This is a genomic window from Parasaccharibacter sp. TMW 2.1884, from assembly GCF_023337695.1.
Taxonomy (GTDB): Bacteria; Pseudomonadota; Alphaproteobacteria; order Acetobacterales; family Acetobacteraceae; genus Bombella; species Bombella apis.
In genome coordinates, this window is record NZ_QORR01000002.1 from 1 (window position 1) to 112,890 (window position 112,890).

A 112,890-nucleotide genomic window follows, 5' to 3' on the forward strand; every position below is an offset into this window, starting at 1 on the left:
CTTAAAGTCAGATACATCAGCTTCCGTCTTCCATCAGCCTTCGCCAACGAAAACGCCGCCAACATATCCCTTCCAGTCTCTACTTTATAACCCATATTCTCTTGTCAATGACCACCCCAGCCGCCCCGAAACTTCCGCTCCAGCGCCGCCGGTGAATGGGCTTATACGCAGATCCCCCTCACCGCACAACCCCATCACACCAAAAAAATCAAAAAAACTTCAAAAAAAGTTAAAATACCCTGAATTTCCGCAGAGCCACGCCACAAACCGGCTGATTCCTTCCTCCAGAGACACCTGCGGTTCCCATGGAATCACTGCCTTCAGAGCGGTCGTATCAGCCCATGTCTCCAGCATATCCTCCGCAGGTCTGGGAGCTTTCTGGATAATGGCCTGCCGTTCCAGAGATGTTTCAAGACACCGGATCAGATCCCTCACAAGACGGGGCTGCCCATATCCCACGTTGAAGAGTCGGCTTTCTCCTGCACTCGGCGGCGCATCCATCAGATGCAGAATCGCCTCTACGACATCATCAATATACGTGAAATCCCTTGCCAGCCCTTCGGCATCCCAGAGGGTCAAAGGATGCCCCGCCTGAATCGCTCTGGCAAAACCATAACAGGCCATGTCCGGGCGCCCCATCGGGCCATATACCGTAAAGAAACGCAGACCGGTCTGGGCAAACCCGTAAAGATGACTGTAGGTCTGCGCCGTAAGCTCGTTCATCCTTTTGGTCGTGGCATAAAAAGATGCCTGCGCCCCAACAGGAACGGATTCGGAGAAAGGAAGGGCCGCCGAAGGCCCATACACGGCGGAGGACGAGGCATAGAGAATCTGCCGCAACCGGGACAGGGTCCGGCAGGCTTCCAACAGACTGACCTGACCGGCAATGTTGTCCTCTATATAGGCATGGGGCTTGAGCCGGGACTGCCTGACCCCCGCCCGGGCAGCGAGATGCAGAACCGTATCAATGTCAGGATACTGTGCGAACAGACCTACCAGAGCAGCCTGATCACGCACATTGGCCCTGACATAATGAAAGCCAGACTGCCCATGCAGTGCAGCAAGCCGCAAAGGCGCCATGGCCGGAGTGGACTGCTCACTATCAAGCCCGATGACACGCCATCCACGAGCCAGCAGGACACGGGCCACATGGGACCCGATGAACCCAGCAACCCCTGTTATGAAAACCGTGCGGGACACATTCAGTGTGCCCCACCAGGCAGAGCATCGGACACGATGCGGTTCCCCACCACCAGCCCCAGCCTTTCCGCCGTTCCGGCAGGAAGCTCCAGAACAGCCCGGACAGGCCCATGACTGCTGATGATTCCCTCACTCAGGGGTGTTGTATGTTCCTCAATGGCGTGAATGCGGTTCTGATCATCAATGAAGATCATGTCCAGCGAGATGAAGGTGTTGCGCATCCACATGGCGGATTCCTGCGGGGCAGGCCAGACAAACAGCATGCCATGATCCGGCTTTATCTCCTTGCGGAACATCTCACCCACTTCCTGCTGGCGTGGCGTGCTGGCCACTTCCACCCTGAAGGCATGGCTGCGCCCGGTCTGATCGGTAATGGTCAAGGCAACTTCGGGTAATGGTGGCTGTGCCTCCGTAACCGTTTCTTCAGCCCGAACCATGCCACCAGCAGCAGCCAGACCCGCCAGGACGAGTCCACCTGCCAAAAGACCCCACTGATAAACTCTTTTCATCATCCCTCTCCTTATCTGCACCACCATGCCGATCAGTGCTGAAATGCCGGATTATGCTGCCGCTCTTCCCCTATCGTGGTCGGCAGGCCATGACCCGGCAGGACGATGGTATCGGCCGGAAGAGTGAACAGTCTGCTGCGGATCCCCTCCAGCAGCTGTCTTTCATTGCCATAGGGGAAGTCTGTCCGCCCCACCGTACCACGGAACAGCGTATCACCGGCAATCACCAGCCCTGCCTGCCGCAGGATGAACACGACATGACCGGGCGTATGACCGGGAACATGAGCAACCTCAATGTCATGCCCAAGAAAGGACAGTATATCCCCGTCGCTGGAAAAACGGTCCGGTGTGACGCTTTTCATGCCATCCAGCCCGAAAGCAGCCGCCTGCTGCTCGATTCTCGACAGCAGAAACAGGTCCTCCCGCAACGGCCCGATGACAGGCACGTCACCCCCCTGCCGGTCCGTCAGCAGTTTCTTGAGGTCGGCAGCACCTCCGGCATGATCAAGATGACCATGTGTCAGCAGGATGGCCTCGACATGCAGCCCCTCGGCTTCCCGGGCCAGCCGCACACTTTCTCCGCCAGGGTCGACAACAATCGCCCGCCCCATCTGGTCCGACAGAATCGTGCAGTTCTGACGAATCGGTGTCACGGTCACTTTCCGCAAGGTTAATTTCATGACGGGCTTCCATTTCCGGGCATCAAACAAGAAATGATCTACAACGTCATACCCCTACCCGACAAGAAACCACCACTTCCCCACACTCCACACCCATGAAATAAAATACTGCAGCAAGAAAAGCAGAGTAGACGAATAGAAGATTCGGATCTAAATACAGTTTCTGGAGCCATTTCTCCTTTACCTTTCCGGAGGGCCATGCCTCTTGCGGGCTTTGCCTTGCCAAATGAGTATGATCAGCCTGAAACATATTTCTAATTGGTATATATTTCCTAATGTTAAATCTTATTCAGGTTTCTCTGCCCATTTCATGCCATTATTTGTCTTGTCATTCACAGGCTTCTTCTGATAGTTTCCCGGAACTACTGAAAGAGTGAGGTCCACTTCGGTCAAACAGAACGGGAAGATGTATCATGCGCCGTGCCGGGAAACGGTTATTTTTATCATGTCTGGTATTATCTGCGGCAGCATTCTGCGCTCCCAAGGCCGAAGCGAGGCACCATGTCCGCCATTCAAGCCGTTTGATCAGAAGCAGCCACTTCCTGCACAGGCATTACCGCCACTATGGTCATGCCCATGTCATCCAGTGCGTTGCCTATGTGCACCAGAGCACGGACTTCCACATCCGTGGCAATGCACGGGACTGGTGGCGCAATGCTGAAGGCATGTACGCCCGTGGCCAGCAGCCCGAGCCCGGTGCTGTCCTCAGCTTCCGTCCCACACGCCGTATGCCACTTGGGCATGTTGCCGTTGTCCGTCGGCAGATCGACAGCCGGACCATCATGATCGACCAGGCACACTGGGCCTCCAACGGCATCAGCCACAACACGAAAGTGGTGGACGTGTCTCCTGAGAATGACTGGACGGCTGTCCGTGTGGCTCTCCCGGGCAATGGGGAACGTCTCGGCAGCATCTATCCGACGCATGGCTTCATCTACAACCGTCAGGACGGTTCTGCCCCTGTTTCCACACGGTACCGCAATGTCATTGCCAAAGGAACGGCCAGTGACATGGAAACAGCCTCCGTTCCGGCTGATGCCAGCTTCTTCGGAGACGAGGCTCCCAGCCGGTCTCTCCAGTAAGAACTGGACCTCACGACCGTAATCCCACAAAGCCGGACCGTTCCCTCAGGGACGTCCGGCTTTGTGGTATGGATGACCTGTCTGGATGGACTGTGCCCGGAAGAGCTGCTCCGCCAGCATGACCCGCACCAGCATGTGTGGCCATGTCAGCTTCCCCAGCGAAAAAACAGCATCCGCCCGCTGAAGAATGGCAGCATCAAACCCTTCGGCTCCCCCAATCATGAAACAGACAGGGCGGCCACTCTCCTGCCACGTCTGCAATCGGGACGAAAAGGCCGGGCTATCCAGCAGACGGCCCCCTTCATCCATCGCCACAAGAAACGCATTGTCAGGACAGGCAGCCAGAAGGGAATCGGCCTCCCGCCGTTTCAGTTCGGCAGGAGCACCCCGGCCCTGGGCCACTTCCACAATCTCCAGCTTCGGACGCAACCGGGCACAGTACCGCTCCAGCAGCTCCCGTTCCGGGCCGGCCTTCAGCTTTCCTACGGCGATGAGCTTCATCAGAAAACCCTCTCGCCAGCCACCACCTCATTCAACGGCAATTTCTTCCGCAGCCGCATCAAAGTCACCACCCCACATGCGTTCCAGCGCATAAAGCTCACGGCTTTCCGGCATGAAGAGATGGACAACCACATCTCCTGCATCCATCAGAACCCAGTCACTGCCCTGGTCCCCTTCAATCTGCGGGCGGGCAAGATTTTCTTCCTTCAGGCGACGTTCCAGATGCTGGGCCATGGCAGAAATCTGACGCTCGGAAAGACCGGAAGCAATGACCATGCGCTCAGCGAATCCGGCACGACCTGTCAGGTCCAGCACGACAATGTTCTCGGCTTTGTCTTCATCCAGACTGTCCGTAATGACAGACAGAAGACGGGCCAGCCCTTCCTCATCACTATGAGGGGCGGAAGCGGGGGTTTCAGTCGCGTTGATGATGGTTCTCACTCCTGATCGACAGACGGGCAGAACAGCCCCTTTTGACGCAAAGCGGTCGAAGATATGTCATTCTGAGGTGCCGAAAGGAATGTCCAGCCCGGCCCACTTCCTTTTTCTAGCAGAAGAGACGCCGCCCTTCCATCACGACGATGATGCCGCAGGACGGAACTGGCCCGCCCCTTGAGGGCCGGTATGATGCTTCCGGGGCGAGGCAGGACAGCAATCGGCACCATCTGCGCCAGCCGCCGCCATGACCGCCAGCGGGAAAACTGGGCCAGCCCGTCTGACCCCATGAGCCAGACAAAACGGCACTGTGGGAAACGCTGCCGGAGCATGGCCACGGTCCGGACCGTGTAACGCTGCCCCAGCTTCTGCTCTATGTCCGTGGCGATGATGCGCCGTCCATCTGCCAGAGCCTGTGCCGTTGCCAGCCGCCGGGAGAACGGCGCCATTCCCTTGCGGGGCTTGAGGGGATTCCCCGGAGACACCATCAGCCAGACCTGATCCAGCTTCAGACTTGCCAGAGCCTTGCGGGCCAGCTGGATGTGCCCCTCATGCGCCGGATTGAACGACCCTCCCAGCAGGCCGATGCGCATCCGGCGGCCATCCCCGAATCGGGATGCAGCAGCCCCCAGCGGAGTCGTCGGGAGCCTTTCGGGACGAGGCCCCTTCATGAGGCTGTCTTACACGTTGAAGCGGAACAGCAGGACATCACCATCCTGCACGACGTAATTCTTGCCCTCGACACGCAGCTTGCCGGCCTCACGGGCACCCGCCTCGCCCTTGTAGGTGACGTAATCATCATAGGCGATGGTTTCGCAGGCGATGAAGCCACGCTCAAAGTCATTATGAATGACGGCTGCCGCCTGCGGGGCCTTCGTACCTGCCGTGATCGTCCAGGCCCGGGTCTCCTTCGGCCCTACCGTGAAGTAAGTCTGAAGGCCCAGAAGGCGATAACCCGCAGCAATTACACGGTCCAGACCGCTGTCCTTCAGGCCGAGGCCATCCAGAAACTCGGTCCGTTCCTCAGCCTCAAGCTGGCTGACCTCCGCCTCGATGGCCGCAGAGACGATGACAGCCCCGGCACCTTCCGCCTCGGCCCTCTTCCGCACCTGCTCGGAATAGGCATTGCCGGTCGAAGCCGCCGATTCTTCCACGTTGCAGACATAAAGGACGGGCTTGGTCGTCATCAGCTGGAGGCGGGCAGCCTCTACTTCTTTCCCCTCAGGAACGGCCGTACGGGCCGGTTTGCCCTCACGCAGGGCGGCCAGCAGCGGCTCCATGAGTTCCAGCTGTTCCTTGGCCTCACGGTCATTGCCACGGGCACGCTTTTCCAGCCCGACCTTGCGGCGCTCCAGACTGTCCAGATCGGCCAGCATCAGTTCCGTCTCGATGATGTCCGCATCCCGCACGGGGTCCACGCCGCCCTCGACATGGGTGATGTCATCATCATCAAAGCAGCGCAGGACGTGGATGATGGCATCCACCTCACGGATGTTGGCGAGAAACTGGTTGCCCAGCCCTTCCCCCTTGGAAGCCCCACGGACCAGCCCGGCAATATCCACAAACTCGAGGCTTGTCGGCACGATGCGCTGGGAATTGCCAGCCTTGGCCAGAACCTCCAGCCGTTCATCCGGCACGGCCACCCGCCCCGTGTTCGGCTCGATGGTGCAGAACGGATAATTGGCAGACTGTGCCGACGCTGTCTGTGTCAACGCATTGAACAGGGTGGATTTGCCGACATTGGGGAGGCCGACGATCCCGCAGTTGAACCCCATTCGCTCTCTCCCCTTTCTGTGCCCTGCCGGTCTGGCTCATCTCTCGCCACCGCAGGCCTGTTAGATTCTCTGTTTTCAGTTCCGCCGCAAGGCTGTTTTCGTCATGAAGGCCTCATGCTCACCCTGCGCCAGAAGTGGCGTGGCATCGGCCATGTCATCCAGCCACAGCTCCAGCTCAGACCGTTCCGTGCTGGAGAAATCCCCCAGTACATGGCCATGCACCTTTTCCCGGCTGCCCGGATGGCCGATCCCCAGCCGCACACGCCAGTAATCAGGGCCGGGCAGGGCCTTGTCCATGGAGCGCAGGCCATTATGCCCGGCCGCTCCCCCGCCCCGTTTGACCCGCATCTTTCCGAAGGCCAGGTCCAGCTCATCGTGAAAGACGGTAATCTCATCCTGTGGGATTTTATAGAAACGCGCTGCCTGCTGCACGCTGTCACCAGACAGGTTCATGTAGGTCAGCGGCTTGAGCAGAAGAACCTTCTGCCGCCCGACCATGCCTTCCGCCGTTTCCCCACGGAAGCGCTTGCGCCACGGGCCGAACCCGTGGCGCGCAGCGATCGCATCGACCGCCATGAAGCCGATATTGTGCCGGTTGCGGCTCATTGATGCGCCCGGATTACCGAGTCCGACCCAGAGCTTCACAACCGCAATACCCCTTACTTGGCTTCAGCTGCTTCCTCAGAAGCCTCTTCCGGCTCCTCGTCAACCGTCGGCGGAGCGATGGAGGCAATCACGAAGTTGGGGATATGCAGGGTCGGTGTGGAGTGCTCCGTCCCCTGGAGGTCGTCCCAACGCACGTTGTCGTTGATGTCCAGCTTGCTGAGGTCAACCGTGAAGTGCTCAGGGATGTTCTCGACCGGAACTTCCACGTCAACGGAGTGACGGGCAATATTCAGCACGCCGCCACGCTTGATGCCCGGAGCCTCATCTTCACCCGTGAAGGTGATGCCCACCTGAACATGCACGCTCTGGCCAGGAACCAGACGCAGGAAGTCGATATGGATCGGCGCATCGGACACCGGATGGAACTGGATGTCACGGATCAGGGCATGGACCTGCTCACCACCGATGCTGAACTGGTACAGGCGGGACTGCCAGGCACCACGGTGCAGCTCTTTCATGATGATGCGGGGGTCGATGGAGACCAGAGCCGGCTCCTTCTTGCCACCGTACACCACGCCCGGGACCATGCCCTCACGACGTGTTGCGCGCGCTGCCCCCTTACCTGCTTTGGCGCGCTGGGAGATCTCCAGTGTCGTTACTTTCGCCACGTTATACGCTCCTGCGTTCTGAAATTGTCATGCCCAACCGGCCTCCAGGGGTGCCGGATGGTTGCCCCGCCCTAGCGGAAAAAAGCGAAAAAGACAATTTTTTTATCAGTCCAGCCCCGCACGGATGACAGCAATCTGGCGGCCCGTCCGCCCGTCACCATGCACTGTTGCCCGGCGATGGCTGAAAAAACGCTCCTCCGCCAGCGTATCATGGCCTGTCCATTCTGCCTGCACGCCCTCTTCTGCCAGACGGAACAGGCAGAAAGCGGGCAGATCAAACTGATAATGCCCAGCTCTTGCTGCCTGGCTGAAAAACCGCTCGCCCTCCGGGTGCCGTTCCAGAACGGCCCGGCGCATGTCCTCACCCACTTCATAGGAGACAGGGCCGATGCAGGGCCCCACCACGGCACGGAGTCCCTCCGCCCCCAACAGGCGCATCTGCCGGACTGTCTCTTCCAGCACACCTCCCACAGCTCCACGCCAACCTGCATGGGCTGCACCAACAATCCGCCCATCGTCCGACGACAGCAGCACAGGGGCACAATCCGCCGTGGCTACGCCCAGAGCAAGCTCCGGGCAGTCCGTCACCAGCGCATCACCCGCCGGAAGGGCCTCGTGGCCCTGCGTATGAGACCAGACCTCATCAACCTGGCGCAGCACATGCACATCCGCTCCGTGAACCTGCCGGAGCGCAGCAAACCGCTCCAGCTCCACACCCACGGCAGCCGCCATCCGCCGCCTGTTCTCCTGCACGTTGTCCAGCCGGTCCTGCGTCCCCAACCCGCCATTGAGGGTATCATGGGGAGCCACAGACACGCCCCCCTCCCGGGTAAAGAAGCCATGCCGGACAGGCAGAAGCGGCGACCGTAAGAAGACAGGCTGTGTCATTCTGCAATCCAGTCCGTCTGCCGGGCGGGACGGCTGAAGGCATGAACCATCAGGCCAATCCCGGCCAGTGCCATGGGCAGGCACAGGAGCTGCCCCATCGTGATTCCCCCAGCCAGAAAGCCGATATTGTCATCCGGCTGGCGGAACAGCTCACAGAAGGCCCGGGCACAGGCATAGCCAAACAGGAACAGCCCGGACAGGAACCCGGCCCGTGCCCGCAAGGCTGGGCGGCTGACAGCCAGCAGCATCACGACCAGCAGCAGGACACCCTCCGTCAGGGCTTCATAAAGTTCGGACGGATGCCGAGGCTCCGGCCCGACAGCGGGAAAGATCATGGCCCACGGCACGGCACTCGCCACTGGCCGTCCCCAGAGTTCCCCGTTGATGAAATTGGCACACCGCCCCAGAGCCAGCCCGATGGGCACCACCACGACGATCCGGTCTGCAAAGGCCAGAAAGTTCAGGCCCCGCCGCCATGTGAACAGGGCCAGTGCAATGATGACCCCTGCCGCTCCCCCATGAAAGGACATGCCGCCCTTCCATGTGGCGAAGATTTCCAGAGGATGGGACAGAAAGAAAAGCGGCCGGTAGAACAGGACATAACCCAGCCGCCCCCCCAGCAGCACACCCAGCACCGCATAGGCAAGGAAATCATCCACGGCTACCTTCGTTGCCACCTTCGGCCCAAGCTGGACCAGCCTGCGGGCCAGGGGCAGGGCAATGATGAAAGCCAGAATATAAGCCAGAGCATACCAGCGCACCACCAGCGGCCCGATCTGGAAAGCAACGGGGTCCAGCCCCGGGAAGATAAGCGGATGTGTCACAGATACGGCCTTCCTGATGCCAGATACCCCTTGATGTAATGGCTGATCCCGTCCTCCGGTGTTGTGAAAGGAGCCGTATATCCAGCCGCCCGCAGTGCCCTCATGTCAGCCTGCGTGAAGGACTGGTACTGCCCCCTCAGGCTCTCTGGCATCGGAACATAATCGATCTCTGCTGCCCGTCCCGCCGCAGCACAGACAGCCCGGGCCAGAGCCTCGTATGTACAGGCCTGTCCTGTCCCGCAATTGAACAGCCCGCTGACGGCAGGGTGTTCCAACAGCCAGAGCAGGACATTCACCACGTCCCCGATCCAGATGAAATCACGCTTCTGCTGCCCATCCGCAATATCCGTCCGGTCGGACTGGAACAGACGGATGGGATTACCGGCCATCAACTCATCATATTTTACCTTGATGACCGAAATCATCCGCCCCTTGTGATACTCATTAGGGCCATAAACATTGAAGAACTTCAGACCGGCCCATTGTGGTGGGGTCGGTTCCCCAGCCTCTACCGTCCGCTTCACCCAGAGGTCGAACGCCTGTTTGGACCAGCCATAAAGATTGAGCGGCTGCAATCCCTCGATGCTGTCCAACCCGTCTGCAAACAGCTCTGGCCGGTCTGCCGCCCCATAGGTTGCTGCCGAAGAAGCATAAAGGAACGGCACCTCATGCTCCACACACCACCGCCAGAGCTGCTGGGACAGGGTGACATTGCTCTGCCAGACCAGGTCTCCATCCCGGGCCGTCGTTTCACTGATGGCCCCCAGGTGGATGACGGCCTCCACCCCTCTCACCGTTGCCAGAAAAGCGGAAAGTTCATGGGGGGGAATGATCTGGTGGGGAGGATGGCTGGCAAGATTGTGCCACTTCCCCTGATCATGCAGATAATCCACAATGACAGTCCGCCGCCCCTGCCGGAACAGGGCCTGCTGCACGCATGAACCAATAAATCCGGCTCCGCCGGTGACGATAATCATTCTTCCTGTATAGTCTGGCCAGATGCGGCTTCCAACAGAAAGAACGCAGAAACAGGGATGACGGTTGACAGACCGGCTTCCTGTTCTGAAAGAGTCGTGGCGGAAAAGACGGTCCGTTTTCAATGCTGAATGTCCAGGAGTAGCACCATGGTCTCTCGCCCCCGTTTCCTCGATGATCTGACCGGCCTTGCCGGAACGGCGTTTTCTGCCGCATCCGGCCTGCGGGAGGAGGTCCATACGCTGATCCGCAGCCAGATCAACGAGATGCTGTTCTCCCTCAACCTTGTCCGCCGGGACGAATTCGAGGCCGTGCAGGAAATGGCCAGCCGCACCCGGGCCGAGCAGGAACGGACCGAACAGCGCCTCAGGGAGCTCGAAGCACGACTGGACGAGCTGGAACAGGCCCTGACAGCCCCACCCTCACAGCACTGATTTTTCACAGGACATGAACGGAGACTTCCCATCATGACAGCTCCCACCCTTCTTCTCGTCGGTTGCGGCAAAATGGGCGGCGCCCTCATGCGGGGCTGGGTCAACAGCCCGAACCCGCCACGCCTCTTCATCTTGGACAGGAAGCTCCAGGACGCCCCGGCAGGCAGCACCGTCTTCCGTACACCGGAAGAAATCACTACGGACGTGACACCGGACATCATCGTCCTGGCTGTCAAACCAGCCGGTGCGGAAACCGTGCTCAAAGCCCTGCGACAGAGCCTCGGTGCCCGCATGGACAAGGCCGCCCTGCTGTCCGTCATGGCAGGCAAGAACTGTGAAAAACTGGCTGAATGGTGTGGCCGGGCGGACATGCCCATCATCCGCACCATGCCCAACACACCTTCCAGCGTTGGAGCAGGCAGCACGGGGCTATACGCCTCACCGCATGTCAGCAGGGAACAGAAAGAGCTGGCCATCCGCCTGATGGAGCAGGTTGGTACGGTCGTCCCCGTTCCACATGAGGAAGACCTGCGGTCTGTCATCGCCATTGCCGGCTCTGCTCCCGCCTATGTCTTCCTGCTGGCCGAACTGCTGGAAAAAGCAGGGCAGGACCTGGGGCTGGAACAACAGGCCGCCCGTACGCTGGTCCGCAGCATGATCTACGGTGTGGGCAAGATGCTGCATGAACTGCCGGACGATGCCGAAACCCTGCGCAGGAACGTCACCAGCCCCAACGGGACAACGGCCGCAGCCCTGAATGTCTTCATGGCTGAAGAAAACTGGCCCCGCCTGATCCCGCTGGCAGCCGAAGCCGCCATCAAACGGTCCCGTGAGCTGGATGACTGACATCGGATGCAGGCAGACACCACTCTGCCTGCATCACCATAGCCGCACGGACAGGGAAAACCATCATGACTCTTGACCATCACGACCCGCTTTTCGACAGGACCATGATTGAGGCCACCCTCCAGCTTGCCCAGAGCCATGGCTGGCAGCGTGTCTCTCTTGTTGATGCTTCACGTGAAGCGGGGCTGCCCCTCCAGCAGGTCCGGCAGCGTTTCCCGTTCAAGTCCATGATTCTGATCCGGCTGAACAGCCAGATTGATGATGCCGCACTCTGCGGGGAAAGTTACGGTGCGACTGTTCGTGAACGGCTGTTTGATCTGCTCATGCGGCGTTTTGATGCCATGCAGGATTACCGCTCCGGCATCTGCGCCATCATGCACACCCTCCCCCGAGACCCTGCCCTGGCAGCGCTTCTCGCCGGAACCACGATGGAAAGCCTGCGCTGGGTCGCTGATGCCGCAGCACTGGACCGTCACGGCCTTGGTGGCATGATCCGCCTCAACAGCCTGCTGGCCATATGGTCCAGAACGCTGGCACGCTGGGAGAAAGACTCAACCCCAGACCTTGCCAATACGATGCAGGTGTTGGACAGCACGCTCGCCCGTGCCGAACGGATGGGCCTGTTGAAGGAATCTTCCGCCTCTGGGCAGGCTGACATGGTTACAGAAGAGGGTGGACTGCCCGACCATGTTGCCCCTGAGGAAAACAGTAATAACAACGTGTTGGACTGATCCCTCCTACAAAAAATGGCGGCCCTCTCTTTACCCTTCTGGCCGTTCGGGATAAGAGAAGAGTCTGCGTTGGGGCGTAGCCAAGCGGTAAGGCAGCGGATTTTGATTCCGCCATGCGGAGGTTCGAATCCTCCCGCCCCAGCCAGTATTTCATCCCTGAAAATCAGAACATGAAAAAACGCCGCTCCCTCTTCGGAAACGGCGTTTCATCCGTAGCTGCACTCAGATGCTGTCTGCCCTCCCTGACGAAAGGGCAGACACCCCATCAGAACTTCTGGAAGTCCTTCGGGTGAAGCTGGTTCTGATCAAGGAAGGTGATCTGGCCCTGATCATTCGGCAGCTCGATGGTCGTGTTGCCACCCTTGACGGTCTGATGCTCAAGCATCTGGCCGATCTGCTCGTCCGTCGCCTTGAGGCCAACCTTGTTGCCCGCAGCCTTGCCAAAGTCGGTAATCGTGTAATGACCGCCCTTGTTGTTCAGGAACTGGAAGAGATTGGCAGACCCGCTGCCACCACTCAACGTAGCACCGGCATCAGTGCCACCACTGACCGTATTGTGCACGGTGATCGTGTCGGACGCTGTACCACCCTTGATGGTATCACCAATTCCGGCAAAAGCCTGAAGAGACTGATGGGACTTGGATGCATCAAACAGGATGTTGTCCGGATGCAGGGCATCACTCTGATGATCCGTCTTGAAGACGCTCTGACCAGCACTTCCCTGGCGGGCATAGTGATAGACACTATTGGCCGTCCCGAAGATGGTCGCATTGTTACCAACAGAGTGGGTACCGGACCCCACACCACCAAGGAAGCTCAGCGTTCCACCAAGGGAAAGCCGCGTCCCATCCCCGGCAGCGGAGATCGTATCCTGACCACCCAGCACAGTTGCCTGCGGCAGACTGGTCGCATCATTCCCCATGCGGAAATCAATTGAACCATTGCCCACGACATCAGACGGGGCCAGCGGCGTGCCATCACCAGAGCCTGAAGAAGACACCAGAGATGCAAAGGAGGTTGAAAACAGTCTGTTCAGGTCCTCTGCCCCCTGCGTGGGGATGCTTACAGGATACTGATGCTGCTGCCCTCCCGGGACGGTTACAATAGCCACGAAACTTCACCTCAATGCAGCGTTGTCACACTCAACTGGGCCAACAGGCAGAACTGCCGCCACAAACGGAACGACCGGCCCTTCTCACCTCCCCCTTGAGCTCTGAGGGTCAACATTTTTCATGGCCTCCTCGGGTCCAAATTAAGGAATATCTGTGACACCCCCCTCAAAACCCTACGCTTCAGCACAAATTAAGGAACGGCATGACAAGGACTCTCTTTTCACTCATGAGTAGTAAACATATGGCTTCAAAATTACAACATGTTTATTTATTTTTTATTAAACAAATCGCCCGTCAGGTGCAAACCGCATGACGCCTTCCATGAGAATCGCATGGAAGGCGTCCATCAACTGCCGAGACTACGAATCTGGATTTGCGGAACAGCCCGCCTTACTGCAACCGGGACTCGAGCCGCTCCAGAGCAGCCAGCCAGAGCGTGGCTGTCCCATCAGATGGCGCCCGCCAGTCCCCACGGGGGGAAAGACTTCCCCCAGCCACCACTTTCGGCCCATTGGGCATGGCCGACCTCTTGAACTGGCTGGTTGCAAAAAAACGCCGCATGAACAGGCGCATCCAGTGAATGATGGCCGGCAGGTCATAGGCGACCCGGTCCTGCTGCGGATAGTTCAGGGGCCAATCCCCCCTTCCCGCATCCCGCCATGCATGAAACTGGAGAAACGCTATCTTTTCAGGCGGGAAGCCATACCGCAGCACATGATAGAGAGTGAAATCCTGCAAGGGATACGGGCCTATCATCTGTTGGGTACTCTGCACCCCCTGCCCCTGATCGGGCACCAGCTCCGGTGAAATCTCTGCCGAGACAATCTTCTCCAGAACAGTACGGACCGATGCCGAGAAGCTCCCATCATGACCCACGGCCCAGCGTATGACATGCTGGATGAGTGTCTTTGGCAACCCGGCATTGACATTGTAATGCGCCATCTGGTCCCCGACGCCATAGGTGCACCAGCCCAGCGCCAGCTCGGACATGTCTCCCGTACCGATCACCAGCCCCTGATGATGGTTGGCCAGACGGAAAAGGAAATCCGTCCGCAACCCTGCCTGCACATTCTCAAAGGTCACATCATGGACAGGCTCCCCACGCCCATAGGGATGGTCGATGGCCACCAGCATGGCTTTCGCCGTGGGGCGGATGTCCAGCTCCCCGGCGCTGACACCAAGGCTCTCCATCAACCCATGGGCCATGGCAAGGGATGCACTGCCCGTCGCAAAGCCCGGCATGGTTCTGGCCAGAATGCGGCTCCGCTCCCAGCCAAGGCAATCCGCCGCCTTGACCGCCACCAGAAGGGCCAAAGCACTGTCCAGTCCGCCCGACACGCCAATGACCATGGTCCGGGCATGAGCTGCCTTCAGCCGCTGGCACAGCGCCCGAACCTGAATGTTCCACGCTTCCCGGCAATCCTGCTCGCACTGCTTCGGGCGGGAGGGCACGAAAGGAAAACGGGGCACATCCCTCATCAGCCCACGGTCCTTCACCTCCGGTGCCAGAGTGAAACGGACATGACGGAGTCCATCATCATCGGCCGGGACGAAATAGCCCATCTGAAGCCGTTCCTGCCGCAACCTGTCGAGATCGATATCCGCCATGATCATAGCACCCTGCCGGAGGAAACGCTCCGACCGGGCCAGGCAGTCCCCGGCCTCATGGATGAGAAGCTGGCCATCCCAGGCCAGATCAGTCGTGGATTCACCCTCGCTGGCTGCTGCATAAAGATAGGCGCTGACGGTCCGCATTGACTGTGCCCGGCAGAGCAGGGTTCTGTGCTCTGCCCGTCCAACCGTCACCGGCGAGGCTGAAAGATTGGCCAGCACCGTGGCCCCGGCCACAGCCAGGGCTCCGCTGGGAGGTTGGGGAGCCCAGAGGTCCTCACATATTTCCACCCCCAGCACCAGACCGGAAACATCCTCGGCTTCAAACAGGATGTCCGTTCCAAATGGCACGGCACGCCCTCCCAGCATGATGGTTCCGGAGCAGCCCTGACCACTGGTGAAATGCCGGGGTTCATAAAACTCCCGGTACCGGGGCAGCATCGTTTTGGGGACAATGCCGAGAATCCGTCCCCGGTGGAAAATGGCCGCACAGTTGTACAGGGCATCTCCCCGCCGAACGGGCAGACCAACGATGCCAACCGTCATGCATCCTGCCGTCGCCTCAACCAGAGCCAGCAGAGCTTCCAGCGCCCCATCCAGCACCACCTGCTGGAAGAAAAGGTCCTCCAGCGTATAGCCTGTCAGCCCCAGCTCCGGGAAAACCGCCACGGCAACACCCTGCTCATGGCAGCGCTCCAGCCACTCCTGCACGATCCTCCCATTCTGCCGGGGGTCGCCCAGAGTGATGGGCGTGGTACAGGCCGCAACACGGGCAAAGCCCTGCCGGTAAAGACACAGAAAATCAGCCATGGTCATGGCGGCTTCCTCCCGTTGGAGACTCCTCTCAGCCTGACGGCTCACACATCCAGCCGACCATTCCGCACAAAACGGAACAGACGGTGCGTCTCCATGACAGCCAGACCAAAGACCAGCACGGCATACAGGGCGGAAAGCGTTGTCATGGAAACAGGCAGACCGAAAGGATAATCTGGCAGGTCACAGGGTTTCGTGGGCCGTGCAGGAAGATGGGCCATCCAGTCCGCAAAATCATGCCCTTCCACAAGGCCAACGTGACATTCCGCCGCAGGGCTCGGCCACAACCCATGCTCCACCCCGACATGAAGAACCCCCAGACCGACGCTGACCGCCAGGCAGACCAGCCCGGCCACGGCCGCCCAGCGGGCATAACGGGGGGACAGGACCAGAGCCAGCACACCCAGCCCCAGCAGCACGCGCCAAGGTCCCCGCTCCCAAAGGCACAGCTCACACGGCACCATGTGCAGGAATGTTTCCGCCACGAAAACGATCAGGAACACGAGCAGGGCGGCCAGGACATACAGCCCACCAATATGCCAGACGGCCCTGATCTGCCGCTTGTCAGTAAACAGCATTCCCCTCATCCTCCCAGTCTCATCCATCCAGCCTCAATGCTGGGTGCCCACACCCTGCGCCGGTTGCGGCGGTGGCAATGGAGCCGCCGGTGGCAACAGGGATGTCGGCCCGGATGAGGCGGCTCCCTGCCCACCACTACCACCAGAAGAAGGCGGTGCCAGCACGGTCGGCCCCCGTCCTTCATCCGCCTCCACATGCGGGGCAATGGCCATGGGCAGCTGCGGCTGCACAGGCGCTGGCAACGGCCCAACCATGGGGTCTACCCTGTCCCCATCACAGGACACGACCTGCACATCATACAGGGCACCTGCATACGCCCCCAGGGCCGGATCGTCCGTGAACATCCATCCCTCGAAGGGCGGACTGCCGGATTCCTGTTTCTCTTCAATCTTCAGCAGGATGGCCGTCTGCGCCGGGAGACCATCCGGCCTCTGAAGGCACCGCTCCAGCCGGAGGGACAGAGGCCCATAAACAGCATCATCCCCCACATGCAGCGGCACGAGTTCCACATGGGAATCCAGGCGCCGCATGATCCGCAGCACGGCTCCATTGCGCCCCTGCCACGCCGTGGCCGGATAAACAGCCGGAGCGGCCACACCCCGGACTCCTTCCGCCCGCAGGTTCTCCGGCACCGCGGCCAGCAGCCCCGCCAGACAGGACAGGGCCAGAACTGTCTTCCTGATCCTCACTCCGCACCTTCCTTTTCCACCACCTCGACGACACCACTTTCCACCATCACATCAGCCAGAAGCCGCTCCATGCGGTACCGCAGAAAGACAGGCCCGACCTCCATGAGCAAAGCATCGGCGCAGGCATCGCGCAGCACCTGCCTCAGTTCCACTTCATTGTCCCGCAGAACACGCAGCTTTCCCGTGCAGCTTATGGGCTGCCCCTCCCTGTCCAGCCAGGTCTGCTCATCAGAGGCGTGGCTCACGGTGATGTCTGCCCTGCACCAGGCGCCGGCTCCGGAACGGCCGCAGAAGCGGCGGCCGGCTGCGCTGCCGGAGCAGCCTTCTTCTGAAGGGAGTCCGTGACCGAAAAAATGAACTTGCTCAGCAGCTGCTCAAGGCTGATGGCCCCCTGCGTTTCACCAATGGTCCCGTCAGGCGCCAGCATGGCCGTATCGCCACCCGGCGTCAGCGCCACATATTTCCCGCCAAGAAGGGAATCCGATGTGATGATGGCCCCGCTATCCACTGGCAGGTGTATGTCAGAAGCAACGGAAAAAACGACATTGGCCTGGAAGGTGTGTGGGTCCACCTGCATGCTCCGCACATGCCCGACAGTTACGCCTGCCAGCCGGACATCCGAGCCCACACTCAGCCCGTCAACATGGCCAAAGGCCGCATGAAGGGGATAGCCACTGTCCTGCGGATGCTGCCGCCCGACAAGAGCCAGCACGACAAGCACCACCAGTGCAGCAGCGGCCACCAGCCCGACCAGCAATTCCATCCGCTCCCGGCCAGCCCGCCTTGCTGCGATATATCCGGCATTGTCCGAAGCCATGAACACATCCTCATTCAAGCATTGTTGACCCATCATGCAGTCACGCCGTACCGCTCTAGCGGACTCAGCCCTTCACGTCCAACATCCTGCATGATGGACGCCATTTTTTCTTTTTCCTCCCAAGGCTGGCAGTTATCCCCCATATCCCCATTTTTCTGCCCGCTTATGCCCGTTTTCCCCCTGCGGTCATGGTTTCATCATTCCCCCTTCAGTACTAGACTCGTCAGCATGAAAGCGCATCTTCACTGGAATGGCGTTCACATGAGAACGCTTCAGACGAGCATCGACCCCGACAGCACAGCCCTGCGTGCGGTCACCCTTCCTTCTGTCTGGAGTGATGACGCCGCCCAGGCGCTTGTCCAGCTGGCGCCGGCAGAAGGTGGGCCTGTCCGCCTTGCCAGTGAATCCGCCCGCTGGGTGGAGATGATCGACACCACACCCCACCTGCCACACAGCCCACAGGATGCTCCGCCGGTCGGTCGTGGCCTGTCCTGCCTGCTGCTGATGCAGCAGATGGCACCCAACGCGGCTCTCTGGCGCAATGAGCCGGACGGGCAGCCCGGCTTCATCATCCGGCTTTCCGGTTTCGTGCAGGATGGCATTTTCGCCACGGAACATTTCGCAGCCTGCCTGAAGCTGGCCTGCGACAGCCTGCGTCGGCTGGATGCCGCACGGCGCCCCTACCGCAGCGGCGACCTTCCGCTTTTTGATGACCCTGCCCCCCGTGGCGACAGTGACGGTCCCGCCGGCATTGTCCTGCTGACAGACCTGGACGCCTGCCTGGCGGGCCTCGGGCTGGATTATGACAGTGACGAAGGCCGGGCCATTGCCACAGCCATCACCCGTTTCACACGGCTTGTTGCCCACGCCGGTACTGCAACGCCGGAAAAAGCCTTCTCCTGCCCGCAGGCACCAGACCTGGAGCAGGCCAGCATTGCCATCAGCGCCGCCACACAGTCCCTGTCCGGCCTTGCCACGATCGAGACCGGGTTCTCCTCCCCCGGGCCGGTCGATGCCCTGCTGGATGTGGAATCCTGCGGGCTCGGCCCAATTTTCTCGCTGGTCAACAGTCAGGGTGGGCTGCGTCCTTCCACTCTGGAGCGTCTGGCCCACAAGGGCCTCTCACCGGAAGCCGCCCTCGCCCTGACACTGGACGGACAAACACCCCTCCAGCCAGCTGGTGCCAAGGCCCACGCCCTGATGCATGACGCTGTCCTGCCCTTCTGCGACCATCTGCCAGCCCTGCCCGAGCCGGAAACGGACGACCTCAAGGAGAAGCTGGGCCGTGGCGTCCGTCGTCCCCTGCCCATGCGTCAGGGAGGCTTCAGCCAGCGGACCTCCATTGGCGGGCACCGTCTCTTCATGCGGACCGGTGAATTTGAAGATGGCAGTCTGGCATCCCTGTCCCTCACCCCTCCTCGGGAAAGCCCCATGGCCCGTGGGCTGATGGAATGTTTCAGCCAGGCCGTCAGCATCGGCCTCCAGTTCGGCGTGCCGCTGGAGGTGTTTGTCGAGCAGTTCGCCTATTCCCGCTTCGGAGCCTGCGGCACGGTGGAAGGGGACGAAATGGCCAGCTATGCGACATCCATGCTGGATTATGCCTTCCGCGCCCTTTCGGAGGCCTATCTGGGCCAGCGCATGCCTGATGCCCCTGCCGAGTCCGGCGAAAAACAGCATGAAGCCCCCATGCTGCCCTTTGGGCCGGAGCAGGACGGTCCATCCTCCCGCCCCCGGAACAGGAAGCTGCGCCTCGTCGGCTGAGGCGCCATGCCAGAAATGCAGGGCGGGAAATCATTGACAGTGACTGAACAGCCTGTCTAGCTAGACCTGTCCAGCACGGGCTTCCTTTCCGATGGCGCTACACCACGAAAGGAACGGAGCGCTGCCCCGCCAGATACGGCGGGGAGTTATGGGGGATCGCGCATGATCGATCACGATACAGCCAGACGTGAGCCGTTCGATGACCGTCTCGCCCGGCTGGAGCAGAAGGTGGCTCCCCGGACCGGGAAAGCGAAGCCGTCAGCCCTCTCAGAACAGTCCTCCCTCGGCATGGCCTTCCGCATCGCCAGTGACATGATTGCCGGTATTGCTGTTGGTCTGGGCATTGGCTATGAGCTTGACCGATGGACAGGATACAGGCCTGTGTTTATAATTGTGTTCGCCATGCTTGGCATGGGAGCCGGCCTGCGGAATGTCTGGCGTGTTGTGAATGTGATGGATGTCCCCGAAAGTGGGACGCAGAAAAACGGGAGAAGCCAGCGTGGCCAGCGGATCGACGATTGACGCGCTCGGGCAGTTTGAGCTGCATCCGATTTTTGGTTCTTTTGGTGAGGCCCTGTGCCTCTCCCAGGCCCCGCTGTACATGGTCATCAGTGTGGCTGTCGTGCTGGCGTTCCTCTATCTCGGCATGAAGCCGAAGGCTGTTGTGCCCGGTCGTCTCCAGGCTGCGGCGGAGGTCAGTTACGAGTTCGTGCACGGCCTGGCTGTCGATACCATCGGTGAGAAGGGCACGGCCTTCTTTCCCTTCGTCTTTGCCCTGTTTTTCTTCATCCTGGCCGGCAACTATATCGGTCTGCTGCCATTCTCCTATACATTCACCAGCCACATCGCCGTGACCTTCGCCCTGGCGATCACGGTATTCATTCTCTGCATCCTGACCTCGCTGCGGTTCCAGGGCATCGCCTTCCTGAAACATTTCATGCCGGAGGGGGCTCCGGTGGCCCTGTGCCCCATCCTGATCCCCATCGAGATTCTTTCCTACATCTCCCGCCCCATCAGCCTGTCCATCCGTCTGTTTGCCAACATGGTGGCCGGGCATGTGCTGCTGGAAGTCTTCGCAAGTTTCACGATCATGCTTGCCGGTCTCGGAGTTGTCGGCGATGTGCTGGCTGTCACTCCGCTTGTGCTCAACATCGCACTGACGGCACTTGAGCTGCTGGTAGGGCTGCTACAGGCCTATGTCTTTGCCATCCTTACCTGCATTTACCTGCGTGAGGCTGTCGATCACTGAGTGACCGATACCTCCACGTGTTTTCCTTCGCCCTGTCTTAAAGGAACCTGAACCATGGATCTTCTTCATCCCGCCCGTGAGATTGGTGCTGGTCTTGCCGTGATTGCTCTCGCCGGTGTCGGTGCTGGTATCGGCAACATCTTTGCCGCCCTGGTGAACTCCATCGCCCGCAACCCGGCTTCCCGCCCGCATGTGTTCGGTCTGGGCATGCTTGGCTTCGCCCTGACGGAGGCCATTGCCCTCTTCGCCCTGCTGATTGCCTTCCTTATTCTCTTCGTCTGAGGGCAGGACCCATGCGCCTTACGCCTCGTTTCCTCCTGTCTGCCGCCGCCCCCCTTGCGGCCTTACCGGGCCGGGCCGTGGCGGAAGGCATGCCCCAGCTCCACTTCAAGGATCCCCTGTTGCAGGGGCAGGTGGTCTGGGGTGCCATCATTTTCATCGTCTTCTACCTGCTTCTGAGCCGTTCCGCCCTGCCTAAGGTGGCGGATGTCATCAAGGCCCGTGAAGTCCGCGTCCGGAACGATCTGGACGTTGCCCGCCGCGCCCGCAAGGATGCCGACCAGGCCCAGAAGGAACTCTGCGAGGCCCGCGAGAAAGCCATGGAAGAGGCCCGCGCCACCATCCAGGGCATCCGCGATACGGCCAAGGAGAAAATCCGGGTTCAGGCAGAAGAAACAGCAGCCCGCCTGGAAGCAGAGATCAAGAAGGCTGAAGCGCAGATTGCTCTATCCCGCAGCAATGCGCTGGGCAGCATCAATGAGATCGCATCCAGCACTGCTACGGTTCTGACAGAGCGCCTTGTTGGCACAGCCGACCAGCAGGCCATTGCCGCTGCTGTTGAACACGCCCATGCTGCGAGGAGCTAAGCATGTTTCATGAACCCCGCTTCTGGACAGCACTTGCTTTTGTCCTGTTCTTCGTCATCTTCGGTCGCAAGATATGGGCTGTTGTCACATCCAAGCTGGATGACCGGGCTGATGAGGTCCGCAAAAATCTGGATGAGGCCACACGTCTCCGCCGTGAGGCCGAGCAGATGCTCGAAGATTCCAGACGTGACCACAAGCAGGCCCAGGAAGAGGCTCAGGCACTGATTGCCAAGTCCAATGCTGAGGCCCAGCAGCTGCGTGCCCAGGCCGAAAGTGATGCGGCAGAGATTGTTGCCCGCCACGAAAAAATGGCCCGTGAGCGTATTGAAGCTGCCGAAAAAATCGCCCTGCGCGACATCCGCCGTGAGGCGGCCGCCTTGGCCCTGGCAGCTACAAAGGACGTTCTTGGTAAAAAGCTGGCTGAAGACCCCGACCTTGCCAACAGGCTCATCAATGATGGCCTGAAAGCACTCCCGCAAGCCTTTGGTGACAAAGCTGCGTAAGACATCATGACAGCCAGTGAGATGACCAGTCCCTTGCTGGCTGTCGTGATTACCGTCCTCAATGAGGGCGAGAATATCCTTCCCGTCTGTGCAGAAATCCGCACGGCTCTTGAGAGCCTGCCACCGGCAGAGATCATCTTCGTGGATGATGGCAGTACGGACGACACCCTCCAGAAATTGCAGGAAGCCCGCAGCACTATCCTGCCCGGGTTGCGTATTCTGTCCCATCCCTCCTGTCTGGGTAAATCTACGGCCCTGCGCACGGCCATCAGGGCCGCCCGTGCCCCATGGATCGCCACAATGGATGGAGACGGACAGGACGACCCTGCCTTCATCAAAACAATGGTCGAAGCCGCATGGGACCATGGTGAAGGGGCTGTCGGCCCTCTGGTTGTTGGCGTCCGCCGCAAGCGTCAGGACAGGCTCTCCCGCAGGTTTGCCACCCGTTTCGCCAATGGTCTGCGCCAGCATCTGCTCAAGGATGACTGCCCTGATACGGGCGGGCCGCTCAAGCTCTTCCCACGCGACCTGTTCCTCTCCCTGCCCCAGTTTGAAGGGCTGCACCGTTTCATCCCCGCCTTGATGAAAAGCTACGGCGCCCCCCTCATCTGCATCGAGACACGACACAGGGCCAGGCTTCATGGCCATTCCAAATATACCAATCTGCACCGGGCTCTCGTGGGGGTGCGTGACATGCTGGGGGTTCTCTGGCTACAGAACCGCACCCGTCGGCCACCACCACTGAACGAACTGTAAGACAGCAGCCTCTCTCCCCGCCCGGCACCGGACGACCCTTCTGACGATCCGGGCATCATGCCCGTTCATCCAGTGCGAACCGGAGTTTTCATGCCTCCAAAATTCCGTCATTACGCTCTGCTTGCCGTTCTGGCGTTTCTGGCTGCCTTGCCGGGGCGCATGAGCCTGCCCCCGCTGGACAGGGATGAACCACGCTACATGCAGGCCACAGCCCAGATGCTCTCTTCCGGCAATTTCCTGGACATACGCTTCCAGGACCAACCCCGCTATCTGCAACCAGCAGGCATCTACTGGCTGGAAGCCGGAGCGGTAAAGGCCTCCGAAATCATCACACAGGATGAAACACTACGCCATGAAAGCTGGCCCTACCGTATCCCCAGCCTTCTGGCATCAGTCTGCAGCATCCTCCTGACAGCCTGGATCGGAACCCGTCTGTTCGGATTTTCTACAGGCCTGCTGGCGGCAGGCCTGCTCATGGTGGTACCGCTATTTGCCGCAGAGAGCCGGATGGCCACCATCGACAGCACCCTGCTGCTGGATATTCTGTGCCTTCAGGCCCTGCTGCTCTGCCATTTCACCGACATGCAGAAGGGCAGAACGACACCATGCCGTTCCAGCATCCTCTACTGGAGCGCTCTCGGGGTAGGGATGATGCTGAAAGGCCCCATTGTTCTCATCCCCGCCCTGGGCACCCTGATCTCACTCTCCATCTGTCTGCGCAGTACGGCACTCATCCGACAGTTGCGGGCCGGGTGGGGCTGGCTGCTCAGCGTACTCATCGTCCTTCCCTGGTGTCTTGGCATTGCTCTGGTCAGTCATGGTGAGTTCTTCCGCCGTGCCGTAGGCCACAATCTGCTTGGCAAAATTGCCCACCCGCAGGAAACACACGGCTTCCCCCCCGGCTATTATCTCCTCCTGTTCCTGCTCGCTTTCTGGCCAGGGGCTCTGGCAGCCATACACTCTCTCCCAGCCCTCTGGCAGCGACGTGCCAAACCAGAGACCCTGTTTCTTCTCTGCTGGATCATCCCACACTGGCTCATCTTTGAGTGTCTGGCCACCAAGCTCCCTCATTATGTCCTGCCAACCTACCCGGCCATTGCCATTCTGGTGGCTGCCAGCCTGACGGTCTGGCCCCTCGTACCGCTACGTTCTCTCTGGACGAAACTGGGGGTGTCCCTCTACGCCCTCGCCTGGGGATTGGCCGGACTCCTCTTCTGCCTGGCCGGGCCAGTCCTGCTCTACAGGATGGAAGGCCACCTCTTTGCGGATGCGCTCATACCTGCCCTGGGCAGCCTGCCACTCCTTCTGGCAGGCCTCCGGCTCATCTGGAAACAGAACTGGTCCGGCGGGGCACTCTGCGCCATGGGTGCCGCCCTGCTGACCGAAACGGGCATCTTCCTCTGCGTCATTCCCCATCTGACCAGCATCCAGCTTGCTCCCCGCATTGCCGAGAGCTTCCGGGAGCTCCGCCCCTGTCCCGACAGCGCCCTGATTTCCCCCTCCTACAGGGAACCCAGCCTTGTCTTCCTTACCGGGGGCCGGGCCAGACTGCTGCCACCATCGCAAGCAGCCTATGAACTGCATGACCACGCACGCTGCGATCTGGCTCTCCTGGACAGGAAGGATGACCCAGCCTTCCAGCAGGAACTGGCCCGCCTTGGCACGGAGAGCATTCTGTATGACCAGTTTGACGGACTGAATTACTCCAACGGTCACAGGCTTCATCTGCGGCTCTATGCCAGCAGTGAAAAACCCACCCGCTGAAAAGGAAACTCATGCCTTGACCTGATGGCAGCCCTGAAGAGAAGCGGCTCGCTTTCATTAAAAAACTGACATAGAATGAACGGACAGAATATTTTGTGGGCAGGGCCATGTTGCAGAATTTCACTTCCCCCGTGCCTGTGGCAGGGCATACCGTCTCCTCATGACACAACAGGCTGTTCCCTCCCCCACCAAAGACAGCACCCCGCCTTCATGGTCCATTGACGATACGGCCAACGGGCTGTCCCTGACCATCCGGGGGGACTGGAAGGCCCTGCAGGATGATGTGGTGCAGTTCCCGGCAACTGCTCTCACCTCCTCCCACCCAGGGAGCGGGAAGACATTGTCCATCAACCCGGACGGACTGGGCAGCTGGGATTCCTGCTTCATCATGTTCCTGTGGACCGTCAAGCAGGCCGCCTGCCAGGCCTCCCTGACATTTGATGATCACGCCCTGCCGTCTTCCGCCCAGCGCCTTCTGGCTCTTCTGCCAGAAAAAGTGGAACAACCCGCCCCCCACCAGCAGGACCGGGAAAGCTTCTTTGCCCGTGTTGGCGGAAAGACGCTGGACATCCTGCATGAGACAGCCACATCCAGCGCCCTGCTGCTGGAAGTCATGCGGGGAGCTGTCGGGACGTTGCGTGGCAAAAACTCCATGCGTCTCAAGGACCTGCTTGTGGATGTCTGGAATGCTGGCCCCTCGGCACTGCTCATCGTCAGCATTGTCAATTTTCTGATCGGGGCCATCCTGGCCTTCGTGGGGCTGCTGGAATTACGCAAATTCGCAGCTGAAATCTATGTGACCAATCTGGTGGGCATTGCCTCCGCCCGTGAAATCTCCGCCATCATGACAGCCATCATCATGGCCGGACGTACGGGCGGAGCCTATGCAGCCCGCATCTCCACCATGCAGGGCAATGAAGAGATTGACGCTCTTCAGGTGACTGGCATCTCCGTGGCGGGCTATATCCTGCTCCCCTCCATTCTCTCGCTGATCCTCATGATGCCGCTGCTGTATCTCTATGGCACGCTGGTCTCGATTTTCGGCGGTTTTGTCGTCTCCATGACCATGATGGACATTTCTCCCACCGGATACTGGCTCTCCACCTTCAACGGCGTGGAACTGAGCCAGTTTGCCTTCGGGTTCATCAAGGCACTCTTTTTTGCTGGCTTCATCGCTCTGGCTGCCTGCCGGATCGGCCTGAAAGCCGGCCGCAGTGCTGCGGATGTCGGCATTGCCGCCACACGGGCTGTCGTCATCGGGATTGTCGGGGTCATCGCTCTGGATGCCGTTTTTGCCGTCCTCGCCAACGCCGCTGGAATCTGATGATGTCTGATAGAGAAACTCTCATTTCCGTCCGTGATCTGCAACTCTCTTTCGGGTCCAAGATCATCCAGCAGAATGTGTCATTCGACCTGAAAAAAGGCTCCATCTTTGCTGTCATGGGGGGCTCCGGCTGCGGCAAAAGCACCCTGCTGAGGAGCATGATCGGTCTTCTGCGCCCCACGGCAGGGCACATCATGGTGGGTGGGGAGAATTACTGGGAGCAGGATGACGCCCACCGCACGGCCATCAACCGCCGTTATGGCGTTCTCTTCCAGAGTGGTGCGCTGTGGAGCTCCATGACCGTGGGTGAGAATGTCGCCCTGCCGCTGGAGATGTTCACGGACCTCAAGCCTGATGCCATAGACCATCTCGTCCGCCTGAAACTGGGGCTGGTGGGGATGGAGCATGCCATCGATCTCTTCCCCTACGAGATTTCCGGCGGCATGAAAAAACGGGCTGGACTGGCCCGGGCCATTGCGCTGGAGCCGGACATCCTCTTTTTTGACGAACCCTCCGCCGGGCTGGACCCGATCACCTCCGCCCGGCTGGATGACCTCATCCTCACCCTGCGTGACGGACTTGGGGCTACGATCGTCATTGTCAGCCACGAACTGCCCAGCCTTTTCACCATTGCTGATGATGGCATCTTTCTGGATGCTGTCACGCACAGGCCCATTGCCAGTGGCTCACCCCGTGCCCTGCATGACAGCTGTACCCTCCCGGAGGTGACGGCCTTCATGCACCGCTCTGCTTCCATCCCTTCCCAGACAGAACAGAAGGCCGAACAGCATGTCTGAAACCACCAACAGAAAAACCCAGATCGGCATCTTTGTCGTCCTTGGGGGCGTGCTGCTACTGTTCATCATCATGACATTCGGGCATCTCCGCCTCTTCTCCAAAACACGGGACGTTGCCGTGGTGTTCCAGAACTCCATTGCTGGCCTGTCTGTCGGGGCCCCAGTCAATTTCCGTGGTGTGAAGGTCGGATCCGTCCAGAGCATCACCCTGCATTTCGACCCACAGGACCACAAAGCCTATATCCCGGTCATCATTACTCTGGAGACCGGGCAGATGCATGTTGTCCAGGACGATGCGGGGGGCAAGCAGGTCAATTTCCAGACAATGATTGACAATGGCCTGCGCGCCGGACTGAACCTGCAGAGCCTCGTGACGGGGCAATCCAACATCGAACTGGACTTCGACAAATCCGCTCCCGCCACGCTGCATCCCCGCATCACAAAACTGCCGGAGATTCCTGTCCGGCTCTCCACCATGGAGAAGCTGAAAAACACACTGGAGCAGATTCCCATCAAGGATATCAGCCAGCATGCTGATTCCGCCCTGCTATCCGTCACGGAGCTGAGCGAGGGCCTGCGCCAGGACCTACCCGGCCTCATTGCCAGCCTGAAGAGAACATCCGACCAGTCGCAGGAAACCATGCAGGTTGCCACTGCCACCATCAGGGACCTGCATACCCAGCTGGATGGGTCACTGGCAAAACTGGACCGACTGTTTGATACAGGTACCAACCAGCTTGAAATGCGTGGAAAGGATATCCACAGGACACTCCTCTCTGCCACAGCCACACTGGAGGCCCTGCAGGACATTCTCTCCGCCCGTTCCGTGGACCGAGCCAATCTGGATGCTGCGCTGCGGGATATTGCCGCAACGGCTTCCTCTCTCCGTGGGTTCGCCAACGATGTGGAACGCAATCCGCAACTTCTGCTTATGGGACGCCACCCATGATGTTTCCATCACGCCGTACTGTTCTTGCCCTTCTGGGAAGCTGCACCCTGCTTGCAGGCTGTGCATCTCCCCAGCTGCACATCTATACGCTCGGCATTCCTGTCCATACCGATACGAAATCCCTCCAGGTGTCTCCGCAAACAACCATCGTGCAGATCAGCCGGATCATCATGCCGGACTATCTGGACAGCCAGGAGATCATCACCCGTCAGGGGGAGGAAATCCGCCGCAGCCCCAACTCCCGCTGGGCATCCCGCCTGTCCCTTGGCATTACGGACCTGATCACCAACGAAGTGGCTGCCTCCCAGCATGACATCCTGGTGACGGACCAGCCCCTGGCCCAGGCAGCCGACATACAGATCATGGTTGCCATTTCCGAATTCGATGTGGATGTGAGTGGTCATGCCATACTGAACGCCCATTGGGCCATTGTTCCGCATGATCGCCACAAACCGATGGTCCGCAACATTGCGCATCTCGCTGCCAACGGGCCTGTCAGGACAGATGCCGATACGGCCGCACTGATGCGGAAACTCGTAATACAGCTGGCGGAGCATATCTCCAGATCCATCCCAGCAACACCGTAAAGCAAGACGGCCCCCGGGACTGAAACAGTGAACCAGTCCCAGCCCTCTTCCCCGATGCCATCCCAAACTGTTTTTCAGGAAAATCGTGGTGGAGCTAAGGGGAGTCGAACCCCTGGCCTCCTCATTGCGAACGAGGCGCTCTCCCAACTGAGCTATAGCCCCACAATCTGCCGTTCAAGACACCATGCACGCCATGAACTGTCAAGTCGTGACTGCCCAGCAATTGGTCTCGCCAGCCATGCAGAAGATTGTTACATGTGTGGGTCTGCATCTCCTCACGCCATCAGGAAGGATATCCGCCTGTGCATGCTGCCATCATCTATCTCCAGGTCATCAATCTCCTCATGGTGGTGCTGGATGTTTATACATGGATCATCCTTGCCTACTGCCTCGCCTCCATGGCCATCGGTTTTGGCGTCATAAACCCTCAGACCAACCGCTTCGTGAGTAGCCTTCTTGAGATACTGGCAAGGCTTGTGGAGCCCGTTCTGCAACCCATCCGCAATATTCTACCAGACACAGGCATGATGGACTTCTCCCCCCTCATCCTGCTCCTGGCCATTCAGTATGGCATTCCCTTCATCCTGAAGAGCATTTTCAGAATCTTCTTCCTCCCACAGGGCTGAAACGAAAAAAACCCCCGCCTGAAAATCAGGTGGGGGTTTTTCCTGTCCGATGAAGAGCTGATCAGAACACGGCAAACACAGCGGCTTCCGGTGAGATGGACCGGGACGTATTGTGCCCGGCCACCGGCAGGATCACACCGACAATCCCACCAACACTCGACGTCCAGTTATATTCAATCCCAGGCCCGACATTGAAGGCACCGGACCAACCCGTCCGAGAGTTGATGTATTTCTTTGAATAAACATTGTACCCATTGACCGAACTGGATGTAGCCCAGGTATGGTACAGGTCCAGCGCAAACACCCACTTCTTGGTGATACCCAGCTCGACTGAACCACCCTCATTCCCATAGGGACCGGCATGACCACGCCCGGTGAAACCTTTCTCTGTCCCATAACTGGTGATGTTGCGCAGTTTCGTACTGGCCACCGGATGGCGGACCTGCGCCCAAAGACGCACACGCATTGCATGGTCAAAAAACGGCAGGGCAAACTGGCTGTGCACACCATAGCGAAGTGCCCAGACACCCTGGCCAACCCCCTCTGACGCATTGGAAAGGTTCTTGTAATCACCTGTCGGGGTATTCACACCAAAATAAAGCGTGATGGACGGCGTATAATGCGGTGTCAGACGGTACTGGAACTCCACCGGCAGATCATTAAACTTCAGGCCGGAGTGTTTGGTATGATTCCCCCAGCTATAGCTGTATGTCGGCAGCAGATAGATGGACAGATGGTCCGTAATACCATATTTCGCCAGCGAAAACTGGGAAATGGAATGCTGCCCCCCGGCTCCCTTCCGGGTATTGAGATGCCCGTTGGAATCAAACGCACCGGCAGGCAGGCCAGCCGCTACATAAGGCTCCACAGCAATCATGCCCGGGACAGGCAGAGCTGGTGAGGGAGAATAGAGGGACCCCGTATACCACTGCTCCGGCAACGGCTTGGAGGCTGGTTTCTCCGCAATGGACACGACCGGCTTCTGGGCAGCAGCCTCATGGGAAGAAGCCGCAACAGTCGTCCCCGCAGCTGCGCTGGCCGGCTGGGTAGCTTTGCCCGTTTTCTGGGCCGAGCTGTCACCTGCTCCGTTACCGTTACTGGCCGCCACAGCCGTCTCCGCAGCATGCACATCTGCACAGGCACCGAAAGTACCTGCAAAAAGACTGGACAGAAGGGCTGCGTAACGCACGGACGTCTTCATCACGATAAACCATCATCCCATTGTTGTGATGAGAAAACATTACGACAGCAAAAAGATAGTTTGCAATAGAGAAATGAAAAATTATTTATATCTGAAACATATTCCATTTGTTTTATCTATCCGGGACAGCCCCGGGGAAAACCAGACCAATAGTCTGTTTCCAGATAATCATCAGGACGCTGTCCCTCCAACTGTCAGGCCACTCACCTTCAGCATGGGCTGCCCCACACCAACAGGCACACCCTGCCCGGCCTTGCCACATGTCCCTATGCCCGGGTCCAGCTCCATGGCGGGGCCGATCATGCTGATCTGCTCCATCACCGCTGCTCCACTGCCAATCAGCGTCGCCCCACGCACTGGTGCCGTAACCCGGCCATCTTCAATCAGATAGGCTTCCGAAGCAGCAAACACGAATTTGCCAGAGGTGATATCAACCTGCCCGCCACCAAAATTGCGGGCATACAGGCCCTTCTTCGTGGAGCGGATCATTTCCTCCTCCGAGGCCTGTCCCCCCGCCATGATGGTATTGGTCATGCGCGGCATCGGCGCATGGGCATAGGACTGACGGCGGCCATTCCCTGTTGGCGTTACTGATGTCAGGCGGGCATTCAGCCGGTCCTGCATGTATCCCTGCAATATCCCGTCTTCAATCAGCACGGTCCGGCTGGTGGGAGTTCCCTCATCATCCATGTTCAGGGAGCCACGCCGCTCCGGCAAGGTGCCGTCATCCAGAACAGTCACCCCCGGGGCAGCAATACGCTGGCCCACGCACCCGGAAAAAACAGACGTCCCCTTGCGGTTGAAATCACCCTCAAGCCCGTGCCCGACAGCCTCATGCAACAGAATCCCGGGCCAGCCGGCCCCCAGCACAACCGGCATGTCCCCTGCCGGAGCCGCCACGGCCTCCAGCGTCACCAGGGCCTGCCGCAGGGCCTCTTGTGTCATGGCCTGCCAGCAGGACGGCTCCATAAGGCGGGACAGAGCATACCGCCCTCCCTGTCCGGCACGACCACTCTCCCGCCGTCCGCCCTGCTCCACCACCACGGAAACATCGAGCCGGACCAGCGGACGGACATCCACCAGCGGCCCTGCATGCCCCTCCTGAAGAAACGCAGGACGCATGATCCGCACGACCTGCCACTGCGTGTTGAGGGTCACATTCACCTGCACGACACGGTGGTCCAACCCTCGCCCATAGGCCTCAATCTCTCCCAGCAACGCCGCACGCTGTGAGAAATCCCCCCCCTCAAGCGGATGTGCTGCACCATAAAGAGAGGCCCGTCCATCTGCCGCCGCAGCCTCCTGCAGGCGGGAAGGGGCCTGCTGGTCCGGTCGGAGAGCCATGCGCTCTACACTGCCCAGCCCCTCGGCGGCACGCCGCAACGCCCCCATCCCCAGAAGATCCGAGTGGGCAAAGATGGTCTGGCTGCCCGTGACACCCCGCAGGCCAAACCCTGAAGAGCGGTTGAAACCAGCCGTCCGCAGCAGGCCATTTTCCAGCCCCAGCGTCTCTTCTTCCCGATATTCCAGAAACAGCTCCCCGTCATCCATGCCAGCAAGACTGCTGGCAAGCTGACGGTTCACGTCATCAGGTGTCCATGGCAGGGTCTCATGAAAAAAAAGGGCGTCGGATATTTTTACAGGGGAAGGCGCAGACATGACCACCAGATGGATTTTCCATACGGCACAGATGCCGGGGATTATAAAAAACTGAGGCAGCACTGTCTCATAAAATGAAGTTTATGAGCAAGCACTCGACAGATGGCCAATTGTCCCCTAATCGTTTTGGTATCAGTCCAAAAATTGCGAGGCACGCAGCCATGGCGAAAAAAGCAGTTTCCTCTCCTTCCGCACAACGCCCTTCCCCTCAGAAAGCCGCCATCCAGCGCGTTTTTGAGCTGATCGAAGAGCACGGCATCGAGTTCGTTGATCTCCGCTTCACCGACACGAAGGGCAAATGGCAGCACACCACGCAGACGGTCCGCACCATTGAAGAGGACACCTTCACGGAAGGCTTCATGTTTGACGGCTCCTCCATCCAGGGGTGGAAGGCCATCAACGAGTCCGACATGGTCCTGCTGCCGGACCCGGAAACAGCCGTGGTCGACCCCTTCTCCGCCCGCCCGCAGCTCATCCTGATCTGCGACATCATCGACCCCAGAACGGGCGGCTATTACAATCGTGACCCCCGTGCGACAGCCAAACAGGCCGAAGCCTACCTGAAGAAGAGTGGCCTGGGTGATACGGCGTTCTTCGGGCCGGAAGCCGAGTTCTTCATTTTCGACAGTGTCCGCTTCGGCACGGGTGAGAATTACGGCACTTACCACCTCGACAGCATCGAAGGGCCGGAAGCTGCCCTGAAGGACTACCCGGAAGGCAACATGGGCCATCGCCCGGCCCGCAAGGGTGGGTATTTCCCTGTTCCGCCGGTGGACAGCGAACATGACCTGCGCGCCGAGATGCTGGCTACCATGGGCGAGATGGGTCTGCCGATCGAGAAGCATCACCATGAAGTGGCCCGCAGCCAGCACGAGCTGGGCACGGCCTTCGCCACACTGGTGAAGTCAGCCGACTTCATGCAGATCTACAAATACTGCGTGCACAATGTCGCCCATTCCTACGGCAAGACGGCCACCTTCATGCCGAAGCCCATCTATGGCGACAACGGCACCGGCATGCATGTGCATCAGTCCGTCTGGAAGGACGGCAAGCCGCTCTTTGCTGGCAAGCGCTATGCTGACCTTTCCGATGAGGCCCTGTACTACATTGGCGGGATCATCAAACACGCCAAGGCACTGAATGCCTTCACCAATCCCTCCACCAACTCCTACAAGCGGCTGATTCCGGGGTTTGAAGCCCCTGTGCTGCTGGCTTATTCCTCCGCCAACCGCTCTGCATCCTGTCGTATCCCCTACGCTACAAGCCCGAAGGCAAAGCGTGTCGAGGTCCGCTTCCCCGACCCGACAGCCAACCCCTACCTTGCCTTCAGTGCCATGCTGATGGCTGGTCTGGACGGCATCCGCAACAAGATCCACCCGGGCGAAGCCATGGACAAGGACCTGTACGAGCTGCCGCAGGAAGAGCTGAACATGATTCCAACCGTCTGCGGCTCCCTGCGTGAAGCTCTGGAGGCCCTGAAGACCGATCATGCCTTCCTTCTGGAAGGTGATGTCTTCACCAAGGACCAGATCGAAAGCTACATCACGCTGAAGATGCAGGACGTATACCGCTTTGAGCACACACCGCATCCGGTTGAGTTTGAGATGTACTACTCCGTCTGAGCCACTCCGTTCTTCCTGCTCCTTGCCGGGGCAGGAAGGGCTGGCCAGCGCACCATCGGAACAGACCGTCTGCCTTTCCATGAGGGGCAGGCGGTTTTTTTTTCATGATGGCCGCCCCATGAAAAAAGGGCCTGCCCCCTGAAGGAGCAGGCCCTTGCCTCATGCGGCTGGCGAGACCGGATCAGGCATTTTTCTTGGAAATGCCATTTTCGGCTACATCCCACAGCCAGGCAGCCCCACGCACACCAGAACTGTCACCATGACGGTTCTGCACGATCGGTGTCGTGCAAGGCGATGTAATTACATAACGGGGCAGCAGCTTGGGCACACGCTCGTAGATGCTGGGAAGATTGGACACGCCACCACCCAGCACGATCACATCAGGATCGAGGAAATTGACAGCCTGCGCACAGGCCCGGGCGAAACGGTCCATGTAGAGGTCCAGCGCACGGATGGCGGCTTCATCCCCATTACGGGCCGCCTCTTCAATTCCGTTCGGGGAGCGGTTGCCTTCACCCTTCCATTCCGCAGCCAGTGCCGGGCCACAGAGATAGCGCTCCTGACAACCCTCATTGCCACAGAAACACTTCCGCATGGGCATGTCTTCCGGCTTTGCCCACGGCAGAGGGATATGACCCCATTCACCGGCGATGTGATGATGACCGGAGAGCACCCGAGCATTGGCCACAATGCCACCGCCCATGCCTGTCCCGATGATCACGCCCAAAACGACGGAATAACCGGCACCAGCGCCATCAGCAGCTTCGGACAAAGCGAAGCAGTTGGCATCATTTTCAACACGCACGGGACGGCCAAGACTCTCCTCCACATCACGCTTGAAGGCATTGTTGTTCAGCCATGTAGCGTTGGAGTTGCGGACCAGGCCTGTCTCGGGGGACAGGGACCCGGGGATGCCGATGCCCAGAGTGGATGTCAGCTGAGTCCCCGTGATGCGATGGGCAGGCACACAGCCGATCTGGTCCTCAGCCTTCAGCACCAGGTCCCGGATGGCCTCGATGGCCTTGTCATAAACCCCGGGGTTGGGAATACGCTCGCGCAGCACTTCCTTGCCACTGCGGTCCAGAGCAAGAATTTCGATTTTCGTGCCGCCAAAATCAATTCCAAGACGATAATCAGCCATGTGATGATTCTCCCTTAATCCAGCTTACGATGCGGGATGCAGAGGCTGCTGTCGGATGACCTCCAGCTCGGCTCCATGCTCCTTGATGAAACCGGCCAGAGCGCCAAAATGCTTGCTGGCAAGGTGGGTTTCGAACCCGTCCTTGCTGGCCCAGATCTCGCTGACCATGAAACGCCCCTTCTTCTCAGCATCACGGGAAATTTCGTAACGCTGGCAGGCTTCTTCCTTCAGCGAATGACCAGCACAGACCTGCACGGCTTTCTCAAGCTGGGCGGCTTTCTCTTCAGCAATGGTGACCAGTGCCAGAATATGGATGCTCTCGCTCATTTCGACTCTCCCTGAGTTGCCCCGCCCAGCTGCCGATGGAACCACGCTGAGCAAAAAAAATGGCCGGAGGCAACACACATTCCTGTCAGTCCTCTCCCACTGTGGGAGAAGGCGGACAAGGCCTGCCTCAAGCCCTGCATGAATGCGAGCCTCACCAAAAAACAGGGCCGTGTAAAGCCCTGTTCACAAACTTTCACTCAGGTGTCTTCTGCTCAGCGGGCCGTCTGCGGGACGAAGGGCAAAGCCGTGACAGAAACCTTGTGGAGCTGCCCGTCCGCATCGGCGGCGTAAAGCACCGTACCCTCTGCTGCATGGGATGGTGTGACATACGCCATGGCAATCATGGCCCGCAGGGTCGGACTGAAACAGCCAGACGTAATGCGCCCGACCCGGTCTGTCCTTCCTTCATCCGAGAAGAGTTCCACACCGCCACCCAGCAGCACGTCCCCTTCTGGACGCAGACCGACGCGCTGGCGGTATACGCCATGTTCCATCTGCCCTTCGATCGTCCCGGCACCAGGGTACCCCCCCGCCCGTGCTCCACCGGCCCGGCGACAGGCAGCTATGCTGCTGACCAGAGCGGCCTCCACCGGAGATGTGGTTTTGTCGATGTCCGCCCCATACAGACACAGCCCGGCTTCCATCCGCAGGCTGTTCCGTGTCTCCAGCCCAGCCGGAGCCACATCGGGATCGTCCAGCAGACGGCGGGCAAAGGCTTCAGCCTGACTGGCCTCCAGAGAAAGATCGAACCCTTCCATACCCGTATAACCGAAACGGGATACAATGAGGCTGCCACCCTCCCACTGCATGGCCAGACTGTCCCGATACCGCATCCCCATGATGGTCGTCTGGTCCAGCACACGGGCCAGAACCTCGGCCGACAGAGGGCCCTGAAGGGACAGCATGGCCCGGTCAAATTCCCGGATCAGCCTGCAATCATTGCCAATGGCATTTTCGAGATAATCAGCATTGTCTTCCCTGTTCTGGCCATTGAGTGTCAGGATGAACTCTTCTTCCTGACGGGAAATGGCCAGATCATCCCGGATGCCGCCCTGATCAGTCGTCAACAGGCCATAGCGGACCCGGTTCTTCTCAAGCCCCATGATGTCCAGAGGCATCAGGGCTTCGAGCGCCTCAGCAACAACAGCGGCATTATCCTCTTTTGCACGGATACGGACCTGCCCCAGAAAGGAGATGTCAAACAGCCCCGCCTGCTTGCGGGTATGAAGATGCTCCACCTCCATGCCGAGAGGGTAATGCTCGGGCAGGGCATAGCCTGCATAGCATCCCATCGTGGCCTTCAGCTCTTCATGCAGCGCCTGAAGGGGGCTGGACTTCAATGTTTCATCCGTCATTCTGTTTTATCCTGTAAATACAGGGGAAGTTCACCACTCTGCCAGCTTCATCCCCGTCTGACAATCCGGGCCCGGGCAAGGCTTCACCACGTTCCCCACCTGGGGGAGCTGGTCATTCCCCCGCCTTCAGGCTGGCCAGTACATCCGACTTCATGCTCACGCTCTGTGCCTGTGTCGGGAAAGAGCCTTCCTCAACCTGCCGGACATAATGGGACAAGGCTCCAACCATCTGCTCTCCGATTTCAGCAAACCGATGGGCATGACGAGGGGATTTGCCTTCGAAAAGACCCAGCACGTCATGCCAGACCTGGACCTGCCCATCACAACCCGGCCCGGCTCCGATCCCGATGGTCGGAATGGTCAGGGTTCTGGAAACCAGCTCGGCCAGCTCGGCGGGAATGACCTCCAGCACAATACCGAAAGCTCCGGCCTCCTCCAGCGCACGGGCATCATCCAGAAGTTTACGGGCGGCCTCGACCTGCTTTGCCTGCGCCCGCAGGCCGATCTGATGCTGGGACTGCGGTGTCAGACCCAGATGCCCCATGACGGGCACACCCATTTCCGTCAGCCGACGCACGACCGGGGCAATCTCCCGGCCGCCTTCCAGCTTCAGGGCCTGTCCACCACCCTCCTGCATCACACGGCGGGCCGCATCCACGGCATCCTGCTCGGTAGCATAGGAAAGGAAGGGCAGGTCGACCACAATAAGGGCTTTATGGCTGCCCTGGCGGACCATCCGTGCATGATAGATCATGTCCTCCACACGCACGGGCAGGGTCGTATCCCGCCCCTGCATGACCATGCCCAGAGAATCCCCCACCAGAATGACCGGCACGCCCGCCTGCTCGGCAATCAGGGCCGAAGCGTAATCATAGACCGTGAGCATGGCGATCCGCCGACCCTCATCCTTCATGGTCTGGAAGTCTGCGATTGTAGTCCGGCGCATGGTGGGGATCCTTCTCTATGGCCTCATGAACGAGGGAGGTTCTGGGCGATATAGGGGGGCAGGCTGAAAGAGGCAACATGCACCTCTGGCGTCCAGTACTGGCAACCTTCCGCAATGCCCTGTGCACGACGGGCCAGCTCGACCACGTCCGGACGGTGCGGCGGAGCCCCCTTCTTGGCCATGCCCAGTGTCATGAACCCACCAACATAGGTTGGCACGGCAGCCAGATAGGCCGTGACATGCGGGAAGAATTTCGCACGACGGGCCGTTGTCTCCCGCAGCTCATCTGCCTGCTGGAACGGCACGCCACACTGATTGACGATGATCCCTTCATCCGAAAGGATGCGGGCGCAGTTCTCATAGAAATCATCCGTGAAAAGCACATCACCCACGCCGATCGGGTCCGTGCTGTCCACGATGATGACATCAAAGGCTGCATCACCAGATTTCTTGACGTAATCGATCCCGTCCCCAACGATGACCTCAGCCCTCGGGTCATTCCACGCATCCTTGCCAAACATCGGCAGGTGCTGCTTGGAGAGTTCGATCACGTCACCATCAATTTCCACCATGACGGCTTTCTCGACCGTCCTGTGCTGGAGAACACGACGCAGCACACCACCATCACCGGCCCCGATGATGAGAACACGTTTTGGGTTCGGATGCATGAAGAGCGGCACATGAGCCAGCATCTCCTGATAGATGAACTCATCCCGCTCAGTGATCTGCACGATACCGTCCAGCACCAGCACACGGCCATGGCTGCTGCTCTCGAAAATGCGGATGTCCTGAAACGGGGACTTCCTGTGGGCCAGTTCTTTCACAACCCTGAAACGCTGGCCCCAATCGGGATAGAGGGCCTCGTTGAACCAGGTCCCGGAAGACGTGCCAGATGTCATGGCGGCATCCTTTCTTCAATCAACGACGCCTGCCGCCCTCCATCACGGGGAGGCCGGCACAGACGCCGCTCCTTACCCCTGCTCCCCCTCCAGCATGGACGCTGGCCAGCGAACAGGAACACTCCATGGAATCCATTGGAAATTGAGGGAAAAACCCCTGGCCTTTCCCTATCCGGCTTACCGGCCCGTATGCCGTGTCGAGCTGACACGTCCACGCCTGAAAGCATCAATCTCCACACGTCCTGCCTGAAACAGCTCCTGCATGACAGGGACGGACATGTTGGGATCGCACACACCGCACATGAAAATGTCGACAGCGGCGAAATGACGCTCGGGCCATGTATGGATGGAAATGTGGCTTTCGGCCAGTACCAGCACACCAGATACACCGCCATTGGGTGTGAAATGGTGGAAATGACCATGCAGAATGGTCGCCCCGGCTGCCTCGGCAGCACGCCTCAGAGTGGCGTCAATCTGATCGGGGTCATCCAGATTTCTGGCATTCCAGAAATCGATGAGGAGATGGTTCCCTGCGTAGGTGATCCCATCACGCTTGATGAAAAAGTCCTTACAATCAGCGATTGTATCGATTGCCTCAGTATTCTGGATATCTCTCGGAAGGTCCGATTCCATCCCCAGTCGAGCAAGTGCGTCCATAACGTACCCCTGAACCAGCAGATTGCCGCATCCTCCCCCAATGAAGGAGCGGAAGGGTTGACCTCTAGGGGAATATAACCCTCAACGCAACTCTATTCTTTCTTTCTGAACAGAAAATGCCCAAATGAAGCCACAATAAAAAATGGGGAGGAAATTCCTCCCCATTCGTAAAAACCGGTCATCGGACCTCAGTTGCGGGTCTTGTCAACCAGCTTGTTCTTGGCGATCCACGGCATCATCTCACGCAGTTTTGCGCCAACCTGCTCAATCTGATGCTGTTCATCACGGGCACGGGACGCCTTGAAGCCCACATTACCGGACTGGTTCTCCAGAATGAAGTTGCGCACGAAGGTTCCATTCTGGATGTCCTTCAGCACCTCACGCATGGCCTCCTTGGCGGCCGGGGTCACAACGCGCGGCCCGCTGACATACTCACCATACTCCGCCGTATTGGAGATGGAATAGTTGACGTTGGAAATGCCGCCCTCATACAGCAGGTCCACGATCAGCTTCATCTCATGCAGACACTCGAAATAGGCCATCTCCGGTGCGTAGCCTGCTTCCACCAGTGTCTCAAACCCGGCCTTGATCAGCTCGATCGTACCACCACACAGCACAGCCTGCTCACCAAACAGGTCTGTTTCCACTTCCTCACGGAAGCTGGTCTCGATCACGCCAGCACGGCCGCCGCCAACAGCGGAAGCGTAAGCCAGAGCTACATCCTTGGCCTGGCCGGAAGCATCCTGATGCACGGCCACCAGGCAGGGCACACCACCGCCACGCTGGTATTCAGAACGCACAGTGTGGCCAGGGCCCTTCGGAGCGATCAGGAACACGTCCATCTCGGGGCTCGGCTCGATCAGACGGAAATGGATGGCCAGACCATGAGCAAACACCAGAGCCGTGCCGGGCTTCAGGTTCGGGGCCAGCTGTTCCTTGTACAGGGCGGCCTGGCCTTCATCCGGTGTCAGGATCATCACGACATCAGCCCAGGCTGCGGCTTCGGCCGGGGTAACGACACGGAAACCCGCTGCCTCCGCCTTGGCCTTTGCCTTGGATTCCGGGCGCAGCGCCACAACGATATCCTTCACACCGCTGTCACGCAGGTTGTTGGCATGGGCATGACCCTGGCTGCCATACCCGATGATGGCGACCTTCTTTTCACAGATCAGATTGATGTCTGCATCACGATCATAATAAACACGCATGACTTTTTTCCTTCCTCACAACGGGTGCAGGCCCCTCAATCATCCTGCCCCAGATGGGGAGACACTCCCCGGACATGAAACACTCCATCCAGCCTTCCCGCCCCGGAACAGGAGCAGGATGACCGGCAAAACTTCATTCAGACGAGGCGTTTGCCTTCTTCTGTCAGCTCGGCCCCACCGAAAACACGCCCCGGCCCCAGAAGCATCTGGTCATGGCTGGCCCCGGACGGGATCATCGGGAAGCAGCATTCTTCCTGCTCCACATGCACATCCACCAGCACCGGTCCCTCATGGGTCAGCATGGTCTCGATGGCCTCATCCAGCCCGCCCAGCGTCTCGACCCGCAGACCACGGATGCCGAACGATTCCGCCAGCTTCACGAAATCCGGCAGGGCTGCACTGTAGGACTGGGAATAACGGGAATCATGCACCAGCTCCTGCCACTGCCGCACCATGCCCATATACTGGTTGTTCAGGATGAATATCTTCACCGGCAGGCGGTACTGGGCAATGGTTCCCAGCTCCTGAATATTCATCAGGGTGGATGCCTCGCCGGCAATATCAATCACCAGCCCGTCAGGGTGGGCGATCTGTGCCCCCACGGCAGCAGGCAGACCGTAACCCATCGTGCCCAGACCACCGGATGTCAGCCAGTGATTGGGCTCATCAAACCCGAAATGCTGGGCGGCCCACATCTGATGCTGCCCCACCTCGGTGGAAACGAAGCAGTCCCGCCCGCTGGCCTTCACCTGCTCATACAGGCGGCTGATGGCATATTGCGGCTTGATGGTGGCCGTGGCGGCCCTGTCCTGCTCGAACCCGAAACCGTCAACAGCCCGCCACTGGTCGATCTCCTGCCACCAGCCGGACAGGTCCGGGGCTGCACTGTCTCCCCAGCCTTCCAGAAGAGCGTGCAGCGTGGCCTTCAGGTCCCCCTTCAGAGCCACATCAACCTTGATGATCTTGCCGAATTCCCGGGGATCAATGTCCGCCTGTATCTTGAAGGAATGGGGAGAGAACCCGTCAACACGGCCCGTCACCCGGTCATCAAACCGGGCACCCAAGGCGACCAGCACGTCGCAGTCATGGGCCGCCATGTTGGCTTCCACGGCACCATGCATGCCCAGCATCCCCAGAAAATGATCACTGGAAGACGGATAGGCCCCCAACCCCATCAGGGTGGATGTCACGGGGAAACCGGTCTTCTCTGCCAGCTGGCGCAGCAGCTTTGCCGCCTCCGGCCCGGCATTGATGACACCACCACCAACATAAAGCAGAGGCTTGCGGGCCTTCTTCATGGCCTCGACGGCCTGGCTGACCGCCTGAGCATCCAGAGCCGGAGTCGCCTTTTCCTCTACCACTTCCGCTGGACGGGGCGGCAGGGGAGCCTCGGACACCGTGATGTTCTTGGGCAGGTCCACCAGAACCGGGCCGGGACGGCCGGAACGGGCCAGAGCGAAAGCTTCCCGAATGGTTGGGGCCAGAGCCTCGGCCTCCCGCACCTGAACACTCTTCTTGGTCGCAGGCCGGGTGATGCCCACCATGTCCGCTTCCTGAAACGCATCCTTGCCGATCAGCGGCACGGGCACCTGTCCGGCCAGACAGACCAGCGGGATGGAATCCATCTTCGCATCCATCAGGCCGGTCACGGCATTGGTCGCACCAGGGCCGGATGTCACCAGCACCACACCGACCTTGCCGGTGGAACGGGCATAGGCCTCGGCCGCATGGGTTGCCGCCTGCTCGTGCCGGACCAGAATGTGCCGGATCTTCTTCTGTTTGAAGAGAGCATCGTAAATGGGAAGGACCGCACCGCCGGGATAACCGAAAATGACATCCACGCCTTCTTCCTCAAGAACACGCAGAATGACTTCAGCACCTGTTGCCATCATGGGAGCTGTCTCGCTGGCAGGCATGGCGTCTGTCCTTTCGCCGTTTAACGCAACGCTTCTGCTCTATCGTTCCGGAGCGGGTCCGTCAATTCTGGATGATATAAAATATTCAATTTCACGCATTTTTTTACTCGAAAAGAACTCTCTTCCACTGGTTCTTTGAAATATTATTTCGCCATCTCCCTCCCGGCTCAGCCTATGGTGCCGGAACCATGTAGCCTGCCGACGGGTATAACGGCCAATGGCACGGGTAGCAGCCAGCCGGGCATCCTCCAGGCTGCACTGCCCCTCCAGCACCTGTCCCAGCTCCGGCACACCATGGGCACGCATGGCGGGCAGACTGGCGGGCAGATTCTGCTCCCGCAAGGCCGCCACCTCATCCAGCGCACCAGCAGCCACCATGTCATCAAAACGCCGGACAATGGAAGCCCGCAGCTCGTCCCGGGGGGGATCAAGCTGAAGTGAGATGAAGCGGCAGGGTGCCGCTGGCAGTGCCCTATCCTCCTGCCATGAGGCCAGCCCTCGCCCGGTTCCTGCCAGAACCTCCCAGGCCCGGCTGATACGCTGGGAATCCTGTGGATGAAGACGGGAGGCCGTCTGCGGATCAGCCTGCATCAACTTTTCGTACAGGGCCTCCGGGCCAATCGCCTCCAGCAGGGTCCGGGCCTCCTGCCGGGCTGCTTCTCCGGGGTCGGGGACCTCCACGAGGCCATCCGTCAGGGCACGGAGATACATGCCCGTGCCACCACAGAGGATGGGCAGCCGCCCGGCGCTACGGCAGGCGGCGATTTCTGCCAGAGCCTGCTCCCGCCACCAGGCCACACTGCCGGGTATGGCTGCGGGCAATACCCCATAAAGACGATGGGGAATGGCTGCTTCCTCTTCCTCCCCGGGGCGGGCAGTGAGGATGCGCAGCTCCCTGTAAACCTGCATGGAATCCGCATTGATGACCGTACCACAATACAGGTCTGCCAAATGAAAGGCCAAAGCCGACTTGCCCGAACAGGTCGGTCCCGCCACAATGAGGGCGTTTTCAGAAGAGTTCATACACCTATCCTGCCATATCTTCTGATCTTTTAGCGAGAGATGTCATGTCCCTTCCCTGTGTTCTGACTCTTGTTGCCAATCGCCGCCATGGGACCCTTCCCAAAGAGGCGATCGACATTGCCCGCAATCTTGTCAAAGGTGAGCCGCCGGTCGTTCTGTCCGAAGGCGAGGCCGTTGACATTTTCTGCCCGACACCCGGGCCCGGCGATGCCACGCCTGCAACAATCCGTGCCGCCCTGGCTCCCTACAAGGTTGATGCCATTCTCACCAAGACCCGTGGCCGCCGCAAAGCCGTGCTGGTGTCCGACATGGACAGCACCATCTTCGATGGCGAAACGCTGGATGATCTGGCCAAGGCAACAGGCACGGGCGACTATGTAGCCGAAATCACCAAGCGTGCCATGAATGGCGAGATGGAGTTTGATGAATCCCTCCGCAAGCGCACCATCGGCCTGAAGGGCCATCCTGAATCCCTGCTGAAGGATGTTCTGGAACATCTGCCTTTCACTGATGGTATCAGGGAGCTGGTGCAGACCATGAAGGCCAATGGCGCACGCACGGCCCTCATCTCCGGTGGGTTCGACTGGTTCACCGAGCGGGCTGCCAGGAAGCTCGGCTTTGATGAACATTACGGCAACCAGCTTGAGATCAGGGACGGCATCATCACCGGCCAGCTGATCGGCAAAATCCTCGGCCCGGATGCCAAGAAAGAACATCTGGAGACCATCTGTGCCGAGCGGGGCGTCAAGCTCTCTGCCAGCCTGACAACAGGTGATGGTGCCAACGACATCCCCATGCTCAAGGCAGCAGGTCTTGGCATTGCCTATCACGCCAAGCCGAATGTCCGGCAGGTGATTGAACAGCAGGTCAACTTTACCGGGATGCGGACGCACCTCTTTGCGCAGGGCTACACGGCTGCCGATATCGTGACCGACTGACATATCCTCCCATTGTCCCCGTGTCTTCGGCCTCGGGCCAATGACACGGGCATGGCCTGCCGCCCTCAAAAGCGGCGGGCTTTTTTTGTCCCCTGTTTTTTGGCCCGGATATGCCCACCAAGACGCTCCAGCGTTTCTTTCAACCCGGCATCCTCGATACCATTTACGGGAACTGGCGCCGCATCCTTCCATTTCTTCTGGGGCCTGTGGGACGGCTTACGCTGGACAGGCCGATCCTGTAACAGCTTGATCTGTTTCAGCGCTTCATCTCCATAAAGACCACAGGCTGTGTTGATGTTGGCCAGAAGACGGGGCGCTGCGTACTGCATCTCCACCGCTGCCGGACCACAGCAGCGTATGGTCAACACGCCGGGCCGCAGGCGGCAGGGTTCGCTCACCTCCGCCAGCGCTGGACCGACCAGCGTCTCCCACTCCATGAGCAGACGCACGAACAGCGGTGATTTCTTGCGGAAAATGGGTTTTGTCAGGGGGGGCAGCAGGGCCCCGATCATCCGGCCCTTGCCTCGACGGTAATCGCTCCAGCCCTTGCCATCCGCTTTCCGGTCCTGCCCCGATGCTGATGAACGGGCAGTTTTTTTCATTCCTGTTTCATCTGCCATCCGACCTATCCCAGTATGCTGCGTACGGACTCTCCATACCATCATCACGGGAGCAGACGGAAACGTTTCAGCAAGGCCAGCCCTTGCCCCGATGCTGTTTCTTCGTCATAGACACCGGCGTGACACCTGATGCTTCCCTCCTTCTCCATTGGTATGACCATCATCGCCGTACCCTGCCCTGGCGTGCCGCACCCGGACAGCAGGCGGACCCGTACCATGTCTGGCTGAGCGAGATCATGCTCCAGCAGACAGTCGTGCAGACGGTCATTCCCTATTACCAGCGGTTTCTGGCCCGCTTTCCGACAGTTGATGCTCTGGCGGAAGCGCCGCAGGAAGAGGTGCTCCAGCTCTGGGCCGGGCTGGGCTATTACGCACGGGCACGAAATCTTCATGCCTGTGCTCAGGCCGTTCATAAGCTGGGAGCCTTTCCCCGTACGGTCGAAGGATTGCAGACACTCCCCGGAATCGGGGCCTATACATCCCGGGCCATTGCCGCCATTGCCTTCAATATTCCGACCGTTCCGGTTGATGGCAATGTGGAGCGCATCACGGCCCGCCTCAATGCCGTGGAAGACCCGCTGCCCGCTGCCCGCCCCCTGCTGGCCCGTCTTGCCAGCCATCTGAATGACGATCCGGCAGCACAGGCCCGCCCTTCCGATTTTGCTCAGGCCCTGTTCGACCTTGGGGCGAGCCTCTGCTCGCCCCGCTCACCCTCCTGTCTGACGTGCCCATGGCGGGACGGTTGCCTCGCCCGAGCCCGCAACATGGCTGAAGCTCTCCCTGCCCGACAGAAGAAGAAAGCCCGCCCGACCCGTCATGCCATTCTTTTCCGTGTCATCGATCCGGAAGGCCGTGTCCTGCTCCGCTCACGACCGCCTGAAGGTCTGCTGGGAGGAACGGACGACCTTCCCGGCACACCATGGTCCGAAAGCCAAAGCACGCCTTCGCCTGCACGGCTGGCCGAAACGGCCTTTACCCGCTACGCCCCCTTGCAGGCACAGTGGGAAGATTGTGGAGAGGTCAAACACATCTTCAGCCATTTTACGCTGCTTGTCCGCATCTATGGCTGCACGATACCAGCACAGAGCAATTATCCAATTCCTCCGAAGCATGGCCGGTTCCGCTTCCTGAAGGAGGCGGTTCTCTCCAGCGTGATGAAGAAATGCCTGCTGGTTGGCGACCGGCACAGGCCTGTCCCGGGCTGATCATGTTTCACATGAAACACTGAAAACAGACATGGGAGCCGCAACCCGGCCCCATGTCCGTCTCTTCTGTGCGTGAATAAAGGCTTTCGGAAAAACTCAGGACAGCTTCCTGACCAGTCCGGCCACATGCCTGCCAAGGAAACGGGCCCCCTCCAGGTCTGTCTCGCTCGGCTGGCGGGAACCGTCACCATTGGCGATGGTTGTGGCCCCATAAGGAGCGCCACCTACGATCTCGTCACTACGCATCTGCCCCTGGAAACTGTAGGGCAGACCGCTGATGACCATGCCATGATGCAGCAGGTTGGACATCAGGGAATAGAGTGTCGTTTCCTGCCCACCATGCTGGGTTGCCGTGGAGGTGAAGACAGCCCCCACCTTGCCGATCAGCTCCCCTTTGGCCCAGAGACCACCGGTCTGATCCCAGAAATTGGCCATCTGTGCCGGCAGACGCCCGAAACGGGTCGGAGCCCCGATGATGATACCATCATACTCGACCAGCTCAGCCGGCGTTGCAACAGGTGCGTCCTGTTCCAGCTTGAAGTGATGCGCTCTGGCAGCCTCCTCTGGCACCAGCTCTGGCACACGCTTCACAACGGCCTCTACGCCCGTTGCACGTACACCTTCGGCAATGCTGTGGGCCATGGTCTCCACGTGACCGTAAGATGAATAATAAAGCACGAGTACTTTTGACATGACGATGCATCCTTGATCTGTCGGTCTTTCCCGCTACCGGGAACACTGAAACCTTCACAAGAGGTAACGCCACCTTTCCAGACTGGATATAGAAAATCGGGAAAGGATGCTTTTCGGATTTCATCAGTCCGCTTTCAGTCGGACAGCCGCCATGGCGGTGTGCTGAACTGGCGGATGAGATGCTCCATGAGCAGGCTCACCCTCTGAGGCCGCAGCTTTGTGGCGGATGTGACGAGATAAAGGGCAATGTCGTCCGCCTTCCAGCCCGGCATCATTTCCTGCAACCGGCCCTCCTGCATGGCTTCACTCACCATGAAATCCGGCATCAGTCCGAAGCCAAGCCCGGCCTCCAGCGCTGGCAGGAATCCTTCCGCATTGTCGGACTGGAGTCGTGCCGTCTGGGACAATGTATGGACTGCCCCTGTCGCTTTTTCCATCAGCCGGATGGCCCCGCATGATGCCCCGTTGACATAGACAAAGCTCTTCCTCCCCTCCAGTTCCCGCGGATGGGCAGGCTCACCCTGCTGGGCCAGATAGTCCGGGGAGGCCACAAGCAGGCGTCGTACCGTACATACCCTGCGGGCCCTGAGCGCCGAATCCTCCAGAGCCGCAATGCGGATCGCCACATCATAACCTTCTGAAACGAGGTCCACGAAACTGTCCGTAAACGTGATGGCAATATCAATCTCCGGGTAGGCCCTCAGGAAAGACGGCAGAGCTGCGGAAACATACCGAAGCCCGAAGGTAGTTGGAGCCGTCATCCGGATCAGACCGGAAGGACGGATACGGCCACCCCGCACCTCATTCTCTGCCGCTTCCGCCTCCATGAACATGCGATTGGCCCGCTCCAGCGCAAGCTGCCCTGTCTGTGTAAGGGACATATGCCGGGAATTGCGGCTGAACAGGGCGACACCAAGAGACTGCTCCAACCGACTGATCGCTTTTGAGACAGTGGGGGGTGAAAGATGAAGTTCCCTGGCAGCCTGCGAGAAAGACCCATGCTCGGCCACCCTGGCAAAAATGGCCCACGCCTCGAAATCCGGCAATTTCATAATTCCGTCCCCTCCTGCCAGCCTCTGGCTGCTGACAGGTCATGATGCAAAATATGGAAAGAATGTCTTTCTTTCATGCCTGTGTGATCCGCTCTCTTCACGCCTTACATGGTGGGTGAGCTGAACCAGCAAGGAATGACACCATGATTGATATTCGCCCCTTTGACCAGCTCGGCCATGCCTCACATGGGTGGCTGGATGCCCGGCACCATTTCTCTTTCGCCCATTATCTGGATCATGACCGCATGGGCTGGGGGCGCCTGCGTGTCTGGAATGATGATACCATCGCCCCCGGCACCGGGTTTGACACCCATCCCCACCGGGACATGGAGATCATCACCTATGTCCGCCAAGGCGCCATCACGCACCGGGACAGTCTCGGCAACACGGGGCGGACCGAGGCTGGAGATGTGCAGGTCATGTCCGCTGGAACGGGCATTTTCCACAGCGAATACAACAATGAACCCATCCCCACACAGATATTCCAGATATGGATCATCCCGACAGACAAAGGGCACGGACCATCCTGGGCGACACGGCGTTTCCCCAAAGGAGAGCAGACAGGCCAGTTCACCGTTCTGGCGTCTGGTCATGCCGATGACAAAGATGCCCTGCCCATCCATACTGATGCCCGTGTTCTGGGGCTTTCCCTCCAGAAAGGACAGCAGGCCGGTTACACCTTCACACCTGGCCGACTGGGTTATCTTGTTCCTGCAAAAGGCACCCTGCTGCTGAATGGGCAGACCATCACGGCACGCAGTGGGGCGGCCATTGCAGGGGAAGACACCATCACGCTTGAAGCGCTGGAAGGTTCGGAAATCATTCTGGTAGATACGACATCATGATCTGACAGCTCCCTGCCCGGAAAGAAGGATGTTCCATCTGGCATGTTTCCCGTGAAACATATAAGCCTGTAGGGAATCCGGGCAGGGAGCCACATTGCATGAACACCGATCACACGGACCAGACCACCTCTCCGCCCCTGTGGCTGCTGGATGCAACAGGGCAGATGCTGGGCCATGATACCCTCAATGACAGGATCATCCGGCAGCTTTTTGATACCCGGGCCGTACCAGGGTTGAGCCTCCATCTACAGTCCCCCCTGACACGGCGCAATTATGCTTCCTCCCCCATCCGGGCCCGTTTCAGGAAACAGGCGTCCCTGCCCTTTCCCCTGCCAGAAATTGACGTTTTCTCCACATTGCAGGACAGCATCGCCCTGCGTTGCGTAGATGGCAACCAGGGTTGGATCAGCATTGGCACCGATCTCCATGAGATTCATTTCGATGCACCGAAAATGACCCCACTGGGGTATTTCCTGCCTCTGACAGGTGAGGCCCTGCTCGGACTTGCCATGCTCTTTGACCGGGGCCTGGCCAGCGTCCGGACAGCTGATGGCACGATGATCGGCCCGGCCTCCTTCCTTTCGGAAAAACCTCACGGGCTGGCACTCGGCCCCATCACGACATGTCTGGCTGACCATCTGGAGACGCTCATCCAGCTTGGCAGGCTTCCGCCGGGGCAGGAACTCTCCCATTCCTTCGGGCAGGACCACCTCACCTTCCGCCGGGCAGACTGATCCGACATGAAAAAAGGCTCTCCGGCATGATATCCGGAGAGCCTTTTAACTGTTCCCCTTCCGGTCATACCGGAAGAGGAAGCGAAAAGCGGTTTCAGCCCTTCAGTGCCTTGCGGACACCTTCAGCATAGGCCGGGTCAACCTTTTCGAAGAGACCCAGCTGACGCTCGACGATGTTCTGCGGCACGCCAGCCATGGCACCGGCAATGTTGTTGTACAGGCGCTGTTTCTGGGCATCATCGAAGAGATGATACAGAGCACGCGGCTGTGCAAAGTCATCACCATCGCTACGGTGATCGTAGTAGGTGGCGTCCCCGCTCACGCGCAGCGGCGGCTCCATCGCAGCCTTGTCTTCAACCGGACCACCGAAGGAGTTCGGCTCGTAGAAGTCGCCATCGCCACGCTTCGGCTCATCAAAGCGCATGGCACCATCAAGATGATAGTTCTTCACCTTGAACTTCGGACGGTTGATCGGCAGGGACTCGTAATGTGTGCCGACACGGTAGCGGTGAGCATCCGCATAGGCGAAGATACGGCCCTGAAGCATCTTGTCCGGAGAGAAACCGATGCCCGGCACGATGTTGGACGGGGAGAAGGAAGCCTGCTCAACCTCGGAGAAATAATCATCCGGGTTGCGGTTCAGCTCCAGCTCACCGACTTCGATCAGCGGATAGTCCTTGTGGGACCAGACCTTGGTCACGTCAAACGGGTTGAAGTTGACGCGCTCGGCCTCTTCCTCTTCCATCACCTGGATGTAGAACGTCCATTTGGGGAAGTTCCCCTTCTCGATGTTCTCGTACAGGTCTTCCTGGGTGGACTCACGAGTTTTGGCCACGACCTCAGCAGCTTCCTCGGTCGTATAGAACTCATGGCCCTGCTGGGTCTTGAAGTGGAACTTCACCCAGAAGCGCTCACCCTTGGCATTCCACAGTGAATAGGTGTGGCTGCCATACCCGTTCATGTTGCGGATGCCCTTGGGGATGCCACGATCGGACATCAGGATCGTCACCTGATGCAGGCTCTCCGGGCTGAGGGACCAGAAGTCCCAGGCTGCCGTTGCGGAACGCAGGTTTGTGCGGGGATGACGCTTCTGCGTATGGATGAAGTCCGGGAACTTGATGGGATCACGGATGAAGAAGACCGGGGTATTGTTGCCCACCAGGTCCCAGTTGCCGTCATCCGTGTAGAATTTCAGGGCCCAGCCACGCACGTCACGCTCGGCATCGGCAGCACCACGCTCACCGGCCACGGTGGATGCACGCAGGAACATGTCCGTCTTCTTGCCGACCTCGGAGAAGATGGATGCGCAGCTGTACTTCGTGATGTCCTTGGTGATGGTCAGCGTTCCATGAGCACCAACGCCCTTGGCGTGCACGGTACGCTCCGGGATGCGCTCACGGTTCTGATGAGCGAGCTTCTCTATCAGCTGATAGTTTTCCAGCAGAAGCGGTCCGCGAGGACCGGCAGACTTGCTGTCCTGGTTGCTGACCCAAGGGGCACCAGCGGTCGTGCGAATGATATTCTTATCAGACATTCAAGGACTCCTACCTTTTATCTGACCATGGAAAATAGGTAACATCCGGAGGAAAAGGAAAATGATTGATCCTGTTTCACTAATAAACAGTCCTGATCCAGTCCGATATCAACCCTCGATTAGGGAAAGTAGGCAGGTTTTCGGACAGTGTCCATCCCCTCTTTCTTCAAAAATAATGTGAAGTTCTATTTGATCAATGTCATTGAACAGAGACATCACCTCAGTTTATGAGAATGATATGCAATAACGTATTCCTGTTTATTTCAGTCATCAGCAGGACCAGTCAGCTTCCTCAGAACAGTCGGGCCATTTTCATGAAAATGAAGGTCACGGCCATGGCAACCACACACAGCCCACCAGCAAAAATGGTCCCCAACCCACCAGAGGCCAGAAACATGCCCCCCGTATTCATGCCGAAGAACCCCGTGACCAGCGTGGCCGGCAGCATGAGGGTCGTCACGATGGACACGATGCACAGACGGCGGTTTGTTTCTTCCGCCTGGCTGGAAGCCAGCTCATCCTGTAGGGAACGGGCCCGATCCTGCAAGGCAATGAGATCGTCAAGGGCTGCGTGAATCTGCCGTTCAGCCCGGTCCCGCAGGTCATCCTCGGCCCATTCCGGCAACTCGAGGTCTTCATCCCGCAGGACACGGTCGATCGGCATGACAACACGCCGCAGCTCTGTCGAACGGCGCCTCACCTTACCCACGATACCACCAAGATGCCCAAGATCGGACCCGTGGACAATGGCCAGCAGAACATCTTCCGCCCTGTCCAGCTCGTCATCAAGCTGGGCCAGCTGACGGCGGACCGTCCCGGTAAAATCCCGCAGGACACGGTCTATCACCCCAGCCGGATTGCGGGGTACCCCCTGTGTCTGGAGAGACCGGTAGGCCGACCCCAGTACGGGAATGGGCGTGCGCCGTGTCGTGATCAGGATATTCTGCCGCATGGCAAAGCGCCAGGCGCAAATCTCCCGGTCCTCCTCCGCCAGGGCATCGTCAAAGGCGGGCAAAGCCCCCCAGACCGTATCATCGGCAGCTTCAAGGGCAATGCCGTAATCCGTTTCCGCCAGCATGGTCCCCACATCTTCCGGCATCCCCGGCAGCCGCCCCACATGGGTACGGGCAGAACTGTGAACCGTATCGAAATGCAGCCAGCACCAGCCATTCTCTCCGGACGCCGCCTCATAGCCTTCTTCCCCGGGAGACTGGAGGATACGCTGCACGTCCTCGGCATCCAGCGGCATGATCCCCTGCCCCGGCACGGCACGGACAGCCCAGACAAGCCCCTTGATCCGGGCCATGGGGTGGGCCTCCTTCAGGGACGGGTCAAGCACTGTAAAAGGAAAATTCGGAACAGTATTGTCGGGCACAGCCACCCCCCATTACAGTTTTCCTGCCCGGACTGAAGGCGGCAGGACATCCCTTTGCACCGGGAAGAGCCAAGGCTCCAGACACATGAATACCGCCCGTTCTCTGACACGTTGCCCGATGGGACGCAATATGGATGACACCATTTTGTAACGGAAAACTGTTGGTCCGTTCTTCTTTCCAGCCTTACGGCAAGGCTCTATAGTTTCCCGGTGCAGGAACCGCATGGAGGCCTCGCCTGCCTGCTGTTCCATCCATGATCATCAACTGCCAAAAACCAAGGAAACACATATGGCTACGCAGGACTACAAGGTTCGTGACATGTCCCTGGCCGACTGGGGCCGCAAGGAAATCTCCATTGCCGAGGGCGAAATGCCGGGCCTGATGGCCCTCCGCGAGGAATATGGCGCCAGCCAGCCGCTGAAGGGCGCCCGGATTGCCGGCTGCCTGCACATGACCATCCAGACCGCCGTGCTGATCGAGACGCTGATCGCCCTCGGTGCCACAGTCCGCTGGTCCTCCTGCAACGTATTCTCCACCCAGGACCAGGCAGCTGCCGCCATTGCCGCCGCCAACATTCCCGTTTTCGCCTGGAAGGGCATGAACGAGGAAGAATTCATCTGGTGCATCGAGCAGACCATCAAGGGGCCGGATGGCTGGACCCCCAACATGATCCTTGATGATGGTGGTGACCTGACAACCCTCATGCATGAGAAATACCCCGAGCTCCTCAAGGAGGTCCGTGGCATTTCCGAGGAAACCACGACGGGCGTGCATCGCCTCTGGGACATGGAGCGCAAGGGGCTGCTCAAGGTTCCGGCCATCAATGTCAATGACAGCGTGACCAAGTCCAAGTTCGACAACCTCTATGGCTGCCGTGAGAGCCTCGTGGATGCCATCCGCCGTGGCACCGATGTCATGATGGCCGGCAAGGTGGCTGTTGTGGCCGGTTATGGTGACGTGGGCAAAGGCTCTGCCGCTTCCCTCCGCAGCGCAGGCTGCCGCGTGCTGGTGACAGAAGTTGACCCGATCTGCGCCCTTCAGGCTGCCATGGAAGGTTATGAGGTCGTCACGATGGAAAGTGCCGCTCCCCGTGGCGACATCTTCGTGACCTGTACCGGCAACGAGGACATCATCACCATCGAACATATGCGTGAGATGAAGGACCGGGCCATCGTCTGCAATATCGGGCATTTTGACAGCGAGATTCAGGTCTCCGCCCTGCGCAACCACAAATGGACCAACATCAAGCCGCAGGTTGATGAGATCGAGCTGGCCCCGAACCGCCGCCTCATCCTTCTCTCCGAAGGCCGTCTGGTCAATCTGGGCAACGCCACAGGCCATCCGTCCTTCGTGATGTCCGCCTCCTTCACCAACCAGACGCTGGCACAGATCGAACTCTGGAATGCAAAACCGGGCCAGTATGAGGCAGGAAAAGTTTATACTCTGCCAAAAATCCTTGATGAAAAGGTTGCCGCTCTCCATCTTGCAAAGGTGGGCGCCACGCTCTCCAGAATGACACAGGCTCAGGCGGATTATATCGGAGTGTCCCCCAACGGGCCGTTCAAGCACGACCTGTACCGTTACTGATCCTTTCTGTCACTGTTCCCTGCCATCATTTCCGATGGCAGGGTCATAACCGACCAGTCATTCCTGCTTTCAGGGAAGGAACATATCATGGGTCTTTTCAACGACATCGTTTCCAAGGTTTCCAGCTTCGCCACGAGCCTGTTCGGCTCTTCTGCCAAGGCGGCGGATACGGCACAGCCAGCTGCCGGTGCTGCGGCTCCGTCCATCGCACAGGTGGACGTGGATGCCGTTCTGAAGGAACTGGCCGCCAAGGCTGGCCAGCCTCTGAACTACAAGGAATCCATCGTCGATCTGCTCAAGCTCCTGGGCCTCGACAGCTCCCTGCAGGCCCGTCAGAGTCTTGCTGACGATCTGCACTATACCGGGGACAAGAACGACACGGCCACGATGAATGTCTGGCTCATCAAGCAGGTCTATACCGAGCTTGCCAACAATGGCGGCAAGATCCCTGCTGGCTGGGGCCACTGAGTCCATATCTGGTCGGTATCCCTGTAACTGACCAGATGAAAAACCCCTCCGTCCAAATCATGGCCGGAGGGGTTTTTTCGTACCTGATACCTGTCAGATATCCAGCAGCAGGCGACGGGGGTCCTCGATCAGCTCCTTGAGCCTCACAAGAAAACTGACCGCTTCCCGTCCATCCACCAGACGATGATCATAGGACAGGGCCACATACATCATGGGCCGGATGACAACCTGCCCCTCCCGGGCCACGGGCCGGTCCTGGATGGCGTGCATCCCCAGCACACCGGACTGCGGTGCATTGAGAATGGGCGTGGACAGCAGGGACCCGAAAATCCCGCCATTGGTGATGGTAAAGCTGCCACCTTCCAGTTCTTTCAGGGCAAGGCCACCCTTACGAGCCCGTTTGCCATAATCGGCAATGCGGCGCTCCAGCTCGGCAAAACCAAGTGTCTCGGCCTTCCGCAGCACGGGCACGACCAGCCCCCGTTCCGTCCCCACGGCAATGCCCAGATTGACATGATCCTGATAAACGATCTCATGTCCTTCAATCCGGGCATTCAGCACCGGAAAATCCTTCAGGGCCCCTACGACAGCACGGGCAAAGAACGACATGAACCCCAGACGGGCCCCCTCATGCTTCTTCTCGAACAGCTCCCGATACTGGCTCCGCAGCGCCTTGACGGCACTCATGTCAATTTCATTGAACGTTGTCAGAATGGCGGCACTGTTCTGGGCTGCCTTGAGATTCCGGGCAATGGTCTGACGCAGGCGGCTCATCGGCACACGCCGCTCCCCCGTTCCCCTGTCTTCGGGAAGGGAGGCCACCGGTTCAGCCACAGCAGGAGCCGGATGAGTGACAGCTCCTCCCGTCACCACGGGCTGCTCTCCCTCTGCTGAAGCAGCTGGACCATGGTCCGTCACATCCTGCACCACGTCCTGGCTGTCCTGCTGCCTGTTTTCCTCAACCGCAGGGGCTGCTGCCTGATCATCCACGAATGCAATGACCTGCCCGACCTCAACATCCGTTCCTTCCGGCAGATCATGGCTCAGTGCCCCGGCTGCCGGAGCCGGCACATCCAGCGTGACCTTGTCCGTTTCCAGCTCAAGAACCATCTCTCCAGCCTTCACGTAATCGCCAGACTGTCTGAGCCAACGCATCACGGTTGCCTGTTTCAGGCTTTCACCAAGCACAGGGACTTTAATCTCAACCGTCATCGTGACTCCTGTCCTTCCAGAACTTGAAACATGGTCCCGGCCTCCCACCTCCCGGAAGAGACCCGGCCTCTCATTAGCCTTATATCTCCCTATGAGGCTATAGGGTAAAGCCTTCTCTTTGTCTTTTCACTTTTCCAGCAGGAAACCTTTCATGACCAGAACCCTGCCCGCTTTTCTTCAGTCAGACCACATATCCTCTCGGACACGCACTGCCCTGCTCGAAAGAATGGAACAGGAACAGGGCCAGAGGAAACATCTTTCCCCAGAGGCTTTTCAGCTTCTTGAGCTGGTCTGTGATGACATTCTGCCACAGGCACCACTTCTGGGTGAGCTGCATCTCAATCTGGCAGTCATGATCGATCAGGCTCTCGCCGGGCCTGGAGATGGATGGCGTTTTGCCGATCTGCCGACAGATATGGCCGCCTGGGAAGATGGTCTTGCCTCTCTGGAACTATATGCCCGGGGCCTTTTTGGACAGGATTATGCCTCTCTTGACACGGATCAGCGTGGTACGCTGCTGGACAGGGCTTTTGATGGCTCCCTGCCGGTCAATGCTCAGGCGCCTTTTTCAGCCTCACAGATGAAGTTGTGGAGTGGTGATCTCCGCAATCAGATCGTTGCAGCGTTTCTGGCGCATCCGATTGCACAGGACCGGCTTGGAATTTCCTCCAGCCTGACTGGTGGAGACAAGGAAATTCAAGGGTTTTCGGCTGAATCACTGACAAAAAAAGAGGCTTTTGAGCCGGAAAATGAGCGCCGTTTTTCAAAAATGGGATGAAGGAGAATTTCAGGGCTTTTCCGCCTCTGGAAGAAACAGGAAAAAGGGATCGTAGGGACATGAACCAAGGTCTTTCTTCATGGCGGCAAGCCAGTCTGGAGCTGGAATGGAAGAAAGGACAGCCAGACAACACAACATATGAATTTACAAATCTTAGATTTAGATGTTGTTGAAAGACCTTGTGGAAACCGGGGTACCCGGCTTTCGGAAAATGTACCCCAGCTTACTCACAGTGTGTACAACCTCTGAAGGCAAGTTAGAGCAAGGGGTGCAGAACGTTATCCCTCTTTTTCCACAATGAGGCTGTGTACAATCCCCGTTTCATAAGGGGGTACAGTACCGTCCCCGGTACTCGGTACCTCTCCCGCTTCGGGCCGTACTGTCCCCATGTACCCCAGTACGAACATCTTTGATCCATAAGTGATGGAAACAGTTGCATGATGCAGAAAACGCATAATGATTTTTCACAGGAAACTGCCGATGTTGTCGTCATCGGGACGGGCGCGGGCGGCGCACCGCTCATTGCGCGGCTTGCCATGGCAGGGCGGAAGGTCGTGGCGCTGGAAGCCGGCCCTTCTTTCAAGGCCAGGTCCCACACGCCGGATGAGCCGACAGCACAGGAACTGTACTGGCTGCATGAGCGTCTGTCTGGTGGGGGAACACCGCAGGCCTTTGGGGGTAATAACAGTGGAACAGGGATTGGGGGGTCCCTGCTTCATTACGGGGCTTTCCTGCCGCGCATGGATCCCCGGGATTACCGCCTGTACAGTGAGAGCGGGAAAGGGGTGGACTGGCCTTTCGGAGCCGAAGAGCTTCAGCCTTACGTGGAAGAAGTAGAGCGCTTCATAGGTGTGAGTGGCCCAGCGTCTTATCCCTGGGATGAGAGCCGCCATTATGCCTATCCGCCCGCAGCACCCAACAATGCCGCCCTGAAGATGCGTCAGGCCTGTGACAATGTAGGGCTGCGTCATGCAGATGGTCCTCTGGCTGTCATCACGAAAGCTCATGACCAGCCTCATTTTGGCCGACGGGAAGCCTGCGTGAATTGCGGTGCCTGTCATCAGGGCTGCCGGAACGGGGCGAAATCGGGCGTGGATAACACCTATCTGCCACTGGCCTGTGCCCATGGGGCTGAACTGCGTCCTGGCTGCATGGCGACGGGATTTGAGCGGGACAGCCAGGGGCGGATCACGGCGGTCATCTATGTCCGTGACGGACGGGAGGAACGGCAGAAATGCCGGGCTGTTGTCCTGTCTGCCGGAGCGGTGGAAACGGCCCGCCTGCTGCTGAACAACGGTCTGGCGAACAGTTCCGGGCAGGTGGGACGCAATTACATGACGCATGTATCCACGCAGGTCTGGGGTGTGTTTGATGAAGAAACCCGGCCCAACAAGGGTTACCCATCCCTGACCATTTCCGAAGACATGTTGCGGCCAAAGGATGCCGACTTTGCGGGAGGGTATCTGCTCCAGTCCCTGGGCATGATGCCGCTCACATGGGCTGCCAATCTGGTCCGGGCGGATGGGCGCCGTGGTGAGGCCCTCAGCCGCACGCTGGCAGCCTACAATTACAGTGCGGGTATCGGGATGCACGGGGAAAGCCTGCCACGGGATGAAAACCGTGTGACCCTGTCTGATGAAAAAGACGCTTTCGGTCTGCCCAAACCACGGATCGACCATACATACGGCCCCAATGAGGACGCCATGCACCGCCATGCATCCCGCCTGATGGTGAAGATGTGGGAGTCCATCGGGGCGAAGGACATCCGTGTCATCAGCCGGGCCGCACACATGATCGGCACCTGCCGGATGGGAACCGATGCAGGAGCGGCCGTGGTCAATCCATATGGGCGCAGTTTCGACATCGATAATCTGTGGATCAGCGACCACTCCACCTTCCCGAGTTCCGGTGCGGCCAATCCGGCCCTGACAATCATGGCCCTTGCCCTGCGCACGGCGGATGCCATGCTGAAAGTGGTCTGAAAGGCTGGCCCTGCCCCGCAAGGAGGGCCCGCTTGACAGTGCGGCCCTCTTTCACTTAGGAAGAAAGCCGACCTGATGGTGGCGGCGTCCTGCTTTGCCTTCCGGGTCATCTCCTTCGCACCGGAAGGCAGTTTTGCCAGTTCCCTGTGGGGCGGCAGCCCTGACTGTCCCTGAGGTCCGGCATGCCCCGTGGCGCATGGTCCTGCCGTGCGGGTACCCGGCCTGTATTCTGGTTTTTCGTCTATTCCGATTAGTTACCCCACCGGGGCATATCAAGGCGCATCATTTCATGCATCTCGCCGAACTGAAGAAGAAATCCCCTGCTGATCTGCTGGCTTTTGCTGAAGAGCTGGAGGTCGAAAATGCATCATCCCTGCGCAAGCAGGACATGATGTTTGCCATCCTCAAGACTCTCGCCGAGCGTGAGCAGGCCATTTATGGCGAAGGAACGCTCGAGATCCTGCCGGATGGTTTCGGCTTTCTGCGCAGCCCGGAAGCCAATTATCTGCCCGGCCCGGATGATATCTATGTGTCTCCGGCCCAGGTGCGCCGCTTTGCCCTGCGGCCTGGTGATACGGTGGAGGGTGAGATCCGGGCGCCCCGGGATGGAGAGCGCTATTTTGCCCTCCAGAAGGTCAATACCATCAATTTTGAGGCACCGGAGCAGGTCCGTGCCCGTATCAATTTCGACAACCTGACCCCCCTCTTCCCCGAGCGCCGTCTCCGCATGGAAACCGAGCCGACAGGGGAAGCTGGCGCTGCTCCGGCTCCTGCCAAGGGCAAGGGGCGTGATCGCAAGGACCAGAAGGATTACACCTCCCGTGTGATTGATCTGGTCTCTCCCATCGGCATGGGGCAGCGTGCCCTGATCGTTGCACCGCCGAGAACGGGTAAGACGGTGATGCTTCAGAGCATTGCTGCTTCCATTTCTGCCAATCACCCGGATGTGTTCCTTATCGTTCTGCTGATTGATGAACGGCCTGAGGAAGTGACGGACATGGCCCGATCCGTTCGTGGTGAGGTCGTTTCTTCCACCTTTGATGAACCGGCCCACCGCCATGTGCAGGTGACGGAAATGGTGCTGGAAAAGGCGAAACGCCTTGTCGAGCACAAGCGTGATGTGGTCATCCTGCTGGATTCCATTACCCGTCTGGCCCGGGCCTATAACACGGTCGTTCCCTCATCCGGCAAGGTGCTGACCGGTGGTGTGGATGCCAACGCCCTCCAGCGGCCGAAGCGTTTCTTCGGTGCGGCCCGTAACATCGAGGAAGGTGGCTCGCTGACCATCATTGCCACGGCCCTGATTGATACAGGTTCCCGCATGGATGAGGTCATCTTTGAAGAGTTCAAGGGCACGGGCAACTCCGAGCTGATGCTGGACCGCAAGCTGGCAGACAAGCGCACCTTCCCGGCCATCGACATCACCAAGTCCGGCACCCGCAAGGAAGAGCTGCTGGTGGACCGGGCGTCCCTCTCCAAGATGTGGGTCCTGCGCCGTATCCTTGCCCCGATGGGCACGATGGATGCCATGGACTTCCTGCTGGACAAGCTGCGTTACAGCAAGACCAATCAGGACTTCTTCGATGCGATGAACAACTGATTAACAGCCTGGTCTGTTGTCCATGAAAGAAAAGGCAGGGCCATGCATATGGCCCTGCCTTTTCTTTAGGTGAAGTCCATGTCAGACCATCAGCCATGGGGGATCAGAAGGTGAAGGAAGCTTGCCATCAAGATGATGGCAAGAGTGCCCATTCCCCAGAGGGCCAAGAACCACGCTAGACGTTTGGAGAAGGAGGCTGGCACCTTCTTCTTATCGTATGTGGTGAACTTAGTGATATCCATCGGCTTTTGTGACCTTTCCACGGAAAAGATAGTAGGAATAGATCGAATATCCCGTGATGATGGGGAGTAGGATGACGGTCCCGACGAGCTGGAAAAGCTGGCTGGGAACTGGAGATGCTACATCCCACAGGGTCAGGGTTGGTGGTACAGCGTAGGGCCAGATGGTAATGGCCAGGCCAACCAGGCTGAGCAGGAACCATCCAATGGCGCACAGGAAAGGCGTGATGGCGTGTTCCTTGTCTAGGGTCCGCCACATCAGGAAACCGGCCAGTGCCACCAGTAGAGGAACAGGCAGGCCGAACAGAATGTTCGGAAAGGCAATCCAGTGATGGAGATAGGGCGCATGGAGAAACGGCGTCCAGCAGCTAACAGCAATGATGCAGAGAATCATCAGAATGGATAATCTCTTGGACCAGCGGCGGCATCGTGCTTCCAGTTCATCGGATGTGCGCCAAACGAGCCAGGTCGTACCAAGAAGAGCATAACCTGTAACAACGGACAGGCCACAAAGAACGCTGAACGGTGTCAGCCAGTCCATGGCTCCTCCGGCAAAGGCACCGTGGCTTGTATGCACCCCCTGAACGTACCCGCCAAGAATGCAGCCCTGACAGAAAGCGGCAAGTGTGGACCCTGCCATGAAGCCCGTATTCCAGAAGGCCCGATGGTTGGGTGAGTGCGCCATGATGCGGAACTCGAATGCAACACCACGGAAGATCAAAGCCCCCAGCATGATGATGATGGGGATATAGAAGGCAGGCAGCAGCGTGCTGTAAGCACCGGGGAAAACACCGAACAGGGTTGCTCCACCCAGAACCATCCATGTTTCATTACCATCCCAGACGGGGGCAATCGTGTTGATCATGATGTCACGATGCTCCGGTTTTTTCTCGAAAGCAAAGAGCATGCCAATTCCCAGGTCAAAGCCATCAAGGATGACGTAGACCGAAATGGCCAGAATGACGATGAACGCCCAGATGAAGGGAAGATAGAATGCAAGGCCGGACATGTTATGACGCATCCTTGTTCTGAGAGATCGTATGATGATGGCTACCTAGGATCATGATGTCATCGCTGGTGTTGTCAGCAGCTTCTGGGGTGGCCCGTAGCAGGCGGATGAGCATCAGGAGGCCTGAGCCGAAAACAAAGAGATAGACCGCAACAAAAAACAGCATGGAGAAAGACAGGCTGGAGAGTGCCAGCGGTGAGGCGCTGTCTTTCGTGCGAAGCAGGCCATAGACCGTCCATGGTTGTCGCCCGACTTCTGTCGTAACCCAGCCACAGAGCAGAGCCAGAAACCCAGCTGGTGCCATGGTGAGTATCACCCGCAGGAAAAGAGGATGGTCGAACAAACGCTGTCGGCGCCGCAGCCAGAGTGACCAGAGGCCGCAGAGCAGCATAAGCCCCCCTAGGGCAATCATGATGCGGAAAGAAAAGAACACGATTGGCGCCGGGGCCCGCTGGTCTGCCGGATAATCTTTCAGGCCGGGCACCTTGCCGTTGATATCATGGGTCAGGATGAAGGAGCCCAGTAGCGGAATCCCTATGGCGTAATCCGTACGTTCTGTCTTCATGTTCGGGATGCCGAACAACAGTTCAGGGGCTCGTGTTTCGCTTGTCCAGTCGCCTTCCATGGCGGCAATCTTGGCGGGCTGATATTTCAGGGTGTTCAGCCCATGCATGTCGCCCGCTATGATCTGGAGAGGGGCTGTGATGACAATCATCCAGAGGGACAGGGAGAACATGAGGCGGATCGTACTGTCTGCCTGTGTACCTCCCTTTTTGGCCTTGAGCAGATGCCATGCACCTGCGGCAGCTACCGTGAAGGCCACTGAAAGCATGGCAGCCAGCCCCATATGGGTGATCCGGTAGGGAAAGGATGGATTGAAGATGATGGCCAGCCAGTCATGGGGCAGGAAATGGCCTGTCTTTTGGTCAATGACATAGCCTTGTGGGGTTTGCATCCATGAGTTGGATGCAAGGATCCATGTCATGGAGATCAGCGTTCCTGTAGTGACAGCACAGGTTGCAAAGAAATGCATTCTGCGGCCGACACGGTTCAGCCCGAACAGCATGACACCAAGGAAACCAGCCTCCATAAAGAAGGCCGTCATGACTTCGTAAGAGAGAAGCACGCCTGTGATGGGCCCTGCCTTGGCAGAGAAGCCTGCCCAGTTGGTACCGAACTCGTAGGCCATCACGATGCCAGAGACGACCCCCATGCCGAAGACGATGGAGAAGATTTTCAACCAGTATTTAAAGAGATTCAAATAACGGTTATCATTCGTTTTTAACCACATGCCTTCAAGAAAGGTGAGGAATACAGATAGACCGATCGAAAATGCTGGGAATATTATATGTACGCCAACGGTAAAGGCGAATTGTATTCGTGCGATTGTGAGAGGTAACTCATGGTCATTAACCATATATAATCATTCCTTTTCGTTGGAATGGGAGGAATTTGACATTTTTTCATTATTGATTTTGGAGAGTTTTCAACAATTGATTTTATTTTTCTTCTTATAAATATTTTTTAAATAAAAAATCCCCGTCATTTTTTGCGGGGTCAGGCCGATGGCAGGTGATGAAAATTTGCCATCATATTTTTGTAAGATCACGTGATGATCAGCTTTGGCAATAAGGTAAGGCTGGATGATCCCGTGTTTCAGGAACTGGATGCTTCTTGTTCCAACCCCAGTAGGAAGGCCTTGCTCTCTGCGCCTTCAAACCCGCTATAGTCACCATGGCCCCTGCCGTGGGAGGGCAGGACACGGTGGCAGGGGATGAGAATGAGCAGCGGGTTGCGGGCCACGGCCTGACCGATGGACTGCGGGCTGCCACCGACAGTTTTGGCCAGGTCGCCATAGGTCCGGGTCTGCCCGTGCGGAATGGCACGCAGGGCCGCCCAGACACGTTTCTGATAGGCCGTGCCATCAAGCATCAGTGGAATGGACTGGAAATCCACCGGCTCTCCATCAAAATAATCCTGCATCATGTCCCGCACTTTCAGCAGGAGGGGCGTCTCACTCTGGTCCCGGCCCCAGCCTTCATCAAGGGAGACGATCTGCCCCTCTTCTTCGCTGAGGGTCAGGGCACCGAGGGGAGAATGGAAAGAAAGCTGTGGCATGGCTGTCAGGCTGCCCCTTTTGCGGGAGAGCGTCAATTCTTTCTTTGGCCCGCTGCTTTTCGGGCATGAGTGCTGTATGAAAGGCGGCATGACATCATCCAGCATTTCCACCAAGACGGTTTTTGCGTTGGCGACAGGCCCGGTGCAGGGGGCGATTGCGGTCATGCGGGTCAGCGGGCCGGAGAGTGCGGCCCTGCTGGCAGCTCTCTGTGGTGCCCTGCCAGCTCCCCGTCATGCCAGCCTGCGGGCTTTGCGGCATGAAGGTGACGTGCTGGATCACGCTCTCGTCCTCTGGCTGCCGGGGCCTCGGTCCTATACGGGAGAAGACAGCTTCGAGCTGCATCTTCATGCCGGTCCGGCCATCGTGGAGGCAGTGGCGCAGGCCCTTGTTTCCCTTGGTGCCCGCCCTGCCGAACCGGGAGAGTTCACCCGTCGGGCCGTGCAGGCAGGACGGATGGACCTGTTGCAGGCCGAGGCCATAGCCGATCTGATTGAAGCCGATACGCAGGCCCAGCGGCATCAGGCCCTGAAACAGGCTGATGGTGCTCTGAGCCAGCTTTACACGGAATGGGCGTCCCGCCTGCGGCAGGTTCTGGCCCAGCAGGAAGCCCTGATCGATTTCCCGGATGAGGAACTCCCCCCGGAGGTGGAAGACGCCCTGCTGGGTGACTGCCGGACCCTGGCGGAAGAGATGCAGGCCCATCTGGCCGATGAACGGGGCGAGATCGTCCGTGATGGTCTGAAGATCGTTCTGGCGGGGGCACCGAATGTGGGAAAATCCAGCCTGCTGAATGCGTTGAGTGGTCAGGATGCTGCCATCGTCACGCAGAAGGCGGGTACGACACGGGATGCCATCGCCGTGGACTGGATGATAGAGGGCATCCGTGTCCGGCTGATTGATACGGCAGGCGTGCGGGAGACGGAGGATGAGATCGAGGCGGAAGGCATCCGCCGGACCATGCGGCACGTGAAAGAGGCCGATCTGCTCTTTCATCTTGTCGGGCCGGGGGATGAGACGCCCCTGCTGGCGGATCACGCCATAAGGCTGCGGACGAAGACGGACCTCGCCCCGGCACGGGAGGGTGAGCTTGGCATCCATACGAAGGATGAAGCCGGTCTGGCTCCTCTGAAGGCATGGCTGAAAGCCCATCTGGCCCGTCTCATGGCTCAGCGTGGCACCCCGCCCCTGACCCGTGCCCGCCATCGGGCAGGGCTGAAGGAGGCACAGGAACATCTGACCCGTGCGCTGGAAGCCCCATGGCCGGAGGTGCGAGGAGAGGAGCTGCGCCTGGCCATGCAGGCCCTTGGCCGGTTGACGGGCCATGTGGATGTGGAAGCCCTGCTTGATACGATTTTTGGCCAGTTCTGTATAGGAAAGTGACGTTACCTCAATGAGCACATCACCTGCGCAAACCTATGATGTCATCGTGGTGGGGGGCGGTCATGCCGGGACGGAAGCCGCCGCTGCCGCTGCCCGCTTCGGGGCCCGGACATTGCTGCTGACGCACAGGCTGGACACCGTAGGCAGCATGTCCTGCAATCCGGCCATCGGAGGCATCGGCAAGGGCCATCTCGTGCGGGAGATTGATGCCTTTGATGGTCTCATGGGCAAGGCGGCAGACCGGGCGGGAATTCATTTCAAGTTGCTGAACCGTTCCAAAGGGCCAGCGGTACATGGGCCACGGGCGCAGGCGGACCGCTCGCTTTACCGGGCCGCCATACAGGACCTTCTGGCGGCCACACCCAACCTGACCATGCTGGCCGGGGCCGTGGGCGACCTGATTGTCGAGAAGGGTCATGTCCGGGGTGTGATCTGTGAGGATGGCCGCCGTTTTTCCGCCGGGGCGGTCGTGCTGACAAGCGGCACCTTCCTGCGGGGCGTGATCCATACGGGGCGGGTCAGCCAGCCAGCCGGACGCATTGGCGATGCGCCCGCCACGCAGCTTGGGGAGCGGCTGGAAGCCCTGGGGCTGAAAATGGGCCGCCTGAAAACAGGCACCCCGCCCCGTCTGGCCCGTGACAGCATCGACTGGGAGGCCCTGCCTGCCGATGAGGGCGATGCCGAGCCGGAGGCCTTCAGTACGCTGACAGCCTCCCTGCCCAATAGACAGATCGTCTGCCGCATCACGCAGACAACCCCGCAGACACACAGGATCATTGAGGACAACCTGCATCTTTCGGCCATGTATGGCGGTGAGATCACCGGGCGGGGTCCCCGCTACTGCCCGTCCATCGAGGACAAGATCGTCCGTTTCGCAGGGCGGGACAGTCATCAGGTGTTTCTGGAGCCGGAGGCCCTGCCGGGCAATCCGGGTGGGGAGCTGGTCTACCCCAACGGCATCAGCACTTCCCTGCCTGCCGAGGTGCAGGCGCAGATGATCGCTTCCATGCCGGGGCTGGAGACGGCCCGCATCGTCACCCCCGGCTACGCTGTGGAATATGATTATGTTGACCCACGGGAGTTGCGTCCGTCTCTGGAGCTGCGGGCCTTGCCCGGCCTGTATCTCGCCGGGCAGATCAATGGCACGACAGGGTATGAGGAAGCGGGCGCACAGGGTCTTCTGGCCGGTCTGAACGCTGCCCGGGCCGTGGCAGGCAGGGAGCCCCTGACGCTGGGACGGGAGGAATCCTACCTTGGCGTGCTGATTGATGACCTGACTCTGCATGGTATCAGCGAACCCTATCGCATGTTCACCTCACGGGCGGAATATCGCCTTCTTCTGCGGGCGGACAATGCGGACCTGCGCCTGACACCAAAGGCCATCGAGGCCGGATGTGTTGGCACAGAACGTGAGGCGGCCTTCCGTGAGACGGTGCGCCAGATTGATGAAGCGATGGAGGAAGCCCGGAAACCGGCCTTCCTGCCCCAGCACCTGCGGGAGCATGGCATCGAGGTCTCGCAGGATGGACGGCGGCGCAGCCTGCTGGACGTACTGGCGACACAGGCCGATGAGACACGGATTGCCAGTCTCTCTCCATGGTTTGCTGCTCTGCCGGTCCGTATCGGGCGGCATGTACAGACAGAGGCCCGCTATGGTGGCTATCTGCGCAGGCAGGAGCGGGAAATCCAGCAGCTGAAGAGTGAGGCGGCCTTGCGCCTGCCGGATGATCTGGATTACGGGGCGATCGGGGGGCTGAGCCAGGAAATGCAGGAGCGGCTGGGGGCTGCCCGTCCGGTCGATTTCGCCGCTGCGGGGCGTGTCCGGGGTGTGACGCCCGCTGCCCTTATTGCCCTGCTTGCCCATGTCAGGAGCCGTACATGATGACGCATGTTTCACATGAAACAGAAAAGAAGCTCGCCCATTTTGCCAGCCTGCTGACCCGCTGGAATGAGAAGATCAATCTTGTCAGCCCGAAGGATATCGCCCACCTCCGCCAGCGTCACATTGAGGACAGTCTCCAGCTCGTCCCGCATGTTGCGGCTGGTGTGCGGATAACGGACCTTGGTTCTGGCGGTGGTTTCCCCGGGCTGATCGTGGCGATCGCAACAGGAAACCCGGTCACGCTGATTGAGTCCGACCAGCGGAAGTGCGCCTTCCTGCGGGAAGCGGCACGGGAATGTGGTGCCCGTGTCACCGTGCTGGCAAAACGGATCGAGCAGGCAGAGGTGGAACCGGCGGACATTGTGACAGCCCGTGCGCTGGCCCCCTTGCCCCAGTTGCTCGACTGGGCACGGCCTCTGCTGAAGGAGGAAGGGTATTGTCTTTTCCTCAAGGGAAGAAAAGCGTCAGATGAGTTGACCAGTGCCCGTTCTGACTGGCACATGAGATATGAAAGTCTCCCAAGCCGAACAGACCCAGACGGGGTCCTTCTCAGGATCAGTGATTTCAGACGTGTCTAAAGCTGCTTCACATACACCGCACATCATCGCCATTGCCAACCAGAAGGGGGGTGTCGGCAAAACGACGACCAGCCTGAATCTGGCGGCAGCTCTGGCGCAGCGCAAGCGTGTCCTGCTGGTGGACCTTGACCCGCAGGGCAATGCGTCAACAGGCCTCGGGCTGGATTATGATGAGCGTGGCCGTGGCACCTATGGCGCCTTGCTGGAGGATGCCCCGGCGGAGACGCTTCTCCGTTCCAGCGTGGTGCCGAAGCTGGATGTCATGCCTGCCAATGGCGACCTGGCCGGAGCCGAGCTGGAGATGATCGACCAGGACCGGCGGGAATACCGGCTGCGGGATGCCCTGAAACCATTGCTTAACCGGTATGACATCATTCTGATCGACTGCCCGCCCAGCCTGGGGCTGTTGACCCTCAATGCGCTTGTCGTGGCCCAGAGCGTTCTGGTGCCGTTGCAGTGCGAGTTCTTCGCTCTGGAGGGGATCAGCCAGCTGGTTCGTTCCATCGAGCGGGTGCGTCTTGCCTTCAATGCGGACCTGCATCTGGAAGGGATCGTGCTGACAATGTTCGATACCCGCAACAATCTCTCTGCTCTGGTGGCGGAGGATGCCCGGGGCTTCTTTGGTGATCAGGTCTTCAAAACGATGATTCCCCGTAATATCCGTATTTCCGAAGCACAGAGTCATGGGCGGCCTGTCATGGATTATGCCCGCAGTTCCACCGGGGCACTGGCCTATGAGGCTCTGGGGGCCGAGCTGCTGAAACGGCTGAAGAAGAAAGGCTGAGCACCATGGCAAAGAAGGCATCCCCCTCCTCCCGCAAACTTGGCCGGGGTCTGGCCGCTCTTCTGGGGGATCAGGCGCCCAATCTGGCCCGTGTTGGGGCCCCGCAGGGTGAGGTTCAGGCTCCGTCCCAGCCAGGAAGTCTGGGGGTGGATCTGCTCGCTCCCAGTCCGTTCCAGCCGCGTCGGGACATGAATGAAGACCGGCTGGCCGAGCTTGCGGATTCCATCCGCTCCCGCGGGGTGATTCAGCCCATTCTTGTGAGACCGGACCCCGAGCAGAAGGGGCGGTATCAGATCATTGCTGGTGAACGCCGCTGGCGGGCTTCGCAGAAGGCGGGCCTGCATGAGGTGCCCGTCTATATCCGTCAGCTTGATGATACGGATGCCATGGCGGCGGCCATGGTCGAGAATCTCCAGCGGTCGGATCTCAACCCTGTTGAGGAAGCAATGGGGCTGCAACGGCTGCTGCAGGATTATAGCCTGACGCAGGAGGAACTGGCCGGGGCGATTGGCAAGTCCCGCTCTCACATCACCAATACCATGCGCCTGCTGAACCTGCCGGAGGCTGTTCTGGTCCAGCTGCGGGATGGTGGGTTGAGTGCCGGTCACGCCCGTGCCCTGCTGGGCCATCCCGACCCGGTGGCCGGTATGGCTGAGGTGCTGGCAAAGGGGCTGAATGTTCGCCAGACGGAAGACCTTGTGGCCCGGCTGAACAAGGCGGCCAGTGAGGAGAAGACCAAGGCTGCCCCGGCTCCGGAGATCACCCGGCTGGAGGAAGACCTCTCAGCCCGTTTCGGGCTGAAGACGCAGATACGCTTCAATGGGAAAAGTGGATCGCTGAAGATCAACTATTCCTCTCTGGAGCAGTTTGAGGCCCTCATGGCCCGTCTGACCGGACAGAGCTGATTTTTTTGAGAAAATATTTAAAATCCCCTTGTCAGCCTTCATGAAGGCTGATAGATAACCATCCATCGGTTACCGATTGTGGGCACATAGCTCAGTTGGTAGAGCAGCTGACTCTTAATCAGCGGGTCCTAGGTTCGAGCCCTAGTGTGCCCACCACAATCGGCCGGTTCCCCTGAAAAGATGTCGAAAACTTTCCGGATGCCAGCGGCAGGACACCCGCTCTGCGTTTTCTGCTGGAAAGAAGATGATCCCCTTTCTCCTAAAAACCGCTCTGTCCGCCGTGCTCGTGGCCTCCATTGCCACGGTGGCCCGTCGCCTTCCTGCTTTGGGTGCGCTCATTGCGTCCCTGCCGCTTGTGTCTGTTCTGGGGATGATTTTTCTCTGGGCTGAGAAACCGGACCGTGAGCTGATGGCCACTCATAGTGAGGCGACTTTCTGGTATGTTTTGCCATCCCTGCCCATGTTTCTGCTCATTCCCGCCCTCCTGCGGCGAGGCTGGCCTTTCTGGGGCAGTCTGGCGGTTGGCTGTGTATTGACGGTTCTGCTTTATCTTGTCGTGGTCTGGTGCGCCCGACGTTATGGCATGGTCCTGTAAATGGTCAGACAGGACATGCTCATGATTATTCTGCGTCTTGACTGACGTTACCCTGCGTTGACTTTTCATTTATTTTTTTGAAAAATTACCCTTTCTTTCTGGAGGATGAAACGTGAAGAGTGCCAGTCCGTTCGGCTATTTCATAAAAGGTATAAAAAATTAGGTGATATTCAGCGGACGGGCAACTTGTCCTGAATACTGGTATTTTAGGTTTTTTGAATGTATTTTTTATTTTGTTATTGAAATAATTTATTCTATATCTGGTAGTATATTTCCATTGATTGTTTTTTCTATTTTAATGTTTTTACCGGGTATAGCTGTTGGGATGCGACGGTTACATGATACTGGTCGGTCCGGTTGGTGGGTATGGCTGCCGTCAGCATCCTTCTCAGTGATCGTCGTTTACTATGTTGCGTTCCTGTATAAATTAAATCCGTCAGGGGGACATCTGTCCCCACTCGTTTTCCTTCCCATTATCCCATTCCTGCTTTGCCCGATCGCTACTCTCATTTTTTTGTGTCAGCCGGGGACGCCGGGGAACAACAGGTTTGGTCCTCCGCCTGGTAACGGCAGAGGCTGAGAGTAAAATCTGTTTCATGTCCTGAGAAAGGCATAAGCGATATTCAGCAAGTTTCGATGGCTGGCATCCTCATGGAGGTTGCCAGCCATTTTTTATGGGCAGACCGTTTCATGATGATGACGTGTTTCCTCATGTTAAGGATATATGGCTGGATCAGGGCACTTTATGCGGGCAGGCCGGCCATAAGTCTGTTATGGACAGGCAGGACAGGATAGGATGGCAGCGTCAGAGAAGATGAGAGTGCTATGCGTGTAAGCGATTTCAAGCCTCGGCCAGTCGCAGGGCGGCATCAGCCGGTGATAGCCCTGGTCGGGTGTGATGGAAGTGGGAAGTCCACCGTGGGGACGGCCCTGCTGGCGCTGTTGCAGGCCGAGCGGCCGACGGCTTTCTGCCATCTCGGCAAGCAGGCAGGTAATCTGGAGCGTACGCTTGCCCCCCTGCCCTTCATTGGCCCGTATGTGACAGGCAAGGCCAGGAAAGAAAACAGCCGGATACAGACCGGCAAAAAAGCAGGCGTGCTGGCGGCCGTGTCGGGTTTCGTTCTGTCCATGCGGCGTGTGTTTCGTTTCGCACTCATGCGGTGCAAACATGAACGGGGCATGGCCGTGCTGACGGATCGTTATCCGCAGAACAGTGTGCCCGGCCCCATGGATGGCCCCACTCTGGCCAATCTGAACCGGGATGGCGTCCTGCTGCGGATTTTCAGCCGGGTGGAGCGGGCGCTTTATGCACGGATGGCCCGTTTCCGGCCAGATGTCGTCATACGGCTGAATGTTGACCTGGAGACGGCCCTGCAACGCAAGCCGGATCATGTTTCTTTCAAGCTGGCCCGCAAGATTGAAGACCTTGCCCGGCTGGATTTTTCTGGTGCTCCCATCATTGATATCGATGCCACCGAGCCGCTGGCGCAGGTGCTGGTACAGGCAGAAGAAACAGTCCGCAAGGTGCTGGCACTCTATCCCCGTTCCGGCCAGGGATTGGCTGCGCAGCCCCGGGCAGGCTGTCTGGTTTCGCTGGTTGGGTGTGATGGGTCTGGCAAGTCCAGTATCAGCCAGTCTCTGGTCCAGCATTTTTCTGAAACACGTCCAACCGTTTATGGGTATCTTGGTCTTGGTTCGGGTGATCTTGGGCGGCGGATCGGGGCTCTGCCCCTTATTGGTCCAGCGTTGGAGAAGAAGCTGAACGGCAAGGCCAAGAAGGCCCGGACCAAGGGTGAAAAAATGCCGGGCCTGATGACGGGTCTTGTTCTGTTTGTCTTTTCTCTGGTGCGGCTGAAGCGCTTTCTACGGGTCAGGCGGGCGGTCGAGAAGGGATTTCTGGTGGTGACGGACCGTTACCCGCAAATGGAAATTCCTGGCCAGTGTGATGGTCCTGGTCTTTCAGCGGCTTATAGCAGCAATCCGCTGATCAGGTTTCTGGCCTGGCTGGAACGTGGCATCTATCGCCGGATCGTGGCCTTCCGGCCTGATCTGGTCATCCGGCTGAATGTGGATGCGGAAACAGCCCATGGCCGCAAACCGGACCATGACCTCGAGGCCCTGCGGATCAAGGCGGAGCTGATGCCGCAGCTGAATTTCAATCATGCTCCGCTGGTTGAGGTCGATGCCCGCCAGTCTTACGAAGCTGTGCGGCAGGACGTGCTGGATATTCTGGCACGGCACGGGCTTGTCTGAAGCAGGAAGGCCCATCCGTTTTTCTGGATGGGCCTTGCCGCAAGGGGCGGGCGTTCAGTGTGGGCTGCGTTCCAGGAAGGCCCGGATGCGCTGGGGAATTCCCTCCGGGGATTGGAAGCGGTCCCGCCGGTAATCCTGCGTTCCCTCCAGTTTTTTCTCGATCAGCCCGTCATGGAAATCGCCCATCATGCCGTTGATCGTGGCGAGATATTCTGAAAGCTGGTCCAGCGCTCTGGAGGGGCGGATCGTGCGCAGTGTGTCATTGAAGGCCACCCGGCGGCTGACGATCTTGCGCATGACATGGAATTCATGGCCGGTTGTGGCATCCAGCGTGCGTATCAGTTTTGCCAGTCTGGCATTTTCTTTCTTCTGGTAAGCGATGATGCCTGCCGTACTGTCTTCTTTCCAGAGGGCGATGGGGGCGGCGATCAGCCAGTAATAGACTGGTGAGAGCACGACCCAGAGGATGAGGCCGTTGATCAGCGTAGCCCGCCGCTGGTGATTTTTGAAGGCATCCTGCATGTTGCCCATGATGATGGTGACAACATGCAGCAGGAGCGGATAACGGTGCTGCCTGGTGAAATTGGCACAGGCAAAGCGCATGTGCTTGAATTTGGCCCGTGCGTATTTGAAGGCCAGCTGTTCGTCCTTGCTGGCTGTGCCAGAGAGGGCAATCTTCAGGATCAGGCGACGGAAGGCCTTGCGGTCCACGCCATGTTCGAGAAGCTGCCAGCAGAGATTGTAGCCATCCCGGATTTCAGTCTTCTCACAGGCGGGCAGGACATCCTCGGGCAGGGGGGTGTCAGGGTGGGGAACGTCATCAAGGAGAACATGCTCAAAGACGGTATCCAGCATCTTCTGAGGGAAAGCCGGTGTGCTGCGGCGGCTGGCAGAAGGGCGGAAAGGGAAAATGGGCATGGCTGGGCTGGCATCTCCTGGCAAGGTATCAGCTGCCGGGCGAGGCGGGCAGGCTGTCGGTCTGGCGGATCTCCCTTTCATGAGGGAGGATGATCCTGTTGCGGCGCAGATAGGTTATACCCATTATGGCGAACGTGGTCATGGTAGCAAAGAACATGCCCAGGGCATAGGCAAGCCCGGCGCCGTTCAGGCCGTAGCGATGGCCCATGTAGACAAGCAGCGGGACGTAAAGAATCACGGAAACGAGCTGGGCCAGCATGATGTAATGGGAGCGTCCCGCCGTGTAGAGCACGCCTTCCATTGGCAGCCCGGCGGTGAAGAAGACCAGAGCCGGAGACATCCACATCATCAGGGTTGCGGCATCGCCAAAGCGGTGACCGAACATGCTGATGACGGGTTTTCCCCCGATATAGACAACCAGCATGGCCAGCATGCCCAGTGCGCCGGCAAGGACGCTGGTCCGCAGGGCCAGCTTCCATGGGGCGGAGGTCCGTGGATCCATGAGAACGACTTCGGGGTAGTAGCTTTTCTCCAGCAGTTTTGCAGGCCGCTGGACAGCATCCAGAAACTCCATGGCGAGGGAATAGAGGCCGGCTGCCGATGTGCTGACGATCTTGCCGACCAGCAGCTTGCTGATCGGCTCCCAGACCGTTTCCAGCAGGGTGGTGATGTTGGCGGTCCAGACGAAGCCCCACATGCCCTTTGGCATCTGCCGGGCTGCCTTCAGGATGCTGGGGCGCAGCCCTTTCAGCAGGTCATGGCGTTTCAGTTCCAGCAGGGCCGTGGCCCAGAGATATATCTGGCCAGCCAGAAGAGCCAGGTACCAGGCGATGACGAAACCGGCCAGCTTCATGCCACTGCCCCATGCCAGCAGGCAGCAGACAGCCCGGACAGCTGGTGTGATGAGCTGCTGCCGGGAGACGAGGTCTATGCGGTCGAAAAGGCGGAGGATGCCGTAGGCGGCCGTGCTGCCCATGCCGGGGATCAGCGTGCAGTAGAGCAGGATCAGCAGGGTTGGCTTGTCATGGACACCCAGCACTTTGCCCAGACAGAGGAAGGCCACCATGCCGAACACCATGGAGAGAAGCCCCGCACAGATATCCAGCCCCATGGCCAGGCTGATGCTGGTCTGGACAGTCTTGCGCTCTCCCTTCTGCCAGGGAACAGCAGCATAATGCAGGACAATCTGCCAGCTCTGGAACTGGCCGATGGCGGCAATCGTCTCGATGTAGGAGGCTATCAGTGTCAGCACGCCGAAATCATGCGGGCGCAGTGTTCGCCCGGTCACGACCAGTGCGACGAGGCCCATGACAGCCCCGATGAGTTTGGTCGATCCCAGCTTTCCCGCATTTTTCAGAACAACGCGGAAAAGATCATCCTTGAACCACCCTTTCATTCTGCGGGCTCGTGGAAGGCAGGAAGTTCATTGATGGCGACAACCCGCCAATGCCCGGCAATATGTTCGATGATGCTCAGGGAAAGATTCTGGATGCAGAAGCGCAGGGCCGTTTCCACGGGGATGTCCAGACAGTGGGCAAGAGCCATGCGAATGGCGCCGCCATGGCTAAGAATGACCATGTCTTTTCCGGCATTCTGTCGGGCATGGCTTTCCAGCGCCAGGCCGATGCGCTGGCGGACATCCACCATGCTTTCACCCTCTGGTGGACGTTCATCTGCTGCGATGGACCAGAAAGGGGGAGCCGGTTTTCTGAGCAGGGATGGAAACGTGTCGTGGGGGGTACCGTTCCATTGCCCGATGGACTGTTCAATGAAGGCGGGGTCAATCCTCATGGGAGTGGAGAAATTGCCGGCTTTCTGAATGGTCAGGCCGGTGTCGCGGGCCCGCTGGAGGGGGGAGGAAAACCATGTCGCCTTGCGGGGCAGGCGCCGGGCCAAGGCCTCATAGGCGGGCTTCTGGCTGCGGAGATGCTGGGGACAGAGGGGCACGTCCAGCGTGCCGTACATGGTCTGTCGTGCTGCTTCTTCCACGATGGCATGACGCACCAGCCAGAAACGTGTCACACCGGCGGGGAGGTCCGGTCCATCCAGAAAATGCTCCTGAGGGTCTGGCATGGCGGGCTGCGTCACAAAAAAACCTCTCGAATGGGTCAGACAGCTGTGTCGGTTTGCCGGGGGAGGGCTGACAGGCTGATCACAGATTCATGATAAGGCGCATAGCGGGGAAAGAAACAGCTCTCAAGGAGAAGTTTCATAATTTGTGAAAACTGTTGCGGTCCTGGATGCGGTTTTTCATTCCGTTCTGACGCCGGGGCAGCTATCTGATAGGCATGGCCCCGTCAGGTGGGGAACAGGCCAGAAAGCCACGAAGGAGAGAGACGGACATGAAACTTTCAGCAGGGCCGGTCATGGCTCCGGGTTTCTGGGTCAGGCTGTTCCGCACGGTCTGGCCGAAGAGCGACAATGAAGTATTCGTGCTGGATGGCAAATGGGTGATCCTGTTTCATGTCGTCATTGTTGCCATCCTTATCGGCGTCCATCTGATTCTGATGAACCTCAAGGATTTCTGACAGGACGCAAGGCTTTCCGGGTCATGACGGTTCCAGCCAGCAGGTAGAGGCCGACACCGCCCAGACTGATCCAGAATGGCAGGGGAATGTCGCTGTACCAGGCGAGGAGCAGCCCGCCCCATGAGAGCAGAAGCGCCCCCAGAACGGAGCAGACCATGCCCCGGAAGGGGGAGAGCTCCAGCTTCAGGGCAGCGGCAGCAGGGCCGACCATCAGGCTGAAACAGAGCAGTGCTCCGGCGATTTCCGCACAGGCCGCCGCAGCGAGGGCGGCAAGCAGGAGGAAGAGCTGGCCCAGCCGGGTTGGCGAGAGGCCCTGTGCCTCTGCCAGGCTGGGGCAAAGGCTGCTGAAAAGCAGGGGGCGCCAGAGGATGGCCACTCCTCCAAGACAGACAGAGACCAGCCCTGCCAGCATGCCAAGGGTTGGGCCATCCAGCCCCAGAACATCGCCAAAAAGCAGGGTCGTTGTCTGGGAAGACGCTTCATTCGCTTCATGAAGACACCAGACACCAATCCCCAGGCTGGCGGCCAGAATGAGGCCGGTCATCGTGTCCCGCTGGGTGGGATGCTGTCTGCCCCGCTGTTCCTGCCCCATGAAGAGACCGCCCACCATGCTGGCGGCCATCATGCCTGCCAGTGGGGGGAGATGCAGCCACACGGCTGCTGCTGCCCCACTGAAGCCGATATGCGGCAGGGCATGGGCTGCAAAAGCCTGTCGCCGCAGCAGCATGAGCCAGCCCAGCGTGCCAGCCAGCAGCGAAACGAGAAAACAGCCCAGAAAGGCATGCTGCATGAAGGGGAAAGAAAAGGGATTGGTCTCAGACATGCAGCGCTCCCTTTGACAGAGTGATCTCTCTCATGGGCAGGTCAAGGCCAGTGGTCTGTAGCGGCCCATGAACCGTGATGAACAGACTGACCTTTTTCTGCTGGTGAAGCTGGCTGAAAAGCTGGAGCAGCGCTTCATGGCTGGCACGATCCAGGGCGGCAAAGGGTTCGTCAAGAATGAGCAGCCTCGGGGAGCCGGCAAGGGCCTGTGCAAGGGCAACACGTTGTCTTTCGCCGCCAGAAAGCGCTCCGAGCGGGCGTGAGGCCAGAGGCAGGGCCCCGACTTCAGCCAGAAGGGTCCTGGCTTTCCTGCGGGTTTTGCGAGGGGCAGGAAACCCCCAGTGCGTGCCATCCAGACAGGCCATGACATGGCTGATGACCGGCAGCATGGGTGCCGTGTCGTCAGCCTTCTGCGGCATGTACCCACAATGGCGGCGGGCTCTGGCGGGTGGGTGGCCATTGATGAGAAGCTTCCCCCCCTGTAGGGGAAGCAGTCCCATGAGGGCTCGGAGAAAACAGGTTTTTCCGGCTCCATTCTGTCCACGCAGGATGGTCAGGCCCTCCAGGGGAACATCAAGAGTGGCATGATGCAGGACAGGATGGCCCCCTACCTGGAGGCTGACATCCCGGCAGGTAAGGCGGGCTTCCTTCATGGATGGGGGGGCAGCGGGGTGTTGCGGGGCGCTGTCTGGTACAGGGCCTGTTCGAGCGATGTGAGGATGCCGTTCAGCCAGTCCTGCCAGTGTTGCCCGGTGGGCAGGCTTTCCCCGATGGCAAGGACTGGAATGCCGGACTGACGGGCCATGTCCTCCATTCTGCTCGCCTGTGGGGCGCTGATGGCCGGATTGCTGACCAGAAAGCGGATGGTCTTCTCGTGCAGGGCTGTTTCCAGCATGGCGGTGTCACGGGGAGACAGACCGGATTCGTTCATCAGGGCACGGGCCCAGCTCTGGTCTGTCATGACCAGCCCAGCCGCCAGCAGGAGACGTTCCCCGGCTGGTTCGGTCATGGCGAAGGGGGCGCCATGGTCTCTCTGCTGGATGGCCTGCTGGCGGGTGGCGATCTGGTCGATCTGCTGTTCGAACAGGGCGAGGCGCCTGTCGATGTCCTGCTGGGCCTGGGGGCGAAGCCCGGCAAGCCAGACGGCGATCTGTCGGGCCGTATTCCGGACCGTAGGGAGATCAAAAAAGAGATGCGGGTCTTCTCCGGTCTGCCAGCCCCCCTGACTGGCAGCAAGGAAGAGCTTCACAGAGGTGGGAAGCAGCTTCATGGCCCAGTCATCATAGGTGGCTCCATTGAGCAGTACGGCATCACTGGCTGCCAGCTGGCGGGCCATGAGGGGTGAAGGCTGGAGATGGTGCGGGTCCAGCCCCTCGCTGGTGATGAGCGAGCGTGTCCGTAGCGCTGGGCCACCAATCTGCTGGGCGATATCGCACCAGACGGGTTCCACGCAGCTCAGCAGGGGGGCTGGTCGGTCCGGTCCCGTTTCCGTGCTGGCCCGGGAAGGAAGGGGCAGCAGGCCTGTCAGCAATGTCAGAAAAAGCGGCAGGCAGGGGAGAAAACGCACCGTGAACATGGAAGCCTTTCAGGGCCATCAGCAGACGTGGATGTTATATAATAACATTTCGTTTGTCTGAAAAGGCACGGTCCTCCCCTCCCCTTCTCTCATTTGTGCCCGAACAGATGGCGGAGATCGTCACTGAGATGCTGGAAGGCATCCTCGTTGCTGCGTCGCCGCCTGTTCCCTTTCTCGGAAATGGCTGTAACGGTGACGGTCATGCCGGCAGCGAGGTTGAGGTCCGGCGGGATGGAATCCAGGCTGATGCGGACGGGAATACGCTGGGCCAGCCGCACCCATGTATAAACAGGGTCCACGGTGGGCAGGCCGAGGGCATTGGTCAGGGCGTTCCTGCTTGCAATGCCACGGGTGATGCTGTGGACATGCCCATAAAGCGGGGTGTGATAGCCCATCAGATCCATGCGGACAGGGTCTCCCACGCTGAGGTCATGGACCTTCACTTCCTCGAAATACCCATCCACCCAGAATGAATTCGTGTCGATGACATGAATGTTCACCTGCCCGGCGGAGGCATAGTCCCCCGGCCTCATGGTCAGGTTTGTGATGATGCCGTCTATGGAGCTGCGGACGGTCGTGCGGTCCAGATTGATCTGGGCCTGTCTGCGCTGGGCAAGGGCTGTGCTGTAGATGGCCCGGGCCTGCTGTGCCAGAGCCTCATACTGCGTCTTTTCTTCCTGCGAGACGGCCGCTCCCGGGATGGCATGGCGCCACCGGGCCTGATTCAGGCGGAACTCCAGGTCTGCCTTGGCCTTGTTCACATCGGCATCGGCTTTTTCGAGGGCGACCTGATAGTCGAACGGGTCGATGACATACAGCACGTCTCCAGCATGGACCTGCTGGTTGTCATGGACAGGAACGGTGATGATCTGCCCGGAGACACGGGGAGCAATATTGGCCACCTGTACACGCACCTGCCCGTTACGGGTCCACGGGGCGGCGGTGTAATAGTCCCAGAGGACAACAGCCACGAACCCGGCCACGCAGAGGATGGAAGCTGTGACAGCAAAACGGATGAGGCGGTAGGCACGGGTAAACACTGGCAGCCTTATAGCAGGATGGTGAACAGGCCGAGCAGGCAGATCATGATGGCAAACTGTGCCAGAGGCGGGTTGGCGAAGAAACGCCAGAGCCTCATCCACTGGAGCATGAGGCGGAGCAGGAAGGTCCCCAGCAGGGCCAGGGCCAGGTCGATGATGAAGGAGGACACGAACAGCCCATCCAGATTGATGACAAGGTGGCGTGTTACCATCGCCTGCGCCCTATTCCGTAGTGGCGGAGCGCGGATCCGTTCTGCTGGAGGAGGAAGCGGACTTCCTCCAGCCCTGCAGCACATAGAACCGCTGCAACATGGGCAGGCCCGCTGGAGGCTGGCGCCCGGGAGAGCATCTTCTCTGCCATGAGGGGCAGATGGTCTGCCAGTGAAAAGAGCTTCATGCGGGTCAGGCTCATCTGCATGGTGTCCGCCAGTGGTGCCAGTTCCGTGTACTGGCGGGCCGTCTTGAGGTCCAGCTCCAGCCGGGCCAGGGCTGTGGTGAGGTCTGCCAGACTGATGAAACGCTGGCAGACCCTCCAGGCTGCCTTGCCTTTCTTCTCCTGGCTGATGGTCTGGCTCAGCATGTAGAGCTGGTGGAGCCGGTCATATTTGCGGCTCAGCAGGGCTGGTGTGAAGGATGGTGACCGGGCGGCAAACTGGCGTTCCAGCTCCCTGGCGATGGAGAGAGTGATGCGGAAGCGGGTCCGCCGTGGCCGTGGCGGCAGGAACAGGATGAGGAAGAAGGCGGTGATGCCAGCCGCACAGAGATAGAAGGTGTTGCGGTCCACAAAGGCAAGAAGGTTGTAGTCATGGTGATTGTTCAGCCCCAGAAAGACGAAGAAAAAGGCGCCGTAATGTGAGCCTGCGGCCGCCGTTGCGGGATTGATGATGAGCAGGCAGCTGAACATGACCTGGAAGAGCATGACAATGGCCATGCCCATCATGGTGTTGACATGCGGCAGGATGAAGAACGAGGTCAGCCCCGCCGTCAGGATGCCCAGCGGTGTTCCGATCAGGATACCCCGGCCGAAAGCGGCACTGTTGGGCTGGGTGATGCCCAGGCAGAGCAGCATGGCGCATTGAGAGAGTGCCGTGGCGGCATTGGGCAGGCCGCTGCCGATGAAGAGGGCCGCTGCCGCACTGAAACAGAGCAGCACCCTGATGGCATTGACGAGAGCTGCGATCCTGTCCGGGTGGAAGGCGAACCGGCTCATGGTTTTTACCTGGCCCAGTGGGGCTGCCTTCAGCAGCGTGTTGAGACCTTTGCGGCTGATGTGACGGCTGGCAATCAGGCTGGCCGTGCGTTCCAGACGCCAGGCATCGGCCAGGGTCAGCCGGGGGGCCTCTGGCGGCAGGCGGCCGAGCAGGTCTGCCAGGATGGTTTCTCTGTCCGTGCCAGAAGGGGCGTGTATGTCGAAGCGTGTCAGGGCCAGCACGGCGGGGGCGATGGTGGCCTGGCGCATGAGAGCCAGCAGGCTGCGGCAGCAGGACAGGGCCGTCACCATGCCAATGAGACAGACCTGTGCCCCTTTTGCGCGCAGCCGACCTCGGGTCAGTTCGGTGCGTGTATCATGCACCTGGTGGGTCAGGGCAAAGACCGTGCTGGAAAGCGCTATGGTTTCCAGCGGGGAAAGGGTTGGCACGGTGTCATCAAGGGCGAGACGGGTTTCATGGCGTACTTCGGCTGCCGTTTTCTGCAGACTGCGCACGAGTCTTTGCCAGACATGCGGTGTACCGGAAAGCAGGGCGACCGTGGCAATGGCGGCAACGCCGATCATCACGGTGGAGACACGGGCCACCGTGACATCAAAGGCATTCTGGGGGGCATCAATGTGGGAAATGGCGATCAGGGCCACGACATAGCCTGAAAGGACGGCCCCATAGGCCCGGAATCCTCGGCGCAATGTGCCGGCATAGGCGCATATGGCCATCCAGACAGCACAACCACCCAGCAGAAGCTGGCGTTCCTGCCCGAACATGGAGACAAGGCAGAGGGCTACGACACCACCAACCAGAGTGCCGACCACCCGGTAGAAGGCTTTGCTCAGGGCCTGCCCCCGCAGGGGTTGTGCCAGCAGCATGACGGTCACGGCAGCACTGGCGGGAGAATCAATCTGCGCCCAGAAGGCAACCAGCAGGGCCAGCACGAGCGCTGCCCAGATGCGCAGGGTGAAGCTCCACCAGCCTGGTGGAAAGATGCTGCCTGCGGCCACCCGGAGACGGGACATCATGGCGAGGGGTGCCTGCATCAGGAAAAACGCACGACCGGGCATGAAACAGCAGAGCAGCCAAGGCCGGGACAGGCACTGCCATCAGGCAGGTAAGCCGGCTGATGTTTCACATGGAACAATTTGTAAGAGGATATCTGGTGGAGCCAATCGGGATCGAACCGACGACCTCTTGAATGCCATTCAAGCGCTCTCCCAACTGAGCTATGGCCCCACTTTTGCGGTGTGTCGATGACGCACCGTGTGGGGAGCATATATCCCCACATGGGAGGAAAAGGCAAGGGGGAAGATGCAATTTTTTCCATAAATTATTGCACGGGCTTCCTGCTGCCTGTCAGCTAGGCAGGATACCATGCTGTCGCAGGGCAGCCAGCAGCGGGATGAGCGGCAGCCCGGCAATGGCATCACTGCTCCCGGTTACAGTGTCAAAAAGCTGGATGCCCAGCCCTTCGATCCGGTAGCACCCTACGCAGGAGAGCAGAACGTTCCCTTCCTGCTGGAGATAATCGTCCAGAAACACCTCCGAAAAGGAGCGCATGGTCAGGGTCGGGCTGCTGATGTGGGACCAGAGGGGCTGACCGTCCCTCCAGAGGGTCACGGCGGCATGGAGGGCATGGGTCCGGCCCCGCAGGGCCAGAAGATGGGTGCGGGCCTCGGTCAGGTCAGCCGGTTTGGCGAAGGCCCGGCCTTCCAGCTCCAGAATCTGGTCCGCAGCGATGATGAACCGTCCGGGGTGCTGGCCAGAGGCTGCTTCTGCCTTGGCCTGGGCCAGGGCAAGGGCCGTGTCCCGCAGGGAGAGACCTTGCGCTTCGGCCTGCCGACGCAGGGCGTCTTCATCCACATCAACCGGGCTGGCCGTGACAGGGACTCCGGCGGCATGAAGAAGCTGAAGCCGGATGGCAGAACCGCTGGCAAGAACAGGCATGGGGACCCTCCGTGTAAATGATCGGGCAGCCGCTATCATATCATGCCATCGCATGACAGAGCTTCATTCCATAGTTGACGCCTTCCGCCCCAGCGGGGCAAGGATAGCCGTATGGATGCCATCATGGCTATGGCCGTGGGAGGGGGTATCTTCCCTTCCCTTTTTTCGGGATGTTGGACAAGGCGCAGGCATGACACAGCAGGACAGAGCAGTTCCTTCAGGGATGGACAAACAGGGCAAGCCGCTTCTGCGGGCCTTGCGGGGCGAGGCCGTCTGGCCGCCGCCTGTCTGGCTGATGCGACAGGCAGGGCGTTACCTGCCGGAGTTCCGGGCCATGCGGGAGCAGGCGGACTTCATCACACGCTGCATGACGCCCGATATCGCTGTGGAGCTGACCCTGCAACCCATCCGTCGTTATGGCATGGATGGAGCGATCCTGTTTTCGGACATCCTCATCCTCCCCTGGGCCATGGGGCAGGACCTGCGCTTTGAGGAAGGGCGTGGCCCGGTGATGACGCCCATCCGCAGCGAGTCTGACCTTGCCCGGCTGGATGAAGGCCGGATGATGGAAGCGGTGGCCCCCGTGCGGGAGGCCCTGCGCCGCCTGCGTGTGGAACTGCCGGAGGAGACGACCCTGCTCGGCTTTGCGGGCAGCCCCTTTACGGTGGCCTGCTACATGGTCGAAGGAGGCAGCTCCCGTGATTTCGCCCATATCCGGGCGATGATGCAGAAGAACCCGGCCCTGTTCGACAGGCTGATGGAGAGTCTGACCCGCAATACGGCAGAGATGCTGTGCGGCCAGATCGAGGCCGGAGCGGAAGCAGTCATGCTGTTCGATTCCTGGGGGGGTATCCTGCCGCCGGAGGCTTTCCGCCGTCATGTGATCGAGCCGACACGGCAGATCGTCGCCCATATCCGTGCCCGCCATCCTGACGTGCCGCTGATCGGCTTCCCCCGTCTGGGCGGTGTCATGGTGGCGGAATATGCCGAGAAGACCGGCATCAATGCCCTGGCCCTCGATACGGTGGCGGACATGGCCAAGGTGGCTGAAATGGTGCCCGAGACAGTGACCCTCCAGGGCAATCTCGACCCGATGATCCTGCTGAATGGTGGCGAGGCCCTGAAGGCAGAAGCCCGCCGCATCCGGGACAGCCTCAGGGGGCGGCCACATGTGTTCAATCTGGGACATGGTGTCATCAAGACCACGCCGCCGGAACATGTGGCCACGCTGGTTGAGACGATCAGGGACATCCAGTCATGAAAAACGCATTACGGCCAGGGCTGAAGCTGGTCATTTTTGATTGTGATGGCGTGCTGATTGACAGTGAAGGGCCATCCTGCCGGGCGACGGCGGGGTTTGCCCGCTCGCTGGGCCTGAACATTTCCGATGAGGAAGGGCTGGCCCGCTTTGCGGGCAAGGCCCTGCCGCAGGTAGTGAAGGAGCTGGAGGCGGAGCTGGGCCATCCCCTGCCCCCGGGCACCCACACGAAAATGCGGGACAATCTTGTCAGGCTCATGAAGGAAGGTACGGAACCCGTGGCTGGGGCCGTTCCCCTGCTGGAGGCTCTGGCGGCACGGCATGTTCCTGTCCGTGTCGGCTCCAACTCATCCATGGCGGAGATGGAGGCAAAATTCGGTTTTACCGGGATGGATCGCCTCCTGCCGGAGGCCCGCATCCATTCGGCTGCCGATATGGGGCATCCCAAACCGGACCCGGCCGTCTATCTGCATGGGGCCGAGGTGGAAGGTGTCCGGCCGGAGGAAACGGTGGTGATCGAGGACAGTGACACGGGGGCGGAAGCAGCCCGCCGGGCCGGCATGTCCTGCATCCTGCTGCGTCCGGCATCCCATCCCCTGCCGGGCTTCTGGCCCGTGGAGGGATTCGTGCGGGTGGAGCATCTCGATGAGGTCATGCCCCTTCTTGAGGGGGCCCTGGCCCGGAAATGACATGACAGCCGGAGAGGCTGCCTGATGTGCGGGAAGACCGCCCCATGATGGAGGCGGGAAGAACGGAAGGTAACGGGATTATGGCACTGTTTCTGCTGAAGCATCTGAACTGGTTTGTCTCACTGCACATCATGGCTTTCGTGTCATGGATGGCAGGACTGTTCTATCTGCCTCGGCTGTTCGTCTATCATACGCAGATAAAAGCAGGCTCTGAGGAAAGTACCCGTTTCAGCCTGATGGAGCGTCGCCTTCAGAAGCAGATCATGGCACCGGCCATGATTGTGACCTTTTTTACCGGTGCTCTGATGGCCTCTCTCCCGGGGGTGGTGAGCTGGTCCTCCGGCTGGTGGTGGGTCAAGGTTTTCTGCCTGTTGGGCATGTTCATGTTCCACGGGGCCTGCTCTGTCTGGCGCCGTGATTTTGCTGCCGGGCGTAACCGGCATGGTGAGCGTTTCTATCGCATTGCCAATGAGATTCCGACCATCCTGATGGTCCTCATCGTCATCATGATCGTGGTGCGCCCATAAAGGGAGGGGGATTCCCCTCCCTCAGGCTTCAGTGGGAATGAGGGCAGAAGCCGTATCTGTTCTCTTCCGGCTGGCTCTTCAGGCAGAAGACAGTGCAAAGCGGCAGGAGACCCACGATGGTCACGGGCAGGAAACGTCTCCTGCCCGATCAGTGCTGATGCGCCCGTTTCTTTCTGGCCTCACGCCGTTTCTCATCGGCAAGGGCTTTCCTGATGAGGGCATGTTCGTGGTGGCGGAGAAAAAGGAACGACCCGCCCAGCACTGCCAGCATGACAACGGCAAGCCCGATGCCGAGAGGCCCCGTAAAGCTGTCGATCTGGCTGCCCAGTTCGTAGGGGACGAGAACATAGCATGTTCCCCAGAGCAGCCCGCCAAGGGCATTGTAAATTGAGAAGGGCAGCCAGGGCATCCGGGAGGCCCCGGCGAGGAGGGCGATGAGAATGCGCAGGAAAGCGATGAAACGGCCCAGCAGCACGCCCGCTCCGCCAAACCGGCGGAAGAGATAGCGGCCAAGGGTGAGGCGGTCCTTGTGCAGGCCGATTTTGCGCCCGTGTTTTTCCAGCAGATGATAACCGAGCTGATGGCCGATGAGGTATCCGACATTGTCCCCGATGATGGCCCCGCTGACAGCGGCGATGATCAGCCCCTCCGGTGTGAAGTGGTGCGTGTGGGAGGCATAGAGGGAGGCGAAGATGAGCAGGCTCTCGGCTGGCAGGGGAATCCCCGTGCTTTCCAGCAGAATGATAAACCCTAGTGTCAGATAGGCATAAAGCGGGGGGAGATGCTCAAGAAAGGCGGAGAGATGCTGTATCAGGGGATGGGCTTCCTCTAGAAAGGGGGCACTGCGCCGCACCAAGTCCAGTCAGAAGAAACCCGGTCCAGCAACGGCCTGCCAGTGCTTTCTCCTGTCAGAATACTGGGGTAGGCAGAAATAAGGCAAGAACGTTTTTTGCAGGAGAGACATCATGACAGCAGCCCCTTCCCTGCCCTGGGTCACGCCGGAGCTGATGACACGCCGGACACGCAGCCTGTCGGAGATCAGGGCCGTGGCGGGATGGGTGCTCTGGCTGGAGCGGCGGCCGGATGAACAGGGCCGCAGTGTCGTGGTCGGGCGTGCGCCGGATGGCACCCTGCACGATCTCACCCCACCAGAGGCCCAGGTTGGTACGGACATGCATGTCTATGGTGGTGGGGCCTGGGCTGCGGAACGTCATGGGTCGGACATGGTCGTGCTGTTCAGCGACAGCAGGCAGGGTGGCCTTTGGCGGAGCCGCAACGGTCAGGCCGCCCAACCGCTCTGCCCGGCTGCCGGTGATGATGGCGTGACATGCCGTTATGCGGACCTGTCCCTTCAGGACGGACGGCTCGTCTGCGTGCGGGAAGTGGAAACGTCCTCCGGGGAGGAAAAGGCCGACCTTGTGGAGGTTGATGCACAGGGGCGGCTCCACTCCCTCCAGAGTGGGGCGGATTTTTACATGTCGCCCCGGCTTTCACCTGATGGGCGGTTTCTGGCCTTCATCGCATGGCAGAATCCGCATATGCCGTGGACGGAAACGGGCCTGTATGTGACGGACCTGTCCGGTGCGGGCGGGACGGTCTGCCTGACTGGTGGAACGGGGCAGGACTGTAGCGTCATGGGGCCGTTCTGGGATGGGCGGCGGCTTCATGCGCTGTCCGATGCCGCTCTGGCTGGTGCCTTGCCTGAGTCTGACCGGCACTGGACGCCGGTTGCTTTCGAGCCGGAAGACATCACCGGGGGCGGCACGGCATGGCGGGCCTGTCCCCTGCCCCCGGCTCCGGCCGAGGTGGGGCTGCCTGCCTGGGTGTTCGGGCAGTCCTGCTGTGCGGCCCTGCCGGGGGGACGGCTGCTGGCCCGTGGTGTGCGGCAGGGCGTGCCGGTAACCCTGCTGCATGAACCGGCTTCAGGCTGGCGGGACGTGCTGGCAGGGGCCGTGCCGGATGATGTTCCCGTGCCGCTGGAGGGAGGCTCACGCTTTGCATGGCTGAACAGCCCGCCGGATGGTCCCCCTGCCCTGATGCTCGGCACGCTGGACGGAGCTGCGGAAGACCGGGAGGTCATCCGCAGGGCTTGGGAGATGCCGCCTCATGTGGTCGCGGCGGACATCGCCCTGCCGGAGACGCTGTCCTTTCCCGTGGAGAACGGGCCGGGGCCGCTCCATGCCCAGTTCTACCCTCCCGCCCGGGGGCCGCACTGTGAAAAGGTGGCGGGAAAGCCCCCTCTTGTGGTGATCGTTCATGGAGGGCCGACCGGGCAGGCCCGGACGGACCTGTCCTTCAAGGTCCAGTGGTGGACATCCCGGGGCTTTGCGGTGCTGGATGTCAATTATCGTGGGTCCACCGGTTTTGGCCGGGCCTATCGGGCGGCACTGGATGGCCAGTGGGGCGTGCTGGACGTGCAGGACTGCTGCCGGGCCGTTCAGGGGGTGATCGAGCAGGGGCTGGTGGACCCGCAACGCTGTGTCATCCGGGGCAGCAGTGCCGGGGGGCTGACGGTCCTTTCCGCTCTGGCCCGGTCCGACCTGTTCGTGGCGGGCACATCGCTTTATGGCGTGACGGACCTTCGGGCACTGGCCGAGGAGACGCACCGTTTCGAGGCCCGGTATCTGGATGGTCTCGTGGCACCGTGGCCGGAGGAGGAGGCCGTGTATCTGGCCCGGTCTCCCCTGTCATGGCCGGAGAAGATCACGGCTCCCGTCCTGTTCCTTCATGGGGATGCAGACCGTGTCGTGCCGCTGTCTCAGGGGCAGGCTTTGCAGAAGCAGCTTCCGGCCTCGTCGCTGCATGTCTATCCGGGAGAAGGACACGGCTTCCGGGATGCCGGGGTGATTGCGGATTCCCTTGCCCGGGAGCTGGCTTTCTACCGGGACGTGTTCGCTGGCAGGAGAGGCTAGCGCATTTTCCCCTTCCGCTGGGGCAGCGTCTGGCCGAGGCGGTGGATGACGGTGAGGGCGGCAATGAGGGCCAGTGAGCCTATGAGCGTGACGCCCAGGGCCTGACCGATCATCACCCCTCTCGGCCCGTAATGGATGCCGATGGCTATGAAGGGAATGGTCCCTACTGTGGCCCTGCTCCAGTTGAAAGCTGTGGAGTAGAGGGGGTGCCCCAGATTGTTGAAAGCCGTGTTGGAGACGAAGAGCAGCCCGACAAACATGTAGCTGGCCACGGCCCAGTGGCAGAAGAGCCGTACCAGCTCCACCCCCGTGCCCTGGACATGGAATATCTGGAGGATCAGCGGCTCGCCAAGGGCAAAGACCAGCCAGTCCAGCCCGACACAGAGGGCCGTGAGCTTGAGGGCGCAGAGAAAGGTCTCTTTTACCCGGTCCGGCTGCCGTGCTCCCAGATTCTGGGCCATGATGGGGCCGACGGAGCCTGTCAGGGCAAAGACGAAGGCAAAGGCGACCGGCACCATGCGGTCCACCACGGCCTGCCCGGAGACGGCCTCCAGCCCGAAACGGGACATGGCGTGCGTGACGATGAGATTTCCGATAGGGGTGGCCATGTTGGTGCCGATGGCGGGCAGGGCGATGGCCCCTATGGCCCGGCTGGCATTGGGGATCGTCCTCAGGCGGGGCCGCTCCAGCATGTCATGCCCCCGGAGATTGAGGAACCCGCTGAGAGAGATGACACAGCGGGACAGGACCGTGCTGATGGCCGCCCCTTCCAGCCCCAGATGCAGGCCAAAGATCAGGATGGGGTCCACGATGACCGTGCAGGCGGCCCCTGTCAGGGTGACCCGCATGGCACTTCTGGCATCCCCCACGGCCCGCAGCAGGGAGGAGAGAGCCATGCCGAGGCAGACCAGCGGCAGGGCGGGGGAGGTGATGTAGAGAAAATGCGTGGCGTGTTCCAGCGCTGCACCATGGGCGCCGAGCAGGGCCAGCAGGGGGCGGGCCAGAAAGGCCGTGATCAATCCCAGCGTGCTGGTGACAGCGAGCATGAGTACCAGAAAGGCGGAAGCCTGCCGTCTGGCCCGGAAATGGCGGCAGGCCCCGATAAGCCGGCCGGTGCTGGCTCCCAGCCCGATGGACATGCCCAGAGAGACGGCCACCTGCACGAATCCCAGAGAGGTGGCGAAGGCGATGGCCGCTGTCAGCGTCGGGTCATGCAGGTGTGAGATGTAGAAGAAATTGAGCAGGTCCACGAAAAAGACGGCCATCAGCCCGATGGCGCCTGTCCCGGCCATGGTGACGACATGGCGCATGATGCTGCCATGTACGAATCTGGCCCGTCTGGCTCTCTGCCGGGCGCAGGGGGACTCCTTGCCCCCGGCAGGAGTGACGGGGGAAGAAACCGGGGTGAGGGTAGGATCAGGCTTCGGCTGCATGGCTCTTCATTCTGCCCTGTTTGCCGGGGCAGGGCCAGTGCAGAATGAAAGGAAAGCAGCGTGTCTGCCATGTCTGGGGGAGGAGACTTACTCCATTCCGATGAGTTTCCATTTCACCTGATGGTAATGGGCGCGCGGGTCATACAGGGAGACGTGCAGGTTGAGCTCTTTGGCTGTCAGATGACCTGTCGCAGCGGCCAGATGGTAGGAATCCTCAATCAGGTTGGCTGCATTCTGGACGAGGGTTTTCTGCTGGTCGAAGAGCAGTTCCTGCTGCTGGAGAACTTCAAAGGTGGTCCGTACGCCCAGCAGTTCCTGCTGCTGGATGGCATGGAGGGCCTCCACACCGGTGGCGACGGCTTTCTGGTTGCGGGCGAGCTGGTCGCTGTCGGCTGTTAGTTTCTGCCAGGCGCTCATGGCATTCTCGCGGGCCTCACGCCGCTGTTCGGCCAGATTGTGGAGAGCTGCATCAACGGCCTGCTTGGCGGCACGGATGCGGGCATATTCCGCACCGCCCTGATAGAGCGGAAGAGAGGCCTGAAGCATCACGGCTGTGGCGTCTTCCGAGAATTTGCCGTTCCCCTGGTTCACCTGCCTCTGGTAGGAGGCCTGGGCGGATATCTGGGGCAGCAGGTCGGCGATGGCCAGCCGGACATCATGTTTTGCTGATTCCAGCTGGTACTGGGCCTGCATGACCTGGGGAAGGTCATTGATGGCCAGCTGGTTTATTTGCGCCTCCGAAACGAAAGGGGACGGAAGCCGCTCCGCTGGAGACAGTTTCTCTGGCGGAATGATACCTATGACACGCTGGAACGTTGCCTCTGCCACGCGGACCTGTCCCTCGGCCTGACGGGTGGAGGCCTGTGCTGCCTCAAACTGTGATTCCGCCTGGAGGGCATCGGTGCGGGTGGCCTGGTTCAGGGCAAGCTGCCGTGTGGTCAGCTGGACCTGCCCTTCCAGCGTGTGTTCATTTTCCCGTGTCAGGGTCAGCAGGGCCCGGGCCTGTGTGACGGCAACATAGGCGGAAACAACATTGACGAAGAGCTGCTGCTCGATGTCCACAAGGTGTGCCCGTTCCCCGAGGATGGAGCTGCGGGCCTTGTGCATGGAAGCCCATGTCTTGCCTCCGCGGAAGATGGGCTCGGTGATGGTCACGCCCGCTGCATAGCCGGGGGCCCTGAATTTCTGATTGTACCGGAAGCTCCCGCCATACGGGAAGGTGACGTAGTTGGACTCGTTGTAGTTGGCGGTCGCACTTCCGCTCACGGTGGGCCGCCATCCGGACAGGGCCTCCGGCATGGATTCATCAGTCTGCCGCAATATGGCCTGCTCACGGAGTATCTGCGGGTTGGAGCGATAGGCAATGGCCATGGCTTCCGGCAGGGAGAGATGCGTGACGGGCGCAGGAGCAGGGTCCGGGTCTGCCGCCATGGCAGGAAGCGGCGAAAAGAGCCCGATGGACGCTATCAGACGAAAGGCGTGTCTTTTCTCTGGCAAGCAAAAGAAAAGATACATAAGTCATTAACCCTAAATTAACAAAGCATTAGCCATTTAACGACTTGCTTGTTTTGTGGACCACTATAGTATTATTCCTGAAAATTATTAATATTTCCTTATCGTTTTGTTTAACTGTACTGTGTGGTGTATGGCGGAAGACTCAGCAAGCCCGCTTTTCAGGGGGGAGGCCCTGAAATGGCGGCAGGAGGCGTGGATCGGCTCCGTCCAGTTGATCGAGCCTCTCTCGGGTAAAATTGCAGCGCTCTGTACGGTGGCGCTCGTTATCTGTGTGGGGATTTACGTTTTTTTCGGGTCTTATACGCGGCGCATCCATGCCAATGGTGTCATGCTGCCACCAGAGGGGCTGGTCGTTGCGGAGGCAGATCAGGGTGGTGTCGTTGCGGCCATCCACATTCATGAGGGCGATCATGTTGCGGCGGGGGAACGGCTCTTCAGCGTGGATGTTTCCAGCTGGTCGGAGGATGGGGCCACCGGGCAACAGCTTGTCGAAGGGCTGCGCCGACAGAAGGACCTGCTGGAACATCGCCAGAATCTGCTCGCTGCTGATGCGCCCGTGGAGCTCTCCTCCCTGAAGGATGAGCTGGAGTCCCTGCGTCAGCAGTATGGCATGTTGCAGGAGCAGTCAGGACGGGACAAGAAGTCCCTGCCGTTGATCGAGCGGGCCATGAATGAGATGCGGACAGCCATGGACCGCCACCTCGTGACGGAAACGCAGTTTCAGAGTCAGCTGTTCAGCTATGTGCAGTTCATGGACACGCAGTCCCAGACATTGCGGACGCTGGTTGAGATGAACGGGCATATGGCGGATCTTCAGTACCGGATCAACCGGCACCAGTACAAGGTGGCCGAGGACATGAATGATCTCGCTGTCCGCCTTTCGGACGTGCAGAGGCAGCTCATCCAGGCGCATGGGCAGAGCATGGGGGTCATCAATGCCCGTGTGAGCGGTACGGTTGATGGTATCCGCACGGTTGTAGGCCAGCGTGTCAATCCGGGGCAGTCCCTGCTGAGCATCCTGCCCGACAGGGCGACCCTGCAGGCAGAACTTTACGTGAACAGCCAGGCCATAGGGTTTGTTCGGCCCGGGCAGCATGTTCTGCTGAAATATGCTGCCTATCCGTACCAGCGTTTTGGTCTTTATGAGGGCGAAGTGGTGGAGGTTACCAAGGCGCCTCTGCCGGAGCGGAGCAACTACGCTGCCCGGACAGGGCAGCAGGGTGGCAGTGCTTCTGCGCCCCAGCCGGGGGCGGATGTGTACCGTATCCGTGTCCGTCCGAACCAGGAATTTGTCATTGCTTATGGCAAGCATGAAAAACTGAAGCCCGGCATGGCCGTGGATGCCGAAATCGCCATCGACCAGCGCAAACTCTACCAGTGGCTGCTCGACCCGGTCGTATCCATGGTGGATACGGTCCGCTCCATATCGGGTGGTGGTGCACCGGCACGGTCCCTGGCCGATAGTGCCGCCCAGCCGGATACGCCCTCACCTGCTCCATCCAGACAGAATGACACGAAGGGGACGCCGTGAATCTCCATACTATCCATACTGGTTTCCGGCGTAAGGTTCCCGTCATCCTTCAGACAGAAATTGCAGAGTGCGGACTGGCCTGTCTGGCCATGGTGCTGTGCCATTATGGGCGGCTGGTTGACCTTGTTTCCATCAGGCGGGAGACGTCTGTCTCCGGTACGGGGCTCAACCTGCGGGCCCTGATGACAATTGCCGGACGTTACGGGCTGCACTGCCGGCCTGTCCGGCTGGAGCTGGACGACCTTGGCAAGCTGGCCCGTCCCTGCATTCTGCACTGGGACTTCAATCATTTCGTTGTCATGACGAAGGTGACGGATACCGGTATCGTCATCAATGACCCGGCCCGTGGTGAACGGAAGATATCCCTTGAGGAAGTGTCCCGCCACTTTACGGGTGTGGCGCTGGAGCTGACGCCTGAGACGAAGTTCGAGAAGAAGGATGACCGCCGCCTGTTGAAGGTGGGGGACATGTTCCGCCACATCGTGGGGCTGAAGACGGTCCTCTGGACCCTTGGAGGGCTGTCCCTGGGGCTGGAAGTCCTGGCCCTGATCAACCCCATGCTGGGGCAGGTCGTCATTGATGAAGTGCTGACAACGGGGGACAAGTCCCTTCTCTGGACCATCGCTGCCGGGATGCTCATTCTCGTCATCGTGCAGGGTGTGATCTCTACCTTCCGCACATGGCTGGTGATGATTTTCTCCACCCGCATTTCCCTGCAGTGGAATGTCAGCCTGTTCACCCACCTGCTCAGCCTTCCGCAGGACTTTTTTGCCAAGCGTGGGGCCGGTGACATCATGTCCCGCTTTGGCAGTCTCGGGGCCATCCAGCATACCTTCACGACGGATCTGGTGCAGAGCATTCTGGATGGCATCATGGCTATCGGTATGCTGGTGATGATCATCATGTACGGCAAATGGCTGGCAGCGCTGGTGACCATCACCGTGCTGGTGGATCTGGTCGTGCGGTTCATCCAGTATGGTCCGTACAAGGAAATGACCGAGGAATCGCTGGTTCATTCGGCTGCACAGCAGGGGCATTTCATCGAAACCCTGCGGGGTATCCGCAGCATCAAGCTGATGGGGTTGCAGCGGCGCCGGACGGTTGTCTGGACCAACCGGATGATTGACAACATCAATGCCGGGCTGCGTATCCAGCGGTATGATCTCATTTTTGCCCGTGCACAGGAATTCCTGGTCGCTCTGGACAAGGTGGCAACCCTTGTGCTGGGGGCCAGGATGGTGATGTCCGGTGCCATGTCCATCGGTATGCTCATGGCCTTCATGAGCTATCGTGACCAGTTCTGTGGCCGGGTGGGCAATCTGATCAGCGTCGTGTTCAAGATCAAGAACCTCAAGGTCCAGTGTGACCGTCTGTCCGACATTGCTCTGGCCGAGGCTGAAGGAACCGAGGCAGACAGTCCGCTGGGCGAAACGGCGGGTGTTTCCGATGATGACGGCATGGAGAATCCGGACATTCCCATGCTGGAATGTCGCAATCTTGGCTACCGGTATGGCAAGGAAGATGCGTGGGTTTTCCGCAACCTGAATCTCAAGGTCCATCCCGGAGAGAGCCTGGCGATCATCGGTCCGTCCGGCTGTGGCAAATCCACCCTTCTGGGGTTGCTGATGGGGCTCATCCAGCCGGAAGAGGGCCAGATATTCTGGAAAGGCATGGAGCTGAAGGCCGCCAACAGGGACGCTTACCGCGCCCGGATTGCCGGTGTTCTTCAGGATGACATTCTTTTCTCTGGCAGCATTGCGGAAAATATTTCCGGCTTTGACGATGAGATGGATATGGAATGGGTGGCCGACTGTGCAAGGAATGCACAGATATATGAGGACATCCAGCGAATGCCGATGACCTTTGAAACCATTGTGGGCGAGATGGGCAGCACGCTTTCTGGTGGGCAGAGGCAGCGCCTGATTCTGGCCCGGGCGCTGTATCAGGCCCCTCGCATCCTTTTCCTTGATGAAGCGACCAGCAACCTTGATCCTGCTTCCGAGCAGGCTGTGGAAGCGGTTCTGAATGAACTGCCCATCACGAGGGTGATCGTGACGCATCGCCCTGGTACGGCAGAGAGGGCAGACAGGATTTTTGCCATGGGGTTGCCGCAGGAGATCGTGGACACTCTGGCGAAAGAAACGTCGGCCATCGTGACCGGTCTGCCAAGCCCCAGCCCGGACTGATGCTGGTTCCGGGGGAAGCAGGAGGGGGGGGGATGGATGATTGGACATGATCACATGTCGGCAGGCGCTTTTTATTATTGCGGATAAAGTTATTTGTGTTTTTGGTCTTTGGTGAGGGGAGGTGCGATCAATTGCAAAATATGGCCGCGTTCTTTTAGGAATCTGCGTCCGGAGTGTCTGCAGATCATCAGAACGATCTAATAAGAACCTTGGATATGGAGAGAGGAGTGTGAGTTACTTTTGCAGACATAATGTGGCGGGCGTCATAAAAAACACCCGCCAAGCCCGGGAGGCTTGACGGGTGTTCCTCAGACTTCAAGGATACATTGATGAAGACTTGGTATCAGATCCGGATTGCTGCTGCATTCGGACCCTGGCCAATTGTACCATTGGCCGTGCCCTGGATAAGCTGGTTGATCCATGTCTGGCCATTGCTGAAGCCATAGATCGCACCAAGGATACCACCGTCGATAGCCCCCATGATCGTCGGAATGACCAGACCAACAGCCTGACCGATAGATCCAATGCCCAGAACGCCACCGCCGTCACCACCATGGATACCGCCGATGATCATACCGCTGTTTGCGCCAATGGCAGCCCCGGCAATAGCACCGATGATGGAGTCACCGAGACCGGAAGATGTACCGCGGCCAGCTGCCTGATTGGCAGCCTGATTGTTGCCAAAACCAAGAAGGTTACCCAGGAAGCCGCCACCAGAAACGGAATCCAGTTCCGCAACGCTCAATTCACGCATTGTGTACCTCAAAAAGAAAGAATGTGGTTCATTGTGATATGAACCGGGAGTATTCTTGTACTATTTTTTTGAAAAAAACGTGAATAAAGAAGAAAAATAGTATGAAAAGCGGTAAAATTGTATAAAAAAAAATTATTACAGTGTTAGACCATAATTATAACATAATTTAATTGCTTTTAAGTATCGCTCGCATCTGCTGTTGGGTGCGGGTTATTTCGATAAGGTTCTGGATGATGCGTGAACTTTCTTTTAACGAGCTTGGCGCGGTATCTGGTGGTGGTCTTTTCGGCTACCGCGACGGGACGGCTTCTTCAGGCAGCAGCAATAGCAGCACTGGTCTTTTTCCTGTGCGCGCTTCGCTTGGTTTTGCGGACAGCCTCGTTGGCGGCGTCGTGGATGGTATCGTCGGCGCAGCCGTTGGTGGTCTCACGGGTGGTGCCAATGGTGGTGCCAACGGTACGGGCGGTGTCATCGGTGTCGGCGTGATCGCCGAGGCTGTCGGCGTGATCCTGGGACTGACGGTTGGTGGCCTGACGGGCGCAATGCTGGGTCTGTCCGGTGGTTATGTCGGGACGCAGGGCTACCGCGACGGTGCGGTGCAGGCCTTCCTGACAGGCAGCCTGTTGCCCAAGGGCGGCGGACTTTTCTGATCCGCCATGACATGACCGCCTGTCCAGGGCGGTGACATGGATATTGAAGAACCACCGGGGGGCCATGGACCCCGGTGGTTTTTTCTTCAGACCGTCCTGAAACCGGCCTTCTGGATGAGGAGCGCACAGTCTTCCCTGGAGAGGGCGGGGCCAGTGAAAATGATGTGTGCCTGTGGCGGGTCGAGCGTGACGGTGACCGTCTCGATGGCTGGAGAGGCTTCAAGGGCACGGGTCAGAGAGCGGACACAGCCATCACATTTCAGGCCGGTGAGAGGGAGGACAAGGGTTTCGCTCATAAAAAATCCCGTTTCATGATAAGGGATGGCAGGGGACTGTCTTCCCACAGGGGAGGAACCTTCCTGATCTGGTGTCCGTTCCGGAGCGAGAAAAGGCATTTCATGTCTGTTGGGCGGTTTTTTTGCATGATGATGGGAGTGGTGCTGTACCTGATGATGCAGCTGCCGTCTTTTGTCATGCCCATGGCCATGGTGGACGGCATGATGATGTCCGCGCCTGCGCATCAGCTTCTGCCTGCCCGTGACATCGCTTCTCCTGATGCCGTGATGGTTCCGCCGGGAGGGGGCATGGTGATGGAGGCGGCTGTTTCTTCCCGGCCGGATGCGGAAGAGGATATCGCTCCCTGCTGCCAGAGTCACCATGCTGTCTGTGAAGCCGGCCTGTTGCCGGAGGGGCAGAGGCTGGAACCGGCCGGTCTCTGGCAGAGGGCGGTCCCGTTTCACGATGTCAGGCTGCTGCTGCGTTCTGCTGTCGTGCTTCCCTGGCGCCCTCCAGCAATCCTGCCTGTCTGACCTGTCTCTGTGCTGCCTGTTTCCGGGCGGCATTTCTGTGTCACGTTTTTCAGGTAGTTTGTCATGTCACGTCATGTTTTGCTGCGCCGCCAGTTTCTGGGCGGGCTGGGCGCAGCTGGTCCGCTCATGGCTCTTCCAGGGCTGGGCCGGGCTGCGGCCGCCACGGCCGGGGCAGTGCCCCCGCTGGAGATGGACCTGCACATCACCCGCCGCAATGTCCGTATCGCAGGCCGCACCGGGGTAGGATATTGCGTCAATGGCCAGATGCCCGGCCCGGTTCTGCGTTGGCAGGAAGGGCGGGACGTCCGCATCCACGTTCATAATCACATGGATGAGCCAACATCCCTGCACTGGCATGGTGTTCGCCTGCCAAGTGATCAGGATGGTGTTCCGGGGTTGAGTTTTGCCGGGATTCCGGCAGGCGGACGGTTCACCTATTCCTTTCCGGTCCTTCAGAGTGGGACATACTGGTATCACAGCCATATGGGGCACCAGGAATCGTCCGGTCTCTATGGTGCCCTGATTATCGAGCCAGCCGCTGCTTCGCTGCTGCCGAGGGCGGACAGGGATCATACGGTCCTGCTGTCGGATTGGTCGGATGTGTCTGCCAGCCAGATCATCAACAATCTCAAGATGCAGGATGATTACTACAATTTCCGGCAGCGCAGCCTTGCGTCCCTGCCGGAGGAAAGCCGCCGGGCTGGAGGGCTGATACCCGCTCTGAAGAGTCGCCTGCAATGGTCCCGCATGAGGATGAGTGCAACGGACATCTCGGATGTCAGCGGTGTCATCTATACCTATCTCATGAATGGTGAGGCCCCGGCACAGGGATGGAGCGGCCTGTTCCGGCCGGGAGAGCGGGTCTGCCTGCGGGTCATCAATGCCGCGGCCATGACGCTGTTTGATGTCCGCATCCCGGGGCTGGAGATGCAGGTTGTGGAGGCGGACGGGAATCCTGTCGTGCCCGTGCCGGTGGATGAGTTCCGCATTGCTCCAGGGGAAACATATGTCGTGATGGTGACGCCGTTGCAGGCACAGCCTTACACGATCTTTGCCCAGAGCGAGGACCGCACCGGCCATGCCCGTGGCACGCTGACACCTCGCCCTGGCCTGTTGGGGCCTGTCCCTCCCATGGACCCCCGGCCCGTGCGGGGGATGGTGGACATGGGCATGGCCATGCCCATGATGAAGGGCATGAAGGCGATGGGGGGCATGCCCATGTCCCCTCCCGTGGAGCGGACTCCGGCGGATGAAATTGATGATCCCGGCCCGCCCCCCCTGAATGTGGAAAACCAGAACATCGCCACCCATCCGGTGGAGCGTGTCGGCAGTCCGGGAGATGGGCTGGAGGGAACGGGCCGCCGGGTTCTGGCCTACAGTGATCTGGTGGCGTTGCGTCCGCCGCCAGACCAGCGACCGCCTTCACGAGAAATCATCCTGCACCTCACAGGCAACATGGAACGGTACATATGGGGGTTCAATGGCCGGAAATATTCCGAATCCGGGCCGATCCATCTGGCCCGTGGTGAGCGGGTCCGGTTCACGGTCATCAATGACACGATGATGGAACATCCCCTTCACCTTCATGGCCTGTGGAGTGAGCTGGAAAATGGGGCGGATGACCAGCACCGTCCCCTGAAACATACCGTCATTTCACAGCCGGGGTCCCGGATGAGTGTTCTGGTCACGGCGGATGCGCCGGGCGTGTGGGCTTATCACTGCCATCTCATGTATCACATGCAGACAGGCATGTTCCGGGAGGTGGTCATCTCATGATGGGAAAAGACATGCTGCCCCTGGGGCTTGTCGCCTGCTTTCTGGCCCTGCCAGCCCAGGCCATGGATGACATGGCTGGATCGGCCCGACCGGGCCAGACGATGGCTCATGACATGTCCGGAATGGCCATGGATGATATGGATATGTCGGACATGGCAGACATGGAGATGCCGACCACGGCGCCTCCGGCTGTGCAGAAAGCCCCGCCAGCGCCTCACCAGGTGCGGAAGAAAACACCGCATGTCGTTTACAGGGCTGTTGATGCCCCCGGCCCTGTCGTGGATATTGGCCATCATATGCAGGCCATGGACATGGGCCGCTGGTTCCATGGTGTGCTGGATGAGTTTGAGGGGCGCTACCAGGCGGGTGGCCGGTCTTCACTCCGTTGGGATGGGGAGGCCTGGTATGGTGGCGACTACAACCGCCTCTGGCTGAAGAGTGAAGGCACCATGACGAAAGGCAGGGTCCGTGACGGAGACCAGGAACTGCTCTACAGCCGGGCCATATCCACCTATTTCAACCTTCAGGGGGGCCTCCGGCTGGACCTGGACAGTGGTCCGACCCGTGCCTGGGGAGCGGTTGGTGTGGAGGGACTGGCCCTGTACCAGTTTGAGGTGCAGGCGACCGGTTATTTCAGTGACCGTGGCGTGGCGGGACGGTTTGAAGGGTCTTACGACATCCTGCTGACCAACAGGCTGATTCTCCAGCCACAGGTGGAGCTGAATCTGTATAGCCGGGCTGATCCCCGGCGACAGGTCGGATCAGGCCTGTCGGACATCGATACCGGGTTGCGCCTGCGGTATGAGGTCTGGCGCAAGATGGCTCCCTATGTGGCTGTCACATATGATTCCCCCCTCACCCAGGGACGCCACATGGCCCGGAAGCGAGGCGAGCGGGCAAGTGAGGCCCGTTTCACGTTCGGAATCAGGAGCTGGTTCTGAAATAATGGTAACAGCCTGCCCTGCCGGCTCTGGCTTGGCCGGCGGGCTGTTCCCTCCCCTTTTTTAAAGAAAAACAGGTTACTGTGACTGATTCTTTCCCAGATTAAGTTCTTTCTGGGGTGTTTCAGGAAAAGGTTGCTGTAAATATTCCGATAATATGAGAGCGGAAATGGTTTATTTCAACATTATTTGATCAACAGGAGCTTGCCTGTAATCTTTTTTTAACCCCTGTTGCCTTAAGGCGGCCCTGTCGTCGAACATGATGAAGGTCAGGTTATCTTATGGCAACAGCGTTGGTCAGGGTGTCAGCCGGAACGGCTACCGTTTACAGCAGCGGGTCTCTTTCCAGCCTGGTGGGCTTGGGGGCCATTTCTTCCATTGTCGTAACCCGAACAGATCAAACACCGCCCAATGACCCGGTGAAGGTTGATCTGTCGTCGATCCTGGGTCAGTTGCGGGGAGACTGTACCATTACCGTCCAGGGCGGGGCCACGGCCTATGTCGGGGGTGGCCTGGTCAATGTCGGGGTGGTGAACGGGCTGACCCTGAATGGGGGGCGGCTGGTTATCCAGTCCACCCTGCTCAGTGCTTCGCTGGGCTCGACCATCACGGTAGGCCCCAATGCTGGCGAGCTGCGGATAGAGCCACAGGGCTTTGGCGTGAGTGTCGATTTCCCCGTGAAATTCGTGGATGCGCAGGGCAATCCCACAACCAGAATTCCGCCCAATTTTGTCATGGATTTCCCCAACACCCAGTCGGTGGGAGCTGTCTATAAGCCTTCGACGAACCAGACCGTGATTGGTGATGGCGTGAGCGCACTGGGCCTCATCAACGTTGGACGGACGACCACGCTGGAAGGGGACCCGTTCAATCTGAGGGTCAATGGCAAACCGCAGACGGATTTTTTGGGTGGGCTCACGGGGTATGGCTATACGTTCAGCCGCAACAACGGTCATGATGATGGCAGGAATGGTGTCATCACCTGCTATCTGGCTGGCAGCCTGATCCGGACCGAGACGGGTGACGTGCCCGTGGAGGTGCTGACGGTGGGGGATGCCGTGGCCGTTTTTGCACCGGATGGCCAGCCGCAGGGCTTCAGGCGGGTAAAGTGGGTAGGCCAGGGCCGTGTGACTGTTCAGCCAGCTCTGCCAGATGATGAAGCTGGCTGGCCAGTGCGCATCCGTCGTGGCGCCCTGGGGGCCAATATCCCCCACAAGGACATGCTGGTGACGTCGGAGCACTGCCTCCTGCTGGAAGGGCACTTCGTGCCGGTCCGCATGTTGGTCAACGGCAGTTCCATTGTCTATGACCGGAGTCTTGAGGAGTACGAGTACTGGCATTTCGCCGTAGAGCCGCACGCCATTGTCGAGGCGGATGGAGCCCTGACAGAAAGTTACCTGGATACGGGCAACCGGCAGGGATTTGTCTCCCAGGCGGGGCAGTGGGCGGAAGGGGCCCGGGGCTGTTGGGAGACGGATGCCGCCGCTCCGCTGGGGGTCAGCCGGACATTTGTGGAGCCCCTGCATGAGGCGATCCGGCGGCGGTCTGGAGGCCGGATGGAGAAGCCGGGCGAGCTGGTGGATGGGCCGGATCTGATCGCCCTGACTCCTTCCGGTCAGACCCTGCCGCTGGTGCGGCAGGCGGGGCAGCGTTACCTGTTCCGCCTTTCCGAAGGATGCAACGAGATATTGCTTGTCTCCCGTGTCAGTCGCCCCTGTGATGTCATCGGTCCGTTTGTGGATGACAGACGCTGGCTCGGGGTGCTTGTCAGCCAGATACAGCTCTTCTGGGAGGATGGAGAACGGAAAAATGTGACGGAATTCCTCTCCGCACCCCGGCAGGATGGCTGGGATGTACAGGAGGCTGCCCCCTGCCGCTGGACAAACGGGGCGGCCCGCCTCGTGCTGCCGGTGCATCCGGGCAGGAAACAGCCGCTGTTCGTGTCGGTCGAGGTCCTGGCAGGAGGGCCGTATCTTGCCAAAGCCCGTCCGACCGAAGGAATCCGTCTGGAGGGAGGGATGTTCTGACAGGACCGGCTCCGGGGCGGCATGGTGGACAAGCCATGCCGACCTGCCCATTATCTGGGTGCGATGGCCATTCAGGGCCATGCGTGATGAGATATAGGGGAGGAGCTGGATCATGGCACAGGGCAGAACCGTACTGGTAACCGGGGGAACGTCCGGTATCGGGCTGGCAATTGCGGAGACGTTCGCCCGGGCGGGGGACAGCCTCATCCTGCTGGGCAGCAGCCCGGAGCGTGACTATACCAAGGCCGTGCAGGCGGTGCAGGCTGCCGGGCGTGAGGCCGGGCACGACGTGCAGGTCTGTGCTCATGGGGTGAACATCACGGATTTTGATGCCGTGAAGGCCCTGCTGAAGACCATCAGCGACAGGGTGGGCCTGCTGGACGTGCTGGTCCATTCCGCAGGTGTTTTCTTCAACACGCCCATCACGGATGAAACACCCGATGCGTTCGACAGGGTGATGCGCATCAACGTCAATGGCATGTGGCACATCGTGCAGGCCGCCCTGCCTTTCATCCGGCGGAAAGAGGGTGACGTGCCGGGCGGGAAGGTCGTGGCCATTTCGTCCATCTGCGGATTTTACAGTTTTGCCGGCTATGCGGGCTATGCCGCCAGCAAGGCGGCGGCCACGGCTCTGGTCCGCAGTCTGGCCCTCGAGCTCGGCCCGCTGGGCATCAACATCAATGCCGTGGAACCGGGCCGCGTGAAGACCTCCATGCATGATGCACTGATCAACGATCCCTCACAGGCGGATGCCCTCAGGGCCGTGGCGGAGGCCAATCCCAGCAAGCGGACCTTCTCCTCGCCGGAGGACATCGCTGCCGTGGTGCAGTTCCTTGCCAGCCCGGGGGCGGTGGCCCTGCACGGCTCGGCCATCGTGGTTGATGAAGGCACATCGCTCGGTCTCGTCTAGGCCATACATCCCGTCATCATGATGCTGGAGCTTGAGGTCTCCCCCGGTGCGGGGATGCTTGAAAGCCGGGGAGGCCTCTCCCATATCTGCTCCATCTTTCAGCGGCGGGGCAGGCTGGCCGCCGAAGATGGAGCACATACGGAGCCTGCCATTTTGGAGGAGAGCAACGCATCATGAGTGATGGCAAAAACGCAGCGGAGATGCAGCAGCACAGTTTCAGTGCCGAGGTCGGGCAGCTGCTCGATCTGGTTGTCCATTCCCTTTATTCCGATCGGGAAATCTTTCTGCGTGAGCTGGTCGCCAATGCGGCTGATGCCATGGACAAGCGGCGGTTCGAGGCCCTGACCAACCCGGCCCTGTCCCTGCCGGAAGTCCCGTCCATTCATATTTCCACCGACAAGGACGCAAAGACCATCACGCTGTCCGATGACGGACTGGGGATGAGCCCGGAAGAGCTGACCCAGAATCTTGGCACCATTGCCCGTTCCGGCACCAAGGCGTTTGGTGAGAAGCTGAGCAATGCCAAGCCGGAGGAGCGTCCGAACCTGATCGGTCAGTTCGGTGTGGGTTTCTATTCCGCCTTCATGGTGGCGGACAAGGTGGATGTCGTCTCCCGCCGTGCCGGTGAGGATGTGGCCGCCCGCTGGGTGTCCGAAGGCAAGGGCTCCTACAGCCTTGGCCCTGCCGAGCGTGACCGCCCGGGCACGGACATCGTCCTGCACATGAAGGATGATGCTGAGGAATTCATTGATCCGTGGCGTCTGCGTAGCATCATCCGCAAATGGGCCGATCACATCGCCTGGCCAGTCATTCTGCACGAGCCGGACGAGGATGGCAAGGAGAAGGAAGAGACCATCAATGAGGGCAAGGCTCTCTGGCTTCGTCCGAAATCCGAGATCACGTCCGAGGAATACACCGAGTTCTACCGCCATGTGGCCCGTGCGTTTGATGAGCCGTACGCCACGCTGCACTGGAAGGCCGAAGGCACGGTCGAGTTCGCCTCCCTGCTGTTCCTCCCCGGTGCCCGTCCGTTCGACTTCATGGAGCAGAGCAGCCGTGAGAGCCGCCTGCACCTGCATGTGAAGCGCATGTTCATCACGGATGAAGCCAGTCTGGTGCCGAACTGGCTGCGTTTCGTGCAGGGTGTGGTCGATACGGATGACCTGCCGCTGAACGTCTCCCGCGAGATGCTCCAGTCCACTCCGGTTCTGGCCCGCATCCGCAAGGCCGTGACCAAGCGTGTCATCAGCGAGATCAAGAAACGGGCGCAGGAAGGTGGCGAGTCCTTCACCGGTTTCTGGAACAATTTCGGCCTCGTCATCAAGGAAGGGCTGTGGGAGGATTCCGAACACCGGCAGGAAATCGCCGAGTTTTCCCGCTTCCACTCCACACATGATGATGAGCTGACGACGCTGGACGACTATATCAGCCGCATGAAGCCGGAGCAGGAGACCATCTATTATCTGGTCGGGGACAATCTGAAGGCCCTCAGGGCCTCCGCCCAGCTGGAAGGGTTCCGTGCCCGTGGGCTGGAAGTCCTGCTGCTGTCTGATGCCGTGGACAGCTTCTGGCCGGACCGTCTCCATTCCTACAAGGACAAGACCTTCCGTTCCGTGGCCCAGGCGCATGGTGATCTCGAGAAGTTCGCACCGGAAGCCGAGGAGCAGGGCGAAGCAGCCAATGTCGAGAAGCTGACCCCCGCCCTGAAGGACGCTCTTGGCGAAGCGGTGAAGGATGTCCGCAGCACCGTGCGTCTGACAGGCAGTGCCGTGGTGATGACGAGCGAGGGGGGGCCGGACCTGGCCATGCAGCGTCTCATGCGCCGTTCCGGTCAGGAGATGCCTGCCCTGCCGCCGGTGCTGGAGATCAACCCCCGCCATCCGCTCATCCGTGCGCTGGCCGAACGTGTGGAGAAGGGCGAGAGCGTCGCAGAACATGCCCGCATCCTTCTGGACCTCGCCCGTGTTCAGGAAGGCGAGGCCCTGCCCGACCCCAGCGGCTTTGCCCGCACGCTCGCAGGCCTGCTTGCCGGGACTGTCGAAAAGTAATCTCAGGCAGATCGTCTGATGAAAAGGAAGGGGCTGCACACCGGGTCGTGCAGCCCCTTTTCTGTTGAGCCTCAGTCTTCGTCCGTCAGCAGCGCAGGCAGGACTTCCTTGAGGCTGCGGGACGCATTCCGGCTGTTCTGGCGCAGCTCCGTGAGGATGGCGGCATCCTCTGTCAGGGAGAGTTTTTCTGCCAGCAGCAGGAGCAGGGCAAGGGAGGTACGCAGCCGGGCGATGCAGCCCGCAATGTCCAGCATCACGCCCAGAAGATGGACGGGAACATCCCCCGAGGGAAAGCAGGTCACCACCGTGTCCAGCAGGCCAGAGAGCGTGTCGGAGTCGTTGCGGGGTTTTTCCCCATGCGTGCGGAGGAGGTGGGCGACCTGCCGTTCCTGCTCCCGGTTCTGGTCCAGGATGGTGGTGATCCAGTGCTGGAGAGGGGGGGGAGCGGCCGGACGGCTGAGCAGCTCCAGCAGGCTCTCCCGCAACGTGCCCGTCAGGACCAGATGGGCATGGAGGCGGTCACGGTAAGTACGGCGTATGGAGGGCTGTTCGGCAGGATGACGTGGCACGTCTGTCTCCATGACGAAAAGGGGAAGGGAACCTTCATGGGTGCCCTGTCCTTCGGCGGAAGGCAAGCCCGTTCCAGTGGAGCTGGTCAGGTTTCGTGCGGCTGCTGGGGGCGTTGCGCATAATGGCGGGCAATGACGGTGCAGACAAAGAGCTGGAGCTGGTGGAAGATCATCAGCGGCAGGACGATGATTCCGGCCGAACCGGGAAAGATGACGCTGGCCATGGTCACGCCGGATGTCAGGGCCTTCTTGGAGCCGCAGAACTGTAACGTGATGTCATCCTCGATGCTCTGGCCCATCATCCGGCCCAGCAGATAGGTGAGCCCGAGGGCCAGGGCGAGCAGCAGGGCATCCGCCACCCCGACACCGGCCAGCAGGATGAGCGGAATGCGATGCCACAGCCCCTGAAGCACCGCTGCACTGAAGGCGGAATAGACCAGCACGATGATTGAGCCACGGTCACTGCATGAGATGAGAAACTTGTGGCGGTGGACAACCGGCCCCAGCCAGCGTTGCACGCACTGGCCCAGAATGAAGGGCAGGAGCAGTTCTTCTGCCACGTTCAGGATGGTCTGAAGACCGGACCCGCCACTGCTGCCGTGATCAAAGAAAAGGCCACAGAGCAGGGGGGTGATGAGGATGCCCAGAATGTTCGAGACCGTGGCCGCACAGATGGCGGCCGGGACGTTGCCCCGGGCCATGGAGGTCAGGGCAATGGAGGACTGTATGGTGGAGGGCAGGCAGCAGAGGAACAGCATCCCGGCCCAGAGGTCCGGCCCCAGAAAACCGGTGGAGGACAGCCGGTAGGCAAGCCAGTACATGCCTGCCCCGAGCAGGGGGAACACGGCAAAGGTGATGAGCAGCGTGCAGCCCTGCAACCGCCAGTTTTTCACGCTGTCGAGCAATGCACGGCGTTTCAGCTTGGCCCCCTGGAAGAAGAACATCAGCATGATGAGCAGTGATGTCAGGCGGGAGAGCCAAGGCTGCCACACAACAGGGCAGGGCAGGAAGGAGGCCAGCAGAACAGCGCCGATCAGGCACATCAGGAAAGGATCAAGGCGTTTCATTGGGCGGTGTCCCTGCAAGGCTGTGGCATCATGGTGGCGAAAGCGTGCCCTGTATGGGGCTGCTGGTACAGGGGGACGGTAAAACAGAAGGTCCGGGCTGCCAATGCGTGGCACCAGGGAAAGATGTCCGTTCCGTGTCACGGTCAAGGAATGGCTTGCCAGAGAGGGCTGGAAAGAGGCATTTTCCCGGCAGGCCTTCGGACAGGGCCATCTCCATCAGATCGTAGAGAGGGGGGTCAGAGGATGACCGTCAATCGACGTATGGTTCTGGGATCATTTCTGGCGGCAGGTGCCCTTCTGGGCAATGGCAGAGCCCGTGCAGCCGTTGGGGGTGGAGGCAGCGCCGCACCGGCACAGCCCAACAATGCCCATGCCGAGCCGGGCAATGCGGCGGCGGCGGCTCCGCAGCCCGTGCATGAGACACTGGCCGACAAGCAGTACCGCCCCCGCATCCATTTTTCACCCTCCACCGGGTTCATGAATGATCCGAACGGGCTGATCTTTGATGGACGCTATTACCATCTCTATTACCAGTACAATCCATTTGGGCCTTATGCAGGCCATGTGCACTGGGGCCATGCCGTCAGCACGGACCTCTATACATGGCAGGATCTGCCGATTGCGATTCGGGAGACGGAAGCCGGAGAGGCCTACAGCGGCTGTGCCGTGCTGGACAGGGACAACCGTTCTGGTCTATTTCCGCCCCGCACGCAGGACAAGCCTCAGCCGGGGTCGGTCGAGACAGCTGCCCAGAAGGCCGCCCAGCTTTTTCCGTCATTGCCGGAGGATGAGCAGGCACGGCGCCTTGTGGACAGGCAGTCGCACGATCTTCTGAAAGGGTCGAATTCCTCCCCCAGCCTGCTGAAGGAGCTGGGGGATGATCCTGTCTCCCGCGAGCAGTCACCCGTCCCCATGTCTCCGGCCCTGCCGCCAATGGCGGGCGGCCTGGTCGCCATCTATACACGGGCAACGCCGCAGCGGCAGACACAGTATATCGCCTGGAGCCCTGACGGAGGGCAGACGCTGAAGGATTATGAAGGGAACCCGGTGCTGGATATCGGGCACAATTCCTTCCGTGACCCCAAGGTGTTCTGGCATGCTCCGACTGAAAAATGGGTCATGGTCGTGGTGCGCTCCCGGGAGCACAAGGTGTCCTTTTATGGGTCATTCGACCTGAAACATTGGATGCATCTGAGCGATTTTGGCCCATCTGGCATTACTGGCGTGGATTATGAATGTCCGGGGCTGGCCGAGGTAGAGGTGGAAGGTGAGACGCCCGGTGAAAAACGCTGGGTCCTGTTCGTGTCCATCAATCCCGGTGGACCGCAGGGGGGCAGCATCACGCAGTATTTTGTCGGCCAGTTCGATGGTGAGCGCTTCACGCCGGATGATACGATCGTGGATCTGACAGATTTCGGCAAGGACAGCTACGCCCTCCAGACTTACGAGAACATGCCGGGCAACCAGACGGTCTATGTCGCCTGGCTGGACAACTGGCAATATTGTGAGGAGCTGCCCAACAAAAGCTGGCGTGGCGTCATGACCATTCCTCGCAGGGTTGTGCTGCGGCGTGACACGTCAGGCTGGCTGCGTATCGCCCAGACTCCTTATGCTCTGGAGGCCCTGCGGCGTCCTGCCATCCCATTCACCCTGTCCCGTCTGGAGCCCCAGAGCAGTCGGCAGGTGTCTCTGCCTACCGGCGAGGCCGTGGAGCTGCTGCTGGATGTCTCTCTGGAAGACCGGGGCAGTACCCTGCCAGATGGAGACCATGGGCGTGCCGGACGTTTTGTCGTGGCCTTCTCCAACCATCAGGGAGAGAGCCTGAGCATCGGTTTTGATGGTTTCTCCTGCCAGCTCTGGCTGGACAGGAGCAACCTGCATGGCTTTACCCATCCCTTCTTCACGGGCACCTTCTCTTCTGCCCTTGTCCCGGGCAGCCGCCGTTTCAACCTGCGGATCGTGCTGGATGCCTGTACGCTGGAGGTCTTCGCCAATGAGGGCATGTCCGTCGGCACGGCCTTGATCTATCCGGCCAACCCTCTGGAGACGCTGAGTTTCCAGGTCACCAATGCGGCAGCCGTCATTCATCAGATGGCTCTGTATCCCCTGCGGCAGACGATGGACCGCATGGAACAGGGGTAACGGCCCTTTGTTCTGGCGCCCCTCTCTGCCCCGAAGGTGGGAGGGGCGCCGTTTCTGTCAGATGACAGCCAGCGTTTCCTTGCCATCAGGTGGCGGGAAGGCTGCATCAAGGGCCGCCAGATCGTCATGGGAGAGCCGGATTTCCTGAGCGGCGATATTGAGGGCCTGATGATGGGGCGTGCCGGCTTTGGGAATGGCGATCATGTTCCTGCGACGCAGCACCCATGCCAGGGCGATCTGCGCCGGTGTGGCGCGGCCGAGGCTGGTTTCATGCTGGTGGGCAATGGCCCGCAGGGCAGGGTGATGCAGCAGCTCGCCCCCTTGGCCGATCGGGCAATAGGCCATGCTGGTGATGTGCGCCTGTTCGTCCCGTGGCAGCAGGTCATACTCCGTGCCACGATATTCCAAGCTGTAGAGAATCTGGTTGACGAGAGGATAGGCTCCCAGCTCAGCCAGATCGTTCATGTCGGCCGTATCGAAATTGGAAACCCCCCAGTCCCGGATCAGCCCCCGTTCCTTCAGTGTTTCAAAGGCGTAGAGTGTTTCAGTGAAGGGAGTGGAACCGGGCCAGTGCAGGAGATAAAGGTCCAGATGGTCCGTGTTGAGATGTCTCAGCGAGCGTTCGCAGGCTTCTATCGTTCCTCTGGAGGTGGCATTGCCCGGCAGGACCTTGCTGATGAGAAATGCCTGATCCCTTCGCCCCCGCAGGGCTTCGCCGACCACCTCTTCTGAGCGGCCATGGCCGTACATTTCTGCCGTATCGATGATTCTGAGGCCAGAATCCAGCCCGCTCTGCAGGCTGTGGACTTCGTGAGCCCGCAGGGCTGCATCATCGCCCATACGCCATGAGCCCATGCCGAGCGCTGGAAGCGTGATGCCGTTTCTGAGTGTGACAGTAGGATAGGGAGTCGTGGTCATATGATATCCTTCCCTTGGGCACGGACGAGCGGACTCGCCCCCGTGTGCACAGGGTAAGCCTGTGCCGGACGGAGGAAAAGGCATTTCGCACGGAGGTTCTGCCACGCCATGGGAGAAGAGGCGCTTTGTGGCGGACGTCAGCCAGTTTTTCAGGGAAATAAAAATGGTGCCCAAGGGCGGGATCGAACCACCGACACTGCGATTTTCAGTCGCATGCTCTACCAACTGAGCTACTTGGGCACCGGGCCATGGCAGCAGAGCCACCCGGCTATGGAGAGGGGTTTACCCTATGCAGGGCGGGTTATCAACCCTCTTTGCAGAAGAAAATGCACGGATCAGCGGGCTGATTCAGCGGGTTATGGCCCCCGGGATCAGGGCCTGTGGCGGGAGGTTTCCTCCGCCAGCCGTGCGGCCTCGGCTTCCAGTTCTTCCGGGTCGTTGTCCTGCCGCAGGGACGGCACACGGTAATCCCCCTTGAACCAACGGCCAAGGTCCACATCAGCGCAGTGCTGGGAGCAGAACGGGCGGAAGGCGGGCATGGTGGGTTTCTGGCAGATCGGGCAGCTCATGAGAGACTCCAGCAGGATGATGGAGACACGGGATGACTGAGGAGGGTAAGGCGATGGCCTGTGAGATGGAAGAGGTCTTCCAGCGCCCCGGAATCGGCTTCAAGTGCCTGGATGATGGCTGGTGGTGCGTGGAGCCGGTCGCCCCTCAGCCCCTCACTGGCGATGCGCTGGAGGATGGCCAGCCCTTGCCCGTGGGGTGAGGCGTACAGCTCATGCAGCGGGGCCCGATGGCGGGGGCGGGTCATTTCCAGCAGGCCACCGGGCGTGATGCCGGTGATGCGGGGCTGGAGCGGGTCCTGCTCCCTGTCCGCTGCCTTGCGGAGGAACGGGACAAGGGCGGGCCGTTTGCTGCTGCGGACACCTGCCGGGTCGATCAGGATGGTACCGGAGAGATTGCGTAGCCGGATTTCCCGCAGGAGTGGGCCGAAACAGGCCAGATTGGCGGCAAAGTCCGGGGTCTGATGGGCGTCCAGATCAATGGCGGTGAGGGCATGGGTGGGCGTGATATGGGCTGTCAGCGGTCCGACCCGGGCATCCGGGCTGGTCAGGGCGGCCCAGTCGGCCTCCAGAACCTCATCAAAGCTGCGGCTTACCCGGTGCAGGCGGGCATGAAGACGGGGCGGCAACCGGGCCGCCAGGGCGGCACTGTCGGTCAGGATGGGGCAGTCTGATGGGGCCAGCCCCAGAATCTCATCCAGTGGCGTGGGACCGGATGTGAGACGGCGGGGGGCAGTTCCGGCCTCCATGTCCTCCGGCCATGGGAGGGCACGCAGGCGCAGGCCCTTGCCATTCTGTGCCGAACGGGTCACCTGGGCACGGACGAGACTGCCTTCGGGAGGGAGTTTGCGCCCTTTCATGAAGCCCGTACAGGCTGGACTGGCCAGCTCGACGAAAGCCCCGCCCAGGGCTGGCGCATGGGCGGTGATGCGGACGATATGGACATCCCCCCAGCCATCCGGCGCACCGGGCCGCCAGAGGGCAGCATCCAGCAGCGCATCGTCCTTCAGCAGGGCGATGCGGATTTCTCCGGGCGCACTGGCAAGACGGATTTCCATGCCGTGTCAGCGCAGCCAGTGCTGTCCGGCGGGCAGGGGCTGACCCCGGAGCAGCTGGGCGGTCTCGAACAGGGGCAGGCCGATCACGCCGGAGGGGCTTCCCCCGACCTGCCGGATGAAGGCGGCCGCCTGCCCCTGAAGGCCATAGCCACCAGCCTTGCCGTGCCAGTCTCCCCCTTCGATGAGGGCGTCAATCTGCCGGGGTGTCAGGCGATTGAAGATGACGTGGCTTTCTACCACACGCTCGCAGTAGCGGCCTTCGGTCCAGTCTGCTGTCGGCTGGCAGACCACGGCGGTGAAAACCTTGTGGCGGCGGCCGGAGAGAAGGGTGAGGCAGCGGCGGGCTGTCTCGGCATCTTCTGCTTTGGGCAGGATGCGCCGCCCGGCCGCCACGACCGTGTCAGCCCCGATGATGAGGGCGGGACCATCATGGCGGGCGGCGACATGGGCCGCCTTGGCCCGGGCCAGCCGCAGCGCATGGGGACGGGGAAGTTCGTCCTTCTGCGGGGTTTCATCCAGGTCTGCCGGGCAGACAGCATCCGGCTCCACCCCGATCTGGCGGAGCAGGGCGATGCGGCGGGGCGAGGCAGAGGCCAAGATGAGGGCGGGCCGGGAGGAATCAGCCATGAGGGAAGAGATGGTCCTGTCTTCCGCTGTCTTACTTGAAGCGGAAGGTGATGCGACCCTTGCTGAGGTCGTAAGGGGTCATCTCGACATTGACCCGGTCACCGGCCAGCACGCGGATGCGATTCTTGCGCATCTTGCCGCTCGTATGGGCGAGAATGGTGTGCTCATTGTCCAGCGTGACGCGGAACATGGCATTGGGCAGAAGCTCAGTCACCGTGCCGGTAAATTCGATCAGGTCTTCTTTAGGCATGAATATCCCTTGCAGGAAGTGGGTAGAAACTGTGTGGGCCACGGGCCAGCTCTGGAGAGGCCTGGCCTGCAGCCCCGTCATGACGGCGCATTATGTGCGGGCACGGAGGTGGGACGTCAAGGTTTTTTGCTGGGTGGAGCGGGATCAGGCAGGCGGGCTTTGGCCTGCCAGCAGTACCATGCCAGTGTGGAGCGATGGGGACTGAAGCCCATCGTGGCGTCCCGCAGCTGGCGGGGTGTGGGGCGGACAGGCAGTTTTTTCAGCCTCTTCCATCCTTCCTGAACGCCAAGATCGCCCGCTGGCAGGACATCCGGCCTGTTGAGATGGAAGATGAGCAGCATTTCGACTGTCCATTGTCCCACGCCACGCAGGGCTGTCAGCTGTTTTATCAGTGTGGCGTCATCCAGCTGGCGGGCTTCAGCGAGGCTAGGCACCAGCCCGTCCAGCCGTCCCCGGGCGATGGCCCGCAGGCTGGCGGCCTTGGTGGCGGAAAGGCCGCAGCGGCGCAGGGTGGCATCATCAAGGGCCAGAAGTTCCTGTGGTGCAGGGGGAGGCCCGTTTTCGTCATGGTCGGCCCCAAGGGCGCAGAGACGCCTGAAGATGGTCCTGGCCGCAGCATTGTGGAGCTGCTGGCCCGTCACAGCCTTGATGAGTGAGGCATAGGGATCGATTGTCTGCGGGTCTGGCGCAGCCTGTTCGTGCAGGCGGCAGGGGCCGACGGTGGCGATGAAGGCTGCCAGATCGGCATCCCGGGCAAGGCAGGCAGGTGGATGCATGGAACGGACTTTCTTCATGGGGCTGATGGTGGTGGAAGGGGGTTACACAAAAGTAGCGGTGGGGCACTTTTCCGGTGATGACAATATGGCCCTTTTTGAGGCACAAGGGAGGGGTCATGATCCTTATCAGTCTGCGCCCCTCTTTTTGCCAGCGGGTTTTCCGCCCGTGACGATGCAGGACGCCCCTTTGCAGAGGCGCCGGGAGCGGCTGGGAGATCATGCCGAACCCGTGGCCGGGTTGCGGACTGAAGCGCGCACCCCCATGCGGCGGACGCAGGTTCTGGTCGATCCACCACTGTTCGGGCCGCTGTTTCTGGCGGCCAGTGTCCATGGGATTGTCCTCTGGCTGATGATGCAGACCAGCGCTGCCGTGCATGGTACGCCAAATGGTGCACAGCAGCCGCAGGTGGAGATGGTGTTTGATGCCCCTCCGGCAAAGCACAGCATGAAGGGGGAGCCGACACATGAGGTTGGTGGTGCGGCCAGCGCTCCGGCGCCGACCACGCCGGAGGAGGCAACCCCAGCCCCGATGGAGCCGACGCCTCACACGCCGTCTTCCCCGCCGACGGCCCTCTCACCTACCGGGGAGCTGACCCGTGCGGAGATGTCGGAAAAGCCGCTCTCCAGGGCTGCTCCCCGTCGCCCCCGCCGGAGCCGGGCAACCCCGACGCATCAGCGTATGACCCGGCAGAGCGAGACGAACCCTTTCGCTCACCCGATGGATCTGTCCTTTGATGGTGAGCCAGCCTTGCATCCTCACAAGCGGGGGCGCCATGGGGGGACACGGGGGCCGGTCGATTTCTCTCTCGGGCCGCTCAGCCTGAATGGGCAGATCAATGCGCCGTACAAGACGAGCAGCAGCGTCCGGGGTGTCAGCTCCGATTATGGGAGCGAGATTGACCGTTGGGTGCGGAACCACATGTTCTACCCCGATGAGGCTGTGCAGAACGGGGAAGAGGGGCCATCCTCCGTCCATGTAGTGATTGACAGGAGCGGGAAGGTCATCCGTGTGCGGCTGACGGATTCATCAAACTCTTATGCGCTGGATGCCGCCACGACAGGCATGTTCCAGGGGGCGCAGCTCCCTCCCGTTCCGCCGGACATGCAGGGTGACCATTTTGATCTGGATGTGACGATCCATTACATGCTGATCCGCCATTAGGGGCTCTGGCCAGCGCTCCCCCTGTGGTCAGGAGAGGGAAAGGGCGTTAAGTTGCGGGGCCTGCCGGTCGGGTCCGGTCGGCTCTTGTCCAGAAATATTGCAGGGAAAGTGGGCTGTTCATGCGCTTCTGTCGTAAGCTGCTGCTATCAGGGCTGTGTGTGCCTCTTCTCGGACTGGGGGGGTGCCTGCAGGTGTACAAGCCATTTGCCCATAATCCGGGCAATCAGGCCCAGCATCTTGTCAGGGACAACATTCCGCCTGCCCGGCTGGCCGTGCCTGTTCCCGTGCCAGAGAAAGCGCCATGGCGGGCGCCTACGGCCATGTGGGCACGGGATGTCGTGATCGCCCTGGTGGGGCAATCCATTCCTGCCGTGGCGAAGGTGCCGGAGCCGGGGGACTGGTGGGTCAGGCTGGGGGCTGTCCGGGCGGAGAATGGGGGTATCCGCCCCCGCTATGCGATTGTCGGGCCGGATGGCA

General features: G+C 59.8%; 113 protein-coding genes and 5 tRNA genes (1 of these 118 only partly in view). 54 read left to right on the forward strand and 64 right to left on the reverse strand.

Annotated elements, in window-relative coordinates:
- Positions 1–219 precede the first annotated feature (219 nt).
- From DTI93_RS04215 to DTI93_RS04225, 3 genes are read right to left on the reverse strand one after another with little or no spacing between them, the layout of a single operon-like run.
- A complete protein-coding gene (locus DTI93_RS04215; protein ID WP_249079768.1) occupies positions 220–1,200 on the reverse strand; it encodes an NAD-dependent epimerase/dehydratase family protein in 981 nt (326 codons plus the stop codon).
- 2 nt (positions 1,201–1,202) lie between these two features.
- On the reverse strand, positions 1,203–1,712 hold the full coding sequence (locus DTI93_RS04220; protein ID WP_052348988.1) for a DUF192 domain-containing protein: 510 nt from the start codon (positions 1,710–1,712) through the stop codon (positions 1,203–1,205).
- Positions 1,713–1,741: 29 nt separating this feature from the next.
- A complete protein-coding gene (locus tag DTI93_RS04225) occupies positions 1,742–2,389 on the reverse strand; it encodes an MBL fold metallo-hydrolase (RefSeq protein WP_154980863.1) in 648 nt (215 codons plus the stop codon).
- Between the two features lie 521 nt (positions 2,390–2,910).
- On the opposite strand from DTI93_RS04225, the gene DTI93_RS04230 reads away from it, so the two are divergent.
- Positions 2,911–3,471, forward strand: a complete 561-nt coding sequence (locus DTI93_RS04230; RefSeq protein WP_227449743.1) for a CHAP domain-containing protein — start codon at positions 2,911–2,913, stop codon at positions 3,469–3,471.
- A gap of 45 nt (positions 3,472–3,516) precedes the next feature.
- Here DTI93_RS04230 and DTI93_RS04235 read toward each other — a convergent pair whose 3' ends face one another.
- The 9 genes from DTI93_RS04235 to rfaD all read right to left on the reverse strand — a co-directional run bounded on the left by DTI93_RS04235 (position 3,517) and on the right by rfaD (position 10,145).
- Complete coding sequence (locus tag DTI93_RS04235; protein WP_043559281.1) at positions 3,517–3,972, reverse strand: 23S rRNA (pseudouridine(1915)-N(3))-methyltransferase RlmH; 456 nt, start codon at positions 3,970–3,972, stop codon at positions 3,517–3,519.
- Between the two features lie 27 nt (positions 3,973–3,999).
- Positions 4,000–4,404, reverse strand: a complete 405-nt coding sequence (gene rsfS / locus DTI93_RS04240; protein WP_373364561.1) for a ribosome silencing factor — start codon at positions 4,402–4,404, stop codon at positions 4,000–4,002.
- 5 nt (positions 4,405–4,409) lie between these two features.
- On the reverse strand, positions 4,410–5,000 hold the full coding sequence (locus DTI93_RS04245) for a nicotinate-nucleotide adenylyltransferase (protein ID WP_043559278.1): 591 nt from the start codon (positions 4,998–5,000) through the stop codon (positions 4,410–4,412).
- An 87-nt stretch (positions 5,001–5,087) separates the two neighbouring features.
- On the reverse strand, positions 5,088–6,182 hold the full coding sequence (gene ychF / locus DTI93_RS04250; protein ID WP_043559276.1) for a redox-regulated ATPase YchF: 1,095 nt from the start codon (positions 6,180–6,182) through the stop codon (positions 5,088–5,090).
- Positions 6,183–6,257: 75 nt separating this feature from the next.
- Complete coding sequence (pth, locus tag DTI93_RS04255; protein WP_043559272.1) at positions 6,258–6,827, reverse strand: aminoacyl-tRNA hydrolase; 570 nt, start codon at positions 6,825–6,827, stop codon at positions 6,258–6,260.
- A gap of 14 nt (positions 6,828–6,841) precedes the next feature.
- Entirely contained in the window at positions 6,842–7,456 is a 615-nt protein-coding gene (locus DTI93_RS04260; protein WP_043559269.1) for a 50S ribosomal protein L25/general stress protein Ctc, read from the reverse strand.
- Between the two features lie 105 nt (positions 7,457–7,561).
- The gene (pgeF, locus tag DTI93_RS04265) at positions 7,562–8,344 is read right to left on the reverse strand and encodes a peptidoglycan editing factor PgeF (protein ID WP_192848652.1); all 783 of its coding nucleotides are present in this window, start codon (positions 8,342–8,344) and stop codon (positions 7,562–7,564) included.
- The gene (lgt, locus tag DTI93_RS04270; RefSeq protein ID WP_181005229.1) at positions 8,341–9,168 is read right to left on the reverse strand and encodes a prolipoprotein diacylglyceryl transferase; all 828 of its coding nucleotides are present in this window, start codon (positions 9,166–9,168) and stop codon (positions 8,341–8,343) included. The genes pgeF and lgt overlap by 4 nt, the downstream gene beginning before the upstream one ends.
- Positions 9,165–10,145, reverse strand: a complete 981-nt coding sequence (rfaD, locus tag DTI93_RS04275; RefSeq protein ID WP_081563337.1) for an ADP-glyceromanno-heptose 6-epimerase — start codon at positions 10,143–10,145, stop codon at positions 9,165–9,167. The genes lgt and rfaD overlap by 4 nt, the downstream gene beginning before the upstream one ends.
- Positions 10,146–10,292: 147 nt before the next feature.
- On the opposite strand from rfaD, the gene DTI93_RS04280 reads away from it, so the two are divergent.
- The 4 genes from DTI93_RS04280 to DTI93_RS04295 all read left to right on the forward strand — a co-directional run bounded on the left by DTI93_RS04280 (position 10,293) and on the right by DTI93_RS04295 (position 12,299).
- Positions 10,293–10,577, forward strand: a complete 285-nt coding sequence (locus tag DTI93_RS04280) for an accessory factor UbiK family protein (protein WP_043559260.1) — start codon at positions 10,293–10,295, stop codon at positions 10,575–10,577.
- Positions 10,578–10,610: 33 nt separating this feature from the next.
- Positions 10,611–11,423: a pyrroline-5-carboxylate reductase gene (gene proC, locus DTI93_RS04285; protein WP_043559257.1), complete on the forward strand. Its 813-nt coding sequence runs from the start codon at positions 10,611–10,613 to the stop codon at positions 11,421–11,423.
- Between the two features lie 65 nt (positions 11,424–11,488).
- On the forward strand, positions 11,489–12,154 hold the full coding sequence (locus tag DTI93_RS04290) for a TetR family transcriptional regulator (protein WP_249079770.1): 666 nt from the start codon (positions 11,489–11,491) through the stop codon (positions 12,152–12,154).
- A gap of 70 nt (positions 12,155–12,224) precedes the next feature.
- Positions 12,225–12,299, forward strand: a tRNA-Gln gene (locus DTI93_RS04295).
- A gap of 120 nt (positions 12,300–12,419) precedes the next feature.
- Here the strand turns inward: DTI93_RS04295 and DTI93_RS04300 are convergent.
- The 6 genes from DTI93_RS04300 to mlaD all read right to left on the reverse strand — a co-directional run bounded on the left by DTI93_RS04300 (position 12,420) and on the right by mlaD (position 17,775).
- Positions 12,420–13,265 (reverse strand): hypothetical protein, encoded by an 846-nt coding sequence (locus tag DTI93_RS04300; protein WP_052348986.1) that lies wholly within the window; start codon positions 13,263–13,265, stop codon positions 12,420–12,422.
- Positions 13,266–13,656: 391 nt separating this feature from the next.
- On the reverse strand, positions 13,657–15,687 hold the full coding sequence (locus DTI93_RS04305; protein ID WP_249079772.1) for an NAD(+) synthase: 2,031 nt from the start codon (positions 15,685–15,687) through the stop codon (positions 13,657–13,659).
- Positions 15,688–15,734: 47 nt separating this feature from the next.
- Entirely contained in the window at positions 15,735–16,268 is a 534-nt protein-coding gene (locus tag DTI93_RS04310; protein ID WP_043559250.1) for a disulfide bond formation protein B, read from the reverse strand.
- Positions 16,269–16,301: 33 nt separating this feature from the next.
- Complete coding sequence (locus DTI93_RS04315) at positions 16,302–16,958, reverse strand: DUF2155 domain-containing protein (protein WP_081562462.1); 657 nt, start codon at positions 16,956–16,958, stop codon at positions 16,302–16,304.
- Positions 16,955–17,203 carry a hypothetical protein gene (locus tag DTI93_RS04320; protein ID WP_081562461.1) on the reverse strand — a complete coding sequence of 83 codons (249 nt, stop codon included), beginning with the start codon at positions 17,201–17,203 and terminating at the stop codon, positions 16,955–16,957. The genes DTI93_RS04315 and DTI93_RS04320 overlap by 4 nt, the downstream gene beginning before the upstream one ends.
- Positions 17,200–17,775: an outer membrane lipid asymmetry maintenance protein MlaD gene (mlaD, locus tag DTI93_RS04325; RefSeq protein WP_052349002.1), complete on the reverse strand. Its 576-nt coding sequence runs from the start codon at positions 17,773–17,775 to the stop codon at positions 17,200–17,202. The genes DTI93_RS04320 and mlaD overlap by 4 nt, the downstream gene beginning before the upstream one ends.
- Positions 17,776–18,036: 261 nt before the next feature.
- Between mlaD and DTI93_RS04330 the strand changes: the two genes are divergently transcribed.
- From DTI93_RS04330 to DTI93_RS04385, 12 genes are all read left to right on the forward strand, one after another.
- Positions 18,037–19,536, forward strand: coding sequence for a vitamin B12-dependent ribonucleotide reductase (locus DTI93_RS04330; protein WP_227656489.1), 1,500 nt, complete (start codon positions 18,037–18,039; stop codon positions 19,534–19,536).
- A gap of 162 nt (positions 19,537–19,698) precedes the next feature.
- Entirely contained in the window at positions 19,699–20,058 is a 360-nt protein-coding gene (locus DTI93_RS04335; RefSeq protein WP_043559245.1) for an AtpZ/AtpI family protein, read from the forward strand.
- A complete protein-coding gene (locus DTI93_RS04340) occupies positions 20,036–20,785 on the forward strand; it encodes a F0F1 ATP synthase subunit A (RefSeq protein ID WP_043559242.1) in 750 nt (249 codons plus the stop codon). The genes DTI93_RS04335 and DTI93_RS04340 overlap by 23 nt, the downstream gene beginning before the upstream one ends.
- 54 nt (positions 20,786–20,839) lie before the next feature.
- On the forward strand, positions 20,840–21,067 hold the full coding sequence (locus DTI93_RS04345) for an ATP synthase subunit C family protein (protein WP_018979931.1): 228 nt from the start codon (positions 20,840–20,842) through the stop codon (positions 21,065–21,067).
- A gap of 11 nt (positions 21,068–21,078) precedes the next feature.
- A complete protein-coding gene (locus tag DTI93_RS04350) occupies positions 21,079–21,651 on the forward strand; it encodes a hypothetical protein (RefSeq protein WP_081562459.1) in 573 nt (190 codons plus the stop codon).
- A gap of 2 nt (positions 21,652–21,653) precedes the next feature.
- Entirely contained in the window at positions 21,654–22,154 is a 501-nt protein-coding gene (locus DTI93_RS04355; RefSeq protein WP_081562458.1) for an ATP synthase F0 subunit B, read from the forward strand.
- A gap of 21 nt (positions 22,155–22,175) precedes the next feature.
- Positions 22,176–22,910 carry a glycosyltransferase family 2 protein gene (locus DTI93_RS04360; protein ID WP_408863047.1) on the forward strand — a complete coding sequence of 245 codons (735 nt, stop codon included), beginning with the start codon at positions 22,176–22,178 and terminating at the stop codon, positions 22,908–22,910.
- A 90-nt stretch (positions 22,911–23,000) separates the two neighbouring features.
- Positions 23,001–24,674, forward strand: a complete 1,674-nt coding sequence (locus DTI93_RS04365; protein ID WP_249079775.1) for a glycosyltransferase family 39 protein — start codon at positions 23,001–23,003, stop codon at positions 24,672–24,674.
- 160 nt (positions 24,675–24,834) lie between these two features.
- Entirely contained in the window at positions 24,835–25,998 is a 1,164-nt protein-coding gene (locus DTI93_RS04370; RefSeq protein WP_081562456.1) for an ABC transporter permease, read from the forward strand.
- Between the two features lie 2 nt (positions 25,999–26,000).
- Positions 26,001–26,795: an ABC transporter ATP-binding protein gene (locus tag DTI93_RS04375; protein WP_408902103.1), complete on the forward strand. Its 795-nt coding sequence runs from the start codon at positions 26,001–26,003 to the stop codon at positions 26,793–26,795.
- Positions 26,788–27,744, forward strand: coding sequence for an MlaD family protein (locus DTI93_RS04380; protein WP_248461196.1), 957 nt, complete (start codon positions 26,788–26,790; stop codon positions 27,742–27,744). The genes DTI93_RS04375 and DTI93_RS04380 overlap by 8 nt, the downstream gene beginning before the upstream one ends.
- The gene (locus DTI93_RS04385; protein WP_249079779.1) at positions 27,741–28,331 is read left to right on the forward strand and encodes a membrane integrity-associated transporter subunit PqiC; all 591 of its coding nucleotides are present in this window, start codon (positions 27,741–27,743) and stop codon (positions 28,329–28,331) included. Before DTI93_RS04380 ends, DTI93_RS04385 begins: the two co-directional genes overlap by 4 nt.
- A gap of 86 nt (positions 28,332–28,417) precedes the next feature.
- On the opposite strand, the gene DTI93_RS04390 is transcribed toward DTI93_RS04385, so the two are convergent.
- Positions 28,418–28,493: transfer RNA gene (locus tag DTI93_RS04390), tRNA-Ala, on the reverse strand.
- 95 nt (positions 28,494–28,588) lie between these two features.
- Between DTI93_RS04390 and DTI93_RS04395 the strand changes: the two genes are divergently transcribed.
- Entirely contained in the window at positions 28,589–28,957 is a 369-nt protein-coding gene (locus DTI93_RS04395; RefSeq protein WP_232317252.1) for a YggT family protein, read from the forward strand.
- Positions 28,958–29,018: 61 nt separating this feature from the next.
- Here the strand turns inward: DTI93_RS04395 and DTI93_RS04400 are convergent, their stop codons facing one another.
- A complete protein-coding gene (locus DTI93_RS04400; protein WP_373364559.1) occupies positions 29,019–30,158 on the reverse strand; it encodes a hypothetical protein in 1,140 nt (379 codons plus the stop codon).
- 171 nt (positions 30,159–30,329) lie between these two features.
- Positions 30,330–31,817, reverse strand: coding sequence for a metalloprotease TldD (tldD, locus tag DTI93_RS04405; RefSeq protein ID WP_086431656.1), 1,488 nt, complete (start codon positions 31,815–31,817; stop codon positions 30,330–30,332).
- Between the two features lie 161 nt (positions 31,818–31,978).
- Between tldD and glnA the strand changes: the two genes are divergently transcribed.
- On the forward strand, positions 31,979–33,439 hold the full coding sequence (gene glnA, locus DTI93_RS04410; protein ID WP_043559209.1) for a type I glutamate--ammonia ligase: 1,461 nt from the start codon (positions 31,979–31,981) through the stop codon (positions 33,437–33,439).
- A 181-nt stretch (positions 33,440–33,620) separates the two neighbouring features.
- Here the strand turns inward: glnA and DTI93_RS04415 are convergent, their stop codons facing one another.
- The 9 genes from DTI93_RS04415 to miaA form a co-directional block, all read right to left on the reverse strand.
- Positions 33,621–34,580 carry an ROK family protein gene (locus tag DTI93_RS04415; RefSeq protein WP_052348982.1) on the reverse strand — a complete coding sequence of 320 codons (960 nt, stop codon included), beginning with the start codon at positions 34,578–34,580 and terminating at the stop codon, positions 33,621–33,623.
- A gap of 24 nt (positions 34,581–34,604) precedes the next feature.
- Complete coding sequence (locus DTI93_RS04420) at positions 34,605–34,907, reverse strand: putative quinol monooxygenase (RefSeq protein ID WP_043559206.1); 303 nt, start codon at positions 34,905–34,907, stop codon at positions 34,605–34,607.
- Positions 34,908–35,119: 212 nt separating this feature from the next.
- Positions 35,120–36,262, reverse strand: coding sequence for a glycine cleavage T C-terminal barrel domain-containing protein (locus tag DTI93_RS04425; RefSeq protein WP_043559203.1), 1,143 nt, complete (start codon positions 36,260–36,262; stop codon positions 35,120–35,122).
- 112 nt (positions 36,263–36,374) lie between these two features.
- Positions 36,375–37,208: a 3-methyl-2-oxobutanoate hydroxymethyltransferase gene (gene panB, locus DTI93_RS04430; RefSeq protein ID WP_043559201.1), complete on the reverse strand. Its 834-nt coding sequence runs from the start codon at positions 37,206–37,208 to the stop codon at positions 36,375–36,377.
- Between the two features lie 23 nt (positions 37,209–37,231).
- A complete protein-coding gene (speE, locus tag DTI93_RS04435; RefSeq protein ID WP_086441839.1) occupies positions 37,232–38,107 on the reverse strand; it encodes a polyamine aminopropyltransferase in 876 nt (291 codons plus the stop codon).
- 177 nt (positions 38,108–38,284) lie between these two features.
- On the reverse strand, positions 38,285–38,764 hold the full coding sequence (gene speD, locus DTI93_RS04440) for an adenosylmethionine decarboxylase (RefSeq protein ID WP_043559194.1): 480 nt from the start codon (positions 38,762–38,764) through the stop codon (positions 38,285–38,287).
- Positions 38,765–38,952: 188 nt separating this feature from the next.
- On the reverse strand, positions 38,953–39,972 hold the full coding sequence (gene ilvC, locus DTI93_RS04445) for a ketol-acid reductoisomerase (protein ID WP_043559191.1): 1,020 nt from the start codon (positions 39,970–39,972) through the stop codon (positions 38,953–38,955).
- Positions 39,973–40,109: 137 nt separating this feature from the next.
- Complete coding sequence (gene ilvB, locus DTI93_RS04450; RefSeq protein ID WP_249079780.1) at positions 40,110–41,888, reverse strand: biosynthetic-type acetolactate synthase large subunit; 1,779 nt, start codon at positions 41,886–41,888, stop codon at positions 40,110–40,112.
- 39 nt (positions 41,889–41,927) lie between these two features.
- Positions 41,928–42,911: a tRNA (adenosine(37)-N6)-dimethylallyltransferase MiaA gene (gene miaA / locus DTI93_RS04455; RefSeq protein ID WP_249079782.1), complete on the reverse strand. Its 984-nt coding sequence runs from the start codon at positions 42,909–42,911 to the stop codon at positions 41,928–41,930.
- A 44-nt stretch (positions 42,912–42,955) separates the two neighbouring features.
- On the opposite strand from miaA, the gene serB reads away from it, so the two are divergent.
- Positions 42,956–43,849: a phosphoserine phosphatase SerB gene (serB, locus tag DTI93_RS04460; RefSeq protein WP_043559182.1), complete on the forward strand. Its 894-nt coding sequence runs from the start codon at positions 42,956–42,958 to the stop codon at positions 43,847–43,849.
- Between the two features lie 65 nt (positions 43,850–43,914).
- On the opposite strand, the gene DTI93_RS04465 is transcribed toward serB, so the two are convergent.
- Positions 43,915–44,451, reverse strand: coding sequence for a DUF721 domain-containing protein (locus tag DTI93_RS04465; protein ID WP_193599754.1), 537 nt, complete (start codon positions 44,449–44,451; stop codon positions 43,915–43,917).
- 137 nt (positions 44,452–44,588) lie between these two features.
- Here DTI93_RS04465 and DTI93_RS04470 point away from each other — a divergent pair, with 137 nt between their 5' ends.
- Positions 44,589–45,674: an A/G-specific adenine glycosylase gene (locus tag DTI93_RS04470; protein WP_086441949.1), complete on the forward strand. Its 1,086-nt coding sequence runs from the start codon at positions 44,589–44,591 to the stop codon at positions 45,672–45,674.
- A 96-nt stretch (positions 45,675–45,770) separates the two neighbouring features.
- On the opposite strand, the gene wrbA is transcribed toward DTI93_RS04470, so the two are convergent.
- Both wrbA and DTI93_RS04480 read right to left on the reverse strand, forming a co-directional pair.
- Complete coding sequence (gene wrbA / locus DTI93_RS04475) at positions 45,771–46,367, reverse strand: NAD(P)H:quinone oxidoreductase (protein WP_043559176.1); 597 nt, start codon at positions 46,365–46,367, stop codon at positions 45,771–45,773.
- A 134-nt stretch (positions 46,368–46,501) separates the two neighbouring features.
- Entirely contained in the window at positions 46,502–47,419 is a 918-nt protein-coding gene (locus tag DTI93_RS04480; protein WP_248630719.1) for a LysR family transcriptional regulator, read from the reverse strand.
- A gap of 143 nt (positions 47,420–47,562) precedes the next feature.
- Between DTI93_RS04480 and DTI93_RS04485 the strand changes: the two genes are divergently transcribed.
- Positions 47,563–48,264, forward strand: coding sequence for a pirin family protein (locus tag DTI93_RS04485; protein ID WP_249079784.1), 702 nt, complete (start codon positions 47,563–47,565; stop codon positions 48,262–48,264).
- 98 nt (positions 48,265–48,362) lie between these two features.
- A complete protein-coding gene (locus DTI93_RS04490; RefSeq protein ID WP_043559167.1) occupies positions 48,363–48,998 on the forward strand; it encodes a hypothetical protein in 636 nt (211 codons plus the stop codon).
- A gap of 94 nt (positions 48,999–49,092) precedes the next feature.
- Here the strand turns inward: DTI93_RS04490 and DTI93_RS04495 are convergent, their stop codons facing one another.
- Both DTI93_RS04495 and DTI93_RS04500 read right to left on the reverse strand, forming a co-directional pair.
- Complete coding sequence (locus DTI93_RS04495) at positions 49,093–50,532, reverse strand: catalase (RefSeq protein ID WP_043559164.1); 1,440 nt, start codon at positions 50,530–50,532, stop codon at positions 49,093–49,095.
- Positions 50,533–50,824: 292 nt separating this feature from the next.
- Positions 50,825–51,838 (reverse strand): CorA family divalent cation transporter, encoded by a 1,014-nt coding sequence (locus tag DTI93_RS04500; RefSeq protein WP_154981076.1) that lies wholly within the window; start codon positions 51,836–51,838, stop codon positions 50,825–50,827.
- Between the two features lie 358 nt (positions 51,839–52,196).
- Between DTI93_RS04500 and ahcY the strand changes: the two genes are divergently transcribed.
- Together ahcY and DTI93_RS04510 are read left to right on the forward strand one after the other, a co-directional pair.
- On the forward strand, positions 52,197–53,495 hold the full coding sequence (gene ahcY / locus DTI93_RS04505; protein ID WP_249079786.1) for an adenosylhomocysteinase: 1,299 nt from the start codon (positions 52,197–52,199) through the stop codon (positions 53,493–53,495).
- Between the two features lie 87 nt (positions 53,496–53,582).
- The gene (locus tag DTI93_RS04510) at positions 53,583–53,963 is read left to right on the forward strand and encodes a DUF3597 domain-containing protein (protein ID WP_086431613.1); all 381 of its coding nucleotides are present in this window, start codon (positions 53,583–53,585) and stop codon (positions 53,961–53,963) included.
- Between the two features lie 93 nt (positions 53,964–54,056).
- Here the strand turns inward: DTI93_RS04510 and sucB are convergent, their stop codons facing one another.
- A complete protein-coding gene (sucB, locus tag DTI93_RS04515) occupies positions 54,057–55,175 on the reverse strand; it encodes a dihydrolipoyllysine-residue succinyltransferase (RefSeq protein WP_249079788.1) in 1,119 nt (372 codons plus the stop codon).
- A gap of 151 nt (positions 55,176–55,326) precedes the next feature.
- Between sucB and DTI93_RS04520 the strand changes: the two genes are divergently transcribed.
- The 3 genes from DTI93_RS04520 (at position 55,327) to rho (ending at position 59,535) form a co-directional block, all read left to right on the forward strand.
- Positions 55,327–55,953 (forward strand): gluconate 2-dehydrogenase subunit 3 family protein, encoded by a 627-nt coding sequence (locus DTI93_RS04520; RefSeq protein ID WP_248630722.1) that lies wholly within the window; start codon positions 55,327–55,329, stop codon positions 55,951–55,953.
- A 437-nt stretch (positions 55,954–56,390) separates the two neighbouring features.
- Positions 56,391–57,935: a GMC family oxidoreductase gene (locus tag DTI93_RS04525; protein WP_227431473.1), complete on the forward strand. Its 1,545-nt coding sequence runs from the start codon at positions 56,391–56,393 to the stop codon at positions 57,933–57,935.
- Between the two features lie 289 nt (positions 57,936–58,224).
- Positions 58,225–59,535 carry a transcription termination factor Rho gene (gene rho / locus DTI93_RS04530; protein ID WP_086431611.1) on the forward strand — a complete coding sequence of 437 codons (1,311 nt, stop codon included), beginning with the start codon at positions 58,225–58,227 and terminating at the stop codon, positions 59,533–59,535.
- Positions 59,536–59,763: 228 nt separating this feature from the next.
- On the opposite strand, the gene cydB is transcribed toward rho, so the two are convergent.
- The 3 genes from cydB to DTI93_RS04545 all read right to left on the reverse strand — a co-directional run bounded on the left by cydB (position 59,764) and on the right by DTI93_RS04545 (position 62,901).
- A complete protein-coding gene (gene cydB / locus DTI93_RS04535; protein ID WP_043559149.1) occupies positions 59,764–60,783 on the reverse strand; it encodes a cytochrome d ubiquinol oxidase subunit II in 1,020 nt (339 codons plus the stop codon).
- Between the two features lies 1 nt (position 60,784).
- Positions 60,785–62,200: a cytochrome ubiquinol oxidase subunit I gene (locus DTI93_RS04540; RefSeq protein WP_043559146.1), complete on the reverse strand. Its 1,416-nt coding sequence runs from the start codon at positions 62,198–62,200 to the stop codon at positions 60,785–60,787.
- 239 nt (positions 62,201–62,439) lie between these two features.
- Positions 62,440–62,901, reverse strand: a complete 462-nt coding sequence (locus DTI93_RS04545; protein ID WP_081562444.1) for a methylated-DNA--[protein]-cysteine S-methyltransferase — start codon at positions 62,899–62,901, stop codon at positions 62,440–62,442.
- An 88-nt stretch (positions 62,902–62,989) separates the two neighbouring features.
- On the opposite strand from DTI93_RS04545, the gene mnmE reads away from it, so the two are divergent.
- The 9 genes from mnmE (at position 62,990) to DTI93_RS04590 (ending at position 71,279) form a co-directional block, all read left to right on the forward strand.
- Complete coding sequence (mnmE, locus tag DTI93_RS04550) at positions 62,990–64,282, forward strand: tRNA uridine-5-carboxymethylaminomethyl(34) synthesis GTPase MnmE (protein ID WP_249079897.1); 1,293 nt, start codon at positions 62,990–62,992, stop codon at positions 64,280–64,282.
- A gap of 10 nt (positions 64,283–64,292) precedes the next feature.
- Positions 64,293–66,164 (forward strand): tRNA uridine-5-carboxymethylaminomethyl(34) synthesis enzyme MnmG, encoded by a 1,872-nt coding sequence (gene mnmG, locus DTI93_RS04555; RefSeq protein WP_086431609.1) that lies wholly within the window; start codon positions 64,293–64,295, stop codon positions 66,162–66,164.
- Positions 66,164–66,742 carry a 16S rRNA (guanine(527)-N(7))-methyltransferase RsmG gene (gene rsmG, locus DTI93_RS04560; protein ID WP_043559506.1) on the forward strand — a complete coding sequence of 193 codons (579 nt, stop codon included), beginning with the start codon at positions 66,164–66,166 and terminating at the stop codon, positions 66,740–66,742. The genes mnmG and rsmG overlap by 1 nt, the downstream gene beginning before the upstream one ends.
- The gene (locus DTI93_RS04565) at positions 66,726–67,526 is read left to right on the forward strand and encodes a ParA family protein (protein ID WP_408610233.1); all 801 of its coding nucleotides are present in this window, start codon (positions 66,726–66,728) and stop codon (positions 67,524–67,526) included. The genes rsmG and DTI93_RS04565 overlap by 17 nt, the downstream gene beginning before the upstream one ends.
- Before the next feature lie 5 nt (positions 67,527–67,531).
- Positions 67,532–68,431, forward strand: a complete 900-nt coding sequence (locus tag DTI93_RS04570; protein ID WP_081562441.1) for a ParB/RepB/Spo0J family partition protein — start codon at positions 67,532–67,534, stop codon at positions 68,429–68,431.
- Positions 68,432–68,511: 80 nt separating this feature from the next.
- A tRNA-Lys gene (locus DTI93_RS04575) sits at positions 68,512–68,587 on the forward strand.
- Positions 68,588–68,675: 88 nt separating this feature from the next.
- Entirely contained in the window at positions 68,676–69,026 is a 351-nt protein-coding gene (locus DTI93_RS04580) for a DUF3147 family protein (protein ID WP_043559132.1), read from the forward strand.
- A gap of 163 nt (positions 69,027–69,189) precedes the next feature.
- Positions 69,190–69,606: a DUF805 domain-containing protein gene (locus tag DTI93_RS04585; RefSeq protein ID WP_249079790.1), complete on the forward strand. Its 417-nt coding sequence runs from the start codon at positions 69,190–69,192 to the stop codon at positions 69,604–69,606.
- A 245-nt stretch (positions 69,607–69,851) separates the two neighbouring features.
- Positions 69,852–71,279, forward strand: coding sequence for a hypothetical protein (locus DTI93_RS04590; RefSeq protein ID WP_249079793.1), 1,428 nt, complete (start codon positions 69,852–69,854; stop codon positions 71,277–71,279).
- A 54-nt stretch (positions 71,280–71,333) separates the two neighbouring features.
- Here the strand turns inward: DTI93_RS04590 and DTI93_RS04595 are convergent, their stop codons facing one another.
- The 3 genes from DTI93_RS04595 to DTI93_RS04605 are packed head-to-tail and all read right to left on the reverse strand — an operon-like array spanning position 71,334 to position 74,270.
- Positions 71,334–72,278, reverse strand: a complete 945-nt coding sequence (locus DTI93_RS04595) for a hypothetical protein (RefSeq protein WP_227656487.1) — start codon at positions 72,276–72,278, stop codon at positions 71,334–71,336.
- Entirely contained in the window at positions 72,226–73,593 is a 1,368-nt protein-coding gene (locus tag DTI93_RS04600) for a lipopolysaccharide biosynthesis protein (RefSeq protein WP_249079795.1), read from the reverse strand. The genes DTI93_RS04595 and DTI93_RS04600 overlap by 53 nt, the downstream gene beginning before the upstream one ends.
- On the reverse strand, positions 73,590–74,270 hold the full coding sequence (locus DTI93_RS04605; RefSeq protein WP_081563330.1) for a histidine phosphatase family protein: 681 nt from the start codon (positions 74,268–74,270) through the stop codon (positions 73,590–73,592). Before DTI93_RS04605 ends, DTI93_RS04600 begins: the two co-directional genes overlap by 4 nt.
- A gap of 269 nt (positions 74,271–74,539) precedes the next feature.
- Between DTI93_RS04605 and DTI93_RS04610 the strand changes: the two genes are divergently transcribed.
- Positions 74,540–74,725, forward strand: a complete 186-nt coding sequence (locus DTI93_RS04610; RefSeq protein WP_043559129.1) for a hypothetical protein — start codon at positions 74,540–74,542, stop codon at positions 74,723–74,725.
- Here DTI93_RS04610 and DTI93_RS04615 read toward each other — a convergent pair.
- The 8 genes from DTI93_RS04615 to DTI93_RS04650 all read right to left on the reverse strand — a co-directional run bounded on the left by DTI93_RS04615 (position 74,712) and on the right by DTI93_RS04650 (position 81,312).
- Entirely contained in the window at positions 74,712–75,548 is an 837-nt protein-coding gene (locus DTI93_RS04615; RefSeq protein WP_081562437.1) for a metal ABC transporter permease, read from the reverse strand. The two genes, DTI93_RS04610 and DTI93_RS04615, sit on opposite strands and share 14 nt — an antisense overlap.
- Positions 75,541–76,200 (reverse strand): metal ABC transporter ATP-binding protein, encoded by a 660-nt coding sequence (locus tag DTI93_RS04620; protein ID WP_249079798.1) that lies wholly within the window; start codon positions 76,198–76,200, stop codon positions 75,541–75,543. Before DTI93_RS04620 ends, DTI93_RS04615 begins: the two co-directional genes overlap by 8 nt.
- Entirely contained in the window at positions 76,197–77,123 is a 927-nt protein-coding gene (locus DTI93_RS04625) for a metal ABC transporter solute-binding protein, Zn/Mn family (RefSeq protein WP_103765670.1), read from the reverse strand. Before DTI93_RS04625 ends, DTI93_RS04620 begins: the two co-directional genes overlap by 4 nt.
- An 89-nt stretch (positions 77,124–77,212) precedes the next feature.
- Complete coding sequence (locus tag DTI93_RS04630; protein ID WP_043559122.1) at positions 77,213–78,163, reverse strand: HlyD family secretion protein; 951 nt, start codon at positions 78,161–78,163, stop codon at positions 77,213–77,215.
- A gap of 8 nt (positions 78,164–78,171) precedes the next feature.
- A complete protein-coding gene (locus DTI93_RS04635; protein ID WP_043559119.1) occupies positions 78,172–78,375 on the reverse strand; it encodes a DUF1656 domain-containing protein in 204 nt (67 codons plus the stop codon).
- The gene (locus tag DTI93_RS04640; RefSeq protein ID WP_193699498.1) at positions 78,369–80,390 is read right to left on the reverse strand and encodes an FUSC family protein; all 2,022 of its coding nucleotides are present in this window, start codon (positions 80,388–80,390) and stop codon (positions 78,369–78,371) included. Before DTI93_RS04640 ends, DTI93_RS04635 begins: the two co-directional genes overlap by 7 nt.
- 135 nt (positions 80,391–80,525) lie before the next feature.
- A tRNA-Ala gene (locus DTI93_RS04645) sits at positions 80,526–80,601 on the reverse strand.
- A gap of 120 nt (positions 80,602–80,721) precedes the next feature.
- On the reverse strand, positions 80,722–81,312 hold the full coding sequence (locus DTI93_RS04650; protein WP_249079801.1) for a nucleoside triphosphate pyrophosphatase: 591 nt from the start codon (positions 81,310–81,312) through the stop codon (positions 80,722–80,724).
- A 223-nt stretch (positions 81,313–81,535) separates the two neighbouring features.
- Between DTI93_RS04650 and hemE the strand changes: the two genes are divergently transcribed.
- The 3 genes from hemE to hemJ all read left to right on the forward strand — a co-directional run bounded on the left by hemE (position 81,536) and on the right by hemJ (position 83,786).
- The gene (gene hemE, locus DTI93_RS04655) at positions 81,536–82,573 is read left to right on the forward strand and encodes a uroporphyrinogen decarboxylase (protein ID WP_154981108.1); all 1,038 of its coding nucleotides are present in this window, start codon (positions 81,536–81,538) and stop codon (positions 82,571–82,573) included.
- Positions 82,570–83,259, forward strand: a complete 690-nt coding sequence (locus tag DTI93_RS04660; protein ID WP_086441861.1) for an HAD family phosphatase — start codon at positions 82,570–82,572, stop codon at positions 83,257–83,259. Before hemE ends, DTI93_RS04660 begins: the two co-directional genes overlap by 4 nt.
- 80 nt (positions 83,260–83,339) lie before the next feature.
- Entirely contained in the window at positions 83,340–83,786 is a 447-nt protein-coding gene (gene hemJ / locus DTI93_RS04665; RefSeq protein WP_043559109.1) for a protoporphyrinogen oxidase HemJ, read from the forward strand.
- Between the two features lie 148 nt (positions 83,787–83,934).
- Here the strand turns inward: hemJ and DTI93_RS04670 are convergent, their stop codons facing one another.
- Positions 83,935–84,639 carry a DedA family protein gene (locus DTI93_RS04670; RefSeq protein ID WP_227449746.1) on the reverse strand — a complete coding sequence of 235 codons (705 nt, stop codon included), beginning with the start codon at positions 84,637–84,639 and terminating at the stop codon, positions 83,935–83,937.
- Between the two features lie 112 nt (positions 84,640–84,751).
- Between DTI93_RS04670 and DTI93_RS04675 the strand changes: the two genes are divergently transcribed.
- Positions 84,752–86,698 carry a prolyl oligopeptidase family serine peptidase gene (locus DTI93_RS04675; protein ID WP_249079803.1) on the forward strand — a complete coding sequence of 649 codons (1,947 nt, stop codon included), beginning with the start codon at positions 84,752–84,754 and terminating at the stop codon, positions 86,696–86,698.
- Here DTI93_RS04675 and DTI93_RS04680 read toward each other — a convergent pair.
- Positions 86,695–88,131 (reverse strand): MATE family efflux transporter, encoded by a 1,437-nt coding sequence (locus tag DTI93_RS04680; protein ID WP_249079804.1) that lies wholly within the window; start codon positions 88,129–88,131, stop codon positions 86,695–86,697. The genes DTI93_RS04675 and DTI93_RS04680 overlap by 4 nt on opposite strands.
- A gap of 87 nt (positions 88,132–88,218) precedes the next feature.
- A complete protein-coding gene (locus tag DTI93_RS04685) occupies positions 88,219–89,562 on the reverse strand; it encodes a TolC family outer membrane protein (protein ID WP_043559475.1) in 1,344 nt (447 codons plus the stop codon).
- Between the two features lie 214 nt (positions 89,563–89,776).
- On the opposite strand from DTI93_RS04685, the gene DTI93_RS04690 reads away from it, so the two are divergent.
- Complete coding sequence (locus tag DTI93_RS04690; protein ID WP_081562429.1) at positions 89,777–91,177, forward strand: HlyD family efflux transporter periplasmic adaptor subunit; 1,401 nt, start codon at positions 89,777–89,779, stop codon at positions 91,175–91,177.
- A complete protein-coding gene (locus DTI93_RS09540; protein WP_103765666.1) occupies positions 91,174–93,363 on the forward strand; it encodes a peptidase domain-containing ABC transporter in 2,190 nt (729 codons plus the stop codon). Before DTI93_RS04690 ends, DTI93_RS09540 begins: the two co-directional genes overlap by 4 nt.
- 343 nt (positions 93,364–93,706) lie before the next feature.
- Here DTI93_RS09540 and DTI93_RS04700 read toward each other — a convergent pair whose 3' ends face one another.
- A complete protein-coding gene (locus tag DTI93_RS04700) occupies positions 93,707–94,117 on the reverse strand; it encodes a hypothetical protein (RefSeq protein ID WP_193699497.1) in 411 nt (136 codons plus the stop codon).
- Positions 94,118–94,347: 230 nt separating this feature from the next.
- Here DTI93_RS04700 and DTI93_RS04705 point away from each other — a divergent pair, with 230 nt between their 5' ends.
- Positions 94,348–94,767, forward strand: a complete 420-nt coding sequence (locus DTI93_RS04705; protein ID WP_043559103.1) for a hypothetical protein — start codon at positions 94,348–94,350, stop codon at positions 94,765–94,767.
- Between the two features lie 86 nt (positions 94,768–94,853).
- Here the strand turns inward: DTI93_RS04705 and DTI93_RS04710 are convergent, their stop codons facing one another.
- Complete coding sequence (locus DTI93_RS04710) at positions 94,854–95,063, reverse strand: heavy-metal-associated domain-containing protein (RefSeq protein WP_249079806.1); 210 nt, start codon at positions 95,061–95,063, stop codon at positions 94,854–94,856.
- Positions 95,064–95,189: 126 nt separating this feature from the next.
- Here DTI93_RS04710 and DTI93_RS04715 point away from each other — a divergent pair, with 126 nt between their 5' ends.
- The 6 genes from DTI93_RS04715 (at position 95,190) to htpG (ending at position 103,278) form a co-directional block, all read left to right on the forward strand.
- The gene (locus DTI93_RS04715; RefSeq protein WP_152332651.1) at positions 95,190–95,576 is read left to right on the forward strand and encodes a hypothetical protein; all 387 of its coding nucleotides are present in this window, start codon (positions 95,190–95,192) and stop codon (positions 95,574–95,576) included.
- A 63-nt stretch (positions 95,577–95,639) separates the two neighbouring features.
- Positions 95,640–97,352: a copper resistance system multicopper oxidase gene (locus DTI93_RS04720; protein WP_249079807.1), complete on the forward strand. Its 1,713-nt coding sequence runs from the start codon at positions 95,640–95,642 to the stop codon at positions 97,350–97,352.
- Between the two features lie 161 nt (positions 97,353–97,513).
- Positions 97,514–98,293: a copper resistance protein B gene (locus tag DTI93_RS04725; RefSeq protein WP_408734682.1), complete on the forward strand. Its 780-nt coding sequence runs from the start codon at positions 97,514–97,516 to the stop codon at positions 98,291–98,293.
- Positions 98,294–98,574: 281 nt separating this feature from the next.
- The gene (locus DTI93_RS04730; RefSeq protein ID WP_249079809.1) at positions 98,575–100,320 is read left to right on the forward strand and encodes a Hint domain-containing protein; all 1,746 of its coding nucleotides are present in this window, start codon (positions 98,575–98,577) and stop codon (positions 100,318–100,320) included.
- A 112-nt stretch (positions 100,321–100,432) separates the two neighbouring features.
- Positions 100,433–101,230: an SDR family NAD(P)-dependent oxidoreductase gene (locus DTI93_RS04735; protein WP_043559094.1), complete on the forward strand. Its 798-nt coding sequence runs from the start codon at positions 100,433–100,435 to the stop codon at positions 101,228–101,230.
- 173 nt (positions 101,231–101,403) lie between these two features.
- Complete coding sequence (htpG, locus tag DTI93_RS04740) at positions 101,404–103,278, forward strand: molecular chaperone HtpG (protein ID WP_081562425.1); 1,875 nt, start codon at positions 101,404–101,406, stop codon at positions 103,276–103,278.
- A gap of 71 nt (positions 103,279–103,349) precedes the next feature.
- Here htpG and DTI93_RS04745 read toward each other — a convergent pair whose 3' ends face one another.
- Both DTI93_RS04745 and DTI93_RS04750 read right to left on the reverse strand, forming a co-directional pair.
- Positions 103,350–103,847, reverse strand: a complete 498-nt coding sequence (locus tag DTI93_RS04745; protein WP_143539845.1) for a DUF892 family protein — start codon at positions 103,845–103,847, stop codon at positions 103,350–103,352.
- A gap of 86 nt (positions 103,848–103,933) precedes the next feature.
- Entirely contained in the window at positions 103,934–104,914 is a 981-nt protein-coding gene (locus DTI93_RS04750; protein WP_043559087.1) for a bile acid:sodium symporter family protein, read from the reverse strand.
- A gap of 243 nt (positions 104,915–105,157) precedes the next feature.
- On the opposite strand from DTI93_RS04750, the gene DTI93_RS04755 reads away from it, so the two are divergent.
- Complete coding sequence (locus tag DTI93_RS04755) at positions 105,158–107,056, forward strand: glycoside hydrolase family 32 protein (protein WP_249079810.1); 1,899 nt, start codon at positions 105,158–105,160, stop codon at positions 107,054–107,056.
- Between the two features lie 57 nt (positions 107,057–107,113).
- On the opposite strand, the gene DTI93_RS04760 is transcribed toward DTI93_RS04755, so the two are convergent.
- The 7 genes from DTI93_RS04760 to DTI93_RS04790 form a co-directional block, all read right to left on the reverse strand.
- The gene (locus DTI93_RS04760; RefSeq protein WP_249079812.1) at positions 107,114–107,974 is read right to left on the reverse strand and encodes an aldo/keto reductase; all 861 of its coding nucleotides are present in this window, start codon (positions 107,972–107,974) and stop codon (positions 107,114–107,116) included.
- A gap of 164 nt (positions 107,975–108,138) precedes the next feature.
- Positions 108,139–108,214, reverse strand: a tRNA-Phe gene (locus DTI93_RS04765).
- A 131-nt stretch (positions 108,215–108,345) separates the two neighbouring features.
- Complete coding sequence (locus DTI93_RS04770; RefSeq protein WP_043559082.1) at positions 108,346–108,543, reverse strand: DNA gyrase inhibitor YacG; 198 nt, start codon at positions 108,541–108,543, stop codon at positions 108,346–108,348.
- Positions 108,540–109,598 (reverse strand): ribonuclease E/G, encoded by a 1,059-nt coding sequence (locus DTI93_RS04775; RefSeq protein WP_249079814.1) that lies wholly within the window; start codon positions 109,596–109,598, stop codon positions 108,540–108,542. Before DTI93_RS04775 ends, DTI93_RS04770 begins: the two co-directional genes overlap by 4 nt.
- Positions 109,599–109,604: 6 nt before the next feature.
- Positions 109,605–110,225 carry a Maf family nucleotide pyrophosphatase gene (locus tag DTI93_RS04780; RefSeq protein WP_249079816.1) on the reverse strand — a complete coding sequence of 207 codons (621 nt, stop codon included), beginning with the start codon at positions 110,223–110,225 and terminating at the stop codon, positions 109,605–109,607.
- 31 nt (positions 110,226–110,256) lie between these two features.
- Entirely contained in the window at positions 110,257–110,475 is a 219-nt protein-coding gene (gene infA, locus DTI93_RS04785) for a translation initiation factor IF-1 (RefSeq protein ID WP_043559458.1), read from the reverse strand.
- Positions 110,476–110,591: 116 nt separating this feature from the next.
- Complete coding sequence (locus DTI93_RS04790; protein ID WP_103765657.1) at positions 110,592–111,251, reverse strand: DNA-3-methyladenine glycosylase; 660 nt, start codon at positions 111,249–111,251, stop codon at positions 110,592–110,594.
- Between DTI93_RS04790 and DTI93_RS04795 the strand changes: the two genes are divergently transcribed.
- Both DTI93_RS04795 and DTI93_RS04800 read left to right on the forward strand, forming a co-directional pair.
- Positions 111,250–112,413 carry an energy transducer TonB gene (locus DTI93_RS04795; protein WP_249079818.1) on the forward strand — a complete coding sequence of 388 codons (1,164 nt, stop codon included), beginning with the start codon at positions 111,250–111,252 and terminating at the stop codon, positions 112,411–112,413. The genes DTI93_RS04790 and DTI93_RS04795 overlap by 2 nt on opposite strands.
- Before the next feature lie 119 nt (positions 112,414–112,532).
- Positions 112,533–112,890, forward strand: the start of a protein-coding gene (locus DTI93_RS04800; RefSeq protein WP_193599751.1) for a hypothetical protein. Its footprint extends 662 nt past the window's final position; 358 of the gene's 1,020 nt are visible here — the first part of the coding sequence; it begins with the start codon at positions 112,533–112,535; its stop codon lies beyond the right edge, outside the window.

Excerpts from the sequence above, each read along its gene's own strand:
- rsmG (WP_043559506.1), top strand. The coding sequence starts at position 66,164 with ATGACGCATGTTTCACATGAAACAGAAAAGAAGCTCGCCCATTTTGCC.
- DTI93_RS04545 (WP_081562444.1), bottom strand. The coding sequence starts at position 62,901 with ATGCCACAGCTTTCTTTCCATTCTCCCCTCGGTGCCCTGACCCTCAGC.
- DTI93_RS04650 (WP_249079801.1), bottom strand. The coding sequence starts at position 81,312 with ATGCCTGTTCTTGCCAGCGGTTCTGCCATCCGGCTTCAGCTTCTTCAT.
- mnmE (WP_249079897.1), top strand. The coding sequence starts at position 62,990 with ATGACATCATCCAGCATTTCCACCAAGACGGTTTTTGCGTTGGCGACA.
- DTI93_RS04610 (WP_043559129.1), top strand. The coding sequence starts at position 74,540 with ATGAAACTTTCAGCAGGGCCGGTCATGGCTCCGGGTTTCTGGGTCAGG.
- DTI93_RS04490 (WP_043559167.1), top strand. The coding sequence starts at position 48,363 with ATGAACACCGATCACACGGACCAGACCACCTCTCCGCCCCTGTGGCTG.
- DTI93_RS04310 (WP_043559250.1), bottom strand. The coding sequence starts at position 16,268 with ATGCTGTTTACTGACAAGCGGCAGATCAGGGCCGTCTGGCATATTGGT.
- DTI93_RS04685 (WP_043559475.1), bottom strand. The coding sequence starts at position 89,562 with ATGGCGGCAGACCCGGACCCTGCTCCTGCGCCCGTCACGCATCTCTCC.
- DTI93_RS04715 (WP_152332651.1), top strand. The coding sequence starts at position 95,190 with ATGATGATGGGAGTGGTGCTGTACCTGATGATGCAGCTGCCGTCTTTT.
- DTI93_RS04755 (WP_249079810.1), top strand. The coding sequence starts at position 105,158 with ATGACCGTCAATCGACGTATGGTTCTGGGATCATTTCTGGCGGCAGGT.
- DTI93_RS04795 (WP_249079818.1), top strand. The coding sequence starts at position 111,250 with ATGGAACGGACTTTCTTCATGGGGCTGATGGTGGTGGAAGGGGGTTAC.
- DTI93_RS04615 (WP_081562437.1), bottom strand. The coding sequence starts at position 75,548 with ATGTCTGAGACCAATCCCTTTTCTTTCCCCTTCATGCAGCATGCCTTT.
- DTI93_RS04605 (WP_081563330.1), bottom strand. The coding sequence starts at position 74,270 with ATGCCAGACCCTCAGGAGCATTTTCTGGATGGACCGGACCTCCCCGCC.
- DTI93_RS04780 (WP_249079816.1), bottom strand. The coding sequence starts at position 110,225 with ATGGCTGATTCCTCCCGGCCCGCCCTCATCTTGGCCTCTGCCTCGCCC.
- ilvC (WP_043559191.1), bottom strand. The coding sequence starts at position 39,972 with ATGCGTGTTTATTATGATCGTGATGCAGACATCAATCTGATCTGTGAA.
- pgeF (WP_192848652.1), bottom strand. The coding sequence starts at position 8,344 with ATGACACAGCCTGTCTTCTTACGGTCGCCGCTTCTGCCTGTCCGGCAT.
- DTI93_RS04570 (WP_081562441.1), top strand. The coding sequence starts at position 67,532 with ATGGCAAAGAAGGCATCCCCCTCCTCCCGCAAACTTGGCCGGGGTCTG.
- DTI93_RS04415 (WP_052348982.1), bottom strand. The coding sequence starts at position 34,580 with ATGGCTGATTATCGTCTTGGAATTGATTTTGGCGGCACGAAAATCGAA.
- DTI93_RS04580 (WP_043559132.1), top strand. The coding sequence starts at position 68,676 with ATGATCCCCTTTCTCCTAAAAACCGCTCTGTCCGCCGTGCTCGTGGCC.
- DTI93_RS04700 (WP_193699497.1), bottom strand. The coding sequence starts at position 94,117 with ATGCGTGAATTGAGCGTTGCGGAACTGGATTCCGTTTCTGGTGGCGGC.
- miaA (WP_249079782.1), bottom strand. The coding sequence starts at position 42,911 with ATGAACTCTTCTGAAAACGCCCTCATTGTGGCGGGACCGACCTGTTCG.
- DTI93_RS04735 (WP_043559094.1), top strand. The coding sequence starts at position 100,433 with ATGGCACAGGGCAGAACCGTACTGGTAACCGGGGGAACGTCCGGTATC.
- DTI93_RS04710 (WP_249079806.1), bottom strand. The coding sequence starts at position 95,063 with ATGAGCGAAACCCTTGTCCTCCCTCTCACCGGCCTGAAATGTGATGGC.
- ahcY (WP_249079786.1), top strand. The coding sequence starts at position 52,197 with ATGGCTACGCAGGACTACAAGGTTCGTGACATGTCCCTGGCCGACTGG.
- DTI93_RS04635 (WP_043559119.1), bottom strand. The coding sequence starts at position 78,375 with ATGGTAACACGCCACCTTGTCATCAATCTGGATGGGCTGTTCGTGTCC.
- DTI93_RS04675 (WP_249079803.1), top strand. The coding sequence starts at position 84,752 with ATGACAGCAGCCCCTTCCCTGCCCTGGGTCACGCCGGAGCTGATGACA.
- DTI93_RS04355 (WP_081562458.1), top strand. The coding sequence starts at position 21,654 with ATGTTTCATGAACCCCGCTTCTGGACAGCACTTGCTTTTGTCCTGTTC.
- ychF (WP_043559276.1), bottom strand. The coding sequence starts at position 6,182 with ATGGGGTTCAACTGCGGGATCGTCGGCCTCCCCAATGTCGGCAAATCC.
- DTI93_RS04345 (WP_018979931.1), top strand. The coding sequence starts at position 20,840 with ATGGATCTTCTTCATCCCGCCCGTGAGATTGGTGCTGGTCTTGCCGTG.
- DTI93_RS04370 (WP_081562456.1), top strand. The coding sequence starts at position 24,835 with ATGACACAACAGGCTGTTCCCTCCCCCACCAAAGACAGCACCCCGCCT.
- DTI93_RS04770 (WP_043559082.1), bottom strand. The coding sequence starts at position 108,543 with ATGAGCTGCCCGATCTGCCAGAAACCCACCATGCCCGCCTTCCGCCCG.
- tldD (WP_086431656.1), bottom strand. The coding sequence starts at position 31,817 with ATGTCTGCGCCTTCCCCTGTAAAAATATCCGACGCCCTTTTTTTTCAT.
- DTI93_RS04425 (WP_043559203.1), bottom strand. The coding sequence starts at position 36,262 with ATGACGGATGAAACATTGAAGTCCAGCCCCCTTCAGGCGCTGCATGAA.
- ilvB (WP_249079780.1), bottom strand. The coding sequence starts at position 41,888 with ATGCCTGCCAGCGAGACAGCTCCCATGATGGCAACAGGTGCTGAAGTC.
- glnA (WP_043559209.1), top strand. The coding sequence starts at position 31,979 with ATGGCGAAAAAAGCAGTTTCCTCTCCTTCCGCACAACGCCCTTCCCCT.
- DTI93_RS04660 (WP_086441861.1), top strand. The coding sequence starts at position 82,570 with ATGAAAAACGCATTACGGCCAGGGCTGAAGCTGGTCATTTTTGATTGT.
- DTI93_RS04600 (WP_249079795.1), bottom strand. The coding sequence starts at position 73,593 with ATGAAAGGGTGGTTCAAGGATGATCTTTTCCGCGTTGTTCTGAAAAAT.
- DTI93_RS04365 (WP_249079775.1), top strand. The coding sequence starts at position 23,001 with ATGCCTCCAAAATTCCGTCATTACGCTCTGCTTGCCGTTCTGGCGTTT.
- DTI93_RS04360 (WP_408863047.1), top strand. The coding sequence starts at position 22,176 with ATGACCAGTCCCTTGCTGGCTGTCGTGATTACCGTCCTCAATGAGGGC.
- DTI93_RS04465 (WP_193599754.1), bottom strand. The coding sequence starts at position 44,451 with ATGAAAAAAACTGCCCGTTCATCAGCATCGGGGCAGGACCGGAAAGCG.
- DTI93_RS04225 (WP_154980863.1), bottom strand. The coding sequence starts at position 2,389 with ATGAAATTAACCTTGCGGAAAGTGACCGTGACACCGATTCGTCAGAAC.
- DTI93_RS04385 (WP_249079779.1), top strand. The coding sequence starts at position 27,741 with ATGATGTTTCCATCACGCCGTACTGTTCTTGCCCTTCTGGGAAGCTGC.
- speE (WP_086441839.1), bottom strand. The coding sequence starts at position 38,107 with ATGACATCTGGCACGTCTTCCGGGACCTGGTTCAACGAGGCCCTCTAT.
- hemE (WP_154981108.1), top strand. The coding sequence starts at position 81,536 with ATGGACAAACAGGGCAAGCCGCTTCTGCGGGCCTTGCGGGGCGAGGCC.
- wrbA (WP_043559176.1), bottom strand. The coding sequence starts at position 46,367 with ATGTCAAAAGTACTCGTGCTTTATTATTCATCTTACGGTCACGTGGAG.
- DTI93_RS04760 (WP_249079812.1), bottom strand. The coding sequence starts at position 107,974 with ATGACCACGACTCCCTATCCTACTGTCACACTCAGAAACGGCATCACG.
- DTI93_RS04775 (WP_249079814.1), bottom strand. The coding sequence starts at position 109,598 with ATGGAAATCCGTCTTGCCAGTGCGCCCGGAGAAATCCGCATCGCCCTG.
- DTI93_RS04690 (WP_081562429.1), top strand. The coding sequence starts at position 89,777 with ATGGCGGAAGACTCAGCAAGCCCGCTTTTCAGGGGGGAGGCCCTGAAA.
- mnmG (WP_086431609.1), top strand. The coding sequence starts at position 64,293 with ATGAGCACATCACCTGCGCAAACCTATGATGTCATCGTGGTGGGGGGC.
- DTI93_RS04480 (WP_248630719.1), bottom strand. The coding sequence starts at position 47,419 with ATGAAATTGCCGGATTTCGAGGCGTGGGCCATTTTTGCCAGGGTGGCC.
- sucB (WP_249079788.1), bottom strand. The coding sequence starts at position 55,175 with ATGACGGTTGAGATTAAAGTCCCTGTGCTTGGTGAAAGCCTGAAACAG.
- DTI93_RS04245 (WP_043559278.1), bottom strand. The coding sequence starts at position 5,000 with ATGCGCATCGGCCTGCTGGGAGGGTCGTTCAATCCGGCGCATGAGGGG.
- DTI93_RS04380 (WP_248461196.1), top strand. The coding sequence starts at position 26,788 with ATGTCTGAAACCACCAACAGAAAAACCCAGATCGGCATCTTTGTCGTC.
- DTI93_RS04720 (WP_249079807.1), top strand. The coding sequence starts at position 95,640 with ATGTCACGTCATGTTTTGCTGCGCCGCCAGTTTCTGGGCGGGCTGGGC.
- DTI93_RS04235 (WP_043559281.1), bottom strand. The coding sequence starts at position 3,972 with ATGAAGCTCATCGCCGTAGGAAAGCTGAAGGCCGGCCCGGAACGGGAG.
- DTI93_RS04725 (WP_408734682.1), top strand. The coding sequence starts at position 97,514 with ATGGAGATGCCGACCACGGCGCCTCCGGCTGTGCAGAAAGCCCCGCCA.
- DTI93_RS04540 (WP_043559146.1), bottom strand. The coding sequence starts at position 62,200 with ATGGTTAATGACCATGAGTTACCTCTCACAATCGCACGAATACAATTC.
- DTI93_RS04680 (WP_249079804.1), bottom strand. The coding sequence starts at position 88,131 with ATGCAGCCGAAGCCTGATCCTACCCTCACCCCGGTTTCTTCCCCCGTC.
- mlaD (WP_052349002.1), bottom strand. The coding sequence starts at position 17,775 with ATGGCTTCGGACAATGCCGGATATATCGCAGCAAGGCGGGCTGGCCGG.
- DTI93_RS04375 (WP_408902103.1), top strand. The coding sequence starts at position 26,001 with ATGTCTGATAGAGAAACTCTCATTTCCGTCCGTGATCTGCAACTCTCT.
- DTI93_RS04400 (WP_373364559.1), bottom strand. The coding sequence starts at position 30,158 with ATGAAGACGTCCGTGCGTTACGCAGCCCTTCTGTCCAGTCTTTTTGCA.
- DTI93_RS04350 (WP_081562459.1), top strand. The coding sequence starts at position 21,079 with ATGCGCCTTACGCCTCGTTTCCTCCTGTCTGCCGCCGCCCCCCTTGCG.
- rfaD (WP_081563337.1), bottom strand. The coding sequence starts at position 10,145 with ATGATTATCGTCACCGGCGGAGCCGGATTTATTGGTTCATGCGTGCAG.
- DTI93_RS04500 (WP_154981076.1), bottom strand. The coding sequence starts at position 51,838 with ATGGCCCGGATCAAGGGGCTTGTCTGGGCTGTCCGTGCCGTGCCGGGG.
- DTI93_RS04640 (WP_193699498.1), bottom strand. The coding sequence starts at position 80,390 with ATGATGTCCCGTCTCCGGGTGGCCGCAGGCAGCATCTTTCCACCAGGC.
- rho (WP_086431611.1), top strand. The coding sequence starts at position 58,225 with ATGCATCTCGCCGAACTGAAGAAGAAATCCCCTGCTGATCTGCTGGCT.
- DTI93_RS04590 (WP_249079793.1), top strand. The coding sequence starts at position 69,852 with ATGCGTGTAAGCGATTTCAAGCCTCGGCCAGTCGCAGGGCGGCATCAG.
- DTI93_RS04220 (WP_052348988.1), bottom strand. The coding sequence starts at position 1,712 with ATGATGAAAAGAGTTTATCAGTGGGGTCTTTTGGCAGGTGGACTCGTC.
- panB (WP_043559201.1), bottom strand. The coding sequence starts at position 37,208 with ATGCGCCGGACTACAATCGCAGACTTCCAGACCATGAAGGATGAGGGT.
- DTI93_RS04790 (WP_103765657.1), bottom strand. The coding sequence starts at position 111,251 with ATGCATCCACCTGCCTGCCTTGCCCGGGATGCCGATCTGGCAGCCTTC.
- hemJ (WP_043559109.1), top strand. The coding sequence starts at position 83,340 with ATGGCACTGTTTCTGCTGAAGCATCTGAACTGGTTTGTCTCACTGCAC.
- DTI93_RS04305 (WP_249079772.1), bottom strand. The coding sequence starts at position 15,687 with ATGGCTGATTTTCTGTGTCTTTACCGGCAGGGCTTTGCCCGTGTTGCG.
- DTI93_RS04335 (WP_043559245.1), top strand. The coding sequence starts at position 19,699 with ATGATCGATCACGATACAGCCAGACGTGAGCCGTTCGATGACCGTCTC.
- DTI93_RS04625 (WP_103765670.1), bottom strand. The coding sequence starts at position 77,123 with ATGTTCACGGTGCGTTTTCTCCCCTGCCTGCCGCTTTTTCTGACATTG.
- infA (WP_043559458.1), bottom strand. The coding sequence starts at position 110,475 with ATGCCTAAAGAAGACCTGATCGAATTTACCGGCACGGTGACTGAGCTT.
- DTI93_RS04420 (WP_043559206.1), bottom strand. The coding sequence starts at position 34,907 with ATGAGCGAGAGCATCCATATTCTGGCACTGGTCACCATTGCTGAAGAG.
- DTI93_RS04495 (WP_043559164.1), bottom strand. The coding sequence starts at position 50,532 with ATGTCTGATAAGAATATCATTCGCACGACCGCTGGTGCCCCTTGGGTC.
- serB (WP_043559182.1), top strand. The coding sequence starts at position 42,956 with ATGTCCCTTCCCTGTGTTCTGACTCTTGTTGCCAATCGCCGCCATGGG.
- DTI93_RS04290 (WP_249079770.1), top strand. The coding sequence starts at position 11,489 with ATGACTCTTGACCATCACGACCCGCTTTTCGACAGGACCATGATTGAG.
- DTI93_RS04280 (WP_043559260.1), top strand. The coding sequence starts at position 10,293 with ATGGTCTCTCGCCCCCGTTTCCTCGATGATCTGACCGGCCTTGCCGGA.
- DTI93_RS04705 (WP_043559103.1), top strand. The coding sequence starts at position 94,348 with ATGATGCGTGAACTTTCTTTTAACGAGCTTGGCGCGGTATCTGGTGGT.
- htpG (WP_081562425.1), top strand. The coding sequence starts at position 101,404 with ATGAGTGATGGCAAAAACGCAGCGGAGATGCAGCAGCACAGTTTCAGT.
- cydB (WP_043559149.1), bottom strand. The coding sequence starts at position 60,783 with ATGTCCGGCCTTGCATTCTATCTTCCCTTCATCTGGGCGTTCATCGTC.
- proC (WP_043559257.1), top strand. The coding sequence starts at position 10,611 with ATGACAGCTCCCACCCTTCTTCTCGTCGGTTGCGGCAAAATGGGCGGC.
- DTI93_RS04520 (WP_248630722.1), top strand. The coding sequence starts at position 55,327 with ATGACCAGAACCCTGCCCGCTTTTCTTCAGTCAGACCACATATCCTCT.
- DTI93_RS04485 (WP_249079784.1), top strand. The coding sequence starts at position 47,563 with ATGATTGATATTCGCCCCTTTGACCAGCTCGGCCATGCCTCACATGGG.
- DTI93_RS04330 (WP_227656489.1), top strand. The coding sequence starts at position 18,037 with ATGAGAACGCTTCAGACGAGCATCGACCCCGACAGCACAGCCCTGCGT.
- DTI93_RS04750 (WP_043559087.1), bottom strand. The coding sequence starts at position 104,914 with ATGAAACGCCTTGATCCTTTCCTGATGTGCCTGATCGGCGCTGTTCTG.
- DTI93_RS04525 (WP_227431473.1), top strand. The coding sequence starts at position 56,391 with ATGATGCAGAAAACGCATAATGATTTTTCACAGGAAACTGCCGATGTT.
- DTI93_RS04620 (WP_249079798.1), bottom strand. The coding sequence starts at position 76,200 with ATGAAGGAAGCCCGCCTTACCTGCCGGGATGTCAGCCTCCAGGTAGGG.
- DTI93_RS04595 (WP_227656487.1), bottom strand. The coding sequence starts at position 72,278 with ATGAAAGGGAGATCCGCCAGACCGACAGCCTGCCCGCCTCGCCCGGCA.
- DTI93_RS04510 (WP_086431613.1), top strand. The coding sequence starts at position 53,583 with ATGGGTCTTTTCAACGACATCGTTTCCAAGGTTTCCAGCTTCGCCACG.
- DTI93_RS04730 (WP_249079809.1), top strand. The coding sequence starts at position 98,575 with ATGGCAACAGCGTTGGTCAGGGTGTCAGCCGGAACGGCTACCGTTTAC.
- speD (WP_043559194.1), bottom strand. The coding sequence starts at position 38,764 with ATGGACGCACTTGCTCGACTGGGGATGGAATCGGACCTTCCGAGAGAT.